The following is an 87,211-nucleotide window of genomic DNA, read 5'->3' as shown; positions in this document are numbered from 1 at the left end:
GAGATCGTAGCGTAGAGAACAGATTCCTATATTATCATGGCATTGAGGAGAAACGACGATGGATGCCAAGTCTCGCAAAGCACAACCGATTAGGACGGCAAGATAAAAGGGCGCACATTGTACGGCGCTCGGTTGGCTGTTTTTGCTGGCGTTTTCGCCATTCCTCGCACATTGCGCGCCTTTGCTGCAATGTGCGAGTTTATAATAAGTCATTGATCTCGTGTGGGAATCTACAGGGTGCGAAAGACTCCGCTGGCTGATACCGGGATCGCCACTTGTCTTTCAAACGTCGGCACTTGGGCCGAAACCGGACTGTCGGGTTTGAGGCGCGGATCGTCAGAAGCAGACTTAACAGGACGTCTGTGTGCTGGCCTGAACTGATCCTAACGCGAACGGCGAAATTGAAGAGAATAGGTCAGGTCTCGCCGATCATGGCAGGGATGCTTCGATCGGGCGCGTTTAGTGTCATTCACGAAACGTGGATCGAGACCAACATGGCGCCGCTTCTCGGCAGGGGCCAAGGGGCCAACGCCTCCGCAGCTTCGCCCGCACGGCCATTGGCCAATCCTGACCTTCCTGGGCGCGCTACGCCACGATGAATTCACTGCGCCATGCGTCGTTGACGGCCCCATCCGACGGCAAACGTCAGGCCATCAAGGCCGACGGCGCGGAACTCTACCGAACGATACGGTTAGCCCATGTTGAGGACATGGCGCTCTCGATCGGGTTGAGATCGCGCGAGTAAGGCGTATGTTTTCATATTTGGTGGGAACCTATTTGACGGCGACTCCGAACAGGTCAACCCGACGGGCCCAGACCAGCGGTCGAAATAGCTTCCCCCGTCGCAACGTTTTCCAGGAATGTCGCCGACGGTACGAAGAACAAATTGGCGGTGACTGCACGGCTGAAGTCCAGCAACCGATCGTAGTTGCCTGGCGGGCGGCCAATGAACATGTTCTCGAGCATCTGCTCGATTCTGCGCGGCGAACGGGCGTAGCCGATGAAATAGGTGCCGAACTCGCCCTTGCTCACGTCGCCGATGGCATGTTGTCGCGGACGATCTCCAACTGCTCTCCGTCCTCGATGATTGTGGTCAGCGCATTGTGGGCGGAGGTCGGCTTTACGGCATCGTCCAGCTCGACATCGGTGAGTTTTTTCCTGCCGATAATTCCCTCTTGCTCCTCGATTGGGAGCCCGTTCCATGCTTTCAGATCATGCAGGTACTTTTGCACGATCACATAGCTGCCTCCGGCAAATGAGGGGTCCTCCTCGCCGATGATCGCGGCCTTGACGGCGCGCTCAGCCACCGGATTTTCCGTGCCGTCGACGAAGCCGATCAGGTCGCGGTCATCGAAATAGTTGAAGCCGTGCACCTCATCGGCTGTGGAGACTGCGCCATCGAGCCGCGACATGATCTGCGTCGCCAGTTCGAAACTAAGATCCATCCGCGACGCACGAATGTGAAAGAGGATGTCGCCCGGCGTCGAGACGGCGTGATGCCGGCCTTGTATCTCGCGAAATGGATGCAGGTCCTTCGGTCTGGAGGCTCCAAACAAACGATCCCAGGCATTGGAACCAAACGCCATGACACACGACAGCCGGCCGTCCAGGTCGCGGGACCCGACTGCGCGCACGAGGGTGGGAAGATCGGCACACAAGGCGCGCACGGTCGCTTCGTGTTCTGGTCCAGAATTTATCGTCACGACGAGAATATCGCGGCCCGCGTCAGTTGCGCGACGACTGGTTGCGAAACAGCGGATGGCAAGGTCGAATCCACAATAGGTCCCTTTATCTTGTTCGTAACGCCACCGGTCGACCGGCACAGGCGGCGGAAGGGCGGAGTGGAGTTGCAACCACCGACGCGAATGACCCCAGCATCATCTCCGCCTCAGTTGGTCACGATTTTGCCCGATCAGTATTTGCCGACGTCGATGACTGCCTGGGCGAAAGCCCGTGGGGCTTCCTGCGGCAAGTTGTGGCCAATTCCGCCGGTGATGATCCGATGCGCGTATCTGCCTGGAAATTTCTTGGCGTAGGAACTGCTGTCCGGGTGGGGTGCGCCATTGGCATCCCCCTCGAGGGTGATGGTGGGCACCGTGATCACCGGGCTTTCGGCCAGCCGCTTTTCCAGACCGTCATATTGCGGCTCGCCTTGAGCCAGGCCGAGCCTCCAGCGGTAATTGTGGACGACGATGCTGACGTGATCCGGGTTGTCGAGGCACGATGCACTGCGATCGAATGTGGCGTCATCAAAGTCCCACTCCGGCGAGGCGATCCGCCAGATAAGATTTGCGAAATCACGCCGGTATTGTTCGTAGCCGGCACGGCCGCGTTCCGTCGCAAAGTAGTACTGATACCACCATTGGAGCTCGGCCTTCGGCGGCAGCGGCATTCTGTTTGCGGCGAGACTGCCGATCAGATAACCACTAACCGAAACGAGAGCTTTGCAACGCTCCGGCCAGAGCGCCGCGATAATGCAGGCTGTGCGCGCGCCCCAGTCATAGCCGGCGACGATTGCTACGCCGATCTTCAGCGCATCCATCAATTCAATGACATCGACAGCCAGCACCGACTGCTGGCCGTTACGGACCGTCTGACTGGCAAGAAAGTGTGTCGTGCCATGGCCGCGCGAGTACGGAACGAGCACCCGATAGCCCGCCATCGCCAACAAGGGAGCGACATCGACAAAGCTATGGATGTCGTAGGGCCAGCCGTGAAGGAGGATAACGACGGGACCGTTGGGCGGACCAGCTTCCGCATAGCCGACGTTCAGCAGGCCTGCGTCGATTTGCCGGAGCGCGAACGAGGCAGCCGTCGAGCGTTCTGTCGTTGCACCGTTCAGCGCTGAAACGCCTTGCGCCTTAGCTGGGCGTACTGTCGTGAATTGAGTAGCGGCCAGACCCATTGCAGCAACGCCGACAAAGGCCCTGCGATAGCGATCAATTTCTCCCGGCGGTCTTGGATTTTCCATCCTCGCAACCTCTTCCCCGGCACCATCGGATGCCACCTGTTTTGGCGCAGCACCTTCATTCATCGGCTTGGCGTTCCCACCCTGCGTGCCTTGGCATGACGCGATTGCCGGGCAGTGTAGAAAGTTGCGCTTGAACACGCGGGAAGGGCAAGCTGAGTGGCGCCTCGCCTCCCATCCTTACGAATTCGGGGCGTAACCCGTCGCCGCGCTTGGCAGCGAACAGGTGGAGGTTCTGCAGCAACGGAAGGATGGACAAACTCCTTCGTAATGTGGTGTGGCTGAACGGTGACACGACACGCGGCCGGTCTCGCACTTAGACAAGGCCCTCGCGCTTCATTGTGATGCGAACGGCCGGGCGGGCCGCAATTCTGGCGCGCAGCGCTTCCAAAGGAGCGGGAACAGGGACTTGGAAGCGGGCCGCCCAAAGCAGCATCACGAAAAGGTAGAAGTCCGCTACGCTGGGTTTCTCGCCGAACAGATAATCCGTCTTTAGACCGTTCGCGAAGAGATCGAGTTGCGCCGCAATCGTGGTGCGCGCCTTGGCCATTTCAGCATCGCTGCCTTGGTGCCACATGGGTTTGAAGCTTCGGTGTATTTCGGTCGATACGTAGGTCAGCGCTTCGAGAACGCGCGTACGACCCATCGGCCCTTCCACGCCGAGTGCCGGGTATTGCGCCGCTATCCAATCGAGGACGGCGACATTTTCTGTCAGCGTTTCCCCGCTATCCAGCACGAGGGCGGGAACATACCCCTTGCGCGTGACAGTGGTGAAATCATCCCCCGACCCCGTTCGTTTGGTTTTGAGATTGACCGTTTCGCGCTCGAAAGCGGCACCCGCCTCCTCCAGTGCGATGTGGTCGGCCAGGCTGCAGGCGAGCGGGCTGTAATAGAGTTTCACGGTTTTTCCCTTGTTTGAATGCGGACGCAGTTCGCAAATTCACCGGGCGGGAGCCGCGTCCTTGATGTTCTAGAAACTTTCACTTGCCGGGAAGGAAGGCTACGACACCGACAGGTAGGCGTGCCTATGCCGAGGTATGATCAAGCTAAGCAATCGTTCTGCGATTGCCGCATGCAATGCCGGAATCCCGCTCAGGTGGGGAACGGCGACAGCCAAGAATTCAGAGCCACCACGCCTGGCGTCCTCGACACTCCGGTAATCATTCGCTCAGGAACCATAAACGAAAGTATTGGACGCACGTGCCCTTGGCACGATGGCCCACATCCCGCCACGGCCTGCATAGTTCAACTAGAAATGAGCAAGCGCGAAAGGCGAAGGCCGTGGCCGGGTTTCCCAGACTGACGCCGACGCACTGGAGCAGCTTTCCAATCAGAGGAGTCCTCATCATGGCCGAGCTTTCCGAAATCGAGACCGGCACTGCCGCATTGCCCGCCGAGGCAATGGCCACGGTCGAAGTCGACGTCTCCTCGCTGATGGCGGGAATGTCGCTGGTCGTGCAATGGCGCGGCAAGCCCGTCGTCGTGCGCAACCGCACCGAGAAGGAAATTGAGGACGGCAAAGCTGTAAGCTTGGCCGAGCTCAAGGATCCGATCGCCCGTAACGCCAATCTGCCGGCCGATGCGGCTGCAATCGATGCAAACCGCACTGTCCCGGGCAAGGAAGCCTGGATCGTGATGGTCCAGGTCTGCACGCATAGCGGCTGCATCCCGGTTGGCCAGCAAGGCGAGTTCGAGGGCTGGCTCTGCCCGTGCCACGGCTCGCAATACGATACTGCCGGCCGCATCCGCAAAGGCCCGGCGCCCGAGAATATGGCGGTACCCGTGTTTCAGTTCATTGCCGACACCAGGATCCGTATCGGCTGAGGGGGCATTCGATGAGCGACAAACATTCGAGCTATTCGCCCAAGACCGGAATCGAGCGCTGGTTCGACGCCCGCCTGCCGCTGCCGCGGCTGGTGCACGATAGCTTCATCGTCTATCCCGTCCCGCGCAATTTGAACTACGCCTACACGTTCGGCGGCATTCTCACGGTCATGCTGGTTTCGCAGATCCTGACCGGCATCGTGCTGGCGATGCATTACGCTCCCGATACCGGACTGGCTTTCAATTCAGTCGAAAAGATCATGCGCGACGTGAATTCGGGATGGCTGCTGCGCTCTCTCCATGCGAACGGCGCCTCCTTCTTCTTCATCGCCGCCTACATCCATATCTGCCGTGGGCTCTACTACGGCTCTTACAAGGCGCCGCGTGAGCTTCTGTGGTTGCTCGGATGCACGAACCTTTTGCTGATGATGGCGATCGCCTTCATGGGCTATGTGCTGCCTTGGGGCCAGATGTCATTCTGGGGAGCCACGGTCATTACCAACTTTTTCACGGCCATCCCACTGGCCGGCGACTGGTTCCAGCGGCTCCTGCTCGGCGGTTTCGCGGTCGGCAATCCGACGCTGAACCGCTTCTTTGCGCTGCATTACCTGTTGCCGTTTGTGCTTGCAGGTGTGGTGACCTTGCATATCTGGGCGCTTCACGTCGTCGGGCAGAACAATCCAGCTGGCATTGATGTGAAATCGAAAACCGATGTCGTGGACTTCACGCCCTATGCCACCGTCAAGGACGCATTCGGCATCATCGTGTTCCTGTTCTTCTTCGCCTATTTCGTCTTCTACCTGCCGAACTATCTCGGCCATCCTGACAACAACACGATCGCAAATCCGCTGAAGACACCCGCGCACATCGTGCCGGAATGGTACTTCCTGCCCTTCTATGCGATCCTGCGCGCCATCACCTTCAATGTCGGGCCGATCGACTCCAAACTCGGCGGCGTGCTCGCCATGTTCGGCTCGATCGCGGTGCTGTTCGCCGTGCCGTGGCTCGACAGGTCCAAGGTTCGCTCGGCCGTTTACAGGCCCCGGTACAGAGTGTTCTTTTGGCTCTTCGTCGCCAATGGCCTGTTTCTCGGCTGGCTTGGTTCGCGGCCGGCCGAAGGCACGTATGTCGTCCTGTCTCAGTTGGCGACGCTCTACTACTTCGCCTTCTTCCTGATCGCCCTGCCGGTGCTGGGCTTCATCGAGAAGCCACGCCGGCTGCCGAATTCGATTACCGAAGCGGTGCTCGAGAAGAACAGGGGAGCCGGCGCAAAAAGGCGGTCGCCGGGCCGGAGGCCGAACGTTGAGCGGCGATGATCGTCTCTCCGTCTGCTTGAACATGCGCCGATAGAAAACGCTTTGGATCAAGCCGCGCCCTTACGTCGAAGCGGCGAGACAACTTCGTGTCGAGCGCCAGGAATCACCCTGCCACAAGTTCGAAAACTAAGGTTGCGATTATGGTCGATCCAGGTCTGGCATTGAGCTGGTCGAGCTCTCCTCTCATCTACATCGTGTTGATCGGCCTGGCTGGAATTGTCGTCTGGAATCTCGTTCCGGAACGCTTCGCCAATGCGAGGCTGATCGTCCAACTGGTCTTTTTCCTTGCAATGTCGATCATGGTTCTTGAACTGCGGGTCGTCCCGTACGAGCCGACAGGAGGCGATGAGACGACCAGCGGAGCGATCCTCATCGGATCGGTCAAGCTGCTGTGGTGGATGCATCTTGCCTGGGCGCTGATCGGGTTTGTCCGCATCTATGTCGTGTTCGAGCGAAAGCCGCATGAGGCACGCCTCCTGCAGGATGTCGTGGTCGGCATCGTCTACACGGGAATGCTCCTTTCAATACTGGCGTTCGTCTTTGCCGTGCCGGTCGGAACGCTCATCGCCACGTCGGGTGTCTTTGCGGTCATGCTGGGTTTGGCGCTCCAGAATACGCTTGGCGACGTATTTTCGGGAATCGCGCTTAACCTCGGCCGCCCTTACGTGCTGGGAAACTGGATCATTCTGAACGACGGAACCGAGGGCCGCGTCGTCGAGACCAATTGGCGCTCGACCCAACTCCTCACCCCGGCCCACAACGTCATCGCGCTTCCGAACAGCCTTGTCGCCAAAATCGGGGTGACAAATCTTAGCGGCCCAGACGAGAGCCATGGACTTGCCGTGACGATCAAGATGTCGCTGACGAAGACGCCGGCCGTCATCGTAGACACGATGCGCATGGTCCTGCTGAGCTGCAACTCGATCCTCCAGGACCCATCGCCCACGGTTGCCATCACGAGCCTGGATGCGGCTGCAATCGAGATCGAGCTGTCATTTCGCGTCGCCAGCCTTGATCAGCGGATTACAGCTCGGAACGAGATCTTCGATCTCGTCTATCGCCATTCAAGGTCAGTCGGCGTGCTGCTGGCAGCGCCACTTTCGGCTTCGGTAGTCATGACCTCCTCACCAAGTGACGGGACGGCGACCTCCCGAGGCTTCGCCGCCATCGACCTGATCAAGGCCATACCGATCTTCTCGGCCCTAACGGATGCCGAGCAGGAGTCGCTTGCCGCGGCGATCTCGGTTCGCAGCTACCGCAAGGGCGACGTCATTGCAGAACAGGGAGAGATGCTGCCGTCCCTCATGATTGTTCGGAAGGGCGTGATCGTCCGGCAACATGGCCAAGGGAATGCTAGCATGCAGGAGGTTGGTCGGCTTGCGCCTGGCGACTTCTTCGGCGAGACCGGCCTGCTCGCCGGTATTGGCGAGATGCCGACATTGCGGGCAATGACCCACGTCGTGGTCTACAAGATAGACCAGGAGAGCTTCGCGCCGCTGTTGCTCGACAGGCCCGAGATGGCCGAAGATCTTGCGGCAATCCTGTCGATGGGGACGTCGGCCTACGGGGAAACCGGCATCCCCGGCCAGCAGCACGAGAGCTCAAAATTCGCGCTCCTGAATGCCATTCAGGCTGTCTTCCAAACCACCCCGTTCAAGCACGCTCGAGCACCTGGCCGAGAGGTCTTGCAGAAGGATGAACATCCATGACCATTGTCCAAAGCGACATCGTCGGCATCGATTCACTCAGGCAGCCTGCTATGGGTGATTTTGCCGACGGTTTGAAGGTGCGGCGCGTATTGCCCTCCTCGAACCGCCGGATGATCGGCTCCTTCATCCTGTTCGACCATTTCGGCCCCGCGGTATTCGACGCGGGTCGTGGTTTCGACATGGGCCCGCATCCGCATATCGGGATCGCGGCCATGACCTATCTGTTCGACGGGGAGATCATCCATCGCGACAATCTCGGTGAAGTGCAGGCCATCCGCCCCGGCGAGGTCAACTGGATGACGGCCGGGTCCGGCATCGTCCATTCCGAACGCACGTCGCCAGAAGCCCGAACGCGGGGAAGCAATCTCTTCGGCGTTCGGGCTTGGGTGGCGCTCCCCTCCCGGCACGAAGAAGTTGCTCCCCACTTTGCACATTATGGCGCTCCCGAAATCCCACGGATCTGTGCCGACGGGGTCGAGTTCACTTTGATCGCAGGGGTGTCCGACGGGTTGGTCTCTCCGGCAAGGACGTACTCCGACCTGGTCTGCGCCGAAATCGTGCTCACGGGCAGTGCGCGATATCAGGTGAAACCCGGATATCGCGAGCGTGCGATCTATGTTGTCGCCGGGGAGATCGAAGTCATGGGCCAACTTGGCACGTTCGGTGAAGGCGAATTCATCATGCTAGCGCCCGGCGCCGAGATCGTGCTCCGGGCGCCTGCCTTCCATGCCGCGCGGCTGATGCTGATCGGCGGCGAGCCTCTTTCCGAACCACGTTATATCCATTGGAACTTCGTCTCCTCCTCAGTTGACCGGATTGAGCAGGCAAAGGCGGACTGGCGTGAAGGCCGCTTCCCGGGAGTTCCAGGGGAACAGGGATTGATGCCTCTGCCAGAGAAGGAAATAGAGCGGTGACGGTTTCGGCGGCGGCCACATCCGCCGGTCGCCGGCGGCATTGTCACATCGAGTAGAGTTTGCGCATCGTACCCTCGTCGATTTGACCGTCGAACCAGACATCGAAGATGGTCTCGAGCAGGAACTCGTCGTTACTAGCCTCGGAAAACAGCGTTAGGGACGCGTGCAATTTCTTTGTATATTCATCACCGAAGACCGCGCGAGCACTTAGATTGGAAACTCGTTGCAGTGCGCCGACTCATTCCCGATAACGACCGCCCAGTATCGGCGATTGGAGGTAAGCGCCTGCCTCGTCGAGTGATGTGATCGCGTACGGATCGGCTTCAGTGTCGCTTCGCCCTGTAGCCAACCTCGGGAAGATCAACTCCATGTATGGAGTACACATCATGCCTCGACGCAGCATAGCCAGCGCGTCGCCGTACACGGGATCCTGAGCGTTGACGAACCTCTGCAAATTATATTGGTCGTCCATCTCGACTCAGACCTTTTAGCAAACAGCTGTATTCGTGCCTGATCACCCTGCAACGACATCGGTGTATTCCGGATGCCTGGCGACGAAGCCGCTCATGAAGGGACACTTCAAAACCGCTTTGCGGCCGGTTTTGCGGATCAATTCGAAGGTGCCTTGCGCCAACCGCGACGCGATCCCCTGTCTGGAAAATTCCGAAGGCACTTCGGTATGAATCAGCGCAACCTTGCCGTCTTGGAGCGTATAGTACGCCACTGCGAAGGCTTGACCGGTGATCGGGAGCTCGAACCGATGCTGTTGAATGTTTTCTGTGACCTTTGCATGCATCTCTATCTCTTGATGTGCGTTGCTTGAGGCTGGATGTAGCTTGCCCGGTCGCTATCGCATCGCGGGCAACCGCAGCGTGACGGTTGTGCCTGCCCCGGGCGCGCTCTGAATATCGATGCTTCCGCCTGACTCTTCGGCAAAACGCTTCACCATCGGCAGGCCGACGCCGCCGAGGCCCTGCGCTTTTGTGGTGAAGAAGGGATCGAATGCGAAGGCAATCGTCTCGGCGGTCATTCCCACACCGTCGTCGGCGGTGGTGATATCCACCTGAGCAGCCGATGAGCCGTCAAAGACCACTGCGGTTTCTATCGAGATCAGGCCCCCGTTGGGAGATGCATCGCGCGCGTTGAATACCAGGTTCAGAATCGCGTTCTGCAAACCCAGGCGATTGCACCTCACTGACGGCAAGTCCGGCGTCACTCGAACCTCGAGTCGAATCTTGGGATCCCACGCGCTTCGAATGAGGGTCTCGATTTCAGCCAGACAGGCGCCGACATTTGCATATTCGCTTTCTCTGCGGCTCTCTCGGGCGGAGCTGATAGTCTGGCGGACAAGCGCGCCGGCTCGTTCCAGGGCAGTTCTGGCGCCCGAAATTACATGCCCAAGCGCTGGAGCCGCCGAGACGCTCGGGTCACGGGCCAGGTGATTCAATGCCGACGAGGCGACCTGGATCAGATTGCCAAGGTCATGAACGATGCCGGCGGTCGCTAGCTGAATGGGCAGGCCATCTCGGGGAATCTCGGGCGGGCTGTCGAAGACATCCACTTTCACTTCCGGACGAGACATTATAACCCTCATGTTTGCTCAGGCAGAATTCAGTTGCTTGAAGACGGTACAATAGAGGACGGGAGTGGTCGATTAGATCGAGTAAGAAGCCGAACCATACTGCAGTATATGTCCCGCGATCTGCGGACCATCGCCAGTGCGGGACCAAACATCTCGCGAGACAGAGCTCCCGCTCTTTCGTGCTCATCGCACCGTCGCGAGATTCTCCTCTATTGGTAGCCAACGCCCCCGATATAGTTGGCGAGCAGTCGCTCCTGGAGCTCTTCCTGTTGGAAGAGCGCCTTCATCGCGTCGCGGATATCGAGGACGCCTATCGGCTTAGCGCCGGCGCCGAGCACCGGTAGGTTCTGGAGCCGCTGTGTTGTCATGGTCTGCCAGACCGAATGCAGGTCGTCATCGGGCCCACAGGATACGAAAGACCGGCTCATCAGTGTCGATACCGGCGCTTCCGCCGGCCCCGAATTCGCCAGATGACGGACAAGGTCGGACTTGCTCAGCACGCCTGCCGCCTCGCCACTGCCATGGCATACGACAACCAGGCCTATGGCCGGCTTGGACAGCCATAGCGCAGCTGCCCGCAGCGACGTGTCGAGGTCGACCGCCGCAAGGCGCGCCGATGTTTCTGGATGTAGACTGTCAATTCGCATGATGCCCTCTTGAGGCGTCTCGCGGCCGCAGCCGGAGAGATCAGGTTCGAGGTTTCGTTACTCTTCGAAGGGAGTGTTCATCACAAAATCGACGGAAGACGGCGCCTTGTAGCCGGCCACGAAGCGCTCACCGAAATCCCGGGCAAAGTTATCGTAGGTCGTTTCCGGGTTCATCTTGGCGATGTGACAAAAGCAACGCGTCATCCGTCGCTTCATCTGAAGACGCGGAAATTCGCCGACGATCCTGGCTATCTCGGCGGCAGAGATGAGACTGTATTGCAGGCCCACGACATCAAGGCAGATGCCGGCTGTGCACAGCGCCACCTCGGCCTCCTTGTAGAGGCCGATCGACGGCGTCGAGTTGAGTGCGACGCTGTCCCATATCAACTGAGCACGACGCTCGTCGAAGCCGCCTTGCCGGACGAAGGCGCGAGCCAGATCGGCGCCTTCCACCTCGAAACGGCGCGGCCCAGCGAAGGTCTCGTTGAGCGTGACGTCGTGCAACAGGGTTCCGACGGCAACGACTTCGCCGTCGTGCTCAATGTTCTGGACCTGTGCGATCCGGACGGCGAAGAGCCAGGATCGGACCACGTGGTTGAACAAATAGGGCTCACACAGGTGGCGGGCATGTTCGATCGCCCGGCCAACAAGCGGCGTATCGGGGACCGAAACCCCTGCAAGCGTGCGCCTGGCGATCGCATCCATTTGAGTGCCTTTCCTTCGCCGATTGTGTGCCCGGTTTGACGCCCTTGCCTTGGCAAGGGCGTCGCCAGTTCATTTCGCGTAAGTCGTCAGGTTGGTCTCGTTGGTATCGACGACGAAGACCGCAAGCAGGCGAGCGCGTTCCGTCTTGCTGGCGTTTTCACTGACGGCGTGATGGTCGCCCGGAAATTCCGAGAAGCTTTCGCCTGCACGGTACGTCTTCACGGGTCCACCGTTGACCTGGCTTCGGATCGCCCCCTCCAGCACCGTGGCATAGATGAACGCGGAACTGGGATGGGTATGCGCCGGCGATGTCCCGCCCGGCCCGTACTCGACGAGCACGGCTTTCAAGCTCTTGCCGGGCACATTTGGAAGCGCGTGGTCGTAGACAAGCTTCACGCTGTCCGCGTCTTTGGCCATTGCTGCGGTGACGGATGCGGCGGCGAGCGCTGCACAGAGGAGTTTCCTGATCATGTCTGATATCCTTGGTGGAATGAGGGCTAGAGAATGCTGGTCTGAGGGTCGCGAAACCGGCGTTCAGTACTTACGCCGGTGGCGTGTATCGGCTGAGCCAGTCGTCGAAGCGAACGGCGCCGATACGCGCGTTCTCGCCGGGGACAAGCGTTTGATCGTCGATTGCCACTTGACCGTAGTAGAGAGCGCCAGGATCCGAGACGATTTTGCGCGGATCGTTGGTGGCCTTTAGAAAGCGACCGACGAGCTCGCTCATGCGAACGCGATCGGGGCCGGCAATTTCGATCGTGCCGTTCACTGGCGCTGCTAGGGCGACGTCCGCCATCGCATCGGCAACGTCGTCGGCTGCCATTGGTTGGAAGTACGCCGGTGACATGTGGACGGTATCCCCTACGGCGCCGGTGTTTGCGATGGCGGCGGTGAACTCGAAGAACTGTGTGGCGTGCACGATCGTGTAGGGGATAGCGGACTCCTTGATCAGCTTTTCCTGAAGCAGTTTGCCGCGGAAATACCCCATGTCCTGCAGCCGGTCGGTGCCGACGACGGACAGCGCGACGTGATGGCGGACGCCGGCGGCCGCTTCGGCTGCAAGAAGATTACGCCCGGATGCCGCGAAAAATTCGAGCGCGGCCTTTTCCTCGAATGACGGTGAGTTCGCGAGATCGACGACGACCTGTGCCCCGGCAAGAGCGACGGCCAGCCCTTCTCCGGTGACGGTGTTCACTCCCGAATTCGGTGAGGCCGCAAGCACGTCGTGTCCCTTCCTGCGCAGTCTTTCCACAGTCTTGGAGCCGATCAGCCCGGTTCCGCCGATGACGACGATCTTCATTTCCAATCTCCTTTGTTGAGGGTGTTGATTTGCGGGTGTTGGTCGAATGTCGGCTTTCCGGCGAGCTACTCGCTGGCCGATGCGGCGTCCTCGATAAGTGAGGTGACCTCGTCGGGGTGCGAGACCATGAGCGCGTGGGAAGCACCCTCGATGACGACCGTCTTCACGGCGTGCGCGCGCTTGGCCATGAAGCTCATGACGGCTGCCGGGATATTTCGGTCATCGGTGCCGTAGATCATGTAGGACGGCAGCGTTTTCCATGAAGCTACGCCCGAGGGCTCGGCCAGGGCTGCCTGCGCGATCGGGCGTTGGGTGGCGGCCATCAGCAACGACTGCTCTTCGGGAACGTCGGCCGCGAACTGGGCTCGGAATTTGTCCGGCTGGATGAAGAGATCCTGGCCGCCGTTCGGCGACGCGACTGGAGCAAGCGCGCTTGCCAAAGTGCTGCCGGGAAACATGCTGGACAAGGTGGCGCTCGATTCGCCGTTATCCGGCGCGAATCCGGCCACGTATACCAAGGCCTTCACGTTGGGATTGCCGTTGGCGGCTTCGGTGATCACGGGTCCGCCGTAGGAATGCCCCACCAGCACGATCGGTCCGGGAACCGACCGGATGATGGCCGAGACCGCCGCGGCATCGCTGGCGACGCTGCGGAGGGGATTGGCTGCCGCCTTCGCCACATAGCCGTCCCTGCCGAGTTTGCTTATGACCGCGTCCCAACTCGACGATTCGGCGAAGGCCCCGTGCACCAGCACGATCGTCGGCTTGGGCTTCGCTCCCGCCGCCTGCGCCGTTGCGCCACCCGCTACGGCAAGCGCGGCGGCCAGCGCCAGGATTCCAGTGACATTTCGCATTTGCTTTCTCCTTTGTCGGCCTTCCGTTTGACCAATGTGGAGAAGGATGCGCCGATCCGGGGCGCCGACCTATTGTGCGGAATGGTCGGTCATACGATGCCAAGGTGCAGGGTGGGTCATCGCTGCGATCAGGTGACCTGGGTATTCCGCACGCGGATCGCCGGCAGCGCAGGAGTTCGTGACCAATACAAATCCATGGAGCTGCTGCCTTCAAACACCACTGCCGCCCCGGCGTAACGGCAAGACTCCCACCGCGAACGACATTGCCCCTGACCTTAGGCCTTCACAGTCCATGCTTTCGTATGGATCAAACAGCCACATCGTCTGATCGTTCCGCAATGACGCAGCATTTATATTGTTATTGTGAATACGATCCAAAATTAACCATGGAGTTACCAAAATGAAGAACACATCTCTTGCTGCCGCAATCCTTCTTGTTGCAGCAGGAAACGCCGTCGCCGGAAGCGATCACTACGGATCAAACTCGGTCCAGCAACCCGCAACCTCTTCCGAGAGCATGCACACCTCCTCGATCAGGAAGACGGGCAACGATGCCGGCGTGCAGGAGACCGTGCGCAAGCCGATTGCTCCCAGCAAGGACCCGGGCCAGGGCATCTGGGGTCACTAGCACCCGAAAATTGTAGAACCTGGAAGGACCGGGGCGTCGCCCCGGTCCTCTTCACGCTTTCCAAAGGACCTTGAAAGTGCGTGGGGGCCCTGACACAGGTTCTGAGACCGAGGAGCTATAAAACCACCTTTCACCTTGGATCTGGCCGGGTGGGATGGCGATCGACGCTCGACCGTCAAACGGCAGCGACTTGGCTACCCCAGCTCAAAGCAATGCCATTCCGCCGTCGACCCGCAGATTGACACCGGTGACAAAACTGCTTGCGTCCGATGCCAGGAACAGAGCGGCTTTTGCCAGTTCTTCCGGCTGGCCCATTCGACCAAGGGGAATTGCTTCGGCCATGGACTTCTCGAAGGATGCTCGCATTTCGGCCGGGACACCCAGTTTGTCGAGAATAGCCGTATCCACGGGGCCGGGGCTGAGCACGTTGACGCGTATGCGACGCGATTTCAGTTCTATCGCCCAACTGCGCGCGAAGGCGCCGATGGCTGCCTTGGAGCCTGCATAAACGGCATGGCCTTCCAAGACCTTCTCGCTGGCCATTGATCCCGTCAGTATGACTGCGCCGCCATCGCGCATCAGCGGGATCAGTTTCTGCACACCAAAGAAGACGCCGCGCGCATTGATAGAGAACTGCGCATCGTACTCGTCTTCGGAAACTGCCGACGAATGCGTGATGGTGTTCACGCCGGCGTTCGCCATATAGATATCGAACGCCCCAAACCTCTGATGGATCTGTCGCGCGACATCCTCGTGGTGCGCCACGTCGGCTACATCACCCTGAATGCCCAGTGCGCCGGCTCCGATCTCGGAGACTGCCTCCTCGACGGCACGCTGTCTCCGGCCGGTGATTACGACCTGCGCCCCCTCCGACGCGAAAGCTTTCGCGGCGAATAGCCCAATCCCACTGTTTCCCCCGGTGATCAACGCGGTCTTTCCTGAAAGTATACCCATTTGCATTGCCTCTGATGATTTTCACGAGAGCCGCCGCAGTTGCCAACCGCAGTTCTCAGCGTGAACTCGGACGGCTGAGACCAGAAAGATCTCCAGCAGCCATCGATGCTGAGTTTTCATAGTCAGGCTGGCCGCACGGGGTTGTGCGGCCAGCCATGACCGCCGCTTGAGAGCACTAGCCCTTGATGAAGGCGAGCAGATCGGCGTTCACATGGTCCTGGTGTGTGGCCGTGATCCCGTGGGGCGCGCCGGGGTAATATATGGCCTTTGCGCCCTTGATCAGCCGCTCCGACTTGACTGACGAATCCTTGACCGGGACGATCTGGTCGTCCTCGCCATGCAGGATCAAGGTCGGTATATCGAATTTCTTGAGGTCCTCGGTGAAGTCGGTTTCGGAGAACGCTTTGACGCATTCATACGCATTCACGAGACCGACCTGCATGCTCCAGAGCCAGAACTGATTCAGAACCCCCTGGGAGACCGTGGCGCCTGGCCTGTTTGCACCATAAAACGACTGTGCGAGGTCCAGATAGTGCTGCGAGCGATCCTTGAGGAGGCCAGCCCTTATGCCGTCGAACACTTCGATCGGCAGACCTTCCGGATTGGCCGGCGTTTTCACCATGATCGGCGGAACAGCAGCGATAAGAACAGCCTTGGCCACGCGTTCCGTCCCGTGCCGTCCGATATAGCGAGCGACCTCGCCTCCCCCGGTTGAATGCCCGACCAGCGTGGCGTCCCGGAGATCCAGCGCCTCGATCACGGCTGCAAGATCGTCCGCGTAGCCATCCATGTCGTTGCCGGAGGTGGCTTGGCTGGAGCGGCCATGGCCCCGCCGGTCATGAGCAACCACGCGGAAGCCATTATGGGCCAGAAAGAGCATCTGTGCATCCCAGGCGTCGGAATTCAGCGGCCAGCCGTGTGAGAAGGTTATTGGCGGACCCCTACCCCAGTCCTTGTAATAGATTTCCGTACCGTCCTTGGTTGTGATGGTGCTCATTGTTTTGCGTCCTGATTGAGGGGTGGGAACATGTGTGTTTTGCTGGGCGCCGGATGACGAAGCGACTGGCAGTCCGGCTATGACCGCCGCTGAAAAACTGGCCAACAAGACGTCGCGGCGGGTTGCACCGAGGGTGAAAAGTCCATCCATACTCATCGTGTCCATCCTTGGTGAGCGGCTTCTCGGGTCGGCTCACCATCACGATCACCGGGTCGACCTGCACCGTCGCTTTCGGGGGGAGGAGCGGGCGAAGGAGCGGCGACGCCCGATGATCGTGATGGCTTGCGAGGGAGAAGATGCGCCGATCCGCCCCGCGAACCTATTCTACGCAAGCATCTGTCGTACGATGCCAAGGTGCAGGGTAGGTACGCCGAGGTGCTGGAACTGTCGCTGAGATGGGGCAAATGATGCGATGACATTGGTTCGTGCGCGACGTGCCGCGTGCGGCTGTCACAAACACGACCTATCAAGCCGTATGAGGATTCTTCTCAAAACGAGGAGCGGCTGATCGCGAGCAAGTCACCGCCCGAACGGACCGCGATTGGTTTCGCCTACGTGGTCCTCATGTTGAGTAATCAACTCACCGCCGGCCAGAGCGCAATATGCTTAGGTGTACAACGCGTTATTATAACGACAAAGGCTTTAAAGCTTTCGCCTTATAGAAATTGCACGGCATTTGCCGCTCTTGGAGCACTTTGGACCTCACAACCCCGGAGTGCTTTATGCGCCTTAGCTTTGTTTCTGGTTTCCTCATTGCGGTTCTTGCTGCCGGGCCATCGACTTCTGCCAGCGCACCGCACTCCGGCGTGCCGCTCGGGCAATCGGCCGACCTGTCGGCACGTATCGTCGACGGCAAGGCCGACGTTAACGGTGTGGCCTATCACTATTTGCTGGCAGCAGGCGGCCCGAAAACCGTGGTGTTGTTGCATGGTTGGGGCACGACCTCATACATGTGGCGCTTTGTAATGCCGCAACTGGTGGCGCGCGGTTACACGGTACTTGCGCCCGATTTGCGCGGTTTGGGGGATACCGCCAAGCCTGCGGCCGGCTACGAAAAGGCGGCGATTGCCGAGGATATTCGAGCACTTGTCAATCAGCTGAACCTTGGTCCGGTCGTCAATCTCGTCGGTCACGATATGGGTGGCATGGTCGCTTATTCCTATGCGGCGCAGCACCCGGGGGAAGTCACCACACTGGCAATCGTTGACGTCCCGCTGCCAGGCATCGAACTGTGGAACGAATTGATCCAAGGCCCTCGCACTTGGCATTTTCGCTTCCACTCCGTACGCGACGTGCCGGAAATGCTCATTGCCGGTCGCGAGCTTGAGTATTTAAAGTGGTTTCACAATGCAGAGGGGGTAAATACTCGCGCGTTCGACACCGAAGCCGACGAAGTCTACGGCCGTTCTTATGCCCAGCCTGGCGCATTGCGCGCAGGCTTCGAGTACTACCGGGCTTTCCCGCGTGACGAAGAACAGAACAAAGCCTTTGCAAAACACAAGCTGACGATGCCAGTACTCGGTATAAGCGGTTCGGGTGGCCTGGCATCGATGTACGAAGGCCATCTCCGCCACGTCGCCGAAAACGTACGGGCCGTAGTAGTCGAAGGCTCAGGCCATTGGGTTCCGGAGGAGCGGCCGGCCGCCGTCACAAGGGCCCTGATCGAATTCCTGCCACCAGCATACTAAGCTTCGCGGCTGGCTGAAGCACAACATTAGCGATAGTCGCCGTGATGGAGATACGCCGCTCCAAAGCTTTCCCAATGCGCCGCCGTTAGCTGGCGATGCGCGGCAAGAGCTTGGCAGTGTAGCCTCAACACCAGGTTACACGCGGCGATCATCGCTCAAAACTTCATAAAAATTTGTCTGAGTCCGGATCGTCCTGGGCAGGCTACTCTTAACGGAGAAGCGCCAGCCGCTGGGCGATCCTATCGGACGGAGGCGAGGTTCACCCTTTCGAAAGTCCTGGCCGCGCCGGCCTCGCGCATCGCCGGGGGCAGCGTTTCCCAGGCCCGGATCAGCTCTCCGATGGAAGCTGCTTCCATCTTGCGCATGACATTGCCGCGGTGAAGCTTGACGGTCACTTCACTGATGCCGAGGTCGAAAGCGATCTGTTTGTTAAGGCGCCCACGCGCCACTTCATGCAGCACCTCGCGCTCGCGCGGGGTCAGCGTCTCGACACGCTCGATGTTGCGCTTGACGACCACCGCATCCGCCCGCCGCTTGGCATCCACCGCAATGCCCGCGATCACGGCGTCAAGGAGTGTTTGGTCGCGCACCGGTTTGGTGAGAAAATCCACCGCGCCCGCCTTCATCGCCTGGACAGTCATCGGTATGTCGCCATGCCCAGTCAGGAAGATGATGGGCTTGGGATTGCCGTTTGACGCAAGATGGTGCTGTAGATCCAGGCCGCTTGCCCCTGGCATGCGCACGTCGAGGATCAAGCAACCGGGGCTGTCCAAGACGTCCGCGTCGAGCAATTCGCGGGTCGAGGCAAAGCAGACCGGCTCAAAGCCCATGGACAGGATCAACTCCGATAGTGCTTCCCGAACAGACGCATCGTCATCGACAATGATGACGAGCGGCTGCTGCGGCTCAGCCTTCCGCTGCCGTGACACCGGCGTCGATCTCTGCAAGAGCGGTTGGTCAACTCTCATGTTCATCCCTCGGTTTCTTGGTTGCGTAAAGCTTCGCTCACGGCTGCAAGTAGGGCCTGGCCGTCGAAGGGCTTGCGGAAAAATCCGCTGATGCCTTTGGCACGGTACTGATCCGCTATCTCATGGCGTCCGGTGATCAGGAAAACCGGTAGGTCTGCACGCGTCTTCTTGACCAAGTCACGAAGTTCAAAGCCGTCCGTCCCAGGCATCCCGATATCGGTAATGAGCAAGTCCACGTCGGAGAGCCCGCTGACGAGGAGTGATCCCGCCGACGAGAAGCTGCGGGGAGCATAGCCCGCAGACTCCAAAAGGTTCTCGAGCGACTCGAGCAATCTTGGGTCGTCATCGACAATCGCCACGACAGGTCGCACCTTGCTCACACTCCGTTCCCTCCCGTTCGCCGAGAGTGGCTGATCGGTATCTCCAACCGCTCCGCCATGCGCACGAGATCAGCGAGTGATGCCGCAGCCATTTTCTGCATCACGTTCCGTCTATGGATTTGCAGCGTGACCTCGCTGATCCCCAACTCAGCCGCGGCCTGTTTGTTGAGCAGGCCACTCACAACCAGCGGCAGCACCTCGCGTTCTCGCTGCGTGAGCTCTTGATAGCGTTGCTTTAACACGGTGAGCTCGGCGCGCTCTGATCGCCTTTCCTGATCCTGGGCGATCGCTGCCCGGATCGCAACCATGAGGTCCGCATCGCTGAAAGGCTTTGTCAGGAAGTCCACAGCGCCGTGCTTGATCGCACGCACCGAGGACGGAATGTCTCCATGCCCGGTTATGAAGACGATCGGCGGATGATCACCCTCGGCGATCTGCTTCTGCAGATCGAGACCGTTGATGTCAGGCAATTCCACATCGAGGATCAGGCATGCGGGGACGTCCGGCTTGTCGGCAAGGACATAGTCGCCGGCCGATCCGAACGCTACGGCTCGCATGCCATGGGACTCCAGAAGCTCACCAAGTGCTTCCCGAATACGCACGTCATCATCGACGATGAAGACCATTTGATCGTGGGGCGTCATGCTGCCGCTTTCATTTCAACGGGCATCGTGAAGACGAACGCAGACCCGTGCCGCTCGCTCTTCTCCACCCACAACCGTCCGCCATGGGACTCGACGATCGAACGGCAGATCGCGAGTCCCATGCCCATGCCGTTCTCTTTCGTCGTAAAGAACGGCTCGAATATCCGATCAGGAAACTCAATGCCCGGGCCACAATCGCTAATCTCGATCTGGATCGCGTCCCCTATCCGGCGCACGCGAAGTCCAAGAACCTTGTCGCCTGTAACAGAGTCCATCGCCTCGATCCCATTGCGGATGAGGTTCACCAGAACCTGCTGAATCTGCACCCGATCGAGCGCGACAATAGGAAGGTCGCTTTCGACATCGATATCCAGACGAACACGGCGCCGCACCGCCTCCTCGGCGATGAGGTCGCGCGCCTCCGCGATGACGCTGTCGAGTGCTGTGTAAGCCATCGCGTCTGCAGATTGCTTGAATAAGGCGCGGATGCGGCTGACGACATCCGCGGCTGAGTTGGCGTCACGGATAATACGCTCCACAGTCTTCTGCGCTCGCTCGATATTTGGCGGTTCGGCCGTGAGCCAGCGCTGGCAGGCATATGAGTTGGCGACAACAGCCGCCAGAGGTTGGTTCACCTCATGCGCTATAGAGGCTGAAAGCTCGGCGAGACTCGCCGCCTGGCTCGCACGTGCAAGTCTCTCTTGCGCCAGGCGCAGCTCTTCTTGCGTGCGAACTTCACCGTCGATGTCCAGACAGACGACGTTCCACTGAACAATCGCCCCTTCTGCATTGCGCATCGGTGCCGCGCGCGTATCGACCCAGCAATATTCGCCATCGAAGCGACGCAGACGGTGCCTCCGCGCATACGGTTCGCCAGTGGCCAACGAATGAGCATAGTTCGCTTTGACGCCCGCCAGGTCGTCAGGATGAACGCCTTCGTCGAGTGTCCCGGATAGGCGGGATTTTCCCTTACCGTCCAATATCTCCAACTCATATCCGAGGAACTCGCGGAGCTGACGGCTTCGATATATCGGCTCACCATTCGGTGCGGCGCAATCGATCATCACCGGCAGCGTTTCAACCAGCTGCCACAGCGAACGTTCTCTCTCGCGCAGCGCCACCTGTGCGCGCATCTCCTCGTCGATGTCGATGGAGACCTGGTACCAGTGAACGATGGCTCCGTCCCGATCGCGCAGAGGCTCGCAACGCCCTTCTATCCAGCGATAGCTGCCGTCTTTCCAACGCCGGCGATACCGCATGATGAAGGAGTCGCCAGTTTTGAGGCAGTTGGCTGACCTATTGAGCACCTCGGGAGCATCTTCGGGATGAATCAGCTCTTGCGCCACCCTGGTGAAGTCTTCGAAGTCCGCTCCGTAGATGCCGAGATCCTCCAAAGACCGCCTATTGACGTACGCAAGCTTGCCATCTGGCGTCCAGCTCCAGATGTGGACCGGCAAGGCATCGACAAGCTGCTGGAGCTCGCGCTCTCTTTCGCGCAATGCCTCCTGCGCCCGCATCTCGTCTTCGATGTCGATTGAAGCCATATACCATTGAACGATCGCACCATCGGTATCCCTTAACGGTTGCGCTCGAGCTTCTATCCAGCGGTAGACGCCATCCTTCTCGCGTCGACGAAAGCGGTTCATAAAAGGCTGGCCGGACGCAAAGCCATTCGATGCCCTCCGAAACATTGTCGGAAAGTCTTCAGGATGGGCCAGGTCCCGGGCCAGGGCATCGAAGTCATTGATGTGCGTCGGTGGCGAACCGACCTTCTCCAGGTATCGCTTGCTGGTGTAGGTGATCCTGCCTGAAGGGGCAAAGCTCAGGATATTCACGGGCACGGCGTCAATCATTTGCTCCAGTTGCCGGTTGGCTTTCCGCAGCGCTTCTTCTGCCGTCACCTGGTCGTCGATGTCGTGCGAAAGACCGTACCACTGTACGACAGCCCCACACTCGTTTCGCATCGGTTCCGCACGGCCTGACATCCATCGAAAGACACCGTCAGCGCGACGCAGGCGATAGTTCAGGGAGAAGCTCTCGCCGGTGGCGACGGAGTGGTTGATCGCAGCTTCCAGCTTGGCCACGTCATCGGGATGTACGACAGCCGTAATGGCCGCCTTCAGACCGTTTCCTCCCCCATTCTCGTATCCTCCTACGTCGAGGCCGAGATACTCAACCATTCGCTTGCTGAAGAAGACCGGCTCGCCCGACGCAGACAGGCGCCACAGGAAGCTCGGCACCATGTCAACAAGTTGCGAGAGTTCCCGCTCTCGGTCGCGCAACGCTTCCTGTGCGCGCATCTCGTCGTCGATGTCGATAGAAATTGCATACCACTGAATGATCGCGCCGCTGTGATCACGCAGCGGCTCGCCGCGACCATCCACCCAGCGGTACGCTCCGTCCGCACGGCGCATTCGATACTTCATGGAGTATGGTTCGCCAGTAGCCAGGGATTGGCGGACTGTCTCAAGGAGGCCTGCCGCGTCTTCGGGATAGACGAGGGACTGTATGGCCGCCGCCAGCCGGGTCATCCCCGGCTTGTCCAAATCCGCCACACCGTCGAAACCGAAGAAATCAAGCAAACGTCTGTTGAAGAAGATCGGCTCGCCTTCAGGAGTCAGACGTCTTATCTGGACTGGGACCATGTCGACGAGCTGAGAAAGTTCCCGCTCGCGACCGCGCAGCTCCGCCACGGTTTTCTTGTAGACATCGTTGTCGAGCGCGATTCCGTACCATCCCGTGATACGACCCTGGCTGTCGCGCGCGGGCCGCGCGGCGGTTCGGGCCCATACATAGGTGCCGTTTGCGCGCCGAAAGCGAAACTCGACATTGAAATGATCGCCGGTCCTCAGACAATGGCGCCAGATAACCGCGATCTGCTCATAGTCGTCTGGATGAAGCAAACGCTTCCAGGCGGTGTACCCCTCGTTCAATGGAGCGTTCAGATCCTCCAGCGTCACCCCGAGGGAGCTCAGCGCGAATGGATGCAGGTAGATCCATCTACCCGCTGCATCGAACGCCCATCCGTTCCCGAATATGCTTTCAACGATTTTCGCCGATGGAATTGGCCCGGCATTGTTCTCCATCAAGAGATCCAGGTCCGCCCCGGAAAGCGGCTCCCCGTCTGTCACCAGATCATCAATGTCCACACTGACACTGTAGCCGGGCTCCGATCGGGTCTCGTTCCAGCGATAACTTCCGTCGGCCTGCAGTTGCCTGTGCCTCGTTACTTGGGGGACACCCGTCCAGAAGGCGCGGGCGACTGCGTGCGCCGCCGCTGTCCGGTCATCCGGATGGACGAGACTCAGAGAATGGAGAGCGTCGGAGGCGGCTTCCTTCTCAAGTGCCGCACTGATCACATCGGCGAATCGCTCTGTGGCTGCGGACGGCGCATCGCCTTCAATTAGTGTGCCATACCATGCAACGGCGTGCCCTTCGCTATCGCACAGCGGCTGTCCGGAGCTTCGACTCCAACCGTAAGCACCGCTCGCGCGCAAAATGCGGTGCTCCACATTGTAGTGCTCACCTGTCCGCAGGCAGCGACGCCACTCGGCCACGGCTCGGTCATAGTCGTCTGGATGGATTAGCCGCTTCCAACCCGCGGAGCCATCTTCTGACGAAGTGTTGAACTCCTCCAGCGTCGTGCCGAGAAGCGATAGCGTGCTGGGAGTAACATAGCTGAATCTGCCGGCCGCGTCTGTCGCCCACCCATTGCCGACCACGCTTTCGATGAGCCGAGCCGCCCGCAACGCTTCCGCGTCGGGATCGCTAGGCGAGTTGAACGCTGTCGTCATTGTCTTCTCCTACCGGACAATGAAAGGCGGAGACTGTCAGCGCCTTCTTTAACTCTCATCGTTGACCATCTGGGCTCGCGAATTGGTTCATCATCTTAACCGGACCACGCCGCAGCCGCACCTCATGGAAATCCATGAGATGTGAGTGACCTAACTTCCGGGGTGAGGCACCTAGACGTCCCGATTGAAGCTACAGCGCCTCAAACAAGGCCTGGTCGGCTCCCCGTATAGCACTTGCTCTCAGTAGCTGGGATCTGGGCTGACGAACCAAAACTCACCATAAGCAGCGCCGCGCCCCAGCCGCATCTCATGGAAATCCATGAACCGCAGCGCGACGCGGCCGCGTGTTCATCCCAGTCTAGTCTAGTGGACGTGGCTCGCAAGATTCAAGTTAGAAGCTATGACGATAAGGACATCTGTTCCAAAATGTAGGATGCTCATCCAGTTTGATTCCGCCGGGGGACTTTGCGACTGAACAGTTGCTTGGCGCCAATCAGGCATGGCGCAGCAACCGCGAAGAGCAACACCAGCGCGAAGAAAGCTTCGTCGAACGAGATCGTGGAGGCTTGCCTTTCGAGAGAGCGCTGCAACAATGGGAAAGCGATCTTGGGCGCCGCTAGAATGTCGGCACCGTTCGAAGTGAGAATGTTCGCAGTGGCCCTCAAGCGCTGGTCCAGGGTCGGATCGCCACCGACAAGGTGGGTGGACAACATCGTTCGGTTGAGAGCGTTCTGGTGATCGATATACGTTTGCAAGAGCGCCGTGCCGATCAGACCACCAGCCTGCTTGCCGAGATTGAACAGCCCTATTCCAAACGGCAGGATATCGGCAGCAAGTCCACGCAGCGTAACCAGCGTCAGTGCCACGAACAGAAGACCGAGACCTGATCCTCGCAGAAACAGGGCCGGGGTCAGGTCGGGTGTGCCGCTACCGCTCGTCGAACCGGAGAGGAGCCACATGGCTCCGGAGAAGAGCAGGACTCCAAACGGAACAAGGGCGATCGGGTGAACTCCGGCCTTTTCGATGAGGAGGCCGGAGAACAGAAGTCCCAGCGCCAGCATGGCTCCGCTGGGCAGCAGAAGCACACCTGCGGCCGTGGCCGTAAAATCGAGAACGTTGAGGGCAAAAGCCGGGATGAGATAGGTGCTGCCCGAAAGAGCAAAGCCCGCGACGAGGCTAACAAGAAACCCAAAGCGAAAGTCCGGATCGGCGAAAGGCGCGACCGCCTGAAGTGAGCCTGAGCGGAACCGGGCCTCCCGGACAACCACAAGGCCGGCGGCCGCCACACCGATGGTCGAAAGGCCGATGATCGCCATGTCGTCGAACCAATTGAACCTGCTGCCCTGCAGCAGCACGTATGTCAAAAGCGCGGTACTGATGCCGAGCACAATGACCTCGACGACGGGGAGCGCGGTTGCCCGCCAGTATGTCCGATTGCCATCCGCCGCCAGAAGGACAAGGGCGGCGATGCCGAGCGGGACGTTGGCGAGGAATATCCAGTCCCAGGAGAAATGATCGACCAACCAGCCCTGCAGGGCCGGCGTAATCGTCGTTGGAGCCATTACGGCGCCCACGGCAAAAACGGCTTGGACAATCGGCTGATGTCGAGACGGGAACCGAAAAAACAGCAGCGTCTGGCCAGCTACGAGAATTGTGCCGCCAGCCAGCCCCTGGACGATGCGGAAGACACAAATCCAGATAAGATCCACCGAGAGCGTCATTGCCGCGCAACCCAGCAGAAGCATCACGACCCCCGCACGCAGGCAGGCGGTCGGCCTTGCGGCTGTGACAAAAAGCGGAGCGACAAGGAAGGCCGTCAGCCTGGCCGCGATGAATGCGATGTCGACCATGGCCAGTTCATCCGGCGTTGCGTAGATGTCGCCGAGCATGTCGATCCGGCCGATGGACAGTGCAGTGGATGCCACTGCATCCATGAAGGCGGCCAACACAACACCAGTTGCTACAAGCCAGGCCCACGGCAGGGTATCAGGATGGCGGAACGCTCTGGTGCGGTGCATCACTGTACCGGGCGTCCGTTGGCACTGTCGCCGGGCCGCATTTCCAACGCCACCGCTGGAACGTCGCCCGCTCCGAGGGCGATGGCAACGCGGGCGGAGAGCCCCGGAACGAGGCGGCCAGGCAACGGGTTTCGTATCATCCTGATCTTCACCGGCACACGCTGGACAACGCGGATGAAATTTCCGGTGGCATTGTCCGGCGGCAGCAGGCTGAACGCCGCGCCGCTGCCGGGAGCGAAGCTGTCGACAATACCGTCGATTTCTTGATCTGGATATTCATCGACCGTGACGCGTACCCGTTGGCCAATCTCGACCAAGCTGAGCTGCGTTTCCTTGAAGTTGGCGACGATCCAGACATCGTTGACGGGAACGATGTCCAAGGCCCCATTCCCTGGAGTGACATAACGGCCGACACGGATTTGCCGATTGCCGACGATCCCGTCGACCGGGGCTCTCACGACCGTGTTGTCGAGGTCGAGCATAGCCAGATCGAGAGCGGCCTTCGCCTGTGATAGGGCCGCGTGCGAACCGGACAATTGTGCTTCCAAGACGCCGAGCTTCAGCCTTTGAGCCAGCAGATTGGCTTCTGCGCCGTCCAAGGACGCCTTTGCCTTGTCGTAGCTGGCTTGTGCATCCTGCAGTTTCTGATCGCTGGCAGTGCCGTTCTTCTGCAGTGTGACATAGCGGGTCAGGTTGGCACGGGCGAACTGGAGGTCGGCGGCGGCTGACTGTTTCTGCGCCTCGGCCTGCGCGATCAATGCATCTTGCAGTTTTTGGCTTGCCTCGATGTTGGCGATTTCCGCCCGCCGGGCGTCGACATTGGCCTTCGCCTGCTCCACCTTGGCCTTGTAGTCGCTGTCATCGATGCGAAACAGCACGGCGCCCTTCGAAACGCTAGCATTATCTTCCACGTCGACTTCGACGACATAGCCAGCCAGCTTGGGAGCGATACTTGTGATGTCAGCGCGCAGATAGGCGTTGTCGGTCCTTTCCTCGTACCGACCGATCGTGAACCACTGCCAGCTCCATATAGCTGCCCACGGCATCACCACGAGCGCGAGGAAGGCGATTGCGGTCTTGCGAGATGGGCTCATGATTGCTTCTATCTCAATTCGACGCGCCGCTATCGAAGAGGATCGTCGACTTTCCGGGATCAAGATCATCGGCAAGGCTGCAAGTCGCGCCTACGCAGTAGGGGTTCACGAGAATGTCTCCGGGCCGCTGACAGAAGTTCCTAATAATCGCGGATTTCAGTGCGCCCGCGCCATCACGCGAACGAACACCTCGGCTCGCCCTGATCGGTAGTTCATACTGACCCTCGGCACAGGGTAGATACCTGGCGCGACCGGACCTCCAAGGTGGCCGCTGCTTGTGTCGGCTTTCGGGAAACCCGCAAAGTGGGTTCTGCGTCCAACTTGGGGCGCAAACCCGCCGTTCGCTCGCTACGGCGCTGCTTACGGCGCGCTCGCGAGCGGATACGCGCGGACTTATTCCGAATGACTGCTTTTCGCCTTGGAACGAGTGTTTCCGGCTCCGTCCCTTCCTGACTGCTCGGATTCAAATGGCAACAGCGCCGTTTTAATGGCGCGCGGCTTGCACCTATATTTCTATAGAAACTAGGCTGACTGAATCCAGAGCGCGCTTTAATGTCTTCCTGCGTCAGGCCTGTCTTTCACCGAATACGCGCGAAGTTAGCTGACGGGATGTCTGTGCGTTTCTATTCATCAGGCTCAGACTTCGATCTCTGCGGATCAACTTAGGGTCGTTTCAGCAATTCTGCGACGTCCACGCCCAGCACTTCAGCCAGCCGGTCAACGACATCGATGCTAGCGTTGTACACGTTGCGTTCCAACGCACTGATATAGGTGCGATCGATCCCAGCGCGGTGCGCAAGCTCTTCCTGAGACAGGCCTCTAGCCCGCCGCAAGGCTCTTAGGTTTTGCGCAAACGCTTCTCGGATTTCCATGCCTCCGAGAACAGTGCCTTGCAGAGTATTTCACCACGGAGTATTCTCTACAAATCACATTCTGAACCGGGTTTCCGGGCTGGGTTTGGAGCCACTCAGTGGGAAACTTGCTCAACGGAAGGAGGCCATGCTGTGGCAGTGAAAAAGCCGCCTGCTCTCGCCGCAAGCCGCAAAGACATGGAAATGCAACCCGCAGCCCTATGCGATCCCGCACTTCTGCTGATGAGCGATTGGCAAATGGCGCGGTACATCTCCATGCTGCTGTGCCGTGTCCAGCAGCGGTTGGAGAGCCAAATCATGGTCAATTCCGGAATTCAGGGATTGACCGCAGATTCACAGAAGCGAGTTCAAAACCAAACGGCGCGCACTGTCGGTGGTCCACGGGAGTATGCGGTTGCGCGGGAGGCTGAGGTCTTTGCTATGACCGAAGCTCTCAAGCTTCAAGATTCGATCCCGGAAATCGCGGCTACGTCGCTCGTCGGCGTCATCGCCAAGTTAGAAATGATCGTCGGTGCTGATCGAGACATTGGTGACCCAACCGATTTCCCGTGGCCGCACATCGCTTCCGTACTGCGTGACTTGAAGGCGATCGCAGGTGATTTGCCGGTTGGTCGCTGGAGCCGGGAAAGGACACGGAGCGGTGTGGCCAAGCATTGGGAGTCCGCAGTCAAGCTGGTCGCTGCGCTGGAAGAGGAAGGCGCGGTCGAGCACCGTGACGACGTAACAGTCTTCTGACACGCCCGCCTCACCATTTGTCGCCTGCAGCCCGACCTTGATGAGTGAGACGAAACCGCACGGCGCAAGTCATTGCACGCTGTGGCCCTACGACGTGAACTTCGTGCTTTCCTTCGCCGCCCGAAGGACTCTGATGGCGGGTCGATCCACTATTGGGAGACCGCAATGAAAGAGGTAACCAGGACTGGGCCGCAGGCGTTGGTCCCGGCGAACGACAACGCCGATCACGCAATCCCCGAGGAGCGCCCCGAACTCACGGTGGCGGCCAGGGTGGATCGGGTGGTGCTGGATGTCGCCCGGCTGATCGGCCGGCAGCTGGCGCGGGAGGCATTCGACGCGGGGGTGGCGGCCAACGACAATCGGCCGGGCCGCCGAGAGGGAGAGAGCAGGGGGCCGGATGGCAAACCGCTTGGGAACAGGAGAGAGGATCCGCCGCCATGACCCGTGTCGCAGTCTATGCCCGCTATTCCTCCGACAGCCAGCGGGAGGCATCCATCGAGGACCAACTGAGGCTTTGCCGCGAAGAGGCGACGCGCGGGGGCTGGAGCGTAGCAGGATCCTATGAGGATGCGGCGATCTCCGGCGCCAGCACAGTGCTGCGGCCGGGGATCCAGCAATTGATACGCGATGCCCAGCGCGGTCGCTTCGAGGTGGTCCTGGCCGAGGCGCTCGATCGCATCAGCCGCGACCAGGCAGATGTCGCTACGCTCTTTAAGCATCTCAAATTCGCGGGTGTCGCTATCGTCACTTTGGCAGAGGGCGAGATCAGCGAGCTGCATGTCGGGCTCAAGGGCACGATGAATGCCCTGTTCCTGAAGGACCTTGCGCTCAAGACCCATCGCGGCCTGCGGGGCAGGGTGGAGAAGGGTAAGGCCGGAGGCGGGCTGTGCTACGGCTACCGGGTGGTGAAGAAGCTGGATGGAGCAGGCGAGCCCGTTCGCGGCGACCGCGAGATCGTGCCGGAGGAAGCGGCCATCGTGCGCCGCATCTTTCGCGAGTTCGCCGCCGGCAAGAGCCCGAAGGCGATCGCCGTCGACCTCAACAAGGAGGGCATTCCCGGCCCGCTTGGCCGGCACTGGGGCGACACCAGCGTGCGCGGGCATGTCATCCGGGGAACAGGCGTCATCAACAACGAGCTCTACACCGGTGTCCTAGTTTGGAACCGCCTGCACTTCGTCAAGGATCCTGCCACGGGTAAGCGCGTCTCTCGGGCCAATCCGCCAATCAAGTGGATCCGCACCGAGGTGCCGCATCTCAGGATCGTCGAGGACGAATTGTGGCAGGCCGTGAAGGAGAGACAGAAGTCCATCGCCAGCCAGTTCGAGGCGGTGACGATCGCCACGCGCAAGGCCCGGGCCAGGAAGCTGCATACCATGAAGCGGCCGGTCTCCCTCCTTTCCGGCTTGCTCACCTGCGGCTGCTGCGGCGGGCGCTACGGCCTGTTCACTCGCGACCGTTATGCCTGCCTCAACCACCAGCGCCGGGGCATCTGCGACAATGGCCGCTCCATCACCCGCGAGAAGATCGAGCAGCGGGTCCTCGCAGGCCTGAAGGAAAGGCTGGTCTCGGCCGATGCCGTGGGCGAGGCAATCACGGCCTATGCCCAGGAGACCAACCGCCTCAACCAGGAGCGTCGCGCGCAAGTCGACCAGGACCGCAAGGCGCTCGACAAGATCGAGCGCGCCATCGCCGGCATCATGGCCGCGATCGAGGATGGCCTCTACCAACCTTCGATGAAAGCGAGAATGGAAGACCTGGAGAGGCAGAAGGCCGAGATCACCGCGCGTCTGGCAGTGGCGCCCATCGACGTGCCCGACCTGCATCCCGACATCGCCATTCTTTATAAGAAGCGGATCGAGCAACTCACGCAAGCGCTTGCCTACCACGACGATGGACGTTCAGCCGCCGAGGCGCTGCGCTCATTGATAGGAGAGATCGTGCTCACGCCCGGCGATAGGCGCGGCGAGGTTCATGCCGAGCTACGCGGCGAGTTGTTCGGCATCCTCGAACTCGCCAAACCCGACCAAAACCAAAGGTCTGACGATGTTATGACAAAACGGGTTGCGGGTCCCCGCAACCAAACAAAACCGGCCCGCCTGGCTCTATGCCGGCGGGCCGTTCGCGTTCCGATCTCATAATGCTGCGGATGTCTTGTTTTGGGGTGCGGCAGAACCGCTTTATGTAAGCCATTACCGACCTTCTGCCGCGGTTGCATTCACGCCACGGCACTGCCGCGCGATCGCTTTCTCTCTGCGGCGGCGAGCAGGTCCACAAACGCGCGCACCTTGGCGGGCCTGAACCTTGCCGGCGGAAAAACAGCGTGGATACCGCCGTTGGGCAAGGCCCAGTCGGCAAAGACAGGAACCAGCCGCCCCTCGGCGATGTCGTCGCTGACGCTGTAGTCGGGAAACACACCCAGCCCTATGCCGGCAAGCACGCAGGCATGGGCAGCCGGGCTCTTGTCGCATGTGATGACCGGGTTGAGTTCAGTCAGCACCTTGTCGCCATCCCTGGAAAACAGCCATTGGCCGACGCCGCGAAGCTGGGCGTTTCCGACCCAGGCCAACGACCGCGCCTGCCGCGGGCTCACGTCCTGCGGCAGGCTTGCGGCGAACGCAGGGCTTGCCACCACGATCTGCCGGATCGTGCCCAAGCGCCGCGCCTGGTTGGAGGAATCAGCAAGCCAGCCGACGCGGATGCCGAGGTCGATCTGCTCGTCGACCAGATTGCTTACCGCGTCGTCGAAGATCACCTCGACGCGCATATGCGGATAAGTTCTCAGATAGGCGGCGATGACCGGTGCAACCACCTTCGTGCCGTAGTCGAGCGGCGCCGTCAGTCTCAACATTCCAGCCGGTTCGACGGCCGCGCGCGAAATCTCGCCATAGGCGGCCTCCGCTTCCCGCAGGATTATCATCGCACGATCATAGAAGAGGCGTCCCTCTTCGGTCGGCGCGACACGCCGTGTCGTTCGTCGCATGAGTGTCGCGCCCAACTCCTCCTCGAGCTTGCCGATCTGATGGCTGACCACGGCTTTGGCGACGCCAAGCCGGTCGGCCGCCGATGTGAAGGAGCCGGTCTCCATCACGGTGGTGAAGTAGACCAGTCGATTGAGGTTCAGCAGGTCAGCCACGGCGATCGCTTTGTATGAACTGGTCAGACAATCTATATTATTGGATGGTGTTTATCGCAAGATCGTTGTCTGCCACATAGGAGCAACAGATTTTGGCAATCCAGACCGCTGCACGCCGCGCCAAGGGATATCAGGCAATCATGAGCAATTCGGATGTGATTTATCTTTTCGATCCGCTCTGCGGCTGGTGCTACGGCGCCGCCCCGATGCTGGACAAATTGGCTGCCAGCGGCGTGCGCGTCGAATTGCTGCCGACTGGTCTGTTTTCGGGAGCGGGCGCGAGGCCGATGGATGAAGGTTTTGCCGCTCACGCCTGGGCGAACGACCAGCGTATCGAGCGTCTGACCGGACAAGCGTTCACGCAGCCCTATCAGCACAATGTCCTCGGCATCCGTGGCACCTTGCTGGACTCGCATGCCGCGACCCTCGCCATCAGCGCCGCCGGCCTGGAAGACCCGAGCCGCCGGTTGACCGCGCTCAAGGCAATCCAACGTGCGCGCTATGTCGACGGTCGCGATATCGTAACTGTGGAAGGCGTGGCTGCCGTGCTCGCCGGCGCTGGCATGATGGATGCCGCCGCGATCCTGAAGAGCCCGACCGAAACCTTACTGACGGCGCACCTCGACCTGGTCAATCGGGGCAGCGCGCTGTTCCAGCGCTTGCATGCCAAGGGCGTGCCTTCGCTGGCGGCCATCCGCAACGAAGCGCCCCGGCTCATCGGTTCGAACGCGCTGTTCGGCAGCTTTGACAATCTTGTCGCCCATATAGCGGCGGCGTGATCCTCAACCGACCTCCAACAAGGACTGGAAAAGAACATGGCAAACGTCGCTCTCATCGGTGCATCCGGCGCTGTCGGCTCGCGCATACTCAAGGAACTCTCCGATCGTGGCCACACGGTCACCGGTATCGCCCGCAGCCCTGAAAAAATTGCCGCGCTGCCCGGCGTGACCGCCAAGAAGGGCGATGTCTTCGACAAGGAAGGCCTTGCCGAGTTGATCCGCGACCATGACGCGGTGATCAGCGCGGTGCATTTCGTGGATAGCGACCCCGACACGCTGATCGCCGCGGTGCGTGCCTCGGGCGTGAAGCGCTATCTGGTCGTGGGCGGCGCGGGCAGTCTCGAAGTCGCGCCCGGCAAGCGTCTGGTCGATACAGCCGAATTTCCTGCGATCTACAAGGCCGAGGCACAGAAGGGTGCCGACTTCCTGGACAAGTTGAAGACAGTCAGCGACGTCGACTGGACGTTCCTGTCGCCGTCCGCGATGTTCGTCTCAGGTGAGCGCACCGGCAAGTTCCGCGTCGGCAAGGACACGCTTCTCGCCTCGGATAAGGGTAGCAGCATCTCCTTCGAGGACTATGCCGTCGCCATGGTCGACGAGATCGAGAAGCCGACGCATGTCAGGCAGCGCTTCACCGTCGGCTATTGATTGAAAGGACCGACGCGTCGCCGGCCAAGGTCGCGCGCAGCCATGCGGCGATGGCCTCGAAGTCGATCGGCTGCGTCGTATCGACGTCGAACAGCGGCCCGCGCCGCAGCGGTTCGGCGCGCTTGGCCAGCTCGATCAATTCGGGGATATAGGCAGCGCCGGGATGACCCGGGAGGCGCTGACCCAGCCGGGCGCCGTAGCGTTCGGCCAGAACTTCGCCCGGCGCGCGGCACCAGATTTCGACCGTGTGTTCGACGCCGGCGTTGCGCAGATGATCCTCGAGCACTTGCCGCGGCTGGAAGCCGAACCAGGCATCGACGATGAAGGTGCTGCCGGCCGGGGCGTCGCCTACGAGCGACCAGATTGCCTGGTAGCTGGCGCGGCCCAGCGTGCGGTTGAATTCGCGGTCGCCGCCGCCGAGCACTTCGAGGAACGGGTTCTTGACCGTATCGAGCGCGAGCAGCGGCCATCCCATGCGATCGGCGATGCCGCGTGACACCGTGCTCTTGCCGCTGGCCGGGATGCCGTTGACGAGCACGGCGCGTCTGGCGCGGCCGGGCTGAACGGAAAGCGATGTCGATGTCGGTGCCGAAAGCGCCTGGAGACCGGCGCCGATCACTCCGGCGTCGTCGCCGAGCTGCGCCGGCGCCACCGGGCATTGGTACCACGGCGCCAGCGCCGGCGCGTGGCCAAGCGCTCTATGTGCCGCCCGGCCAAGACCGCCGCCAAGCAGGACGAGGTCGGGGTCGAACACGGCAACGGTGGTATCGATGGCCGCGCGCAGTGGCCTCGCCCAGGCTTCCAATATGCCTCGCGCCTGGATGTCGCCGGCGGCATCGCGGGCAAAGAGTTGGTCGACCGAAACCTCGGGACCAAGGCCAGCCCGCGCTATGTGACGGCCGAGCGCCGTACCCGAACTGGTGGTTTCGACACAACCGCGCCGCCCGCAAGCGCAGAGTTCGCCGTTGACGTCCACGGTGATGTGGCCCAGCTGCCCCGCTGTTGCCCGGCCGCGCATGATCCGTCGGTTCTGGACGACGGCGCCGCCAATGCCGGTGCCGATGGTGAACATGGCGATGTTGTCGTGGCCTTGGCCGGCGCCAAGCGCCATCTCGGCGGCCAGCGCCATGTTGCAGTCATTGTCGACGATGACAGGCTTGCCGGTCATGCTTTCCAGCCGCTGCGCGAGCGCGACCGAAGCGAGGTTGACATAGCCTCCCGACAGGACCGCGCCGCGCCGTGCGTCGACGCGGCCGGGAACGCCGACGCCGATGGCCGCCACATCAGGCGTATCGAGAAGGCGCACCATGTCGGCGATGCGGCCAAGCACCAGCTCCGCGTCGGGCGCGCTCTTTTCGGCAAGGCGTTCGAGGATTTCACCGGTGCCCGAGATGCGCGCGGCACGCAAATTGGTGCCGCCGATATCGATCCCTATGGCCATCGACTTTTGTGGCATGACGTCCTGCACGTGCCGGCGCTCAAACGTGGATATCAGGCGGCAGCCTTCCGCCGATAGTGCCCGATCACCGCCTGGATCTCTCGCAGCCGCGGCACCGCGATGGTCTTAAGCCTTTCGCGCTGAATGTCACGATCGAGCGAGATGCAGTCCTTCCACAGCGATCGGCCGGCGATGACGCCGGAGGCGCCATTTTGCATGGCGACCTCGACCTGGCCAAGGAAAGTGGTGTGGTTGACGCCGGCCGAAAGCACGGCCCACGGCACTTCGCCGGCCATTTCAGTGATGTTGGCGCAGGCTTCCGGCGTTCCGGGATAGGGAAGCTTCAGCACCTTCGCGCCGCATTCCAGCGAAATCCTCGTACCCTCCTCGACCAGCCAGGGCGTCTTGGCCGCATAGTCCTCTGGGCTTTCCCCTTCAAGCTGATAGGTCAGGAATTCGACGACGAGCAGCAGGTCCTCTTTGCCGAAGTCGGCGATGCATTGGCGCAGGATGGCGATGTTGTGTTCGTTGGCTTCAGGCTTGTCGGCCCTGAGATACACCATGATCTTGCCGCCCGTGCCGCCGAGTTCGCGCACGCGCCGCGCATCGATGCCGGGGACCAGCCGCGACAGGCGATAGCCCTCCGGCGAAACGTCGAAACCGGACGCGTCGAGGCCGATGAGGAGTGCGGTATCCCGGTTCAGTACGCCGTCGTCGACAACCCTCGGCACCGCGCAGAGTGGGTCGAGCAGCACGCAGGACGCCGCACTTGCGAGATAGCGCGTGATGTCGGCCTTGGTGTCGCCGAGCATGTCGTTGGTGATCCTGGCCTGGTCCTCGGGGGCCGACGCCAACAAGGTGCGCATGCCGCCGCGCTGGTCGCAAGCGATGGCCACCATGGCTCCGTCCTTGCCGCATATCTGCTGGTAGCCGCGCAGTTCCGCGGTGGTCATCCTGGTCATGGTTTTCTTCTGTCCGATGTTGGCGCGCCGAGGCGCTGATCCCGTGGAAACAAAAACAAATGGTCAGTTTGCCCGCCTGCCGGCAGGAAGAGTTTGCCGCCTGATGCATCGCCGGCTGCTGGGATAAGCAGCCCAGCCGGCGTTTGGCCTGGTATCGCCTCAAGTTGCGAGTTCATCGGATTTGCGCGATAACTCGCATCGGCGTATACGTGTGTAACACGTTGCTGAAAGGAATTGCAAGCTGTCTGTTCCCTCCGCCCAGGACGCGACCGCATCGCGCACGATGCTGCACACGGTTGCCAAGTTGCACTATGTGGAGGAGATGTCGCAGGTCGACATAGCGCGGCAGCTCGGTGTCTCCACCGCGACGATTTCGCGCCTGCTGCAGCGGGCGCGGGCCGAAGGCATCGTGCGCATCGAGGTGATCGACCTGGCGACGCCGGAGGATATTACCAGGCAACTTGTCGACGGATTGAAATTGCGGGACGCCGCCGTTGTCGAAACGCCGGCGGCCGGCGCGCTGGCGGCGCTTTCCGCCCCGCTTGGCGCTTTGCTCAGGCAGGCGCAACTGGTGGCCGGCTCCGTGGTCGCCATCGGCTGGGGACGCGCCGTGCGCGAGGTCATTCGAGCCGGCCTGCCGCGCATGCCGGGCGTGCTGACTGTGGCCGCGACTGGCGGCATGCAGCAGCACGCGGCGCATTTCCAGGTCAATGAATTCGTGCGGCTCGCCGCCGAAGAGTTTGGCGGGACACCGCACTTTATCCATGCGCCCTATCTGCCGTCCAGCGAACTGCGCGAGGTCTTCCTCGGAGACGCCACCATCCGCGATGCCGTCGCGCTGTGGGACAGGACCGACGTTGCGATCGTCGGCATTGGCCTGCCGCACGCCATCAACCCACCCGAGGCGAGTGCCGCCACGCCGACCGAGCAGGCGCTGGTCCATGCGGCTGGCGACGTCCTTCGCCATTATTTCGATGCGGAAGGCGCCCTGATCGCCTGGGAAGGGGAGAGCCGGATGATCGCCATGTCGCCGGCGCAGCTTCGCGCCGTGCCCCTGGTGGTCGGCGTCGCAGCCTCGCCGGAGAAGGCGACGGCCATCATCGGCGCCGTTCGTTCCGGGCTCATCAACACGCTGGTGACGGATACCAAGACGGCTCAGGCCATCCTCGCGGTTCTTGCAACGCGGTAGCGGCAGATATGCGGACTGATGCGGCGCTGTCGGTGCGGAGAGAAGCCGCTGCGAAATGGATTGTGTCGCCGGGGAGTCGGGACGATAGTTCGCCCGGGGCTCGGAGGAGCAGTCAGAAGGCGTCTGGAAAGCCGGCGTTGCAGTCGCGGAAAAACCGAGTTGCAATTTATTTCTGCAAAGTGTTACAATTTGCCGACCCGTCGTGCAGGATGCCGGGCGCGATGGTTCCCTGACCTCGCGGAGGCGAGGAAAGTGAGCACGGGATTGCGCGGTCGGCTCGGCCGGCTGATATTTAGACTGGAGGGCGCTTGGGAGGAGCTGCCCGCGAAAAGGCAAACAGGCGTTCCGGCCGTCAGCATCCTGCCTCTGAGCGGATAACGGCCATTCCAATGTCACCGAAAACGGCAGAACTGCCAACAATGAGGAGGATGTCATGAAGAAGATCGTTGCCGCGCTCGCGGCGCTTGCCGTCAGCGCAACGGTGCTGATGGCGCCCGCGCAGGCGCAGGACAAAAAATACACCATTGCGCTCATTCCGGGCCTCACGACCGATGGCTTTTACATCACCATGCGCAAGGGTGCGCAAGCGGCCGCCGACGCGCTCGGCGTGAACCTGGTCTTCCAGGGCGCTCCGGACTTCAACCCGGTTACCCAGGTGCCGGTGCTCGACGCGGTCATCGCCAAGAAGCCGGATGCGATCCTGATCGCGCCGACCGACAAGGTCCAGCTGGTCGAGCCGCTGCGCAAGGCCAACGACGCCGGCATTCCGGTCATAACAGTCGATACTTTCATCGGCAGCGGCGTCTACCAGACGGGTGCTGGCGATGCCGATTTCCCGCTGGCCTACATTGCTTCTGACAATGTTCTGGGCGGCGAGATCGCCGCGCGTGCGCTTGCCACCGCCGTCGGCGACAAGGGCAAGGTCTATGTGTCGAACGTCAAGCCCGGCATCTCGACCACCGACCAGCGCGAAGAAGGCTTCAAGAAGGAAATGGCCAAGCATACGGGCATCACCGTGCTGGAGACCCAATTCAATGACGACGACGCCAACAAGGCGGCCTCGCAGCTGCAGGCCGTCTTCGCGCGCAATCCCGATCTGGTCGGCGTGTTCGGCGCCAATCTGTTCTCCGCGCTGGGTGCGGCCAACGGCGTCAAGCAGGCCGGGCAGAGCGGCACCGTCAAGGTCGTTGCCTTCGATGCACCGACCAGCATCGTCGACAACATCAACACCGGCCTGGTGGACGTGGCGATCGCCCAGCATCCCGCCGAGATCGGCTACTTCGGCGTCGTCTCGGCCTATGCCCACCTGACCGGCCATTCAATCCCGGTCACGATCGGCACCGGCTTCACGATCATGGACAAGTCCAACATCGCCGACCCGAACATCTCGAAGTACCTCTACTCCGAGTAGGTCAAGACGAGCTTGGCTCCTCCCGGTCCGCCGGGGGGAGCTCGTGCCGGGTTCCCAAAGGCGGGGCCTGTTTGAACGCAGCCGCGCCGCGGAGTATTCATGACCTCGACATCACCAGCCCAGCCGGCCGAGAAGCATGTCGCCCCCCAGGCCGATCATGGCGATCCGGCCAGGACCCTGATCGGACGCATCGCCGAAGGGCGCGCCTGGTTGTTCCTCGCCGGTCTGATCATCTGTTTCGAGGTATGGTCGAGGTTCGCCTTCGGCGCGACGTTCGTGCTCAACCCGTTCAACCTGCAATCCATCGCAATCTTTGCCATAGCGCCGCTGCTGCTTGCGACCGGACAGACCTTCGTCATCATTTCGGGCGGCATCGATCTGTCGCTGGGGTTCATCATGGGGCTTGCCGCCGTCGTTGCCGCGCATGCCACCAATATGGCGGGCGCCGCCATTCCCTTGCCGCTGGCCATGCTGGCGGGCATCCTCGCCGCGGTGATCGTCGCCGGCTTGCCCGGCATCATCAACGGCCTGCTCATCTCGCGCCTCAGGGTGCCGCCGTTCATCGGCACGCTCGGCATGTTCGGCGTCGCGCGCGGCGTTGCCTTCCTGCTTGCCGGCGGCACGACGGTGCCGGTTCAGAATTCCTGGTTCGCGCTGCTCGGTAATGGCAAGTTCTACGGCGTGCCCTATCTGGTCATGATCGCTGCCGTGTTCGTCATCGTGATGCATTATCTGCTCAGCCAGACACGGTTCGGCCAGCACAATTATGCCATCGGCGCCAATGTGCAGGCGGCGCGGCGCGCCGGCATCGACATCAGGGGCCACATATTGCGGCTCTATGTGCTGTCGGCGATGTGCGCCGGCCTTGGCGGGGCGCTCTACGCGGCGCGCTTCACGGCCGGTGCGGCACAAGCCGGCGAGCCGCTGCTGCTCGACAGCGTCGCGGCGGTCGTCATCGGCGGCGCCAGCCTGTTCGGTGGCTCCGGCACCATCCTGGGCACGGTCGCCGGCGCGCTGGTGATCGCGGTCATCCAGTACGGGCTGGTCTTCGTCAATGTCGCGCCGTTCTGGCAGTTCATCGCCGTTGGCGTCGTCATCATCATTTCCGTGCTCATAGACCAGGCGCAGCGCCGGTTCAGTGGAGGCCGCCAGGATGAATAGCACCGACCAGAACACCCCCTTGCTCGAGGTCCGCAACCTGTCCAAGCATTTCGGCGCCGTGCGCGCGCTCAACGATTTCTCCATGGCAGTGCGGCCGGGCGAAGTGGTGGCGCTGGCCGGCGACAATGGTGCCGGCAAGACGACGCTGATCAAGGCAATCTCGGGCGTGTTCCAGCCGACAGGCGGCGAAATCCTGCTCAGGGGCCAGCCGGTGGCATTCGCGACGCCGCAAGAGGCGCGCGAAAAAGGCATCGAGACGATCTACCAGGATCTGGCTCTCGCCGACAATCTGTCGATCGGCGCCAACATTTTCCTTGGCCGCGAACCGATGCGCAAGGCGTTCGGCTTCCTGCCGGTGCTCGACCGCAAGGCCATGGCCGAGGCGGCCAGGGAGACGATGAAGCGGCTGGATTTCCACGTCAGCCGGATGAACGCCCCGGTCAGCAATTTCTCCGGCGGCCAACGCCAAGCCGTCGCCATCGGCCGCGCTGTCTACTGGGATGCGCAGATCCTCATCATGGACGAACCGACCGCGGCACTTGGCGTGCCGGAACAGCGCAAGGTGATCTCGCTCATCCACCAGCTCAAGGCGCAAGGACGCGGCGTGATCTTCATCTCGCACAATCTGCAGGATATCTTCGCGGTCTCGGACCGCATCGTCGTGCTGCGCCGCGGCGTCCAGGCCGGCGAGCGCAAAATTTCCGAGACCAACCATGACGAGGTCGTCAGGTTGATGGTTGGAGGGTAGGCCGTCCTGTCGGTGTGATCTTGTTCGAAGAGCGGATCATGGTCTGTTTCTGTTCAATTTAGGCGCAGCCGCCACCAGTGCCTTGCCGATGGCCGATCGCGGCGCGTCGATGACGGTTCGGGCATCGCCGCTCTCGGCAATCCGCCCGGCATCGAGAAGGATGACGCGGTGGGCGACCGCCCGGACGACGCCAAGATCATGCGAAATGAAGAGACAGGCGATCCGTTCCTCGCGCTGCAGGTCGAGCAGGAGATCGAGGATCTGGCCGCGCACCGAGACATCGAGCGCCGACACCGCTTCGTCAAGCACGATCAGCGACGGCTTGGTGGCGATGGCGCGGGCAATCGCCACACGCTGCCGCTGACCGCCGGAGATTTCATGGATTGCGCGGGGCGCGAGATCGGCCGCAAGGCCGACCCGCTCCAGCAAGGCGGCGATGCGGCGCGGGCGCTCCGAGCGCGGGGCGACGCCATGAATGCGCAAGGGGTCATCGAGGACGCGCGCCACCGTGGCGCGCGGGTTGAAGGCGGCCAGTGGATCCTGGAACACCATTTGCAGTCGCGCGCGACGGGCTCGAAGTGCCGAGCCGCCCAGAGCCAGGAAATCATCGCCTTCGAATTCAATGCGTCCGCCATCCGGCTCGATCAGGCGCAGCACCAACCGCGCGATGGTCGACTTGCCGCTGCCGGAAGGGCCTGCCAGCGCCAGCGTTTCGCCGGGCTCGATATGAAAGGAGACATCGCTCACCGCAGCAAGGGTCTTGCCGCCGCGACTGTAGCGTTTGGTGAGATTGGACACTGTCAGCAGGCTCATGCATTCAGCCTGCTTCGGTGCAGCAGCGGCTCGGCGTCGAGGTCGACATGGGCGTCGAGCAGCGCGCGGGTATAGGCTTGCGTCGGGGCTTCGACAATCTGCTCGGTCTTGCCAAACTCCACCAACTGGCCGTGGCGGAACACGGCGATGCGTTCGGCAAGCTCGGCGGCGAGTGCAATGTCATGGCTGATGAACAGCAGCGTCATGCCGTCCTCGGCCACAAGCCGTCGAATCAAAGCGACGATCTCGGCCTGCACGATGGTGTCGAGCGCACTGGTCGCCTCGTCGGCGACCAGCAGTTTCGGCCCGGCGGCAATCGCGGCGGCAATCGCCACGCGCTGCTTCTGGCCGCCGGAAAGCTGATGCGGGAAGGCGTGCAGGGCGGAGTCGGGGTCAGGCAAGCGGACGCGTTCGAGAAGGGTTTTGGCTTTGGCATATGCTTGGGCCCATGTGAGGCCGAGATGCGTGCGCGCGACTTCGGCGATTTGTTTGCCGACTGCCATTACCGGATCGAGGCTGGCGGACGGATCCTGGAAGACGAAGCCGATGTCGCGGCCGCCAAGGGAGGCTTGATTGTGACGGTTGAGAGATAGGCGATCCTTCCCACCCCCCTCTATCCTGCCGGAGGGGGGTGCCTTGGCCCCCAACGTTGGCGGTGATCGCATGAACCAGTCGATACTCCCCTCAATCCTGGCGCTCGCCGGCAACAATCCCGCGATCGCCAGCGCCAGCGTGCTCTTGCCCGAACCGCTTTCACCGATGATGGCCAGCCGTTCGCCTGGCTGGATATCGAGAATAATATTCTTCAGCGCGGCGACCTCGCTGCCATCACGGCGGTAGGTCACCGTCAGATCTCGGATCGACGCCAGTACCGTCACGACAGGCCCCTCCGCACGGCCGTCGTCTCGACGATGCCTTCGCCGGCGAGATAGACGCCGAGCACCGTCAGCACCAGCGCAATGCCCGGGACGATCGAGAGGAACGGCGCGGTGCGCAAGACAGCGCGACCTTCCGCGATCATGCCACCCCAGGTGACCCGGTTGGGGTCGCCAAGACCAAGGAAAGACAGGGCTGCTTCGGTGAGGATCGCGGCGGCGACGATCACCGACGACATCGCCAAGATCGGCGGCAAGGCATTGGGCAGCACCTCGCGAAAGGCGATTTCCAGGGGATGCATGCCAATGACACGGGCACTGGCGACATAGTCGCGTTCGCGAATGGAGAGGACTTCCGCGCGGGCGACCCGCGCCGGCCCCGTCCAGGTGCCGAGCGCTATTGCGACGACGACGACGCCGAGCGAGGGCCCAGCCACGCTGACAAAGGCCAGTGCCAGCAGGAAGCCCGGCACGGTCTGGAAAGCATCGGTGACGCGCATCAGCACCTCGTCGATCAGGCCGCCGGCGAAGCCGGCCAGCGTGCCGATCACCGCGCCGAAAGCGAGTGCCGCGGCCGCCGCGGCCAGACCGACGGCCAGCGAGGTACGGGCGCCATGAAACAGCTCGGCCAACACGTCCCGGCCGAGCCGGTCGGTGCCGAGCGGCAGCGACCAGTCCTGGAAAGGCGGCAGCAACGCCGCGCCAGCAATGGCTTGCGGGTCGCCGGGAAACAGCAGCGAGGCCGACAGCGCCATCGCGAAAAGCGCCGCCAGGATGATGGCACCGGCGGCCGCCTCGGGCGTGCGCAGAAAGCGGCGCAGACGGCTCATGCACCGGCCCCGCTGGCGCCGACGCGCGGGTCAAGGAACGCGTAGGCGATGTCGACGACAAGATTGATGACGATGACCAGGACGGCGCTGGTAAGAATGATGCCGAGCAGCAGCGGCGTGTCGCGCGCGGCGACCGCTTCCTGCGCCAGCCGACCAAGGCCGGGCACGGCAAAGACGCTCTCGATGACGACACTGCCGCCCAGCATCTGCGCCGACTGCAGGCCGAGCATGGTGACCAGCGGCAGCAGCGCATTTCGGGCGACATGAGCAAGCACGATGCGGCGGCGCGACAACCCCCGGGCACGGGCGGCCAGCACAAAATCCTGGCGCCAGGCCTCGGCCATGCCGGCGCGCATCATGCGCAGATAAAGCGCCAGATAGATGAAACCGAGTGCGCAAACCGGCAGCACCAGATGGATGGCGATGTCGGCGCCGCGGTCGAGACCGGTCTTGTCCGAGGCCAGCGTCTCGACGCCGCCGATCGGCAGCCAGCGCAGGTCGACGGCGAAGATCACGATCAGCACCAGGCCGAGCCAGAAGCCGGGCACCGCGTAGAGAGCCAGCGAGGCTACGGAGAGAAAACGGTCGCGGAAGCTGCCTGGCCTGGCGCCGGCATAGATGCCGAGCACCGAGCCGAGGCCAAAGGAGAGCGCGGTGGCGCTGACCATCAGGATGAGCGTGGTCGGCAGGCGCTCGAGGATGACGCCCCGGATCGGCCGGGAAAAAGTGACGGACTGGCCAAGATCGAGATGCAGCAGTGCCCAGAGGTAGTTGGCGAGCCGCGTCAGCTCCGACTGGTCGAGGCCCCAGCGGTGGCGCAACAGCTCGATCATGCCGGCGTCGCCGCCGGTCGAGACGATGTACGCGTCGACCGCATCGCCGGGCGCTGCTTCTAGCAAAAGGAAAGTGCCGATGGCGACGATCAAAAGCACGAAGATGCTGCCGACGAGGCGACGGCGCAGGAGGACGAGGGCGCGATTCATGCGGACCTCGAATGCGCGATAAGGGACATAACGAAATGTCGAGCCCAGGCGCGCCCCTCTGTCCTGCCGGACATCTCCCCCTCAAGGAGGGGGATTGGCTGCTGCCGACGGCTTTCCTCGCGAATTCTCATCCGCGTGAGTGTGTCACGATTCCAAATATGTGTCCGCCCAGTTCGAGACCGCCCAGCGCGGGTTGTTGGCGATGTTGCCGACCTTGTCACTGGCGACGCTGATAAAACTCCATTCGGCGACGTTGATCAGCGGCAGGTCGGCCGCGACCTGTTTCTGGAACTCCTTGTAGAGGTCGGTGCGCGCCGTGGTGTCGAGCGTTTCGGAGGCCTTGGTGATCAGGGCGTCGAGCGCGTCATTCTTGTAGCCGCCCTGATTGGAAAACGGCACGCCATCGGGAATGCCGCTCTGCACCAGGATGGTGGTCGAGATCGCCGGGTCGCCGCGGAAAACCGGCGGACCGACCGCAAGGTCGAAGGCGTGGTCGGTATAGACCGCCTTGATGTGGGCGGCCGAGTCGTTGTTGACCAGCTGCGCGTCGATGCCTATTGCCGCGAGCGCCTGGCGCAGGTAGTCGCCGAACTGTTTCGTCTCATTGAAATAGGGGGCAGGCAAGAGCCTGAGCGAGAAGCGGTTGCCGTCGGCGCCTTTCTTATAACCAGCTTCGTCGAGCAGCGCGTTGGCCTTGGCGACGTCGAAGGCATAGATCGGCACGTCGGCGGTGTAGAATTGCGGATCGTTCTTCGGCACCGGGCCGGTGGCCGTGGCGGCGTAGCCGAGGAACACTGTCTTGACGACGAAGTCCTTGTCGATGGCGTGCGCGATGGCCTGGCGCACCTTGAGGTCGGCCAATTCCTTGCGGCGATGGTTGATCTCGACCACGAGCTGGTAGGTCAGACCCTCATAGCCCCTGGTGATGACCTTCAGGCCGGGAACCTTGGAGATGCGGTCGAGATCGGCCAGCGGCACGGCCGAGAAAGCCGCGAGTTGGATTTCCTCGGCCTCCAGCGCGGCGGCGGCCGAGGTACGGTCGGGCAGGACCTGATAGATGATCTCGTCAAGATAGGGCTCGTCCTTGCCCCAGTAGTCGGCGTTCTTCGTCAGCCGGTAGTACTGGCCGGCCTTATACTCGCCGAACTTGAACGGACCCGTACCGATCGGTGCGTTGTTGGCGGGGTTGTCCTCGATCTTGCCGACTTCGTAGATGTGCTTCGGCACCACGCTCGACAGCGCCGGCAAGGCGTTGCGGATCAGCTGGAACGGCGTCGGCTTGGCGAATTTGAATACGGCGGTCAGATCGTCTGGCGTGTCGACCGTGCTGAGGTCCTTGAACACGGTGCGGCCGAGATTCTGCAGCGGCTTCCATATCTGCAGCGCCGAGAAGGCGACGTCGGCCGAGGTGAACGGCTTGCCGTCATGCCATTTGACTCCTTCGCGCAGCTTGAAGGTCGCCAAGAGACCGTCGGCGGCACCTTCCCAGCTCACCGCCAGCCGAGGCGCGAGCCCGTCCTTGCCGTCGAAGGAGGCTTCGGCCAGCGTCTCGACGATCTTGCTGGAGATGAAGAAAACGCCGTTGGAGGCGACGATCGCCGGGTTGAGATTGCGCGGCTCGGAATCGGCGGCAAGCACGAGCCGTCCGCCTTTCTTTGGCGTCTGCGTCCAGCCCAGGGCCGGCATGGCGGTGGACGCCAGCAGCATTGCCGACCCGGTAAGCACGGTGCGTCTGGAAATGGTGAAACCTGACATGATCGAACTCCGTCCTCTCCTCCACCCGACCGGGCGCGGCCTCGAACGCCGGCGCGCGCATCGGCATCCTTGCGGCGGGATTATGGGCCTTGCCGAGGGTTTCGCCAGAGACGGAATTGGCGCATCCTTGCTTGGCTTTGAAATTTCCGTCCGCTGGACCAGTTTAGCACAAGTCCAGTCAATTCGGTTGGCTGGTAGGACCAGATTTCCGGATATGTGGACAAATGACGCTTTGGTGACCATCCCAGCGCTGTCTTCGTAACATTCTGGCTGGACCAGAGCGAGAAAAATGGTGCAGATTTGATCGCGAGCCGGCGGATCGGGTGCGAAACAGCGCCGATCCCGGGCAATTCAGGGAGAGAGTGATGAACATTGCGCCGGGCAAGAGTGCCGTCAGTGATATCCCGTTCGAGCAGGCCAGGGTCGACCGGCTGATGGAGGAGGCCGGCATCGACGTGCTGCTCGCGACCTCCAAGCACAACACGCAGTATCTGCTGGGCGGCTACAAGTTCATCTTCTTCGCCGCCATGGATGCGATCGGCCACAGCCGCTATTTGCCGATCGTGGTCTACGAGAAGGGCGGGCCGGATCATGCAGCCTATATCGGCAACCGCATGGAAGGCGGCGAGCACCAGAACCACCCGTTCTGGACGCCGACGCTGCATGCCGCCTGCTGGGGTACCCTCGACGCCGCCAATCTTGCCGTCGAGCATGTCAGGAAGATCGGCAAGGGCGATGCCCGCATCGGTATCGAGCCCGGTTTCCTGCCGTCGGACGCCTATGCGCTGATCCGCAAGGCATTGCCCGACGCGAAGCTGATCGATGCGACTGACATGCTGGAACGCATGCGTGCCATCAAGACCGACGCGGAGTTGGAGAAGCTGCGCACGGCCTCCGAGCTGATCACCGATTCCATGCTGGCGACCATCGCCTGGGCGCGCGAGGGCACGACCAAGGCCGAGATGATCGAGCAGATCAGGCGCGAAGAGACCAATCGCGGTGCGCATTTCGAATATTGCCTGCTCACGCTGGGCTCCAGCCACAATCGCGCCACCTCCCCGCAAGCGTGGAAGAAGGGCGAGGTGCTGTCGATCGATTCCGGCGGCAATTATCACGGTTATATTGGCGATCTCTGCAGGATGGGCATTCTGGGCGAACCCGATGCCGAGCTCGAGGATCTGCTGGCCGAGGTCGAGACGGTGCAGCAGGCGGCCTTCTCGAAGGTGAAGGCGGGCACGCTTGGCGGCGACATGATTTCTCATGCGGAGAGTGTGCTGAAGACATCCAAGGTCGCGCCCTATACGGATTTCTTCGCCCACGGCATGGGCCTGATCACGCACGAGGCGCCGTTCCTGATGACCAACCACCCAGTGACTTATGAAGGCACCTATGCGGCCAAGCCGCTGGAGAAAAACATGGTGCTGTCGGTGGAGACCACCATGCTTCACCCGACGCGCGGCTTCATCAAGCTGGAGGATACGCTGGCGGTGACCGAGAGCGGGTACGTGATGTTTGGCGATCGGGGCCGGGGATGGAATAGGGGTGGGACGGCCTAATTTTGGAGGCAGGCGCTGCCCCTCATCCGCCCTTCGGGGCGGCGCTGCCTCTAGTAGAATAGATTGATCAACTGCCTGGCGGGATCAGCCTGAAATCCGGCAGTTCGCGCAGGCCCAGTTCCGGCCCGGCCGGCGAATAGACGACGAACAGCTGCATGGGCCCGTCGCCGGTGTTGAGCGTCGAATGGAAGCGGCTTTCCGGCACGTAAATGGTGCAGCCGGGGCCGACCTTCTCCACCACTGGATTGCCCTTCTCATCCTCGACCATCTGCTCGCCATGGCCCGAGATGACGAAGATAATCTCTTCCGCGCCCGGATGGTTGTGGCGGGTATGGCCCTTGCCTGAGGGCAGGTCGACGACGCCGCCGGAAAAGCGGGTCGCGCCGTTCACTTCAGGTGCCACCGTCAAAGACAGTTTTCCCCAGTCGAAGCCGAAGGCGCTGACGTCCTTCGGGTAGACAAACACCTTGCTCCTGTCGGTCATCTCTCTCATCCCTTCTTGTTCTTTGCGGCGGCGCCGAGCGTCACCGCCTTGAAATCCGCCGTCTGCCCGGCGATCGCGGCTTCCGCCGGCAGCCGTTCCATCGAGCTCGCGCCATAAAAGCCGTGCAGGCCCTTGGCGTGGGAGAGGATGTAGCGGGCGTCGTCGGGCATCGAGATCGGGCCGCCATGGCAAAGCAGGATGACATCGTTGCGCACCGAGCGCGCCGCCTCGGCAATGGCGTCGATGGCAATGACGCAGTCGTCGAGCGACTTGGCCGAGGTGGCGCCGATCGAGCCGCCGGTGGTCACGCCCATATGGGCGACGACGACATCGGCGCCCGCCTTGGTCATGGCGCGTGCTTCTTCGGGGTTGAAGACATAGGGCGTGGTCAGGAGGTCGAGCTTGTGTGCCTCGGCGATCATGTCCACCTCTAGGCCGAAGCCCATGCCGGTCTCTTCGAAACTCTGCCGCATCTGGCCGTCGAACAGGCCGATGGTGGGAAAGTTCTGAACGCCGGAAAAGCCCATCGTCTTCAGTTCCGCCAGCAGCAGCGGCATGATGACGAAGGGATCGGTGCCGTTGACGCCGGCCAGCACCGGCGTCTTCTTAACCACCGGCAGCACCTCATAGGCCATCTCCTTGACGATCTCGTTGGCGTTGCCATAGGCGAGCAGGCCGGCGGCCGAGCCGCGACCAGCCATGCGGTAGCGGCCGGAATTGTAGATGATGATGAGGTCGATGCCGCCGGCCTCCTCGGCCTTGGCCGACAGGCCGGTGCCGGCGCCGCCACCGACGATCGGCACGCCTTTGTCGATCATTCCCCGGAACTTTTTCAGTATGTCCTTGCGCGGTATGGCTGGCATGTCTGGGTCTCACTGTCTGGCGATGTCGAGAAAGGCCGCGACCGCCGCCTTGGCAAAGTCCGGATCGTTGATGTGCAGCGGCAGGCGGGTGACGCGGCGCGTCGCACCCGGCCTGATGGTGCGCTCGACGGCTTCGAACAGAGCTGCGTCGGCTTCCGGATCGAAGAAGGCGCCGCCTTCGATGTCGAGCGCGGAAACGCCTTTTTCCGGGATCAGGAAATGCACCGGGCCTTCGCAATGGGCGAGCCTTGTGCCGATCCATTCGCCGATCGCGCGGCATTCCCGCGCGGTCGTGCGCATCAGCGTGACGTTCGGATTGTGCTCGTAGAACAGCCGGCCACGATAATGCTCCGGAATGGTCGATGGCGCCCAGAAATTGACCATGTCGAGCGCGCCGACCGAGCCGACATAGGGTAGCTTGGTACGGGCAATGGCACCGAAACGATCCTGCGTCGCCGGCAGCACGCCGCCGAACAGCAGGTCGCAGACCTCCGTCGTGGTGATGTCGATGACACCCGACAGCAGGCCGCTGTCGGCCAGCTTCTCCATGCTGCGGCCGCCGGTGCCGGTGGCATGGAAGACCATGCAATCATAAGTCGAGCGGAGGTGTTCAGCGATTGCCGTCACGCAAGGCGTGGTGACGCCGAACATGGTGAGGCCGATCGAGGCCTTGCCGTCCGCTGCAGGCGCCGGATTGACCGCCATGCCCGCTATCGCCTGGGCGGCGTTGTGCAGCACGACACGAGACAGCCGGTTGAGGCCGGCCATGTCGGTCACCGATGGCATCATGATGATGTCGGACACGTCCACATAGGGGGCGGTGTCGCCCGAGGCCAGCGTGGAGACCATGAGCTTGGGCAGACCGAGCGGCAGCGCGCGCATGCCCGCTGTGATGATCGAGGTGCCCCCGCCGCCGCCAATGCCGATGATGCCCGATATGTCGTCGCGGGACTGGACAAAGCGCGTGAAGGCCCCAGCCATTGCCGCAACCGATCTGCCGCGGTCGTCGATGCCGAGCACCGCACCGCGGCCATCGGGATGATGGGCGGCGACCTCTTCAGCCGAGACGTCGACCGGCACGGTCGCGCCTCGCGTGCCGACATCGACACGGCAGACGACGGCACCCGTCGCGGCGATCGCATCGGCCAGGAAGGCGAGTTCCTCGCCCTTGGTGTCGGCGGTGCCCACCACATGGATGCGCTTCATCCGCGCCTCCCTCTGCTGGTTGGTTCGAAGGTGGTGATGCTCGTCAGATGAAAGCTTTGTGCGCCGTAGAGCGTCAACGTGGCCACTCCAGGAAAAGGGCTGCCATTGCAAATTTTTGAGACGCGCGTATCGTATTGGCATGGATGTCTCACGTCAACAACCAGCAACAGACGACAACGCCGGGGAGAGAGCCGAGCGCGGACCGCGGGCGCGGACAAAGCGGCTGATGCTGGAGACGGCCACGCGGCTGATGCAGGCGGGTGGGACGCCTTCGGTCAGCGAGGTGGCGGAGGCAGCCGAGGTCTCCCGGGCCACGGCCTACCGCTATTTCCCCAGCCAGGCAGCCCTGGTGCAGGCTGTCGTCGACGAGGGGCTGGGGCCAATCCTGACCTGGAAGTCCACCGCCGCCGATGCCGAGCGCCGCGTCGCCCAACTGTTCGATACGGCCATGCCCCGCATCGAGGCTTTCGAGGCCACGTTCAAGGCTGCGTTGAAGCTGTCGCTCGATCAATGGGCGAGGCGCCAGGCGGGCACGTTGGGCGGAGAGCCGGCCTTCACGCGCGGCCATCGCGTCGAATTGCTGAAGGAGGCGCTGACGCCGCTCAAGGGCCGCTTGCCGCCGCGCGACTTCAAGCGGCTGGCGCAGGCGCTGTCGCTGATCTTCGGCGTGGAGGTGCTGATCGTGCTCAAGGATATATGGGGCCTGGACAGCCGCCGGATGATGTCGGTGGCGCAATGGGCGGCGAGTGCGCTGGTGCGCACGGCAATCGCGGAGTCGGCTTATGGTGGTGATGAGTCCGCTTCAGGAGCGGCGAAATAGCCCCAATCTGGTTCGACCAGATTTGCCTGCGTACCGCTGATCCTAACCCAAAATGCGGTCATGGGGCAAGGTCAATGTATATCGTTGAGTAGGAAAATCATGGGAAAACAGGCAGATAAAGCTTTGATTCGACAGTAACGACCCATGCCGGCTTTCAAGAAAGGGCTTGACGTCGCCGCAGGATTGGTAATACCAGATCAAGGAAGATAAGCGGATCGAAAGTGAGGGCTGCGATCCATTTCCGGACAGAGCGAGGAGGCTCCGAATTCGGAAAAGCGCGACCACGGGAGGAACTACCAGGGCCGGCTCCGTCGCTGGCTCGTACGACAAGGTAGAATGCGCACAAGGGAGGAAATCATTATGCGCAAGTTAGTGACCAGCATGCTTGCTGGTATCGGCTTAACGCTTGCCTGCGGAACGTCCGTCTACGCGCAGGAAAAGTCGCTCACCATCTTCTGGGCGGAATGGGATCCGGCCAATTACCTGCAGGAACTCGGCAACGAGTACGAGAAGGAAACCGGCGTCAAGATCACGGTGGAGACCACGCCCTGGTCCGACTTCCAGACCAAGGCATTTACCGAGTTCAACGCCCATGGCGACGCCTATGACCTGGTCGTCGGCGACTCGCAGTGGCTCGGCGCCGGCTCCACCGGCGGCCACTACGTCGACCTGACCGACTTCTTCAAGAAGCATGATCTCGGCAACGTCATGGCGCCGGCGACGGTGAAATATTATGCCGAGTATCCCGGCAACAGCGGCAAATACTGGGCGATCCCGCTTGAGGGCGACGCCGTCGGCTGGTCCTATCGCAAGGATTGGTTCGAGGATCCCAAGGAAAAGGAAGCCTTCAAAGCCAAATACGGCTACGACCTCGACGTGCCGAAGGATTTCAAGGCGCTGCGCGACATCGCCGAGTTCTTCCACCGGCCGGATCAGAAGAGATACGGCATCGCCATCTACACCGACAATTCCTACGACGCGATGGCGATGGGCTTTGAGAACGCGCTGTTCTCCTATGGCGGTGAGCTGGGCGATTACACGACCTACAAGGTTGACGGTCACATCAACTCCGACAAGGCGGTGGCCGCGCTCGATGCTTACAAGGAGCTCTACAAGTTCACGCCTCCGGGCTGGGCCAAATCGTTCTTCGTCGAGGACAACCAGGCAATCACGGAAAACCTGGCCGCGATGAGCATGAACTTCTTCGCGTTCTTCCCCTCGCTGATCAACGAAGCGTCGAACCCGAATGCCAAGAACACCGGCTTCTTCGCCAACCCTCCCGGCCCAAATGGCGACCAGTTCGCCGCACTCGGCGGGCAAGGCATCTCCGTCATCTCGTACTCGAAGAAGCAGGACGAGGCGATGAAGTTCCTCGAATGGTTCATCAAGGACGAGACCCAGAAGAAGTGGGCGGCCCTTGGCGGCTATACCTGCAGCCAGGCGGTGCTCAAGTCGCCTGAGTTCCAGAACGCCACACCCTACAACAAGGCCTTCTACGAGACCATGTTCAAGGTGAAGGATTTCTGGGCAGTGCCGGAATACGCAGAGCTGCTGCAGCAGCTCAACCAGCGCGTCTACCCCTACATGATCGGCGGCAGCGGCACCGCCAAGGAAACGCTGGACGCATTGGCTGGAGACTGGAACGCGACCTTCAAGAAATACGGCCGCGTCCAATAATCCTTCATGTCCCGCGGAGGGGGCGGTGTCGCCTCCTCCGTTTCTTTTTCTTGAACCGGGAGCAGGGTCTTGGCGACCACGATGATCACCACCCTCGACAGATCCTCGCGCGCCGCGGCACGCGGCCTAAGCGATATCTCCATCCGCAATCTCTTCATCATCCCGACGGTTCTGTTCCTGATCGTCTTCAACATTTTTCCGCTGATCTACTCGCTCGGCTATTCCTTCACCGACTTCCGCGCGTCGACCAACGCGCCGGCGAATTTCGTCGGGCTGCAGAATTATCGCGACCTGCTCAACGACCCTTATGTCTGGTCGAACTTCGCCATCACGGCGAAATACGTGATTGTCTCGGTCGTCGGACAGCTGCTTGTCGGCTTCGGCGTGGCGATGCTGCTCAACCGGGACATTCCGCTCAAGGGTCTTATCACCACGCTGCTGCTGCTGCCGATGATGCTGTCGATGGCGGTGGTCGGGCTGTTCTGGAAACTGCTTTACGACCCGTCATGGGGGGTTATCAACTATGCGCTCGGGCTCGGCAATTTCGAGTGGCTGGCCGACCCCAAGATGGCGCTCTACGCTGTTGCGTTGACCGACATCTGGATGTGGTCGCCCTTCGTCATGCTGCTGTCGCTGGCCGGGCTGTCGGCGGTGCCGAAGCATCTCTATGAGGCCGCCGCGATCGACCGCGCCGGGCCGTTCTACACGTTCTTCCGCATCACCCTGCCGCTGGTCGCGCCGATCCTGATGATCGCCGTCATCTTCCGCACCATGGAAGCCTTCAAGACCTTCGATCTCGCCTACATCCTGACCAGCCAGCCGACGGCCGAGCTGATCTCGATCCGGCTCTACAAGATGGCGTTCCAGGAATGGCAGACCGGGCGCTCCTGCGCGATGGCCTACATCGTGCTGATCATGGTGCTGGCGATCACCAACATCTACGTCAAATATCTCAACAAGGTGAAGGAGCGCTGAGATGGCCGCCGTCCGCACTTCTTCCGAAATCACCTTCAACCGCGTCGCCATAGTCGCCGTGCTGCTGGTGACGATCATCTTCCTGGCGCCGATCTACTGGATCGCCTCGACGGCGTTCAAGCCGCGCAATCTTGCCACTACGATTCCGCCGACCGTTGTCTTCCAGCCGGAGATATCGCCGTTCGTGAAGCTGTTCACCAAGCGCTCTCAATTGCGCAGTCCGCCGTCGCCGGAAGAGTACGCGGCGGCCCCATGGTGGGAGCGCGTCGTCTTCGACGGTGGCGAAAAGATCGTGCGCGACGGCAAGGGCCAGGTGCAGTGGTCGGGCTATCCGAGCCGCTTCCTGAACTCGCTGATCATCGCCATCACCTCGACGGTGCTGGCCGTCGGCATGGGCACGTTCACCGCCTATGGCTTCTCGCGCTTCAGGGTGAAGGGGGAGGCGGACCTGCTCTTTTTCATCCTGTCGACACGCATGCTGCCACCGGTGGTGGTCGCGATCCCGATGTTCCTGATGTACCGCGCGGTCGGCCTCAACGATACCCACGTCGGGCTGATCATTCTCTACACCGCCTTCAACCTGTCCTTCTCGGTGTGGCTGATGAAGGGTTTCATGGATGAAATCCCGAAGGAATATGAGGAGGCGGCACTGGTCGACGGCTACACACGCATGGAAGCCTTCTTCAAGATCGTGCTGCCGGAGGCCGCCACCGGCATCGCCGCCACCGCTGTCTTCTGCTTCATCACGGCGTGGAACGAATACGCGTTCGCGCTGATCATGACCAACCGCCGCGCCCAGACGGCGCCGCCCTTCATCCCGAGCCAGGTCGGCTCGGGCCTGCCGGACTGGACTGTGATCGCCGCCGGCACCTTCCTGTTCCTGCTGCCGGTCGCCATCTTCACCTTCCTGCTCCGCAACCATCTGTTGCGCGGCATGTCCTTCGGAGCGATCCGCAAATGAGCTTTCGCGCCATCAATCAGAAATATCTGGAACCGGGTTCACAGATCCTCATGGTGCTCGGCATCGTGGCCCTCTGCCAGCCCTGGAACATGACCCTGCACACCTACGGCCTGACCATCATCCTGATCGGGCTGATCGGCTTCAACATCACCTCGAAGATCGCACCCGAGGAACAGGCCGGCACCGGTCATGCCGGGGACGCGCGAAATCCGGGAGCACAGCATTGACCCAGATCGAGCTTCGCGGCGTCCAGAAATTCTTTGGTGCCGTCCAGGTCATCAAGGATCTCAACCTCAAGATCGCGGACAATGAGTTCATCGTCCTGCTCGGCCAGTCCGGTTGCGGCAAGACGACGACGTTGCGCGCCATCGCCGGACTGGAAACCATCGACGAGGGCGACATCCTCATCGACGGCAAGCCGGTCCAGCATCTGAAGGCAGCCGACCGCGACATCGCCATGGTGTTCCAGTCATTCTCGCTCTACCCGCATATGAGCGTCTACGAGAACATCGCCTTTCCGTTGCGCGCCACGCGCAAGAGCAAAAGCGAGATCGACCAGGAAGTGCGCTCGGTCGCCAAGACGCTGCAGATAACGGATCTGCTGGCGAAGAAGCCGTCGGCGCTTTCGGGCGGCGACATGCAGCGCGTTGCGATCGGCCGGGCGCTGGTGCGGCGGCCGAAGGCGATGCTGATGGATGAGCCGATCGGCGCGCTCGACGCCAAATTGCGCGAGGAGATGCGGGCCGAGATCAAGCGGCTGCATATCAAGCAGGGCTCGACCACCATCTATGTCACGCACGACCAGATCGAGGCGATGAGCCTCGCCGACCGTATCGTCATCATGCATGAGGGCGTGCTGCAGCAGGTGGGAACGCCCGACGAGGTCTATTCGCGGCCGGCCAATCTGTTCGTGGCCCAATTCGTCGGCAGTCCGGTGATGAATGTCGCCGACGCGGCGGTTGCCGAAACAACGTCATCGGCCTCGGTCACCGTTGGTGGCGCGGCTTCCGGCTTCGAGTTTCCGCGGGCGCTGCTGTCGAAACTCAACGGCCACGCTAGCGGCCAACTCGCACTTGGCATCCGGCCGGAAGGCGTCCTCATTCGTCGTGACGCGGCCGATGGCTTTATGGCCGTCGAGACGCAGATCGTCGAACCGCTCGGCTCCTTCGACATCGTCGACCTCAAGGTTGGCTCGAAAATGCTGCGGGCCCGCACCAAGAGCGGCTTCGTTGCCGGACCGGGCGAGAAGGTGTTTGCCCGAATCGATCCGACCCAGGCGCATTTCTTCGACAAGGCAAGCGGCAAGTCGCTTGAGGTGAGGCTCTGATGGCCCATATCCAGCTCAAGAACATCTCCAAGACTTTCGGCAACCACACGGCCTTGACCGGGCTCGACCTCGACATCGCCGATGGCGAATTCTTTGTCCTGCTCGGCGAGACGGGCGCCGGCAAGACGACGACGCTGCGGCTGATCGCCGGCCTGGAGAAGCCGAGCGAGGGGCAGGTCTTCATCGACGGCGTCGACGTCGCCGACTGGGGTGCGGCCGAGCGCGACGTGGCGCTGGTGCTGCAGCAATATTCGCTCTACCCGCGCTACACGGTGCGCGAAAACCTCGAATTTCCGCTGAAGCCGAAGATCCGCCGGCTGCCGGATGCCGAGATCAAGGACCGCGTCGACCGCGCCGCCCGCACGCTGCGGATCGAGCATCTGCTCGATCGCAAGACCGACCGCCTGTCCGGCGGCGAGATGCAGCGCGTCTCCATCGGCCGTGCCATCGTGCGCAAGCCGCGCGTGTTCCTGATGGACGAGCCGCTGTCGGCGCTCGACGCCAAATTGCGCGAGGCGCTCCGCACCGAATTGAAGAACCTGCAGATACAGCTTGGCGCCACCTTCCTGTTCGTGACCCACGACCAGATCGAGGCGATGTCGATGGGCGACAAGGTCGGCGTGCTCAACCATGGCCGCATCATCCAGACCGGCACGCCGCACGAGATCTACAACAATCCGCGCGACACCTATGTGGCGAGCTTCGTCGGCTCGCCGCCGATGAACCTCATCGACGGCAGGCTGGTTAACGGCCGCGCGGTGATGGCGCCATTGAATTTCGAACTGCCCTTCGCGGGGGCGGCCAAGATTTTTACGGGGGCTGGGGCGAGTGCGGCGACCGACGGTCGCCCGCTCGTCTTCGGCATTCGTCCGGAGGATGTCTATCTGGAAAGCGGCGCACCGGTCGAGGCGCGTGTCCACGACGTCGAGAACCATGGCGTGGAAAAGATCCTGACGCTGCGGGTCGGCGATACAACGCTTCGCGCCACGGTGCCGGCCAGGACCGATGTCGCGGTCGAGCAACCGGTGCGCTTTGCCTGGAATCCCGACAAGGTGGTGCTGTTCGACAAGGGCAGTGGTGTCAGCCTGCGGCACGCGTCATAGGGCGCGGCTATTTCGGCAGGTAGGTCTCGTAAGGCGTGTCGTTGATCAGCAGGATCACGCATTCCGTCTCCGAGAGGCAGGCGTCGTCATGCATCTCATTGGCTTTCTGGGTCCAGTAGGATTCAGACGGCAGTTCGCCCTTGGTCGCTTCACCGCCAGTTGCCGGGACTTTCAGCAAGGTTCCGGCAGCGCCTTTGGCCCTTTCGCCCCACAGTGATCCCAAGCGTGCCGCTAGAGCTGCAGAGCTGGCTGGTGCGGGCAGCGCCCGACCAGGCTGAAAGCGCCGGTGGCCTGATGGTGGCGACCTTCCAGGTAGCGATTGCGATGGGCGCCGTCTTCGGCGGGCTGCTGGTCGACCATGCCGGTGTCGGCAGCGCGTTTGCCTATTGCGGCGCCGCGACGCTGCTGGCGGCCATCGCGGTGTTCCTGCGCGGCCCAAAGGCCGAATAGTCTCTCGCAACGGCCACCGATAGGGGATGATGGGAAGCTTAGACGGCCCGCCCGTCGAACTCGAAGATCGACAAGGTGGACGGGTCGGGACCGATGACGCAATTGATGTTGATGTAGGCGCTGCGTTCGCCGCCTTCGCTGGTGTCCTCGGCAAAAGGATGGATGCCGCAGGTTCGGCAGAAGCGGTGCGCTATCTTCGTTTCGCCGAATGTGTAGCGGCCGAGGTCATCGCCCCAGGCGACGAGCGTAAGCTTGTCGTGTGGCACGGCCCATAGCAGCGCACCCTTGCGGGCGCAGATCGAGCAATTGCAGCGCACGACGCCCTCAAGTTCGCCCTCCACCTCGAACGCAACCTTGCCGCAATGGCAGCTGCCTTTGTACAGCATCAGTATCTTCCTGTCGCTGGCAGGTGCAAAGGCACGCTGGCCGGGTTATCCCTTCTGCAGTCCCAACGGCTGCTTGCCTTAAAGACGTTCCATCCTGGCGGAGTCCGACACCAACATGCAACCAATCCGCGACCGCCTCGAAATCATCCTGTCACGTCTTGCCAACCGTGCGGCGGACGAGAAGGTCTTTACGAAGCTCTATGCCGAAGCGGCGCGGGTCGCGGCTGACGCCAGCGATGCCCGCAAAAGAGTGGGCGTGACACTCGGCCCGCTCGACGGCACCATTGTCTCGATCAAGGACCTGTTCGATGTCGCCGGCGAGCCGACCACGGCCGGGTCGCTGATGCGCAAGACCGCCGCGCCGGCACAGCGCGACGCCGCCATCGTCAGCCGGCTTCGGCAAGCCGGTGCGGTCGTCATCGGCAAGACCAACATGACCGAGTTCGCCTTCACCGCGATCGGCGACAACATGCATTACGGCACGCCAGGCAACGCCGTTGATGCCAGCCGCATTCCAGGCGGGTCGTCCTCGGGCGCCGGCGTGTCCGTGGGCGAGGGGACGAGCGACATCTCGATCGGCTCCGACACCGGCGGCTCGATCCGCATTCCGGCGGCGCTCAACGGCGTCGTCGGTTTCAAGCCGACTGCACGGCGCGTCCCGCTCTCTGGCACCTTTCCGCTTTCGGGCACTTTGGACTCGGTCGGACCGCTTGCCCGAACCGTCTCGATATGCGCCGCCGCCGACGCGGTGATGGCCGGCGAAGCGCTGAAGGAGTTGGTGGCCATTCCACTCGCCGGGCTTCGCATCGGCATTCCGCGCGGCGTTCTTTTCGGCGACACGGAAGGCGAGGTTGGATCCGCCTTCGAGTATTGTCTTGGCAAGATCGAACAGGCTGGCGCACACATTACGGATCTGTCGATCGACGACATGATCGCGGATCTACGCGCGGCCACCAGGCGCGGATCGATCGCGGCGATGGAGGGCGCGGAAGTGCATGCCGACTGGCTGGCGACAGGCGCATCCGTGCCGGTCGACCCGCATGTCAGCGGGCCATTGTCGCGGGCGGCGCTGCTGCCGACGCCGGTCTATATCAGGGCGCTCCGCCGCCGTGCCGCGCTGGCCGCCGCCATGGATGAGCGGCTGGCATCGGTTGACGTGCTGGCGTTGCCAGCCACACCGGTGACGGCGCCGGCCATCGCTTCCATGGCCGAGGATGCAGAGTTGCGTGATCGCACCGAAGGCCTGCTGCTGCGCAACACCCAGGTCGCCAACCAGTTCGACCTTTGCGCGATCTCGTTGCCGATGCCGGGGCCATCGCTGCCAATGGGGCTGATGCTCGTGGCGCGCAATGGCCATGACCGGCATCTGCTGCGGATCGCCGTGTCGGTGGAGAGGCTGCTGGGGGTTGATCGGCAGCGAGTCGCGGATGACGGATCAGTGCGATGAACAGTGCTTGCGTTCGCCGTCCTTGGCGGTGCGCACGATGCGGGTCGCGACCAGCCAAGGCAGGCTGTATTCCTTGCCGGTGAAGGTCTGGATGCGGTGCTCGATCGAGCCCCTGACGACGATCTTTCCGCTATAAAGCACGTCGGACTGGGCCGTTATCGCCTCGTCGGCCTGCGGCAATCCGCTGGTGTCGATCGACGCGCCCTTGGTGATGGTGCCGGTGGCAAGGTCGAGCGCGCTGTTCGACGGGCAGGGCGCCTTGAAGCAGCGTAGTCCGTTGTCGCAATAGACATAGCTGCTCTCGGCCGCTGCGAATGCCGGCAAGGTGCAGATGGACGAAGTTGCGACAATCAGAACTGCAAGGCGAAGACCGGACATGGCTCGCAACGTCGCGGAGAATTGGGGCGAAACGGCGATGCTATATCTGCGCCGGAAACCGACGCCGGTAGTGATCGACCACTTCGGGATTGCGCAGATTGACAGGCAGTTTGCCCGCCAGCACCAGCAGGGCTTCGCCGGCCGCGCCGACGCCCATGCGCATCATCGATTCCTCGGTGATTCCCGCCATATGCGGGGTGATGATGACATTGTCGAAGCCGAAATAGGGATGGCTTGGCGGCAGCGGCTGCGTCGAGAAAACGTCGAGCGCGGCGCCGCCGATGCGGCGCTCCCGCAAGGCGTCAACCAGCGCGTCGTCATCGACGACCGGCCCGCGCGACACGTTGATCAGCAGTGCGTTGGGTTTCATGCGGGCGATGCGTTCGCGGCTGATCAGGCCGCGCGTCTCCGGCGTCAGCGGGCAGCAGAGCACGATGATGTCGCTCTGCTCGACCAGCGCGTCGATCGACAGGAAGCCGACTTTTTCCGGCGCCGGCTGCATGCTGCGTGTCGTTGCCACCACTTTGAGGTCGAAGCCGTGTGCGGCGATGTGGCCGACCGCCTGCCCGACGGCGCCGAGACCAACGATGCCGATGGTCTTGCCGGCGAGTTCGATGTTGGCATTGGCGTGCTCGCGTCCGGCCAGCCAGCCCTTGGCGCGCAGGTCACGGTCGACCCGGCGGAACTGCCGCAGCAGTGCAAGCGCGGTGAACATGACATGTTCGGCCACCGAGCGGGCATTGACCGCCGGCACGTTGGCCACGAGCACGCCGGCCGCCGCGGCCGCTTCCATCGGGATCATGTCGAGACCGGCGCCATGGCGGATCGCGGCCCTCAGCTTCCATGCACCCTCGAACAGCGCCGGCGGCAGCGGCGCCCGCACGATGACGATGTCGGCATCCTTGGCCTCCCCCGCCAATGTGCCGGGGTCGAGCGCCGAAGCGATGACCAGCTGGCCGGCGCCGGCCAGCTTGGCCGTGGCGCGCGGGTGCAGCGGATGCGTCGACAGGATCTTTGGCACGGTCTGGGTCACGGTCAGGCCTTTTCGAGTGCCGCGCCCGCGGGCGAAGCCGCCATGCCGCCCTCGATCAGGCCCTTCCAGTAGCTTTCCGCGCCTTGCAGATGGGCGCTCATGAGCGCCTGGGCGAGATTGCCGTCGCGGCGCAGCAGCGCCTCGTAGATCTGCACGTGCTCGGCATGCGAGCGCACGCTGCGTTCAGGATCGTTGAAGTAGATCGGCAGGCGCTGCTCGCCCATCAGATAGTAGACGCTGCAGATGTTGTGAAAGACGCTGTTCTTGGTGGCGCGCACGATCTCGAGGTGAAACTCGCGGTCCTCCTTGGCCAAACCTTCGCCAGCGGCGATGCGGTCTTCCGAGGCTTTGAGGATTTCGCGCAGGCGCTCGAAATTCTCCTCGGTGGCGCGCGAGCAGGCAAGCTCGGCGGCCTTGATCTCATGGATCTTGCGCAACTCGACCGTCTCATAGATCTGCAAGGGATCGAGCGGCAGGCCGGCACGTGCGAACAGCGCCAGCGCCTCGACGCTGGCCTGCTTGGTGTCGATGTAGATGCCCGACTTGGCGCGGCGCTCGACGATGCGCATGGCCTCGAGAATGGCGAGCGCTTCGCGGATCTGGCCGCGGCTGACGCCGAAATGCTCCGCCAGCTCGCGTTCCGACGGCGTGCGGCCGCTCTCCTTGTCCGAGTGGGAGAACAGATAGGCGGCGAGTTCGGCGAGAAGGTTCTTTTCTTTCATCGTCAATTGCGTTGCGCGTGCGCCTCCAGGAATCGCTCCGAAACGGTGAATCCCAATCCGGGCTTTTCCGGGATGGCTATCATACCGTCCTTGGCTTCGACAGCCTCTTCGACCAGATCGTGGATCATCGGGTTGGCGCCGAGCGAATACTCGACGGTGAAACTCGAAGGCGACGCGGCGCAGACATGCAGCCCGGCGAAGAAGCAGGGCGCGCCGGCCCACAGATGCGGCGCAAAGCGCAAATTGAAGGCGCTGGCGATGATGCCGATCTTCATCGCCTCGCTGATGCCGCCACAGAAGGCCGGGTCCGGCTGGAAAATGTCGGCGGCCCTGAGAACGGCGAGATCGCGGAAGGCATAGCGTGTCGCCTCGCTTTCGCCGGTGGCGATCGGAACGGCGCCGGAGGCGCGCACTTCGGCCATGCCTGGCTTGTCGTCGGCGATAACAGGCTCCTCGAACCAGGCGAGATCGAGGTCGTTGACGAGATGGATAAAGCGTTTGGCTTCCGCCACCGTGTAGGTGCCATGGGCGTCGACCATCAGCTCGACGTCGGGGCCGAGTGCCTGGCGCGCGGCGCGCACGCGGGCGGCGGAAATATGTGCCGCGCCGTCCATGGCGCCGACCCGCATCTTCAGCGCCTTGAAGCCGCCTTTGGCGATATAGGATTTCAGCTGTTCCCCGATGGCATCGGCGGAGGCCCAGCCGCCCGAGGCATAGGCCTGCATGCGATCGACCTTGCGGCCGCCGAGGAGCCGCCAGACCGGCTGGCCCAGCGACTTGCCCAGTATGTCCCAGAGCGCGATGTCGACCGCGCTGATGGCGGCGACGCTCATGCCACGCCGCGCCAGTTGTGGCATGGCGTGGCCGGCGCGGGCGGCGCTCTCATGGCGCACGCCGTTGTAGAGCATCTCCCAGATGACGCCGATGTCGGCTGGATCGCGGCCGATCAACTGCGGCCCGACCTCGTGATTCAGCATGTGAACGAGTGCGCCGTAGCTGCCGGCACTGCCGGCTGCGTTCTTGCCTTCGCCCCAGCCGACCAGCCCGTCATCGGTTTCGACGCGCAGGATGGCGGCGTCGAAGGTCGTCACCTGGCCGAAGTCGCTGCGATGCTGCTTCGCGGCTTCGATCGGCACGCGGACCCACCAGGCCTGGACTGTCTTGATGCGCATATTTTTCCCCAGCCCTGCCGCCGGTCGGGGCGGAAGGGCAAATTTCCCAGCGGCAGTCGACTATTTGATCAGCGGCAGCAGTGTTTCGGCGGTGATGCGCATCTGGTCGGTGTAGAATTTCTCGGTCAGCACGCTGGAGCCATGGTCCTGGATGAACTTCAGCTGCTCGGGGGAGATATCGACCGGATGGCGCTCGACCATGTCGGGATAGGGTGCTGCCGGCGTGCGGTCGACCGGGGCGACGAACTCGTTGGTCAGTGCGCCATCGTAGCCGACTTCCTTCAAGGTGGCGACGATCCTTGGCCAGTCGATCTGGCCGAGGCCGGCGGCAAAGCGGTTGTTGTCGGCGACATGGAAGTCGAACAGGCGCTTTCCGACCTGGCGGATAGCGTCATGCACGTTAAATTCCTCCATGTGGATGTGGTAGGCGTCGAGGCAGACGCCGCATTCGGGGCTGACCGCGTCAGCCAGCGCCAGCGCCTGGGCGCCGCGGTTGAACAGATAGGTTTCGAAGCGGTTGAGCGGTTCGACGGCGATCTTGACCCCGACCTTCTTGGCGTGGGTGAAACATTCGCGGGTCGCGTCGACCACCCACTTCCATTCCTCTTCCTCGGTACCGTCCGGGACCACCTTGCCGACGGTTGCCGGAACCAGCGTGATGATCTCGCCATCGAGTTCGCCGACCATCGTCAGCACGTCCTTGACGTATTGCACGGAGCGCTCGCGCTGGCTCTGGTCCCTGGCGGCGAGGTTGCGTTCACCCAGCATCAAGGTCACCGCGCCCCAGCAGCGAATGCCATGCTCCTTCAGCAGCGCCCGCGTCTCCTTGGTCTTGTACTGCGCGGGCTCGCCGGAAATCTCGATCGACTCATAGCCGAATTTCTTGATGCGCTTCAGCGTCGTCTCAAGCGGTTCCGCGCGCATCCAGTTGTGCGTCGAAAGATGCATGGTCTGTCCTTCCCAGATTCGTCCGTATGGTTTGCCTGCGACATGCATCGCCGGAAGACGACGCAAGGGTTCCTCCCCAAGGCATCCCCAGCCTTTTACTGCAAACTGGTTAGACCAATTGGGTCTGAAATGAGGTCTACAGCAAATTCCTTGAGACGGCAACAACTGTGGCGACGCAACTTTCAGGGTGAATTAGTTTGTTGATTACATTGCAATATGTGCCGTTATTTTGGGCTTTCGGAGTGCCTTTTCGGCGCATTCCAAGGCTTGACCAGATTGCCTTATTTGGTCATACCAGAATGGCGGTGTCGGCAGAGCGTCCGACGCGATAAAGACCAAAGTGACTGGCCCTGCTTTCATCAGGCGCTATGCTTGGTCGTGACAAACGAGGAGGATGCCGATGCCGACGACAATGAAGGGCCCTGGACTGTTTCTGGCGCAGTTCGCGGGTGATGCCGCACCGTTCAATTCGCTGACGTCGATCACCAAATGGGCCGCCGGCCTCGGCTACAAGGGCGTGCAGATCCCGACCTGGGACGCGCGCCTGTTCGACCTCAAGAAGGCGGCGTCTTCCAAGGCCTATTGCGATGAGGTGAAGGGCATCTGCACTGACGCCGGGGTCGAGATCACCGAACTGTCGACGCATCTGCAGGGGCAATTGGTGGCGGTGCATCCGGCCTATGACGCGCAGATGGATGGGTTCGCGCCGCCGTCGGTGCACAACAACCCGAAGGCGAGACAGGAATGGGCTGTCGAACAGATGAAGTTCGGTGCCAAGGCATCGCGCAATCTCGGGCTTAATGTCTCGGTGTCGTTCACCGGCTCGCTGGCTTTCCCTTACCTCTATCCCTTTCCGCAGCGCCCCGCCGGACTGATCGAGGAAGCCTTCGGCGAACTCGGCAAACGCTGGAAGCCGATTCTCGACGCCTATGAAGACAATGGTGTCGATGTCGGCTACGAAATCCATCCTTCGGAGGACGTGTTCGATGGGGCGACCTTCGAGATGTTCCTCGACGCGGTCGGCGGCCACAAGCGCTGCAACATCAACTACGACCCTTCGCATTTCCTGCTGCAGCAACTCGATTATCTCGAATTCATCGACATCTATCACGAGCGGGTCAAGGCTTTCCACGTCAAGGACGCCGAGTTCAATCCGACTGGACGGCAGGGCGTGTACTCCGGTTACCAAAGCTGGACGAACCGCGCCGGCCGCTTCCGTTCGCTCGGCGACGGGCAAGTGGATTTCGGCGGCATCTTCTCCAAACTGACGCAGTACAATTACGATTCCTGGGCGGTGCTGGAGTGGGAATGCTGCCTGAAGCATCCGGAGGATGGTGCGGCCGAAGGGGCGCCCTTCATCCAGCACCACATCATCCGGGTGACGGAGAAGGCATTCGACGATTTCGCCGCCGGCACCACGGACAAGAAGCTGCTGCGCGCCATGATGGGATTTTGACACGGCTTTCCCTCTCCCTCGGGGGAGGGGTATCTCACACGAGGGAGAAAAACATGGTTGGTGCATCGAAGTCGGAAACGGGAGGCGGCCCGATCCGTTACGGCATGGTCGGCGGCGGGCAGGGCGCATTCATCGGCGCGGTGCACCGGATCGCGGCGCGCATGGACAATGATTTCGTGCTGGTCGCCGGTGCCCTGTCGGCCGACCCGGCGCGTGCGAAAGCCTCGGCCGCCGAACTCGGGCTCGATCCCTCGCGCAGCTATGCGTCCTACGCCGAAATGGCCAAGGCCGAGGCGAAGCGCTCGGATGGCATAGAGGCGGTGGCCATCGTCACTCCCAACAACGTGCATGTGCCGGCGGCCAAGGCCTTCCTGGAAGCAGGCATCCACGTGATCTGCGACAAGCCGCTGGCAACGACCCTGGCCGAGGCGAAAAAGCTTGCTGCGATCGTCGAAAAGACCGGCAAGGTGTTCGTGCTCACCCACAACTACACCGCCTATCCGATGGTACGGCAGGCGCGCGAAATGGTCGCCAAGGGCGTGCTCGGCGACATCCGCATCGTGCAGTCGGAATATCCGCAGGACTGGCTGACCGAGGACCTCGCCGCCACCGGCCAGAAGCAGGCGGCTTGGCGTTCAGACCCCAAGCAGGCGGGCGCCGGCGGCGCGCTCGGCGATATCGGCACCCATGCCTACAATCTCGCCCGCTTCGTCTCCGGGCTCGAACTCGACTCCCTGTCGGCCGATCTCGACGCCTTCGTGCCGGGCAGGCTGCTCGACGACAATGTCAACGTCATGCTGCGTTTCAAACCGACGGGGAAAACGCATCCGGCCAAGGGCATGATCTGGGCGAGCCAGGTGGCGCCCGGGCATGAGAACGGCCTGAAGCTGCGCATCTACGGTTCGAAGGGCGGGCTGGAATGGGTGCAGGCCGATCCCAACTATCTCTGGTACACGCCCTTCGGCCAGCCGAAACAGTTGATCACCCGCAACGGCGCCGGTGCGCTGCCGGTGGCGGGCCGTGTCAGCCGCGTTCCGTCAGGCCATCCCGAGGGTTACCTCGAAGGCTTCGCCAACATCTACCAGGAGGCCGCACGGGCCATCCGCGCGGCACGCAAGAAGGGTGGCAAGCCAGCAAAGGATGTCGTCTTCCCGACCATCCAGGACGGCGTCGAGGGCATGGCCTTCATCGAGGCCTGCGTGAAGTCGTCGAAGAAGAACGGGGCCTGGACCAAGCTGTAAGAGGCGCCGAGTAACGAGGGCCCCTCACCCGGTAGCCAATCGAATTGCGAAGGCAATTCGGGGCAATCCGGCCTCTCCCCGAGGGGGAGAGGAGGCGTTGGCGCATATCTCTTCTCCCTCTCGGGGTGAAGGTGGCCGCGAAGCGGCCGGATGAGGGGGGTGGCGAAAACCGGCGGTGCAATCAGCCGGCCGCCAAAAAGAGGAGGGCGTCGATGAAGATCGGCATGTGCATGTTCTTGTGGACGACGGCGGTATCGAAGAAGCACGAGCCGCTGCTTCGAGACATCAAGGCAACCGGCTTCGACGGTGTCGAAATCCCGATCTTCGCCGGCACGCCGGACGACTACAGGAAGCTGGGCGAATTGCTCGACCGTATCGGGCTGGAGCGGACCGCTGTGTCAGCCATGGGCGATCCGGCGATGAACCTGATTTCGGCCGATGCGGCAACACGCAAGGCCGGTGTCGACTACATGAAATGGGCAATCGATTGCGCCGATGCGCTTGGCGCCCGCACGCTGAGCGGACCGCTGCATTCGACGCTCGGCGGATTTTCCGGGTCCGGACCGACCGCCGCCGAAAAGAAGCGCTCGATCGCCTCGCAGCGTGCCATCGGCGACCATGCCGGAAAGCGCAACGTCACCGTCGGGCTCGAGGCGCTGAACCGCTTCGAATGCTACCTCCTCAACACCATGGCCGACCTGTCGGAGCATATCGATGCCATCGACCGGCCGCACATCAAGGCGATGTACGACACGTTCCACGCCAATATCGAGGAAGCCGACCCGATCGGCGCCTATACGAAGCACCGGGGCAATGTCGTGCATATCCATATATCGGAGAACGATCGCGGCGTGCCGGGGCGTGGCAACATTCCGTGGAAGGAAACTTTTTCTGCCATTCGCAAGAGCGGCTATGACGACTGGCTGACGATCGAGGCTTTCGGTCGCTCGCTGAAGGATCTGGCGGCGGCGACCAAGGTGTGGCGGGATTTTTCCGAAAGCCCGGAGGCGGTTTACCGGGATGGGTACAAGCATATCAGGGATGGGTGGAGGAAAGCGGCTTAGGCGCCCTACGCCTGGTCCATTTTCTATTTGTGTCGCGTCGCTTGCCAGGTGGTTCCCCCACTCCGTCTCGGCTTCGCCGAGCCACCTCTCCCCCCTCCGGAGGGAGAGGAAGGGGCTTGGTGGCGCCGGGACAGGAAGAGAGCCTCGGCCTTCGGGGACAAGCGCGGATCGGACAGTCTGGTGCCTTTCCTCTACCCCGTCGACCGGGGGAGAGGTGTCGAGCGAAGCTCGACGGAGTGGGGGTCGACCCCTCGGCGCCGGGCGAGACGATGCTTGCGCTTCTGCGTCACAACACTAACCCTGCCTGGCCTGGATCCTGTTATAGTCGTGGATGGTCCGGCTCAGCCGGCGGCGCAGGAAGTTGGATATGTTGTCGAAAACGAAGACGACGAGCAGAATTAGCAGCACCATGTAGAACACGTTAGCCCAGTTGGAATTGGTGCGCATCGCTTCCCACAGTTTCAGGCCGATGCCGCCGGCGCCGACGGCGCCGATGATGGTGGCGCCGCGGGTGTTGGATTCCCACTGGTAGAGTGTCTGGCTGATGAAGACCGGGATCACTTCGGGCATCACGCCGTAGCGCTGCACCAGGATGCCGTTGGCGCCGGTCGAGAGCACGCCTTCGCGCGGCTTGTCGTCGATGTTCTCCAGGCCTTCCGAATAGACTTTGCCGAGGGTGCCGATCTCGGTGAAGAAAATCGCTGCACTTCCCGCCAGCGGGCCGGGGCCGAAGGCGCGGGTGAAGAACAACGCCCAGATCAGCATGTCGACCGAGCGCATGAAGTCGAAGAAGCGCTTGAGCACCTGGCTGAGCACGCCGTTCGGCGTGATGTTGCGCGCCGCGAAGAAGGCAAGGGGGAAGGCGACGATGCCGCCGAGCAGCGTGCCGAGGAAGGCCATGACAATGGTCTGCAGCAGCTTCGTCCAGACGTCGCCGTGCTGCCACTGGGCGTTGTTCCAGACGTTGTCGCCGGCAAGAGCAAGGTTGGTGATACCTGGTTTCAGCTCTGGTCCCGAGACGATCAGCGAGATCACTTCCCGCGCTGATTTGCCGAAGAAGGGCGAGCGCGTGTCGAAAATGAAGTTCGCCCAGCCGAGGAAGCGCTTGCGCACCTTGACGCGGTCGACAGTGACGCGCACCTCGCCGACGAAGCCCATCTTGGCCACCACCTCGTCGTCATGGGCGGTGATCCAGTCCGGTACGGCACCCGTGACCACCGGCTTGCCGCTGGTCAGCGAAACAGGCACGGTCTGGCCGTTGGCGACGATCGTCGCCTGCGTCTTGTCGAAGGTGACGGATTTTGCCGGCCCGTCGATCAGCACGGTGAAGGTGCCGTCTGGATTCCTGACCACCCAGTCGGGATTCGGGTTGTCGCCCAGCGCGGAAAAGCGCGGGTATTTGGGCGTGATCTCCGGCTGGTCGAGACGGAATTCCGGCTGCAGATCGTAGCTGATCCATTGTGTCAGGAAGAGCGGCAGGCGCTCCCAGTGCGATTCCCGCAGCACCTGCGGCAGGCTGAAGAACCACAAGGCATAGATCAGATACAGGAGAGTCCCGACGAACAGGAGCAGCGGACCAAAGCGCTTGTATGCCGGGCGCCGGAACACCTGCGGGTGGCGCGCCTCGATCGACAGAATCTCCTCAGCGGTCATGGTCGCCATGATTTACGCCCCCATCATAAAGGCTTGTTCGCCGACCAGCTTGCGACGAAGCCAGGCGGAAAACTGGTCGATGATGAAGATGGTTGTGAACAGCAGCAGCACCAGCGCCAGCGTCTTGGCGCCGAAGCCGCGCGAGATGGAGAGCTTCAGTTCCTCGCCGATGCCACCCCCGCCGACGGCGCCGATGATGGTCGAGGCCCGCACGTTGATCTCGACGCGCAGCAGCGTATAGGAGACGAAATTGGGCAACACCTGAGGCAGGTCGGCGAAGCGCACCCGTTCGAACCAGTTGGCGCCGACCGCCGTCAGGCCTTCCTCGGCACGCATGTCGATGTTCTCGTTGATCTCGTAGAACAGCTTGCCGAGTGCGCCGATCGAATGCAGGCCGATGGCGATTATAGCGGCGATCGGACCGGTCGAGACGATTGCAGCGAACAGGCCGGCGATGACGATTTCGGGAAAGGCACGCAGCAATTCCATGAAGCGCTTGACCACTAGCCTCAGTGCCGGATGAGGCGTCAGGTTGCGCGCCGCGATGAAGGAAAAGGGCACCGCGAAGACAAAGCCGATGAAGGTCGAGACCAGCGCCACGTTCACGGTGGTCAGCATCAGCTCGAAATATTCGGGGATGTAGAAACCGCCCCAGACGTAGACGCGGCCGAGCGGGAAGTTGAATTCCTGGGTGCCGGTATCATGCGGCGAGGCAATGTCGAACAGCGCCCGCCAGACGTCGTTCCAGTCCCTGGGGACCAGCCAGCTCAGGAAATCCAGAATATGCGGCAGCCGGTCGAAGAAGTGCCCGGCATTGGCTTCGTCGGCGAACCACATGCTGGAAAGCATCGCGGCAAGCAGCAGGCCGACGCCCAGCACGGTATACAACCGGCGCAGCGACGTCTGGCGTCGCCAGGCATCGGCCATCTCGTGGGTGGCACCGGAGGGGGCTGTCACGGAAAGGGTCATGATCGGAGATGCAAAAAGGGCGGTACTTGATGAGGTACCGCCCTTTTGCAATTTCGCCGTTAGCCGCCGATGGCTGCCTTACGGGCTTCGACGATGACGCTGTAGAAGTCCGGCTTCACCGGAACGTAGCCGGTAAAATCGCCGCCTTCGACGCCTTCGAAGCAAGCCTTGTCCTTCTTGGGCAGGTCGGTGAAGAAGGCGGCCAGCTTGGCGGTCATGTCGTCGCCGATCGCGGTGCGAACGACCAGCGGGCCATTCGGGATCAGGCCCGAGCGCCAGACTTCGACGAAGTCGTTGGGGTCGACGGCGCCCTTGGCGACTTCCTTGTGGAAGGTGCCGGAGGTGTAGCCGTTCTTGAAGTCGCCGATGCCCGAGGAATCATCGACCGCGACATCTACCTTACCGTCACGCACGGCCAGAACGTTGTTTTCGTGGCCGCCATTGAACTGTGTCGAAGCGAAGTAGGTCTCGTTCGAGGCGCCGGTGGTCTTCGGAATCTGGGTCAGCGGGATCAGATAGCCGGAGGTCGAATCCGGATCGGCATAGCCGAGCTTCTTGCCCTTGGCTGACTTGATGTCCGTGATCCCCGACGTCTTCAGCGCCAGGCCGATCGAATAGTAGCCGGTGGAGCCGTCCGTCTGCTTGGTGGTGAGGATCGGGGTAACCGCCTTCGGATCCTTGAGATAGACGCTGGCGTAGCCGGAAGCGCCGAGTTCGGCGAAGTCGAGCGTGCCGCCGAGCAGGCCCTGGATGACGCCGTCATAGTCGGCGGCCGGGAACAGCGAAACCTTCTCGAAGCCGAATTCGGCCTTCAGGTGATCGGCCAGGCACTGGTAGTTGCGCAGCCGGTCGGTTTCGTTTTCACCGCCGAGAATGCCGACGCGAAATTCCTTCATGTCGGCGGCATGGGCCATGCTGGTGGCCATGGCGAGCACCGAAACGGCACCGAAAACCATCTTCCTGAACATTGATATCTCTCCTGTAAGTTCCGGCCCCGCGCCGGCAGCGTTCTTGATCTTGACAAGTGCCCTTGACGCGGGCGGACGATCCAGGCTGCTCGCTATTGGCCCTTACTGGGCTCAGTATCCCGGGAATGCGGGTTCGAGCGGTCCGGCGGATGCGGCGATCTTCTGCTTGAAGGCAACACTGGTGGAGGTGATGACCTCCGATATCTCGCCGCCATTGCTATCGGCGCCATAGACAAGACGCACGGCTTGGCGGTCGAGCTCTTCGGGCGGCCCGTCGAAGACGACCTTGCCGGCGGCCATGCCGATGATGCGGTTGCAATAGGTGCGGGCGGTATCGAGCGTATGCAGATTGGTGACAACGGTGATGCCTTCGCGCAGATTGATGTCCTGCAGAGAATCCATCACCACCTTGGCGTTGAGCGGGTCGAGCGAGGCGATCGGCTCGTCGGCGAGGATCACCCTGGGCTGCTGCATCATGGCGCGGGCGATGGCGACGCGCTGCTGCTGGCCGCCCGACAGCGTGCCGGCGGGCTGAAGTGCGGTGCGGGCGATGTCGAGCCGCTCGAGCGCGGCGACCGCCTCGGCGCACTCGGCGCGCGAAAACATGCCGAGAAGATTGGACAGGGTCGAACGGTGGTTCAGTTTGCCGAGCAGCACGTTGGTCAGCACGTCGAGGCGCGGCACCAGGTTGAACTGCTGGAAGATCATGGCGCAGTCGCGCTGCCAGCGCCGCAGCGGCGAGCCGCGCAGCCGGGAGACCTCGGCGCCGTCAAAAAAAATCGACCCCTGGCTGGGGTCGACAAGACGGTTGATCATGCGAAGAAGAGTGGATTTGCCGGCGCCCGAACGACCGATGACGCCGACCATCTGCCCTTGCGGGATCGAGATGCTGACGTCGCTGACGGCGGTGTTCTTGCCAAATCGTCGGCTGACGCCGCGGATTTCGAGCGTGGCAGAGTTTGCTGACATGGGCTGGTTCCAGTCCGGTCCATATTGATCGTCAGGCACTCGCCTAACGCAACCACATGAACCTGCCGTGTCGCGATGATGTCAGTTTTGTTACGCTCCACAGGCGCGGCGACTGGCGCCTTGCGGGCGATCAGCCGAGCACCAGCAATTCCTCGAAATGCTTCATGTCGCGGAATGCGCAGAAGGCGGGAGCCTTGATCTCGATCACCGGCGCCTGGCGCGCGAAAAGTGCCAGGCAATCGTCAAACAGCGCCTGCCACGCGGCGGCCCTATCATCATCAAAGCGCTGGATCTGATAGGCGAAGGTGATGTGGAAGACGTAAGCGTCGTGATCGGGATGCCGGTAGCCGAACGGCACCGCGAGCGCATCGCGCCATGCACGCATGATGCGCGCATCCTCGTCGGTCGCGCCGGCAACGGTGAGGCCGGTCGGCAGGACCTCGGCCACCTTGATGTTGAAAGGGCCGAAGCCCTGGAACCCCTTCAGGCGCTCCAGATAGAGGCGGGTCATGGCGTCGATGCTGGTGTCGAGCGGCACGTCCCGCGGCCAGAAGGGCAGGCGACGGCGATATTCGATTATGCCCTGGAAAAGGGTCATGTGCAGGCTGGAAACGGGCGTGAAGGCGAGGCGGTCGGCATCAGGCATTGCCAGCATCTTCTCGCGGACGGCCAACACCACCGCTTCCGAAGGCGAGCCGCTGACCAGATGGCTGACGACGGTGTTGCCCGGCTCGAGGAGGAAGTTGCCTGACGCGTCGTAGCGCGTGCCGAGATGCGCCGGCGACGCCGGATTGGAGCCGGCAAAGAATCCGGCGAGCGAGGGTCTGACAGTGTCGAGCATGGCGATCTCCTTCAAGGAGATCGCGTCCTGTCCGAGTCCTGTGTCAAGGGTATGAACAAGCCAGCGATATGACGATGATGTGAGGGCTATGCCTCTTTGCCCGATGCCCGTTCTTCGTGTTTCTCCAAAAACGCTTCGGCCGTCAGCTCCCGAAAATCATCGAGCGCGGCGCGCAGCCTCGCGTGATCCCAATCCCACCAGGCAAGCGCCTGGTAGCGCTCGGCGGTGCGGCGGTCGAAGCGCTCGCGGATCGGTTTTGCCGGTACGCCGGCGACGATCGTGTAGGGCGCGACGTCCTTCGAGACGACCGCGCCGGCGCCAACGGCGGCGCCGTCGCCGACGGTGACGCCGGGCAGGACGGTCGAGCCGTGGCCGAGCCAGGTGTCGTGGCCGATGATGACGCGCTTGGCGCGGCGCTCGGCGAAGAATTCGCTCTCATGCTCGGCGTCGTCCCAATAGTCGGAGGCGCGGTAGGTGAAGTGGTGCAGCGTCGGCCGCCAGGTCGGGTGGTTGGTGGCGTTGAGGCGCACGCTGGCGGCGATGTTGGCAAATTTGCCGATCGTCGCGCACCAGACCGCGCAGTCCTGCATCATGTAGGAATAGTCGCCGATCTCGCTTTCCGAAACCCGGCTGCGGTCGGCGATCTCGGTCCAGCGGCCGAGTGTCGAGTTGTGCACCTCCGCCGTCGGGTGAACCAGCGGCGTCTCCGATAGCTTCCTGGTCATGCGGCGATTTTTCCCGGAGCGAAGGCGGTGACGTCGATGATGCGGTCGGCCACCGCCTCGCGCACATCGTGATCGTGGAAGATGCCGAGCAGGGCGACGCCCGCCGCCTTTTTGGCGGCGATGAGTTCGATCACCACGTCGCGGTTCGTCGCGTCGAGCGATGCGGTCGGCTCGTCGAGCAGCAGGATGGGGTGCTCGGTGATGAAGCCTCGCGCGATGTTGACACGCTGCTGCTCGCCGCCCGAGAAGGTTGCCGGTGGCAGCATCCAGAGTTTTTCCGGCAGGTTGAGCTGGGCCAGCAACGCGCGTGCCTTGGCTCGGGCTGCCTCGCGCTCCTCACCGCGTTCAACCAGTGGCTCAGCGACGACGTCGAGAGCCGAGACGCGCGGCACGGTGCGCAGGAACTGGCTGACATAGCCGATCGTTTGCCGGCGTACGGCAAGCACGGTGCGCGGGCTGGCATGGGCGAGGTCGATCAGTCCGTCCTCGTGCCTGACGATGATCTGGCCTTCGTCGACGGCGTAGTTGCCGTAGAGCATCTTCAGGATCGAACTCTTGCCGGCGCCGGACGGACCACCGAGCACGGTGCATTCGCCCGCCTTGATCGAGAACGAGACACCCGCGACGACAGGGAGTTTGATGCCGTCGCGCAGATGCATGGTGAAGCTTTTGGCAACGTCGGAAACAACGAGTGGGGTCGGCATCAGAAGGTTCTCCAATCGTCAATCGTCGGCGGGACACGCGCCATCATCACACCTGCAAAATCGAGGAAACCAGCAATTGCGTGTAGGGCGCGCGCGGGTCGTCGAGGACGCGGTCGGTGAGGCCGCTTTCGACGACGCGGCCGTCCTTCATCACCATCATGCGCTGCGACAGCAGCCGCGCCACGGCGAGGTCGTGGGTGACGACGATCGCGGCAAGGCCGAGGTCCGTGACCAGGCCGCGCAAGAGATCAAGCAGGCGGGCCTGCACCGAGACATCCAGGCCGCCGGTCGGCTCATCCATGAACACCAGCCGTGGCCCGGTGACGAGATTGCGGGCGATCTGCAGCCGCTGACGCATGCCGCCGGAAAAGGCGCGCGGTTCGTCGTCGATGCGGTCTTCCTCGATCTCGACGCGCGACAGCCAGTCGACCGCGGTAGCGCGGATCTTGCCGTAGTGGCGGTCGCCGACCGCCATCAGCCGTTCGCCGACATTGGCGCCGGCCGAGACCGTCATGCGCAGGCCGTCGGCTGGGTTCTGATGGACAAAGCCCCAGTCGGTGCGCATCAGGAAGCGGCGCTCGGCCTCGCTCATGCGGTAGAGCTCGCGGAACTGGCCGTCGCGCATGCGGTAGCTGGCTGTGCCGGAGGAAGGCAGCAGCCGCGTCGACAGGCAGTTGAGCAGCGTCGTCTTGCCGGAGCCGGACTCACCGACGACCGCCAGAACCTCGCCCGGCCACAGGTCGAAGGAGACATTGTCGCAGCCGACCCGCGAGCCATAGAACTTGGAGAGCGCCGAGACGCGCAGCAGCGGTTCGTCGGTCATTGCGCCGGCTCCATGTTTCCTGCGGCAAGATCGGTTTCGGGGGCAAGGTGGCCGCGATGGCCGTCGGCGCGCCGCTTCTCGCAATAATCGGTGTCGGAGCAGACGAACATGTGGCCGCCATGGTCGTCGAGGATGACCTCGTCGAGATAGACATTCTCGGCCGCGCACAGCGCACAGGGCTGATCGAAAGTCTGTACCTCGAACGGATGATCCTCGAAGTCGAGGCTCACCACATCGGTGAAGGGCGGCACGGCGTAGATGCGCTTTTCGCGGCCGGCGCCGAACAGCTGCAGGGCCGGCGAGCGGTGCATCTTGGGATTGTCGAATTTTGGCGTCGGCGACGGGTCCATCACATAGCGGCCCTCGATCTTGACCGGATAGGCATAGGTGGTGGCGATGCGGCCGTGCTTGGCGATGTCCTCATAGAGCTTCACATGCATGAGGCCGTATTCTTCCAGCGCATGCATTTTCCGCGTTTCGGTCTCGCGCGGCTCGAGGAAGCGCAGCGGTTCGGGGATGGGCACCTGGTAGACCAGCACCTGGCCCGCCGTGAGTGGATGTTCGGGGATGCGGTGACGGGTCTGGATGATGGTGGCGGTGGCGGTATCGGTGGTGACCGCGACGTTAGCGACTTTCTTGAAGAAGGCGCGGATCGACACGGCATTGGTGGTGTCATCGGCGCCCTGGTCGATGACCTTGAGCACATCGTCGGGGCCGATAATCGACGCGGTGACCTGCACGCCGCCAGTGCCCCAGCCATAGGGCATCGGCATTTCGCGCGAGGCGAACGGCACCTGGTAGCCCGGAATGGCGATGCCCTTGAGGATCGCGCGGCGTATCATCCGCTTGGTCTGCTCGTCGAGATAGGCGAAGTTGTAGGTGGCGATGTCTGTCGGTTGCGCAGTCATTCCGCTGCCTCCTTTTTTTCTTCCGCCTTCGCTGGATTCTCGCGTGCTTCGTACTCGGCGCGCATGCGACGTACGAGATCGAGTTCGGCCTGGAAGTCGACGTAGTGCGGCAGCTTCAGGTGCTCGACGAAGCCGGTGGCCTGGACATTGTCGGAGTGCGAGATGGCGAACTCCTCGTCCTGGGCGGCGGCGACGATATCCTCGCCGAGCTCGGAGGCGCGCAAGGCGCGGTCGCAGAGCGCCATGGCCATCGCCTTGCGTTCGCTCTGGCCGAAGACGAGGCCGTAGCCGCGGGTGAATTGCGGCGGCGCCTTGGCCGAGCCCTTGAACTGATTGACCATCTGGCATTCGGTGACGCGCACCGTGCCGAGCGGCACGGCGAAGGGCAGTTCGGGAACGTCGAGTTCCAGCTCGACCTCGCCGATGCGGATTTCGCCGACGAAGGGATGGTTGCGGGCATAGCCGCGCTGGGTGGAATAGCCGAGCGCCAGCAGAAAACCCTCGTCGCCGCGCGACAGTGCCTGCAGGCGGATGTCGCGCGCCATCGGGAATTCCAGCGGCTCGCGGGTGATGTCGCCGGGCACATGGTCCTGCGGCATCTGGCCATCCGGTTCGATCAGACCTTCACGGGCGAGGATCGCCGAGACGCGCGGCATCGCCTGCGCTTCCGTCTCGCGCTGCAAGGGCTCGGCGACATCGGCGCCAGCGGCAAGTTCAGGGTCGAGCAGCCGATGCGTGTAGTCGAAGGTCGGGCCGAGCAACTGGCCGCCTGGCAGATCCTTGTAGGTCGCCGAGATGCGCCGTTCGACCAGCATGGCGCCGGTGTCGATCGGCTTGCTGTAGCCGAAGCGCGGCAGCGTTGTGCGATAGGCGCGGACCAGGAAGATCGCCTCGATCATGTCGCCGCGCGCCTGCACGATGGCTAGCGCGGCCAGTTCCCTGTCATAGAGCGAGCCTTCGCTCATCACCCGGTCGACGCCGAGCGCCAGCTGTTCCACGATCTGGTCGAGGCGAAGTGCGGGCACCGAGCGGTCGCCGCGCCGGCGGTCGGCAAGCAGGCTGTGGGCGTTGGCAATGGCGGCTTCGCCACCTTTTACCGCGACATACATCTTACGCCTCCATCGTCTTGATACGCGTCGTGCGCGGCAGGCAGGCTATGCGGTCCGATGTGGCGAGGATGATGTCGACGCCGCGCGGAAAGCGCCTGATATTCTGCTTCCACTGCTCGACGAAATGGCGCGGCATCTGTGCCGGCGCGATCGTGGCGCTGGTTTCAATGCCCGGGCCTTCCAGCAAGAGCGGGGTCCCTGAAGTGAGATCGCCGACCTGCAGGATCAGCGTCGTCGATCGGTCGGGATAATCCTGCGTGCCCTGTGCAAAACCGTCGAGCGCCATCATCTCGGCCGGCGTGGCAACAAACGCGAAATGCGCGTCGGCCGGCGTGTTGGCCAGCGGCGCGCCCGTATGGAACCCAAGCCAGGACCCGATCGCGGCGGAGGCATGCAGGGCAGGGTCGAGCCAGAGCGGCGTGTCGTTGTCGCATAGCGCCAGTGCTACGGCGCCCGACGTCGCCGAGAGCGGAGCCGGCGGGCGGGCCAGGGGTGGCAAGGGGTGGACACTGCCCGGCCGCGCCATGGCATCCATGACGGCCCGAAACACGGTCTGAGCGTTGAAGACCGGATCGGCGAAACCGCCCTCGATCGATTGCGCAGCGATATCCATCAATCTTCTCCGCGAACCATGGTGAAGAAATCCACCTTCGTTGCCGCCGTCTCGGCGCGGCGTTTTTCCTGGGCAGCGGTGAGAGCCGAGCGTAAAGGCGTAATGAGCCTGGTCTCGACCTCGGTGCGGCGGGCAGGGTCCTGCCAGAGCGCGTCGGCTATTGCTCCCAGCTTCGCCTTCTGCTTGTCGCGGCCAAGCGCGTAACAATGGCCGACCTGCCCGGATGGCAGCCGGACAGTAGCACGCGTGACGGTCGCCTCGCCGACATTGAAGGGCGCGCCGCCGCCGCCGATGCGGCCACGAAGCGTGACAAGGCCCGTCTCGGGACCGCGCAGAAGTTCGGCTTGCGAAGGCAGGCCGGACTCGTTCCAGAGCCGGACGATGTCGTCGCCGCTCGATTGCGCCAGCGTCGCCATGGCGGCCTTGCGCTCGGCCTGGTCGCGGCCTTCCTGTCCTCGCATCGCCAACTTCCTCTCAGCTAAATTTGTCTATTGATATAGACAACTATACAAATATACATGTTACCTAACGCGAGTCCATGACGGGTGCGTGACAGGCCGGGGGCAAAACATGATCGGGCATGATGTGGCCGACAGCATCGAGCGGCGCAGCGGCGTCTCACTGTGGCGCCAGATCGCCGACAGGATCCTGCAATCCATCGCCGCCGGCGATTTCGCCGAAAACGCCGCGCTGCCGCCCGAAGTCGCGCTGGCCGAGCGCTACGGCGTCAACCGTCACACCGTACGCAGCGCCATATCGGCCCTCGTGCAGGAGGGCGTGCTGCGGGCCGAGCAGGGACGCGGCACCTTCGTCCTGTCACGCAAGCGGCTGTCCTATCCGATTGGCGCGCGGACACGCTTTTCGACTGGCCTGCAGGGGCAGACGTCGGAACGGCACATCGTGCTGCTCGCTTCGTCGGTCGAGCCCGCCAGCCAGCGCGTGGCCGAAGGCCTTGGCCTTGCCAGGGGTGCCGAGGTGATCCGGTTGGAGACACGCGGCGAGGCTGACGGACGGCCAGTGTCGCGCGCCGCTGGATGGTTCGATGCCCGGCGCTTTGCCGGCATCGACAAGGCGATGGCGCAAACCGGTTCTATCACCGCCTCGCTCGCACGTTTCGGTATCGACGATTATCTCAGGCAATCGACCGTGCTCTCGGCGCGCCATGCCGACGCCGCCGATCTCGCCGATCTCGATCTGCAGCCGGGCGCCATCGTGCTGGTCACGGTTGCGGTCAACGTCACACCCGACGGCCAGCCGATCCAGTTTTCGGAGTCGCGTTTTCCGGCCGAGCGGGTGGAGTTGAAGCTGTCGGCGCTGTAGGGCTATCCGATCTCGATCACGGCCTTGATCAGGCCCGACTTTTCATGCGCCCAGCGTGCGAGATCTCCTGGCGTATCGGCCAGCGTGGTGCGGTGGGTGACAAGCTTGGCCAACGGCACGGCACCATTGCGGATCGAGGCCGCGACATGGTCGAAGTCGGCGCGCAACGCATTGCGGCTGCCGATCAATGTCATTTCTCGCTTGTGGAACTCGGGATCGGAAAAAACAATATCGTCCTTGACGACGCTGACCAGCACCAGCGCTCCGCCATGCGCGACGTGGGCAAAGGCCGATTGAACCGATCGCGTGTTGCCGGTGGCGTCGAAGACTACGTCGAAGCCTTCGCCGTCGGTCGCATCACGCACCAGATCGGACACGGGTCCTTGCGAGCCGTCGAGAATCGAAAAGCCGAGTTCACTCGCCGCGAAGACCAGTCTTTCGGTGCTCATATCGAGAAGTGTCACATCCAACCCGGCAATGCGGGCGAAGATGGCGGTGCCGAGCCCGATCGGGCCGGCGCCGATGACCAGGGTGCGGGCGCCAGGCTCGGCCCGGGCGCGCCGGACGGCATGCGCCCCGATGGCCAGGAATTCGACGGCGGCGGCGTCGGCGAGCGACAGGCCGTTGGTGGGATAGAGATTCTTAGCCGGCACCAGGATCTGTTCGCACATGGCGCCGTCGCGGTGCACGCCGAGCACTTCGATCCTGACACAGCAATTGGGCTTGCCGTGCCGGCAGGCGATGCATTTGCCGCAGGCAAGGTAGGGGTTGATGATCACCGGTTCGCCAAGGGCGAGGTCGACGCCTTCGCCCCGCTCGGTCACTGTGCCGGAGACTTCATGGCCCATGATGCGGGGATAGGCGAGGAAAGGGTGCTTACCCTCGAAGATATGGTAGTCGGTGCCGCAGATGCCGACATGACTGACCGCCACCAGGGCCCAGCCGGGAGGCGGGGCGCCGGGAGCCGGGTGGTCTTCGACAGCAAGGTCGCCGGGCGAGCGGCAGACGACGGCTTTCATGCTTTGATCCAGTCTGTTCAAGAAATCGCCGGCCCGCGCCAGGCCGGCGATCGATTGGAATGCGTCATTTGCCGCGGCGGCGCAGTCCGTCGAAGTAGACGATGATGATGATCAGCGCGCCGGTGATGATGCGCTGCCAGAACGAGTTGACGTTGAGCAGGTTGGCGCCGTTGTTGATGGTGGCCAGGATGAAGGCGCCAAGCAGCGGCCCGTGCACCGAGCCGACCGCGCCGAACAGCGAGGTGCCGCCGATGACCGAAGAGGCGATCGCCTGCAGTTCCCAGCCCTCGGCCTGGGTCGGGTTGCCGATGCCGATGCGGGCGGCGAGCAGCACGCCGACGAAGGCCGCGCACAGGCCGGACAGCGTGTAAGCCATGTAGATGGTGCGCTGGACATTGACGCCGGACAGGCGCGAGGCCTCGGCGTTGGAGCCGACCGAAAAGAGGTAGCGGCCCCAACGGCTGTGATGCAGGAAGACATAGGCGGGCACACCCACCAGGATCACCATCCAGAACAAATTGGGAATGCCGATAAAGGAATTGCGCGAGAAGGCGGTAAAGCTGTCGCTGTTGATGTTGATCGAGTTCCCGTTGGTCATCAAAAGGCCGATGCCGCGCAGCGAGGTCAGCGTCGCCAGCGTGATGATGAAGGGCGGCAAGCCCATCTTGACGATGCCGAAGCCATGGAAAAGGCCGATGGCGACACCGACGAGCAAGGTGATCAAGATGGCGACCGCGATCGGAACGCCGGCATTGATCAGCATGGCGACGACGACGGTGGCGAAGCCGACCACCGCGCCGACCGACAGATCGATGCCGCCGGTGATGATGACGAAGGTCTGGCCGACCGCCATGATGGCGATCATCGAGCCCTGCCGCAGAAGATTGGCGATGTTGTTGCCCGAGGCGAAGCTTGGCGTCGCCAGGGACAGGACGATCCAGAGCAGCACCAGCAGCGCCAGCAGCGTCAGCCCGAACAGGACGTTGTAGTTGCGCTTCGGTTTTTCGGCGGGGATCGCCTCGATGCTCATGTCTGTCCTCCCAGTTTTTCTTGTTTCTCGGCGAGCGCCTGCGTGAGAATGTCCTCGTGACTGGCGGTATGGAACCCGTGCGTGGCCACCAGCTTGCCGCGCCGGAACACGTGCAGCGTGTCGGCCAGTTCGTAGACCTCCGGCAAATAGGACGAGATCAGGATGATGCCGGCGCCCTTCGACAACAGCTCGCCGAACAGGCGATAGATCTCCGCCTTGGTGCCGACATCGACGCCGACCGTCGGTTCGTCGAAGATGAACAGCTTGGCGCCGTGCGCCAGCCACTTGCCGATGACGATCTTCTGCTGGTTGCCGCCCGAAAGGCTCGACGCCAGCGCCCCGCGCGTCGGCGTCTTGATCCTCAGGCCGGCGATCTGACGGTCGGCCTCGGCCTTCTCTTTCGCATTCGAGATCAACAGATTGCTGGAGATGCGCTTGTAGATCGGCAGGTTGAGGTTGAGGCCAACCGGCAAATTGAGGCAAAGGCCTTGGTCGCGGCGGCTTTCCGGCGCCAGTGCCATGCCGAGCTTGATCGCGTCGTGCTCGGAGTTGATCTGGACGTCCTTGCCTTCCCACAGGATCTGGCCGGCCGACTTCTTATGACGTCCATAGAGCGAGGTGACGAACTCGCTGCGGCCGGCGCCGATCAGTCCATAGAGGCCGACGATCTCACCGGCACGCACCGTCATCGAGATGTTCTCGAAGCCTTTGCCCGACAGGTTCCTTGTTTCGACGATCGGAGCGCCCGGCGTGAAATGCTCCTTGTGATAGACCTGTTCGATAGAGCGGTTGATCATCATCTTGACCAGCTCGGCATCATTGGTCTCGGCGATATTGCGTGTGCCGACCAGCGTGCCGTCGCGCAGCACGGAAACCCGGTCGGCGAGTTCGAAGACCTCCTCCATGCGATGGCTGATGTAGATGATCGTCACGCCTTCACCCTTCAGGCGCCGGATCAGCGTGAAAAGCTGGTCGGCCTCCTTGCGGGTGAGGTAGGCCGTGGGTTCGTCGAAGATCAGGAATTTGGTGCCGCGCACCGTGGCGCGGGCAGCGGCGATCAGCTGTTGCTGGCCGATGGTGAGATCACCCAGCACGACATGCGCCGGCAGGTCGAAGCCGAGATCGTCGATGATCGTCTGCGCTTCCCTGACCATGGCGCGCTGCTGCAGGATGCCGAAACGGGAATTTTCCTCGCCAAGGAACATGTTGGCGGCGACCGTCAGGTGACGGCACAGCACGACTTCCTGGTGCACGGCATTGATGCCGAGCGCCATCGCTTCATGCGGCGTCGCCAGGGCTGCCGGCTGCCCTTCCCAGAGGACCTCGCCAGAGGTGCGCGGCATGACGCCGGTCAGGAGTTTGATGAGGGTCGATTTGCCGGCGCCGTTCTCGCCGACGATGGCGTGGATTTCGCCTGACTTGAAGGCGAGATTGACCGGCTTCAGCGCATGGGTGCCGGGGTAGCGTTTTTCCAGCCCGCGCAGCTCGAGGATGGTCCTGCCAGGTTCCAGCACGGGGGCCGGATGCAGTTCCTGCGCCGTCGGCGTCATGACAATCCTCCCAGATTGGCCTCGCGGTTGGCATTCGGCGAGGCTGCGGTCGTCTTTCAGGCGAAGGCCAAACGGGCTGATCGCCAAGCCGCTTTGGCGGCGGATGCTTCCGGGGCCTCTGGCCCCGGAAGCGGTTTTGAACGCCGGCTGCTTAGAGCTTGGGATTGAGCAGCGCGTCGATCTTGGGGTCCTTCATATTGGCCTTGGTCACCAGATTAGCGCCGGTGTCGACATTGGCCTCGACCTTTTCGCCCTTCGAGGCGGCGAGCGCGGTCTTGATGCCGTCATAGCCCATCCGGTAGGGATCCTGGACGACGAGGGCGGAAATGACGCCGTCGTTGAGGAACTTGATCAGCTTCTCGTCGCTGTCGAAGCCGACCAGCGCCAGCTTGCCGCCAAGGTTGTTCTCGGCGACGGCCTGGCCGACGCCCTGCGCCATGATCAGGTTGGAGGCGAAGATGCCCTTGAGGTTCGGATTGGCGGTGATCAGGTCGGTGGCGATGTTGAGGCCGGTGGTGGCCTGGCCGTCGGCGTATTTGTCGGCGACCAGCTTCAGGCCGGGATATTTTGCCTTGAGCTGCTCGGTGAAGCCCTGCTTGCGCTGTTCGAGCGAGCCGGCGCCGGGAGCGTTGGTGATCAGGGCGACGTCGCCCTCGATCTTGCCGCCATTGGCGGCGCCGATGGCGGCGGCAAGGCCGTCCGCGGCGACGCGTCCGCCCTGCACGTTGTCGGTGGTCAGGAACGAGGTGAAGGCCTTGGAGTCGGCGCCGGAGTCGATGCCGATGACCTTGACCTTGGCGGCTGCTTCATCGATCGGCTTGCCCAGCGCCTTGAACTCGGTGGGCGCGATCACGATCGCGGCCGGGTTGCTGGCGACGGCGTTCTCGAGGATCGAGACCTGGCCATTGACGTCGGTCTCGGCCTGGGCGCCGAGTTCCGGCACGTTGATGCCGAGATCCTTGCCGGCCTTGCGGGCGCCGGCCAGAACGATCTGCCAGTAGAAGGACGTGGTGTCCTTGACGATGATCGGGATGGTCACATCCGCCGCCGAAACCGGTGCGGTATGCATGACGCCGGTGAGCATCGATGCTGCCGCCAGGGCCATGACGGCGCGGCGGTTGAGAATGCTGGTCACGAATTTCATAGGATCCTCCCTAAGTCGCCCGGTGAACGTTAACGGAAGCTCCGTCCGGATAGGCGTGGCCCAAACAGAACTTTATCAATAAAAAACAGTTGCACCGTTTTGATAGTGCATCGATCCAGCCGATGCAAGCGGTGTTTCAGCCAGTTCTTCCAACTGCCCGACAATGACTCCCCCAGCGGCGGCTCTCCCTTGTCGCGGTCAGGCGCTCCCGTTTCCGTTCTGCGAAGGTATGGAATATTAATTCCATAGATCAGTCAACATGGAATGTTCATTCTTCTCTGGATCGCGACATCGCGAAGGCGGGTCGCGCGCCCGTGCACATCACGAAGATGCGCTTCAATGCAGTTCCTGCACCACCGTGTAGGGACGATACCTGGCATAGTCCGTCTCCGGCACGTCGATATCGAGCAGTTCGAGGTTGCGCGTCAGGTTTGCCAATTTTGCGGTACCGGTCAGCACAGTGGCGACCGCGGGTTCGTGCAAAGGAAACTGGAACGCGGCGGCGGGCAGCGGGTAGCCACCTTCAGCGGCGATCTTCTCCATGGCGTCGACACGGTCGAGAACATCGCGGCTGGCGGGCTGGTAGTCGAAATGCGCCCCTTGCACCGGCCCGGTCGCCAATATGCCTGAGTTGAAAACCCCGCCAATGACAAGCGAGGTCCGTTGCGCCCGGCACAGCGGCAGCAATTCGGCTTCCGCGCTGCGGTCGAGCAAGGAATAGCGGCTGGCGAGCAGGATGCAGTCGAGCGGCGCGCGGCGCATCACGTCGAGGCAGATCTGGACTTCATTGACGCCGAGCCCGTAGGCGGAAATCGTGCCGGCCCGCTTCAGCTCCTCGAGCGCCTTGAGGCCGCCGTCCATCAACTGGCGAAAGTGCAATTTGGTTTTCTCGACACCGTGCGTGTAAACGCCGATATCGTGGACAAACAGGATGTCTATCCTGTTTAGCCCAAGGCGCGCATAGCTGAACTCGACCGAGCGCATGATGCCGTCATAGGAATAGTCGTAGTCCAGCGCGAAGGGCAGCGGATCGACATAGGAGTGGTCTGGCACCTGATCTTCGGGCACCGGGTGAAGCAGGCGGCCGACCTTGGTCGACAACACATAGGAATCACGTGGCTTGTAGCGCAGGAAATCGCCGAAGCGCCGTTCCGACAGGCCGAAACCGTAGAAGGGCGCGGTGTCGAAATAGCGCAGGCCCGCCTCCCAGGCACCCTGCAGCGTTTCCATTGCCGCTTCGCGCGAACACGCCCGGTAGAGGCCGCCGATCGCGGCGCCTCCGAAACTGACTTCGGTGACCTCCAACGCGGTCTGGCCGATGCGGCGTTTTTCCATGCGCAACCTCCCTATCCCGGCCACTTGTCCGGCCGGGCAGTCTATCAGACATCAATCGAAATCAGAGCGTCGCGCCGAGATGCCAGGGCACGAATTCGTTGTCCCCGTAGCCAAAATCCTCGCTCTTGGTCTTGCGGCCCGAAGCCGTCTCGACGATCAGTTCGAAGATCTCCCGGCCCATGCCGGCAATGGTCTTTTCGCCGGAGGCAATGACGCCGCAGTTGACGTCCATGTCCTCTTCCATCTGGTGATACATGGTCGAGTTGGTGGCGACCTTGATCGAGGGTGTCGGCCGGCAGCCGAAGCAGGAGCCGCGGCCGGTGGTGAAGACGATGACATTGGCGCCGCCCGCGACCTGACCGGTGGCAGAGACCGGGTCGTAGCCGGGCGTATCCATGAACACCAGCCCATTGCCGGTGACTTTCTCGGCGTAGCCGAAGACGCCGTTGAGCGGCGTCTGGCCGCCCTTGGCGACCGCGCCCAGCGACTTTTCCAGGATGGTGGTGAGGCCGCCGCGCTTGTTGCCGGGCGATGGGTTGTTGTCGATCGAGGCGCCATGCTTGGCGACGTGATCCTCCCACCATTTCACGTAGCCATCGAGCTTCTTGGCGACCTCGGGGCTTGCGGCGCGATAGGCGAGCAGGTGCTCGGCGCCATAGATTTCCGTCGTCTCGGAGAGGATGCCGATGCCGCCGACTCCAGCGAGGATGTCGACGGCCGCGCCCAGCGCCGGATTGGCGGTGATACCCGACATGCCATCGGAGCCGCCGCATTGCAGGCCGACGACGATCTCGCTGACGGGGATCGGCTCGCGCTTCAACTGGCCGACTTCCTCGGCGATCTCGGCCAGCACGCCCATCGCCTTTTCGACCGATTTGCGCGACCCGCCGGCATCCTGGATGTTGAAGTGGCGCTTACCGGCGGCGGCACCCTTCTGGCCGTAAAGCGTGAGCTGGTTGACCTCGCAGCCGAGCCCGACCATCAGCACGCCGCCGAAATTCGGGTGGCGGGCATAGCCGGCCAGCGTGCGGTGCAGCACCATCATGCCGTCGCCGGTGCCGCTCATGCCGCAGCCCTGGCCATGGACGATGGGCACGAAGCCATCGATCCCGGGATATTTCGGCAAAAGGGTCCGGTTGGCGGTGTCGGCGATCGAATGGCAGACGGTGGCCGAGCAATTGACGCTGGCGATGATGCCGATGAAGTTGCGCGTGCCGGCGCGGCCGTCGGCGCGGCGATAGCCCATGAATGTCCGGGCGCGGTCCGCTTCCGTCGCATGCTCGGCCTCGCTTGGCGGCACCACGGGGAGGCGGCCGGCCTCGAAGACCAGATTGTGCGAATGGACATGCTCGCCGGGCGCGATGTCCTGCGTGGCGCGACCGATCGCCTGAGCGTATTTGACCACGGCTTCACCCGCGGCAATCGGCTTGATCGCCACCTTGTGGCCGGGCTCGATGACGGTGGCAGCGAGCGCGCCACCCGGCAGCGCGGTGCCGATCTCGATGCGCCCATTGGCAACGGCGACATTGTCGGCGGGGGACAGAAGAATGGTATTCGAGACGTTCACGGGCGGTTTCCTGGGTGATCCTGGGATGCGCGGATTGACACGCGCCTGTTAAGAGTTAATGTCTTTTATCGTGAAAAAACAGTTTTGCGTCAATTGTTTTTTCACGGCGGTTCCGCCCTGGGTAAGTGGTGGCGCTGCAGACGATGGAACGTCATATTGCGCTTCAAGCCGGCCGCCGCAAGCGCTGGCGTGCAACGGGTCAGGGGATGTCGAAGAGCAACAACGTCTACAAGGACGCCTATAACCGTTGTCTGAGGCTGCTCGATGAGACGCGCAGCCTGCCCTCGGAACCGGAACTTGGCGCCTTGCTGGGAGTCAGCCGCACGACCGTGCGCAGCATCCTGGCGCGCATGGAAGAAACCGGGTTGATCGCCTGGAACAAGCGCGCCAAGACGGTGCTGCGCGACCCACGTGCGGATGATTTCTTTCCCGAGGAAGAGACCGACACGCTGGCCGAGATCATCGAACGGTCGTTCATGCGCAGGCTGCTGGCCGGCGGCGCCGAGGCCGGCATGCAGATCAACGAGCTCGAACTGGCGCGCGAGATCGGCGTCGGCACCACCAGCGTACGCGAGTTCCTGATCCGCTTCTCCCGCTTCGGCCTGATCGAAAAACGCCGCAACAGCCATTGGGTGCTGAAAGGCTTCACGCGGGCCTTCGCGCTGGAACTGACCGAGATCCGCGAAATGTTCGAATTGCGCTCGGCCGCCGCCTTCACGGCGCTGCCGCAGGACAGTCCGGTATGGAGCGATCTCGATCGGCTGGAAGGGGAACACCGCGTTCTGGCACGCGAGATCGCGACGCGTTTCAATGAGTTCTCGGAGCTGGACGAGCGCTTGCACCGGCTCATTCATCGCGCCTCACGCAACCGCTTCATCGTCGATTTCTACGACGTCATCGCCATGATCTTCCACTACCACTACCAGTGGAACAAGGCGCAGGAACGCGAGCGCAACGAAGTCGCGATCGGCGAGCATCTGGCCTATATCGAGGCGCTCAAGTCGCGCGATCTCGGCAAGGTCGATGCCGCCTGCCGCAAGCACCTGAAGTCGGCCCGCCAGACATTGCTGACCTCCATCCCGGAAAGCCGGCCATCCCAAAAGAACTGATCCTGCCGTGTTGCCGCAGCATGGAATTGCCGATTTTCGACCTCTGGCTGCCGTGGTAGGGATAGTCATCGATCGTTTGAAGAGGCAAATGGTGAACCGCCGGGAGAGACGCTGGAGCATGCCGGTCGCGCTTGTCGCGGCCTGTCTGCTGTTGCTCCAGTCGACACTTGGTGCGTTCGCCTTCAGCATCGGGCCTGATACCGCGCAGCTCGATGCCTTCGGCAACGTCATCTGTACCCATGACGGCGCCACACAGCTTCCCGGCGGCGA

Annotated in this window: 83 protein-coding genes and 5 pseudogenes (1 of these 88 cut by a window edge); 32 read left to right on the top strand and 56 right to left on the bottom strand. The window is 62.4% G+C overall.

Annotation, left to right across the window (positions count from 1 at the left end):
• Positions 1-417 precede the first annotated feature (417 nt).
• Positions 418-633 (top strand): annotated as a pseudogene (locus tag FJ936_RS08130) (IS630 family transposase); the annotation flags it as partial.
• A 165-nt stretch (positions 634-798) separates the two neighbouring features.
• Here the strand turns inward: FJ936_RS08130 and FJ936_RS08125 are convergent.
• From FJ936_RS08125 to FJ936_RS08115, 3 genes and pseudogenes are all read right to left on the bottom strand, one after another.
• Positions 799-1,777 (bottom strand): annotated as a pseudogene (locus tag FJ936_RS08125) (Dyp-type peroxidase).
• Positions 1,778-1,912: 135 nt separating this feature from the next.
• A complete protein-coding gene (locus tag FJ936_RS08120; protein ID WP_141906355.1) occupies positions 1,913-2,971 on the bottom strand; it encodes an alpha/beta hydrolase in 1,059 nt (352 codons plus the stop codon).
• A gap of 313 nt (positions 2,972-3,284) precedes the next feature.
• A complete protein-coding gene (locus FJ936_RS08115; RefSeq protein WP_141906339.1) occupies positions 3,285-3,869 on the bottom strand; it encodes a glutathione binding-like protein in 585 nt (194 codons plus the stop codon).
• 446 nt (positions 3,870-4,315) lie between these two features.
• Between FJ936_RS08115 and petA the strand changes: the two genes are divergently transcribed.
• The 4 genes from petA to FJ936_RS08095 all read left to right on the top strand — a co-directional run bounded on the left by petA (position 4,316) and on the right by FJ936_RS08095 (position 8,731).
• Positions 4,316-4,792: a ubiquinol-cytochrome c reductase iron-sulfur subunit gene (gene petA / locus FJ936_RS08110; protein ID WP_141906338.1), complete on the top strand. Its 477-nt coding sequence runs from the start codon at positions 4,316-4,318 to the stop codon at positions 4,790-4,792.
• An 11-nt stretch (positions 4,793-4,803) separates the two neighbouring features.
• Positions 4,804-6,108 (top strand): cytochrome b N-terminal domain-containing protein, encoded by a 1,305-nt coding sequence (locus FJ936_RS08105; RefSeq protein WP_141906337.1) that lies wholly within the window; start codon positions 4,804-4,806, stop codon positions 6,106-6,108.
• Positions 6,109-6,194: 86 nt separating this feature from the next.
• Positions 6,195-7,817: a mechanosensitive ion channel family protein gene (locus FJ936_RS08100; RefSeq protein ID WP_246680421.1), complete on the top strand. Its 1,623-nt coding sequence runs from the start codon at positions 6,195-6,197 to the stop codon at positions 7,815-7,817.
• Positions 7,814-8,731, top strand: a complete 918-nt coding sequence (locus FJ936_RS08095; protein WP_141906336.1) for a pirin family protein — start codon at positions 7,814-7,816, stop codon at positions 8,729-8,731. The genes FJ936_RS08100 and FJ936_RS08095 overlap by 4 nt, the downstream gene beginning before the upstream one ends.
• A 43-nt stretch (positions 8,732-8,774) precedes the next feature.
• Here FJ936_RS08095 and FJ936_RS08090 read toward each other — a convergent pair.
• From FJ936_RS08090 to FJ936_RS08055, 8 genes and pseudogenes are all read right to left on the bottom strand, one after another.
• Positions 8,775-9,203 (bottom strand): annotated as a pseudogene (locus tag FJ936_RS08090) (DUF1810 family protein).
• 42 nt (positions 9,204-9,245) lie between these two features.
• Positions 9,246-9,527 carry a GNAT family N-acetyltransferase gene (locus FJ936_RS08085; RefSeq protein ID WP_141906335.1) on the bottom strand — a complete coding sequence of 94 codons (282 nt, stop codon included), beginning with the start codon at positions 9,525-9,527 and terminating at the stop codon, positions 9,246-9,248.
• 51 nt (positions 9,528-9,578) lie between these two features.
• A complete protein-coding gene (locus FJ936_RS08080; RefSeq protein WP_141906334.1) occupies positions 9,579-10,313 on the bottom strand; it encodes an ATP-binding protein in 735 nt (244 codons plus the stop codon).
• A 209-nt stretch (positions 10,314-10,522) separates the two neighbouring features.
• On the bottom strand, positions 10,523-10,960 hold the full coding sequence (locus tag FJ936_RS08075) for a CBS domain-containing protein (protein ID WP_141906333.1): 438 nt from the start codon (positions 10,958-10,960) through the stop codon (positions 10,523-10,525).
• Between the two features lie 57 nt (positions 10,961-11,017).
• Positions 11,018-11,665: a hypothetical protein gene (locus tag FJ936_RS08070; protein ID WP_141906332.1), complete on the bottom strand. Its 648-nt coding sequence runs from the start codon at positions 11,663-11,665 to the stop codon at positions 11,018-11,020.
• Between the two features lie 69 nt (positions 11,666-11,734).
• On the bottom strand, positions 11,735-12,136 hold the full coding sequence (locus tag FJ936_RS08065; protein ID WP_013896611.1) for a cupin domain-containing protein: 402 nt from the start codon (positions 12,134-12,136) through the stop codon (positions 11,735-11,737).
• A 70-nt stretch (positions 12,137-12,206) separates the two neighbouring features.
• Positions 12,207-12,965, bottom strand: coding sequence for an SDR family oxidoreductase (locus tag FJ936_RS08060; protein ID WP_141906331.1), 759 nt, complete (start codon positions 12,963-12,965; stop codon positions 12,207-12,209).
• A gap of 65 nt (positions 12,966-13,030) precedes the next feature.
• On the bottom strand, positions 13,031-13,801 hold the full coding sequence (locus FJ936_RS08055) for an alpha/beta hydrolase (RefSeq protein WP_141906353.1): 771 nt from the start codon (positions 13,799-13,801) through the stop codon (positions 13,031-13,033).
• Between the two features lie 418 nt (positions 13,802-14,219).
• On the opposite strand from FJ936_RS08055, the gene FJ936_RS08050 reads away from it, so the two are divergent.
• Entirely contained in the window at positions 14,220-14,447 is a 228-nt protein-coding gene (locus FJ936_RS08050; protein ID WP_013896614.1) for a DUF680 domain-containing protein, read from the top strand.
• A 204-nt stretch (positions 14,448-14,651) separates the two neighbouring features.
• Here the strand turns inward: FJ936_RS08050 and FJ936_RS08045 are convergent, their stop codons facing one another.
• Together FJ936_RS08045 and FJ936_RS08040 are read right to left on the bottom strand one after the other, a co-directional pair.
• A complete protein-coding gene (locus FJ936_RS08045; protein WP_141906330.1) occupies positions 14,652-15,401 on the bottom strand; it encodes a glucose 1-dehydrogenase in 750 nt (249 codons plus the stop codon).
• Positions 15,402-15,576: 175 nt separating this feature from the next.
• Positions 15,577-16,398 (bottom strand): alpha/beta hydrolase, encoded by an 822-nt coding sequence (locus FJ936_RS08040; protein ID WP_181763110.1) that lies wholly within the window; start codon positions 16,396-16,398, stop codon positions 15,577-15,579.
• 722 nt (positions 16,399-17,120) lie between these two features.
• Here FJ936_RS08040 and FJ936_RS08035 point away from each other — a divergent pair.
• Entirely contained in the window at positions 17,121-18,086 is a 966-nt protein-coding gene (locus FJ936_RS08035; protein WP_141906328.1) for an alpha/beta hydrolase, read from the top strand.
• 239 nt (positions 18,087-18,325) lie between these two features.
• Here FJ936_RS08035 and FJ936_RS08030 read toward each other — a convergent pair whose 3' ends face one another.
• The 7 genes from FJ936_RS08030 to FJ936_RS08000 form a co-directional block, all read right to left on the bottom strand.
• Positions 18,326-19,054: a response regulator transcription factor gene (locus FJ936_RS08030; RefSeq protein WP_141906327.1), complete on the bottom strand. Its 729-nt coding sequence runs from the start codon at positions 19,052-19,054 to the stop codon at positions 18,326-18,328.
• A gap of 2 nt (positions 19,055-19,056) precedes the next feature.
• Positions 19,057-19,434, bottom strand: a complete 378-nt coding sequence (locus FJ936_RS08025; RefSeq protein WP_141906326.1) for a response regulator — start codon at positions 19,432-19,434, stop codon at positions 19,057-19,059.
• Entirely contained in the window at positions 19,431-20,078 is a 648-nt protein-coding gene (locus FJ936_RS08020) for a response regulator (protein ID WP_141906325.1), read from the bottom strand. Before FJ936_RS08020 ends, FJ936_RS08025 begins: the two co-directional genes overlap by 4 nt.
• Complete coding sequence (locus FJ936_RS08015; RefSeq protein WP_141906324.1) at positions 20,075-23,872, bottom strand: PAS domain-containing protein; 3,798 nt, start codon at positions 23,870-23,872, stop codon at positions 20,075-20,077. Before FJ936_RS08015 ends, FJ936_RS08020 begins: the two co-directional genes overlap by 4 nt.
• Before the next feature lie 437 nt (positions 23,873-24,309).
• Complete coding sequence (locus FJ936_RS08010) at positions 24,310-25,890, bottom strand: MFS transporter (protein WP_141906352.1); 1,581 nt, start codon at positions 25,888-25,890, stop codon at positions 24,310-24,312.
• Positions 25,890-27,053 carry an HlyD family secretion protein gene (locus tag FJ936_RS08005; protein WP_246680420.1) on the bottom strand — a complete coding sequence of 388 codons (1,164 nt, stop codon included), beginning with the start codon at positions 27,051-27,053 and terminating at the stop codon, positions 25,890-25,892. The genes FJ936_RS08010 and FJ936_RS08005 overlap by 1 nt, the downstream gene beginning before the upstream one ends.
• A gap of 593 nt (positions 27,054-27,646) precedes the next feature.
• Positions 27,647-27,856, bottom strand: a complete 210-nt coding sequence (locus FJ936_RS08000) for a helix-turn-helix transcriptional regulator (RefSeq protein WP_141906323.1) — start codon at positions 27,854-27,856, stop codon at positions 27,647-27,649.
• A gap of 132 nt (positions 27,857-27,988) precedes the next feature.
• Between FJ936_RS08000 and FJ936_RS30840 the strand changes: the two genes are divergently transcribed.
• From FJ936_RS30840 to FJ936_RS07985, 3 genes are all read left to right on the top strand, one after another.
• Positions 27,989-28,591: a hypothetical protein gene (locus FJ936_RS30840; protein ID WP_246680419.1), complete on the top strand. Its 603-nt coding sequence runs from the start codon at positions 27,989-27,991 to the stop codon at positions 28,589-28,591.
• Positions 28,592-28,756: 165 nt separating this feature from the next.
• On the top strand, positions 28,757-29,032 hold the full coding sequence (locus FJ936_RS07990; RefSeq protein WP_141906322.1) for a hypothetical protein: 276 nt from the start codon (positions 28,757-28,759) through the stop codon (positions 29,030-29,032).
• Positions 29,029-30,729: a recombinase family protein gene (locus FJ936_RS07985; RefSeq protein WP_141906321.1), complete on the top strand. Its 1,701-nt coding sequence runs from the start codon at positions 29,029-29,031 to the stop codon at positions 30,727-30,729. Before FJ936_RS07990 ends, FJ936_RS07985 begins: the two co-directional genes overlap by 4 nt.
• Before the next feature lie 77 nt (positions 30,730-30,806).
• Here the strand turns inward: FJ936_RS07985 and FJ936_RS07980 are convergent, their stop codons facing one another.
• On the bottom strand, positions 30,807-31,724 hold the full coding sequence (locus FJ936_RS07980) for a LysR family transcriptional regulator (RefSeq protein ID WP_140787790.1): 918 nt from the start codon (positions 31,722-31,724) through the stop codon (positions 30,807-30,809).
• Between the two features lie 140 nt (positions 31,725-31,864).
• Here FJ936_RS07980 and FJ936_RS07975 point away from each other — a divergent pair, with 140 nt between their 5' ends.
• Positions 31,865-32,503 (top strand): DsbA family protein, encoded by a 639-nt coding sequence (locus FJ936_RS07975; RefSeq protein WP_140713121.1) that lies wholly within the window; start codon positions 31,865-31,867, stop codon positions 32,501-32,503.
• Between the two features lie 36 nt (positions 32,504-32,539).
• A complete protein-coding gene (locus tag FJ936_RS07970) occupies positions 32,540-33,151 on the top strand; it encodes an NAD(P)-dependent oxidoreductase (protein ID WP_140787792.1) in 612 nt (203 codons plus the stop codon).
• Here the strand turns inward: FJ936_RS07970 and FJ936_RS07965 are convergent.
• Together FJ936_RS07965 and FJ936_RS07960 are read right to left on the bottom strand one after the other, a co-directional pair.
• Entirely contained in the window at positions 33,135-34,607 is a 1,473-nt protein-coding gene (locus FJ936_RS07965; protein WP_140787794.1) for an ROK family protein, read from the bottom strand. The genes FJ936_RS07970 and FJ936_RS07965 overlap by 17 nt on opposite strands.
• A 35-nt stretch (positions 34,608-34,642) precedes the next feature.
• A complete protein-coding gene (locus FJ936_RS07960; RefSeq protein ID WP_140713127.1) occupies positions 34,643-35,551 on the bottom strand; it encodes a tagatose-bisphosphate aldolase in 909 nt (302 codons plus the stop codon).
• Positions 35,552-35,834: 283 nt separating this feature from the next.
• Here FJ936_RS07960 and FJ936_RS07955 point away from each other — a divergent pair, with 283 nt between their 5' ends.
• The 4 genes from FJ936_RS07955 (at position 35,835) to FJ936_RS07940 (ending at position 40,060) form a co-directional block, all read left to right on the top strand.
• Positions 35,835-36,740 (top strand): sugar-binding domain-containing protein, encoded by a 906-nt coding sequence (locus FJ936_RS07955; RefSeq protein WP_140787796.1) that lies wholly within the window; start codon positions 35,835-35,837, stop codon positions 36,738-36,740.
• Between the two features lie 433 nt (positions 36,741-37,173).
• On the top strand, positions 37,174-38,151 hold the full coding sequence (locus FJ936_RS07950) for an ABC transporter substrate-binding protein (RefSeq protein WP_015315618.1): 978 nt from the start codon (positions 37,174-37,176) through the stop codon (positions 38,149-38,151).
• Between the two features lie 99 nt (positions 38,152-38,250).
• The gene (locus FJ936_RS07945) at positions 38,251-39,312 is read left to right on the top strand and encodes a ribose ABC transporter (protein WP_140787798.1); all 1,062 of its coding nucleotides are present in this window, start codon (positions 38,251-38,253) and stop codon (positions 39,310-39,312) included.
• Complete coding sequence (locus FJ936_RS07940) at positions 39,305-40,060, top strand: ATP-binding cassette domain-containing protein (protein ID WP_140618990.1); 756 nt, start codon at positions 39,305-39,307, stop codon at positions 40,058-40,060. The genes FJ936_RS07945 and FJ936_RS07940 overlap by 8 nt, the downstream gene beginning before the upstream one ends.
• Before the next feature lie 36 nt (positions 40,061-40,096).
• On the opposite strand, the gene FJ936_RS07935 is transcribed toward FJ936_RS07940, so the two are convergent.
• From FJ936_RS07935 to FJ936_RS07915, 5 genes are all read right to left on the bottom strand, one after another.
• Positions 40,097-40,873: an ATP-binding cassette domain-containing protein gene (locus tag FJ936_RS07935; RefSeq protein ID WP_140661654.1), complete on the bottom strand. Its 777-nt coding sequence runs from the start codon at positions 40,871-40,873 to the stop codon at positions 40,097-40,099.
• Positions 40,870-41,751, bottom strand: coding sequence for an ABC transporter ATP-binding protein (locus FJ936_RS07930; RefSeq protein ID WP_181171068.1), 882 nt, complete (start codon positions 41,749-41,751; stop codon positions 40,870-40,872). Before FJ936_RS07930 ends, FJ936_RS07935 begins: the two co-directional genes overlap by 4 nt.
• Complete coding sequence (locus FJ936_RS07925; protein ID WP_140787800.1) at positions 41,748-42,578, bottom strand: ABC transporter permease; 831 nt, start codon at positions 42,576-42,578, stop codon at positions 41,748-41,750. Before FJ936_RS07925 ends, FJ936_RS07930 begins: the two co-directional genes overlap by 4 nt.
• A complete protein-coding gene (locus FJ936_RS07920) occupies positions 42,575-43,561 on the bottom strand; it encodes an ABC transporter permease (RefSeq protein ID WP_140787802.1) in 987 nt (328 codons plus the stop codon). The genes FJ936_RS07925 and FJ936_RS07920 overlap by 4 nt, the downstream gene beginning before the upstream one ends.
• 144 nt (positions 43,562-43,705) lie before the next feature.
• Positions 43,706-45,316 carry an ABC transporter substrate-binding protein gene (locus FJ936_RS07915; RefSeq protein WP_140787804.1) on the bottom strand — a complete coding sequence of 537 codons (1,611 nt, stop codon included), beginning with the start codon at positions 45,314-45,316 and terminating at the stop codon, positions 43,706-43,708.
• A gap of 365 nt (positions 45,317-45,681) precedes the next feature.
• Between FJ936_RS07915 and FJ936_RS07910 the strand changes: the two genes are divergently transcribed.
• Complete coding sequence (locus FJ936_RS07910) at positions 45,682-46,872, top strand: Xaa-Pro peptidase family protein (RefSeq protein WP_140618981.1); 1,191 nt, start codon at positions 45,682-45,684, stop codon at positions 46,870-46,872.
• A gap of 67 nt (positions 46,873-46,939) precedes the next feature.
• Here the strand turns inward: FJ936_RS07910 and FJ936_RS07905 are convergent, their stop codons facing one another.
• Genes FJ936_RS07905 through FJ936_RS07895 form a run of 3 tightly spaced genes read right to left on the bottom strand, consistent with a single transcriptional unit; the run spans position 46,940 to position 49,425 of the window.
• Positions 46,940-47,356 carry a cupin domain-containing protein gene (locus FJ936_RS07905; RefSeq protein ID WP_140661659.1) on the bottom strand — a complete coding sequence of 139 codons (417 nt, stop codon included), beginning with the start codon at positions 47,354-47,356 and terminating at the stop codon, positions 46,940-46,942.
• Between the two features lie 5 nt (positions 47,357-47,361).
• Entirely contained in the window at positions 47,362-48,219 is an 858-nt protein-coding gene (locus tag FJ936_RS07900; protein ID WP_015315628.1) for a phosphoenolpyruvate hydrolase family protein, read from the bottom strand.
• A gap of 9 nt (positions 48,220-48,228) precedes the next feature.
• Entirely contained in the window at positions 48,229-49,425 is a 1,197-nt protein-coding gene (locus tag FJ936_RS07895) for a Tm-1-like ATP-binding domain-containing protein (RefSeq protein WP_015315629.1), read from the bottom strand.
• Between the two features lie 139 nt (positions 49,426-49,564).
• On the opposite strand from FJ936_RS07895, the gene FJ936_RS07890 reads away from it, so the two are divergent.
• The 7 genes from FJ936_RS07890 (at position 49,565) to FJ936_RS07860 (ending at position 56,288) form a co-directional block, all read left to right on the top strand.
• Positions 49,565-50,245 (top strand): TetR/AcrR family transcriptional regulator, encoded by a 681-nt coding sequence (locus tag FJ936_RS07890; RefSeq protein WP_140787806.1) that lies wholly within the window; start codon positions 49,565-49,567, stop codon positions 50,243-50,245.
• A gap of 360 nt (positions 50,246-50,605) precedes the next feature.
• On the top strand, positions 50,606-51,922 hold the full coding sequence (locus tag FJ936_RS07885) for an ABC transporter substrate-binding protein (protein WP_015315631.1): 1,317 nt from the start codon (positions 50,606-50,608) through the stop codon (positions 51,920-51,922).
• A 69-nt stretch (positions 51,923-51,991) separates the two neighbouring features.
• Positions 51,992-52,897 (top strand): sugar ABC transporter permease, encoded by a 906-nt coding sequence (locus FJ936_RS07880; protein WP_015315632.1) that lies wholly within the window; start codon positions 51,992-51,994, stop codon positions 52,895-52,897.
• A 1-nt stretch (position 52,898) separates the two neighbouring features.
• Positions 52,899-53,858 (top strand): carbohydrate ABC transporter permease, encoded by a 960-nt coding sequence (locus FJ936_RS07875; RefSeq protein WP_140618971.1) that lies wholly within the window; start codon positions 52,899-52,901, stop codon positions 53,856-53,858.
• Entirely contained in the window at positions 53,855-54,085 is a 231-nt protein-coding gene (locus FJ936_RS07870) for a hypothetical protein (RefSeq protein ID WP_015315634.1), read from the top strand. The genes FJ936_RS07875 and FJ936_RS07870 overlap by 4 nt, the downstream gene beginning before the upstream one ends.
• Positions 54,082-55,185, top strand: a complete 1,104-nt coding sequence (locus FJ936_RS07865) for an ABC transporter ATP-binding protein (RefSeq protein WP_140618969.1) — start codon at positions 54,082-54,084, stop codon at positions 55,183-55,185. The genes FJ936_RS07870 and FJ936_RS07865 overlap by 4 nt, the downstream gene beginning before the upstream one ends.
• Positions 55,185-56,288, top strand: a complete 1,104-nt coding sequence (locus FJ936_RS07860; RefSeq protein ID WP_140787808.1) for an ABC transporter ATP-binding protein — start codon at positions 55,185-55,187, stop codon at positions 56,286-56,288. Before FJ936_RS07865 ends, FJ936_RS07860 begins: the two co-directional genes overlap by 1 nt.
• Positions 56,289-56,295: 7 nt before the next feature.
• On the opposite strand, the pseudogene FJ936_RS07855 reads toward FJ936_RS07860, so the two are convergent.
• A pseudogene (locus tag FJ936_RS07855) lies at positions 56,296-56,514 on the bottom strand (hypothetical protein); the annotation flags it as partial.
• On the opposite strand from FJ936_RS07855, the pseudogene FJ936_RS07850 reads away from it, so the two are divergent.
• Positions 56,511-56,738, top strand: a pseudogene (locus FJ936_RS07850) (MFS transporter); the annotation flags it as partial. The pseudogenes FJ936_RS07855 and FJ936_RS07850 overlap by 4 nt on opposite strands.
• A gap of 38 nt (positions 56,739-56,776) precedes the next feature.
• Here FJ936_RS07850 and FJ936_RS07845 read toward each other — a convergent pair.
• A complete protein-coding gene (locus FJ936_RS07845) occupies positions 56,777-57,124 on the bottom strand; it encodes a GFA family protein (protein WP_015315637.1) in 348 nt (115 codons plus the stop codon).
• A gap of 115 nt (positions 57,125-57,239) precedes the next feature.
• Between FJ936_RS07845 and FJ936_RS07840 the strand changes: the two genes are divergently transcribed.
• On the top strand, positions 57,240-58,571 hold the full coding sequence (locus tag FJ936_RS07840; RefSeq protein ID WP_141906320.1) for an amidase: 1,332 nt from the start codon (positions 57,240-57,242) through the stop codon (positions 58,569-58,571).
• Here the strand turns inward: FJ936_RS07840 and FJ936_RS07835 are convergent.
• Genes FJ936_RS07835 through FJ936_RS07815 form a run of 5 tightly spaced genes read right to left on the bottom strand, consistent with a single transcriptional unit; the run spans position 58,560 to position 62,824 of the window.
• Entirely contained in the window at positions 58,560-58,949 is a 390-nt protein-coding gene (locus FJ936_RS07835) for a hypothetical protein (RefSeq protein ID WP_140787812.1), read from the bottom strand. The two genes, FJ936_RS07840 and FJ936_RS07835, sit on opposite strands and share 12 nt — an antisense overlap.
• A gap of 40 nt (positions 58,950-58,989) precedes the next feature.
• A complete protein-coding gene (locus FJ936_RS07830) occupies positions 58,990-59,970 on the bottom strand; it encodes a hydroxyacid dehydrogenase (RefSeq protein ID WP_140787941.1) in 981 nt (326 codons plus the stop codon).
• Between the two features lie 14 nt (positions 59,971-59,984).
• The gene (locus tag FJ936_RS07825; RefSeq protein WP_015315641.1) at positions 59,985-60,704 is read right to left on the bottom strand and encodes a FadR/GntR family transcriptional regulator; all 720 of its coding nucleotides are present in this window, start codon (positions 60,702-60,704) and stop codon (positions 59,985-59,987) included.
• 2 nt (positions 60,705-60,706) lie between these two features.
• Positions 60,707-61,876, bottom strand: coding sequence for a mandelate racemase/muconate lactonizing enzyme family protein (locus FJ936_RS07820; protein ID WP_140787814.1), 1,170 nt, complete (start codon positions 61,874-61,876; stop codon positions 60,707-60,709).
• A gap of 60 nt (positions 61,877-61,936) precedes the next feature.
• Complete coding sequence (locus FJ936_RS07815; protein WP_140787816.1) at positions 61,937-62,824, bottom strand: sugar phosphate isomerase/epimerase; 888 nt, start codon at positions 62,822-62,824, stop codon at positions 61,937-61,939.
• Between the two features lie 400 nt (positions 62,825-63,224).
• Between FJ936_RS07815 and FJ936_RS07810 the strand changes: the two genes are divergently transcribed.
• The 3 genes from FJ936_RS07810 (at position 63,225) to FJ936_RS07800 (ending at position 66,585) form a co-directional block, all read left to right on the top strand.
• Positions 63,225-64,280: a sugar phosphate isomerase/epimerase gene (locus tag FJ936_RS07810; protein WP_140787818.1), complete on the top strand. Its 1,056-nt coding sequence runs from the start codon at positions 63,225-63,227 to the stop codon at positions 64,278-64,280.
• 53 nt (positions 64,281-64,333) lie between these two features.
• Complete coding sequence (locus FJ936_RS07805) at positions 64,334-65,521, top strand: Gfo/Idh/MocA family oxidoreductase (protein ID WP_023770688.1); 1,188 nt, start codon at positions 64,334-64,336, stop codon at positions 65,519-65,521.
• Between the two features lie 212 nt (positions 65,522-65,733).
• The gene (locus FJ936_RS07800) at positions 65,734-66,585 is read left to right on the top strand and encodes a sugar phosphate isomerase/epimerase (protein ID WP_140787820.1); all 852 of its coding nucleotides are present in this window, start codon (positions 65,734-65,736) and stop codon (positions 66,583-66,585) included.
• 294 nt (positions 66,586-66,879) lie between these two features.
• Here the strand turns inward: FJ936_RS07800 and phnE (FJ936_RS07795) are convergent, their stop codons facing one another.
• The 12 genes from phnE (FJ936_RS07795) to phnG form a co-directional block, all read right to left on the bottom strand.
• Positions 66,880-68,247 carry a phosphonate ABC transporter, permease protein PhnE gene (phnE, locus tag FJ936_RS07795; protein ID WP_140787822.1) on the bottom strand — a complete coding sequence of 456 codons (1,368 nt, stop codon included), beginning with the start codon at positions 68,245-68,247 and terminating at the stop codon, positions 66,880-66,882.
• 3 nt (positions 68,248-68,250) lie between these two features.
• On the bottom strand, positions 68,251-69,207 hold the full coding sequence (phnE, locus tag FJ936_RS07790) for a phosphonate ABC transporter, permease protein PhnE (RefSeq protein WP_140787824.1): 957 nt from the start codon (positions 69,205-69,207) through the stop codon (positions 68,251-68,253).
• 59 nt (positions 69,208-69,266) lie between these two features.
• Positions 69,267-70,175 carry a phosphonate ABC transporter substrate-binding protein gene (gene phnD, locus FJ936_RS07785; protein ID WP_015315649.1) on the bottom strand — a complete coding sequence of 303 codons (909 nt, stop codon included), beginning with the start codon at positions 70,173-70,175 and terminating at the stop codon, positions 69,267-69,269.
• A 111-nt stretch (positions 70,176-70,286) separates the two neighbouring features.
• Positions 70,287-71,144, bottom strand: coding sequence for a phosphonate ABC transporter ATP-binding protein (gene phnC / locus FJ936_RS07780; RefSeq protein WP_140787826.1), 858 nt, complete (start codon positions 71,142-71,144; stop codon positions 70,287-70,289).
• A gap of 130 nt (positions 71,145-71,274) precedes the next feature.
• Positions 71,275-71,985, bottom strand: coding sequence for a DUF1868 domain-containing protein (locus FJ936_RS07775; RefSeq protein WP_140787828.1), 711 nt, complete (start codon positions 71,983-71,985; stop codon positions 71,275-71,277).
• Positions 71,986-72,071: 86 nt separating this feature from the next.
• Positions 72,072-72,710 (bottom strand): DapH/DapD/GlmU-related protein, encoded by a 639-nt coding sequence (locus FJ936_RS07770; RefSeq protein WP_140618944.1) that lies wholly within the window; start codon positions 72,708-72,710, stop codon positions 72,072-72,074.
• Positions 72,707-73,414, bottom strand: coding sequence for a phosphonate C-P lyase system protein PhnL (gene phnL, locus FJ936_RS07765; protein WP_015315653.1), 708 nt, complete (start codon positions 73,412-73,414; stop codon positions 72,707-72,709). The genes FJ936_RS07770 and phnL overlap by 4 nt, the downstream gene beginning before the upstream one ends.
• A 46-nt stretch (positions 73,415-73,460) precedes the next feature.
• Positions 73,461-74,237, bottom strand: a complete 777-nt coding sequence (gene phnK / locus FJ936_RS07760) for a phosphonate C-P lyase system protein PhnK (protein WP_015315654.1) — start codon at positions 74,235-74,237, stop codon at positions 73,461-73,463.
• Entirely contained in the window at positions 74,234-75,145 is a 912-nt protein-coding gene (locus tag FJ936_RS07755) for an alpha-D-ribose 1-methylphosphonate 5-phosphate C-P-lyase PhnJ (protein ID WP_015315655.1), read from the bottom strand. The genes phnK and FJ936_RS07755 overlap by 4 nt, the downstream gene beginning before the upstream one ends.
• The gene (locus FJ936_RS07750; RefSeq protein WP_140787830.1) at positions 75,142-76,254 is read right to left on the bottom strand and encodes a carbon-phosphorus lyase complex subunit PhnI; all 1,113 of its coding nucleotides are present in this window, start codon (positions 76,252-76,254) and stop codon (positions 75,142-75,144) included. Before FJ936_RS07750 ends, FJ936_RS07755 begins: the two co-directional genes overlap by 4 nt.
• A gap of 1 nt (position 76,255) precedes the next feature.
• On the bottom strand, positions 76,256-76,867 hold the full coding sequence (gene phnH, locus FJ936_RS07745; protein ID WP_140787832.1) for a phosphonate C-P lyase system protein PhnH: 612 nt from the start codon (positions 76,865-76,867) through the stop codon (positions 76,256-76,258).
• On the bottom strand, positions 76,867-77,328 hold the full coding sequence (gene phnG, locus FJ936_RS07740) for a phosphonate C-P lyase system protein PhnG (RefSeq protein WP_140787834.1): 462 nt from the start codon (positions 77,326-77,328) through the stop codon (positions 76,867-76,869). The genes phnH and phnG overlap by 1 nt, the downstream gene beginning before the upstream one ends.
• Positions 77,329-77,437: 109 nt before the next feature.
• On the opposite strand from phnG, the gene phnF reads away from it, so the two are divergent.
• Positions 77,438-78,187, top strand: coding sequence for a phosphonate metabolism transcriptional regulator PhnF (gene phnF, locus FJ936_RS07735; protein ID WP_140661676.1), 750 nt, complete (start codon positions 77,438-77,440; stop codon positions 78,185-78,187).
• A 2-nt stretch (positions 78,188-78,189) separates the two neighbouring features.
• Here phnF and FJ936_RS07730 read toward each other — a convergent pair whose 3' ends face one another.
• The 6 genes from FJ936_RS07730 to FJ936_RS07705 form a co-directional block, all read right to left on the bottom strand.
• Complete coding sequence (locus FJ936_RS07730) at positions 78,190-79,206, bottom strand: zinc-binding alcohol dehydrogenase family protein (protein WP_140787836.1); 1,017 nt, start codon at positions 79,204-79,206, stop codon at positions 78,190-78,192.
• 64 nt (positions 79,207-79,270) lie between these two features.
• Positions 79,271-80,236 carry an ABC transporter permease gene (locus tag FJ936_RS07725; protein WP_015315661.1) on the bottom strand — a complete coding sequence of 322 codons (966 nt, stop codon included), beginning with the start codon at positions 80,234-80,236 and terminating at the stop codon, positions 79,271-79,273.
• Complete coding sequence (locus tag FJ936_RS07720; RefSeq protein ID WP_140618932.1) at positions 80,233-81,786, bottom strand: sugar ABC transporter ATP-binding protein; 1,554 nt, start codon at positions 81,784-81,786, stop codon at positions 80,233-80,235. The genes FJ936_RS07725 and FJ936_RS07720 overlap by 4 nt, the downstream gene beginning before the upstream one ends.
• A gap of 151 nt (positions 81,787-81,937) precedes the next feature.
• Entirely contained in the window at positions 81,938-82,930 is a 993-nt protein-coding gene (locus FJ936_RS07715) for an ABC transporter substrate-binding protein (RefSeq protein ID WP_015315663.1), read from the bottom strand.
• Between the two features lie 336 nt (positions 82,931-83,266).
• Positions 83,267-84,265, bottom strand: coding sequence for an aldo/keto reductase (locus tag FJ936_RS07710; RefSeq protein ID WP_015315664.1), 999 nt, complete (start codon positions 84,263-84,265; stop codon positions 83,267-83,269).
• Positions 84,266-84,326: 61 nt separating this feature from the next.
• Positions 84,327-85,832: an altronate dehydratase family protein gene (locus FJ936_RS07705; RefSeq protein WP_015315665.1), complete on the bottom strand. Its 1,506-nt coding sequence runs from the start codon at positions 85,830-85,832 to the stop codon at positions 84,327-84,329.
• Between the two features lie 206 nt (positions 85,833-86,038).
• On the opposite strand from FJ936_RS07705, the gene FJ936_RS07700 reads away from it, so the two are divergent.
• Positions 86,039-86,941, top strand: coding sequence for a GntR family transcriptional regulator (locus FJ936_RS07700; protein WP_140713172.1), 903 nt, complete (start codon positions 86,039-86,041; stop codon positions 86,939-86,941).
• A gap of 118 nt (positions 86,942-87,059) precedes the next feature.
• A protein-coding gene (locus FJ936_RS07695; RefSeq protein ID WP_140823913.1) for a DUF2946 family protein crosses the window boundary here: on the top strand, positions 87,060-87,211 show its 5' end (the start). Its footprint extends 202 nt past the window's final position; the window shows 152 of its 354 coding nt (coding positions 1-152); the start codon lies at positions 87,060-87,062; its stop codon lies off the right edge, out of view.

The organism is Mesorhizobium sp. B2-4-13, from assembly GCF_006658535.1.
In the GTDB taxonomy this organism is placed as follows: domain Bacteria; phylum Pseudomonadota; class Alphaproteobacteria; order Rhizobiales; family Rhizobiaceae; genus Mesorhizobium; species Mesorhizobium australicum.
This window is presented reverse-complemented; position numbering and strand designations above follow the sequence as displayed.

Coding starts and splice junctions, on each gene's coding strand:
- FJ936_RS08120 (WP_141906355.1), bottom strand. CDS start 2,971: ATGGAAAATCCAAGACCGCCGGGAGAAATTGATCGCTATCGCAGGGCC.
- petA (WP_141906338.1), top strand. CDS start 4,316: ATGGCCGAGCTTTCCGAAATCGAGACCGGCACTGCCGCATTGCCCGCC.
- FJ936_RS08105 (WP_141906337.1), top strand. CDS start 4,804: ATGAGCGACAAACATTCGAGCTATTCGCCCAAGACCGGAATCGAGCGC.
- FJ936_RS08095 (WP_141906336.1), top strand. CDS start 7,814: ATGACCATTGTCCAAAGCGACATCGTCGGCATCGATTCACTCAGGCAG.
- FJ936_RS08085 (WP_141906335.1), bottom strand. CDS start 9,527: ATGCATGCAAAGGTCACAGAAAACATTCAACAGCATCGGTTCGAGCTC.
- FJ936_RS08080 (WP_141906334.1), bottom strand. CDS start 10,313: ATGTCTCGTCCGGAAGTGAAAGTGGATGTCTTCGACAGCCCGCCCGAG.
- FJ936_RS08075 (WP_141906333.1), bottom strand. CDS start 10,960: ATGCGAATTGACAGTCTACATCCAGAAACATCGGCGCGCCTTGCGGCG.
- FJ936_RS08070 (WP_141906332.1), bottom strand. CDS start 11,665: ATGGATGCGATCGCCAGGCGCACGCTTGCAGGGGTTTCGGTCCCCGAT.
- FJ936_RS08065 (WP_013896611.1), bottom strand. CDS start 12,136: ATGATCAGGAAACTCCTCTGTGCAGCGCTCGCCGCCGCATCCGTCACC.
- FJ936_RS08060 (WP_141906331.1), bottom strand. CDS start 12,965: ATGAAGATCGTCGTCATCGGCGGAACCGGGCTGATCGGCTCCAAGACT.
- FJ936_RS08050 (WP_013896614.1), top strand. CDS start 14,220: ATGAAGAACACATCTCTTGCTGCCGCAATCCTTCTTGTTGCAGCAGGA.
- FJ936_RS08045 (WP_141906330.1), bottom strand. CDS start 15,401: ATGGGTATACTTTCAGGAAAGACCGCGTTGATCACCGGGGGAAACAGT.
- FJ936_RS08040 (WP_181763110.1), bottom strand. CDS start 16,398: ATGAGCACCATCACAACCAAGGACGGTACGGAAATCTATTACAAGGAC.
- FJ936_RS08035 (WP_141906328.1), top strand. CDS start 17,121: ATGCGCCTTAGCTTTGTTTCTGGTTTCCTCATTGCGGTTCTTGCTGCC.
- FJ936_RS08030 (WP_141906327.1), bottom strand. CDS start 19,054: ATGAGAGTTGACCAACCGCTCTTGCAGAGATCGACGCCGGTGTCACGG.
- FJ936_RS08020 (WP_141906325.1), bottom strand. CDS start 20,078: ATGACGCCCCACGATCAAATGGTCTTCATCGTCGATGATGACGTGCGT.
- FJ936_RS08015 (WP_141906324.1), bottom strand. CDS start 23,872: ATGACGACAGCGTTCAACTCGCCTAGCGATCCCGACGCGGAAGCGTTG.
- FJ936_RS08010 (WP_141906352.1), bottom strand. CDS start 25,890: ATGCACCGCACCAGAGCGTTCCGCCATCCTGATACCCTGCCGTGGGCC.
- FJ936_RS08005 (WP_246680420.1), bottom strand. CDS start 27,053: ATGATCTTGATCCCGGAAAGTCGACGATCCTCTTCGATAGCGGCGCGT.
- FJ936_RS08000 (WP_141906323.1), bottom strand. CDS start 27,856: ATGGAAATCCGAGAAGCGTTTGCGCAAAACCTAAGAGCCTTGCGGCGG.
- FJ936_RS07990 (WP_141906322.1), top strand. CDS start 28,757: ATGAAAGAGGTAACCAGGACTGGGCCGCAGGCGTTGGTCCCGGCGAAC.
- FJ936_RS07985 (WP_141906321.1), top strand. CDS start 29,029: ATGACCCGTGTCGCAGTCTATGCCCGCTATTCCTCCGACAGCCAGCGG.
- FJ936_RS07975 (WP_140713121.1), top strand. CDS start 31,865: ATGAGCAATTCGGATGTGATTTATCTTTTCGATCCGCTCTGCGGCTGG.
- FJ936_RS07970 (WP_140787792.1), top strand. CDS start 32,540: ATGGCAAACGTCGCTCTCATCGGTGCATCCGGCGCTGTCGGCTCGCGC.
- FJ936_RS07965 (WP_140787794.1), bottom strand. CDS start 34,607: ATGCCACAAAAGTCGATGGCCATAGGGATCGATATCGGCGGCACCAAT.
- FJ936_RS07960 (WP_140713127.1), bottom strand. CDS start 35,551: ATGACCAGGATGACCACCGCGGAACTGCGCGGCTACCAGCAGATATGC.
- FJ936_RS07955 (WP_140787796.1), top strand. CDS start 35,835: ATGCTGCACACGGTTGCCAAGTTGCACTATGTGGAGGAGATGTCGCAG.
- FJ936_RS07950 (WP_015315618.1), top strand. CDS start 37,174: ATGAAGAAGATCGTTGCCGCGCTCGCGGCGCTTGCCGTCAGCGCAACG.
- FJ936_RS07945 (WP_140787798.1), top strand. CDS start 38,251: ATGACCTCGACATCACCAGCCCAGCCGGCCGAGAAGCATGTCGCCCCC.
- FJ936_RS07940 (WP_140618990.1), top strand. CDS start 39,305: ATGAATAGCACCGACCAGAACACCCCCTTGCTCGAGGTCCGCAACCTG.
- FJ936_RS07935 (WP_140661654.1), bottom strand. CDS start 40,873: ATGAGCCTGCTGACAGTGTCCAATCTCACCAAACGCTACAGTCGCGGC.
- FJ936_RS07925 (WP_140787800.1), bottom strand. CDS start 42,578: ATGAGCCGTCTGCGCCGCTTTCTGCGCACGCCCGAGGCGGCCGCCGGT.
- FJ936_RS07920 (WP_140787802.1), bottom strand. CDS start 43,561: ATGAATCGCGCCCTCGTCCTCCTGCGCCGTCGCCTCGTCGGCAGCATC.
- FJ936_RS07915 (WP_140787804.1), bottom strand. CDS start 45,316: ATGTCAGGTTTCACCATTTCCAGACGCACCGTGCTTACCGGGTCGGCA.
- FJ936_RS07910 (WP_140618981.1), top strand. CDS start 45,682: ATGAACATTGCGCCGGGCAAGAGTGCCGTCAGTGATATCCCGTTCGAG.
- FJ936_RS07905 (WP_140661659.1), bottom strand. CDS start 47,356: ATGACCGACAGGAGCAAGGTGTTTGTCTACCCGAAGGACGTCAGCGCC.
- FJ936_RS07900 (WP_015315628.1), bottom strand. CDS start 48,219: ATGCCAGCCATACCGCGCAAGGACATACTGAAAAAGTTCCGGGGAATG.
- FJ936_RS07895 (WP_015315629.1), bottom strand. CDS start 49,425: ATGAAGCGCATCCATGTGGTGGGCACCGCCGACACCAAGGGCGAGGAA.
- FJ936_RS07890 (WP_140787806.1), top strand. CDS start 49,565: ATGGATGTCTCACGTCAACAACCAGCAACAGACGACAACGCCGGGGAG.
- FJ936_RS07885 (WP_015315631.1), top strand. CDS start 50,606: ATGCGCAAGTTAGTGACCAGCATGCTTGCTGGTATCGGCTTAACGCTT.
- FJ936_RS07875 (WP_140618971.1), top strand. CDS start 52,899: ATGGCCGCCGTCCGCACTTCTTCCGAAATCACCTTCAACCGCGTCGCC.
- FJ936_RS07870 (WP_015315634.1), top strand. CDS start 53,855: ATGAGCTTTCGCGCCATCAATCAGAAATATCTGGAACCGGGTTCACAG.
- FJ936_RS07860 (WP_140787808.1), top strand. CDS start 55,185: ATGGCCCATATCCAGCTCAAGAACATCTCCAAGACTTTCGGCAACCAC.
- FJ936_RS07845 (WP_015315637.1), bottom strand. CDS start 57,124: ATGCTGTACAAAGGCAGCTGCCATTGCGGCAAGGTTGCGTTCGAGGTG.
- FJ936_RS07840 (WP_141906320.1), top strand. CDS start 57,240: ATGCAACCAATCCGCGACCGCCTCGAAATCATCCTGTCACGTCTTGCC.
- FJ936_RS07835 (WP_140787812.1), bottom strand. CDS start 58,949: ATGTCCGGTCTTCGCCTTGCAGTTCTGATTGTCGCAACTTCGTCCATC.
- FJ936_RS07825 (WP_015315641.1), bottom strand. CDS start 60,704: ATGAAAGAAAAGAACCTTCTCGCCGAACTCGCCGCCTATCTGTTCTCC.
- FJ936_RS07820 (WP_140787814.1), bottom strand. CDS start 61,876: ATGCGCATCAAGACAGTCCAGGCCTGGTGGGTCCGCGTGCCGATCGAA.
- FJ936_RS07815 (WP_140787816.1), bottom strand. CDS start 62,824: ATGCATCTTTCGACGCACAACTGGATGCGCGCGGAACCGCTTGAGACG.
- FJ936_RS07810 (WP_140787818.1), top strand. CDS start 63,225: ATGCCGACGACAATGAAGGGCCCTGGACTGTTTCTGGCGCAGTTCGCG.
- FJ936_RS07805 (WP_023770688.1), top strand. CDS start 64,334: ATGGTTGGTGCATCGAAGTCGGAAACGGGAGGCGGCCCGATCCGTTAC.
- FJ936_RS07800 (WP_140787820.1), top strand. CDS start 65,734: ATGAAGATCGGCATGTGCATGTTCTTGTGGACGACGGCGGTATCGAAG.
- phnE (WP_140787822.1), bottom strand. CDS start 68,247: ATGGCGACCATGACCGCTGAGGAGATTCTGTCGATCGAGGCGCGCCAC.
- phnE (WP_140787824.1), bottom strand. CDS start 69,207: ATGACCCTTTCCGTGACAGCCCCCTCCGGTGCCACCCACGAGATGGCC.
- phnD (WP_015315649.1), bottom strand. CDS start 70,175: ATGTTCAGGAAGATGGTTTTCGGTGCCGTTTCGGTGCTCGCCATGGCC.
- phnC (WP_140787826.1), bottom strand. CDS start 71,144: ATGTCAGCAAACTCTGCCACGCTCGAAATCCGCGGCGTCAGCCGACGA.
- FJ936_RS07775 (WP_140787828.1), bottom strand. CDS start 71,985: ATGCTCGACACTGTCAGACCCTCGCTCGCCGGATTCTTTGCCGGCTCC.
- FJ936_RS07770 (WP_140618944.1), bottom strand. CDS start 72,710: ATGACCAGGAAGCTATCGGAGACGCCGCTGGTTCACCCGACGGCGGAG.
- phnL (WP_015315653.1), bottom strand. CDS start 73,414: ATGCCGACCCCACTCGTTGTTTCCGACGTTGCCAAAAGCTTCACCATG.
- phnK (WP_015315654.1), bottom strand. CDS start 74,237: ATGACCGACGAACCGCTGCTGCGCGTCTCGGCGCTCTCCAAGTTCTAT.
- FJ936_RS07755 (WP_015315655.1), bottom strand. CDS start 75,145: ATGACTGCGCAACCGACAGACATCGCCACCTACAACTTCGCCTATCTC.
- FJ936_RS07750 (WP_140787830.1), bottom strand. CDS start 76,254: ATGTATGTCGCGGTAAAAGGTGGCGAAGCCGCCATTGCCAACGCCCAC.
- phnH (WP_140787832.1), bottom strand. CDS start 76,867: ATGGATATCGCTGCGCAATCGATCGAGGGCGGTTTCGCCGATCCGGTC.
- phnG (WP_140787834.1), bottom strand. CDS start 77,328: ATGCGAGGACAGGAAGGCCGCGACCAGGCCGAGCGCAAGGCCGCCATG.
- phnF (WP_140661676.1), top strand. CDS start 77,438: ATGATCGGGCATGATGTGGCCGACAGCATCGAGCGGCGCAGCGGCGTC.
- FJ936_RS07730 (WP_140787836.1), bottom strand. CDS start 79,206: ATGAAAGCCGTCGTCTGCCGCTCGCCCGGCGACCTTGCTGTCGAAGAC.
- FJ936_RS07725 (WP_015315661.1), bottom strand. CDS start 80,236: ATGAGCATCGAGGCGATCCCCGCCGAAAAACCGAAGCGCAACTACAAC.
- FJ936_RS07720 (WP_140618932.1), bottom strand. CDS start 81,786: ATGACGCCGACGGCGCAGGAACTGCATCCGGCCCCCGTGCTGGAACCT.
- FJ936_RS07715 (WP_015315663.1), bottom strand. CDS start 82,930: ATGAAATTCGTGACCAGCATTCTCAACCGCCGCGCCGTCATGGCCCTG.
- FJ936_RS07710 (WP_015315664.1), bottom strand. CDS start 84,265: ATGGAAAAACGCCGCATCGGCCAGACCGCGTTGGAGGTCACCGAAGTC.
- FJ936_RS07700 (WP_140713172.1), top strand. CDS start 86,039: ATGTCGAAGAGCAACAACGTCTACAAGGACGCCTATAACCGTTGTCTG.